The following is a 115,343-nucleotide window of genomic DNA, read 5'->3' on the forward strand; positions in this document are numbered from 1 at the left end:
CGTTCCGGCCGCCGACGTTCAATCCGGTCGACGGCGCGATGGTCGGTGTGGCCAAGCCGATCATCATCAACTTCGCGGTGCCGATCGCCGACCGGGCGATGGCCGAAAGCGCCATCCACATTTCGTCCATCCCGCCCGTGCCGGGCAAGTTCTACTGGATGAGCCCGACTCAGGTACGCTGGCGCCCGTTTGAGTTCTGGCCCGCCAACACCGCGGTAAACATCGATGCGGCCGGCACCAAGTCGAGCTTCCGGACCGGTGATTCGCTGGTGGCCACCGCCGACGACGCCACGCATCAGATGACAATCACCCGCAACGGCGTCGTGCAAAAGACCTTCCCCATGTCGATGGGCATGGTGTCCGGCGGCCACCAGACCCCGAATGGCACCTACTACGTGCTTGAGAAGTTCGCCACCGTGGTCATGGACTCCTCGACGTACGGGGTCCCGGTCAACTCGGCCCAAGGCTACAAGTTGACCGTCTCCGACGCCGTCCGGATCGACAACAGCGGCAACTTCGTGCACAGCGCGCCGTGGTCGGTGGCAGATCAGGGCAAGCGCAACGTCACCCACGGCTGCATCAACCTCAGCCCGGCCAACGCGAAGTGGTTCTACGACAACTTCGGCAGCGGTGACCCGGTCGTCGTGAAGAACTCTGTCGGGACTTACAACAAAAACGACGGTGCCCAGGACTGGCAGATCTAACGGCCGCGCGGTTGCCCACGAGTGACCCGTAGCCAATCGCGGCTCCCCTTACTGGAGCCTTACTGGAAGCAGGTCAGCGACAGCATCGTGTAGTGCCGAAGCAGCCGGCGGGCGCAGTCTTTCACCACCAGGTTGCGCCTGCCGTCGAGACTGTAGGCGGCGTCGACCGCCCAGAAGGCGAACAAGCTGGTCGATAGGTAAGCGGCCATGTCCTCGCAGCGCAGCAGCGCCTCGGCCACATCCTCGAGCAGGTGTTTCACCGAGCGCGCGGCCTCGGCATGGCTCATGCCGAGCAAGTCGAAGTGCCAGTCGGCGGGCGGGTCTTGGTCTTCGTCCAGCGGCAGCGTCTTTAGCACCTCGGAGATTAGCGCGTGGATCTGCAGCGGACGTAGACAGTCGGCCGGGCGTGGCTGCTGAATGTCGGCAAGCCAGCCCAGCAACCGCTCGTATAGCCGATCTGCTGACATCTCGCGAATCAGGTTGCGCGCCCACTTCCGCGGTTCCTCGCGGTTGTCGTGGTAAAGGATCAGATCCAGCGGGCCATGCTTGTCGAACCGCATCAGGCGCCAGATCAGGTCGAAGAACTCCTCCGCTGACAGGACCTCACCGTAGGGAATCGTCAGTTCGCGGTTGCGGATCTCGCGCACTTCGGGGGCCTCGGTGGCCGCCGAAATCCATTCCTCGAACCGCGCGCCGTCGATCTGCTTTGTCTGCAGTGGTAGCGATACCGGACGTTGCGGGGTTTTCTTCCACTTGAGGAGCAGTTCGGCAATCTCGTCAGCGGCGGCGCACAGGGTGGTAATAAATCGCTGCTGGTAAGACTCGTCGGGTACACCCCTAGTCAACAGCTCGCTCAAGGAGACATCCGAACTGTCCTCGACATCGCTGACCATCCGCCCTGGATTGTCGGCGACGCGGTGGAAAACCAGAATGATGCAGCTGCGAGCACTTCCGGAGGCGGTGCGGAAGCGGTGATGCACCAGCGAGCCAGCGGCGAATACACTGCTCAGCGGTCGCTCGGAATCGGTCACCTCGATCACCGTTGGGTGGTCCTGACCGCCCAGCTGGCGCTGCGCATCGAACACCTTGCGGATGCTGTCGGGGGTGGTGAAGATCGATGCATTTTCACTCGACCACGGCACCCCGTCCTCGTTGACGAAGCAGGTGCGGGCGAGTTTATGGGTGCCGGGTAGGAAGGTGAAATTCTGTCCCGCTGGCCCCTGCGCGGTTCCGCGCCGCCAGGTAATGAGGATCTTGTATTCGTCGTTGAACGGGGTGTTGTCGATATGCAGCATGTTGTCCTGGGCCAGGACCGACAGCGGTTCGGCGTCCTTGCCGCGTGCATCGATCATTCTGATCGGTCCGCCGACGGCATAGGAGATCAACGCGATCATCAAGGGGTGCACCAGCGCGCCATTGACCGCCGGATCGGTCAGCATTCCGGGGCTTCGCCGCAGGTCTAGGAAGCGGTGAATGAAACTGCGACTGCCCTCCCGGGCCATGAGTTCGTCGTAGCGTTTTACCAATTTCAAAAAGTCGTCCGACTCGACGATGTCGGCAAGGACGACTGCGCCCTGCTCGGCCATCTGATCGATGAGGTCTCGTAGTGCCGCGGTGGCGATTTCGGCAGCTTCTGAACCCTGGGCCGCCAGCGCGTCGGTCAGCTCCTGCAGCAGTTTCCTGCGGTAGGACTCCTTGTCATCTAGATCACGGAATCGTTTGTAGGCCCAGGCGGCGGGCAGCTGGTCCTGTGACACCAGCTCGGGACCGATCGGTGGTGCGTATTCCAGCGGCAATATGTCATCGGCGGCGAACTTGGTCAGCTGGATTCCGTCGGAATTATCCGGCAAGGCCTGGGTGGTCGCAGTCTGACCGAGTGAGCTCATGTCCCGGGAAATCTGAATCACCTCCGCTTTCGCGTATTGCGCAAGAACTCGGTTCGTTGACCCGTCGAGGTCGACTGCAGAACGTACCTCCGGAGGCGGCGTTATCGCCAGACCTATTACCTGGGGGCCTGCCCGAAAGGGAAAACCCGGTGTCCTTTCTGGTTATCGAAGTGACCGGAATATTCGGCGCCGGCGACGCACACGCGAGAATGGATGCCGCGCACGAGTTTATGCGCTTGTTCGGGTTCTGCCCGAAAGGGAAGACTTGATTTCCCGTTAGTTCAACCACCGGGTGATCGGCGCACTGAACGAGAAAGGATATGGCGAATGCGCACGAATTGCTGGTGGCGGTTGTCCGGCTATGTCATGCGGCATCGGCGCGATCTGCTGTTGGGATTCGGGGCGGCGCTGGCCGGCACCGTCATCGCCGTTTTGGTTCCGCTGGTAACCAAGCGTGTCATAGACGACGCGATCGCGGCCGACCACAGACCGCTGGCGCCCTGGGCCGTGGTTCTGGTCGCCGCCGCCGGGGCGACCTACTTGCTGACGTACGTACGCCGGTACTACGGCGGTCGAATTGCCCACCTGGTACAGCATGACCTGCGCATGGACGCCTTTCAGGCCCTGTTGCGGTGGGACGGCCGACAACAGGACCGGTGGAGCAGCGGCCAGCTCATCGTCCGCACCACCAATGACCTGCAACTGGTGCAGGCGTTGCTGTTCGATGTGCCCAATGTGCTCAGGCATGTGCTGACACTGCTACTAGGTGTCGCGGTCATGACCTGGTTGTCGGTGCCGCTTGCGCTGCTTGCGGTGCTGCTGGTACCCGTGATTGGCCTGATCGCCCACCGCAGCCGCCGGCTGCTGGCCGCAGCCACCCACTGTGCCCAGGAACACAAGGCCGCGGTCACCGGAGTCGTCGATGCGGCGGTCTGCGGAATCCAGGTCGTCAAGGCTTTCAGACAGGAGGCGCAGGAAACGGTCAAGCTGGTGACGGCATCCCGCGCGCTGTATGCGGCTCAGCTGCGGGTGGCCAGGCTCAACGCACACTTCGGTCCGCTGCTACAAAGTCTGCCCGCTTTGGGGCAGATGGCGGTCTTCGCGCTCGGCGGATGGATGGCCGCGCAGGGCAGCATTACGGTGGGCACCTTTGTTGCCTTCTGGGCCTGCCTGACATTGCTGGCGCGGCCGTCCTGCGATCTGGCGGGGATGCTGACCGTTGCGCAGCAGGCGCGGGCCGGCGCGGTGCGGGTCTTCGACCTTATCGACAGCCGACCGACGCTGGTCGACGGCACCAAGCCGCTGCCTCCGGAGGCTCCGCTATCACTGGAGTTCGAGCGGTTGTCCTTCGGATATGTGGCCGACCGCCCCGTTCTACGCGAGATAAGCCTGTCGGTCCGGCCGGGGGAGACCCTTGCGGTGGTCGGCGCGCCGGGCAGCGGCAAAACCACCTTGGCGTCGCTGGCGACGCGTTGCTACGACGTCACAGCGGGCGCGGTGCGGATCGGTGGTCAGGATGTGCGCGAGCTGACGCTTGACTCGCTGCGGTCAGCCATCGGCCTGGTACCCGAAGATGCCGCCCTGTTCTCCGGAACGATCGGTGCAAACATCGCCTATGGCCGCCCGGATGCGACGCCCGAACAGATTGCCACGGCGGCCCGGGCGGCGCACATCGAGGAGTTCGTCAACACTTTGCCGGACGGGTATCAGACGGCCGTCGGTGCGCGCGGACTGACGCTGTCCGGCGGGCAACGCCAACGCATCGCCCTGGCCCGGGCGCTAGTGCACCAGCCGCGGTTGTTGATCATGGACGACCCGACCTCTGCCGTGGATGCGGTCATCGAATGCGGAATTCAGGAGGTGCTGCGGGAGGCGATCGCGGATCGCACCGCGGTCATTTTCACCCGCCGCCGATCCATGCTTACCTTGGCCGACCGGGTCGCGGTCCTCGACTCCGGGCGCCTGCTCGATGTCGGCACCCCCGACGAGGTGTGGGAGCGCTGTCCCCGCTATCGGGAATTGCTGTCGCCCGCGCCGGATCTCGCCGATGACCTGGTTGTCGCGGACCGCTCGCCGGTGCGTCGACCGGTGGCCGGGCTCGGCGCCAAGGCCGCGCAGCACACCAACGTCCACAACCCCGGGCCTCACGATCACCCGCCCGGCCCCGACCCGTTACGCCGCCTGCTGCGTGATTTCCGCGGCCCGCTTGCGTTGAGCCTGCTGTTGGTGGCCGTGCAGACCTGCGCGGGTCTGCTGCCGCCCCTGCTCATCCGCCACGGTATTGACGTCGGGATTCGCCGCCACGTGCTCTCGGCGCTTTGGTGGGCAGCGCTCGCCGGCACCGCCACCGTGGTCATCAGGTGGGTCGCGCAGTGGGGGAGTGCCATGGTCGCCGGATACACCGGTGAGCAGGTGCTGTTTCGATTGCGGTCCCTGGTCTTCGCCCATGCCCAGCGCCTGGGCCTGGACGCATATGAAGACGACGGAGATGCCCAGATCATTACCGCGGTCACCGCCGACGTCGAGGCCATCGTGGCGTTCCTGCGCACCGGTCTGGTTGTTGCCGTGATCAGCGTGGTGACCCTGGTCGGCATATTGGTGGCGCTGCTGGCCATCCGCGCCCGGCTGGTGTTGCTCATCTTCACCACCGTGCCGATGCTTGCCCTTGCGACCTGGCAATTCCGTCGGACGTCGAATTGGACCTATCGGCGGGCACGGCACCGGTTGGGGACGGTAACCGCCACGCTGCGTGAGTACGCGGCGGGGCTGCGGATCGCCCAGGTGTTCCGCGCCGAATACCGCGGACTGCAAAGCTATTTCACTCACAGTGACGACTATCGCCGACTTGGGGTGCGCGGGCAGCGGCTGCTGGCCCTGTACTACCCGTTCGTGGCATTGCTCTGCAGCCTGGCGACCACCCTGGTCCTGCTCGACGGTGGACGTGAGGTGCAGGCGGGTGTGATCTCGGTCGGCGCGCTGGTGACCTACCTACTCTATATCGAGCTGTTGTACACGCCGATAGGCGAACTGACGCAAATGTTCGACGATTACCAGCGTGCGGCGGTGGCGGCCGGGCGGATCCGGTCGCTGCTGAGCACACGGACACCGTCGTCGCCGGCGGCACGACCGGTGGGGACGTTGCGTGGTGAAGTGGTTTTCGACGCCGTCCACTATTCCTACCGAACACGAGAAGTGCCGGCACTGGCCGGCATCAACCTGCGAATTCCGGCCGGGCAGACAGTGGTGTTCGTCGGCTCCACCGGATCCGGGAAATCCACCCTGATCAAGTTGGTGGCGCGGTTCTACGATCCGACCCATGGGACGGTCCGAGTCGACGGATGTGACCTGCGGGAGTTCGATGTCGACGGCTATCGCAACCGGCTCGGCATCGTGACGCAGGAGCAGTACGTCTTCGCCGGGACGGTCCGCGATGCCATCGCATACGGACGGCCCGATGCCACCGATGCCCAGGTCGAACGGGCTGCGCGGGAGGTCGGTGCCCATCCGATGATCACCGCACTCGACAACGGGTACCTGCATCAGGTCACCGCGGGTGGGCGCAATCTGTCCGCCGGTCAGCTGCAGTTGCTCGCATTGGCCAGGGCGCGTCTGGTTGACCCCGACATTCTGCTGCTGGACGAGGCCACCGTGGCCCTGGATCCTGCCACCGAGGCCGTGGTGCAGCGGGCCACCCTCACCCTGGCAGCCCGTCGGACGACCTTGATCGTGGCTCACGGGCTAGCCATCGCCGAACACGCCGACCGCATTGTCGTGCTCGAGCACGGCACCGTTGTCGAGGACGGCGCCCACACCGAACTTCTCGCTGCTGGGGGCCACTATTCGCGGCTGTGGGCGGCCCATACTCGACTGTGTTCGCCGGAAATCACTCAGCTTCAATGTATTGACGCGTAGACGTCACCAAGCCACCGAATGGGTGGCGAGTTGACCGGGCGCCGGATCCCGACGGTTGTGGTTGATCTGCCGAATCAACGGCTTCTGGCCACGAACATGTGTCCGCGACTGGCGTTCTGCGATACCAACCCGATCAGTTACTATAGAAACTGTTCCCGCCGACAACTAACTCCCTTGTTCGCGTGGAGGGGTTCTCGGGTCCGGTCAGCGAGGTCCGGAGCGGGGCGGAAATTTCATTGAACAGCCGTAGAAGTTCAGCCAGGACCGGAACGGATCCAGCGCCAAGCATGCCTTCAGGAGCCATGTTGTCGAATCAGTGCCTAGGGCTGGGGGCGCCCGGAAGGAACACCACAGGGGGGACCGACATTCCGCATGTGGTCAAGCGCAGCGGAGCGAAATTCCGCGAGGAGTTCATCCTCCGTCCGGACCGGGTGCAAATGGCACCGGTGAATGTCATTTCGGTCGCGGTGGTGGCGAGCGACCCGTTGACCCGCGATGGAGCTTTGGCCCGACTCTCGTCTCACCGGGAGCTCGACGTGCGCGCTTGGCAGGCTGGATGCGAAACCTCGGTCCTGCTCGTGCTGGCCACCACGATCACCGCGCCTCTTCTATGCCAGATCGAGGACGTGCAGAAGGATGGCCCCAGTCACGCGCCGAAACTGGTCGTCGTCGCCGACGAATTCTCCGCTGAACAAGTTTTCCGGATGATCAAGCTGGGGTTGACCGGGTTGTTGTATCGCAGCCAGAGCACGTTCGACTGCATCGTCGAGACAATCCGGTTGTCCGCCGAAGGCCGCCTGCGACTCCCCGAACGTGTCCAGCGTTACCTGGTCGGCCGCATCAAGTCCACCCCGACCGCCGAACCTGACACACCGGGCGCCGCCGCTCTTGCCGAGCGTGAGGTGGCGGTGCTGCGTCTGCTAGCGGACGGCTTGAGCACGCACCAAGTGGCGGTGCAGCTCAACTATTGCGAGCGCACGATCAAGAACATCGTTCATGACATAGTGACGCGGCTGAAGCTCCGCAACCGCACGCATGCCGTTGCACATGCGCTGCGCGCGGGCCTCATTTGATTGATGGCCGGCGTCCGACGTACGTGCGGCCGGGCCGATCCCAAGCGAGTGGTGTAACGTGCACGGTAGCCATTATGTATAGCAACATACATATGCCTTGGATGGAGCGGCGATGCAAGGTCCACGCGAACGGATGGTGGTCTCGGCCGCGCTGTTGATTCGGGAACGGGGAGCCCACGCCACCGCCATCTCGGATGTGCTGCAGCACAGCGGCGCACCGCGGGGGTCGGCCTATCACTACTTCCCGGGCGGTCGTACCCAACTGCTATGCGAGGCCGTCGATTACGCCGGAGAGCATGTCGCCGCCATGATCAACGAGGCCGAAGGGGGCCTGGAGCTGCTGGACGCGCTGATTGACAAGTATCGCCAGCAGCTGCTCAGCACCGACTTTCGCGCCGGCTGCCCGATCGCCGCGGTCTCGGTGGAGGCGGGCGACGAACAAGATCGCGAGCGGATGGCCCCGGTGATCGCGCGTGCAGCGGCGGTGTTTGACCGCTGGTCGGACTTGACTGCCCAGCGGTTCATTGCCGACGGCATACCGCCGGATCGGGCGCACGAGCTGGCGGTGTTGGCCACGTCGACGCTCGAGGGCGCAATCTTGCTGGCTCGGGTGCGGCGCGACCCGACGCCGCTGGATCTGGTTCACCGCCAGCTGCGCAACCTGCTGCTGGCCGAGCTGCCCGAAAGGAGCCGATGATGACCAGCTCTGATTGGCTGCCCACCGCGTGCATCCTCTGCGAGTGCAACTGCGGCATCGTCGTGCAAGTCGACGATCGCCGACTGGCCCGCATCCGGGGCGACAAGGCGCATCCGGGGTCTGCGGGCTACACCTGCAACAAGGCGTTGCGGCTGGACCATTACCAGAACAACCGGGCTCGCCTGAGCTCGCCGATGCGCCGCCGAGCTGATGGCACCTACGAGGAGATCGACTGGGACACGGCGATTGTCGAGATTGCCGAGGGATTCAAACAGATCCGTGATACCTACGGCGGGGACAAGATCTTCTACTACGGCGGCGGCGGACAGGGCAATCACCTCGGCGGTGCCTACAGCGGCGCCTTTCTGAAGGCCTTGGGGTCGCGCTACCGGTCGAATGCGCTGGCGCAGGAGAAGACCGGCGAAGCCTGGGTCGATTTCCAGCTGTACGGCGGTCACACGCGCGGCGAGTTCGAGAACGCCGAGGTGTCGGTGTTCGTCGGGAAGAACCCATGGATGTCGCAGAGCTTCCCGAGGGCCCGGGTGGTGCTCAACGAGATCGCCAAGGATCCGGGCCGGTCGATGATCGTGATCGATCCCGTCGTCACCGACACCGCGAAGATGGCCGACTTCCATCTACGGGTGCAACCGGGTTGCGACGCCTGGTGCTTGGCGGCTTTGGCCGCGGTCTTGGTCCAGGAAAACCTCTGTAACGACGCCTTTCTTGCCGCGCACGTGCACGGAGTGGACACCGTGCGCGCCGCCCTGCAAGAGGTCCCGATCGCCGAGTACGCGCAGCGTTGCGGGGTGGACGAGGAGTTGTTGCGCGCCGCGGCCCGGCGCATCGGCACCGCCGCCAGCGTGTCGGTGTTCGAAGACCTGGGAATCCAGCAGGCGCCCAACAGCACCGTCTGCTCCTATCTGAACAAGCTGCTGTGGATCCTGACCGGCAACTTCGCGAAGAAGGGCGGCCAACACCTGCATTCGTCGTTCGCTCCGCTGTTCAGCCAGGTCTCAGGCCGCACACCGGTCACCGGTGCGCCCATTATCGCGGGCCTGATCCCGGGCAACGTAGTGCCCGAGGAGATCCTGACCGAGCACCCGGATCGGTTTCGGGCGATGATCGTCGAGAGCGGCAATCCGGCTCACTCGCTGGCCGATTCAGCCGCCTGCCGGGCGGCATTCCAGGCGCTGGAACTGATGGTGGTCGTCGATGTCGCCATGACCGAGACGGCCAGGCTCGCCCACTACGTGCTGCCGGCGGCGTCGCAGTTCGAGAAGCCGGAAGCCACATTTTTCAATTTCGAGTTTCCACGCAACGGCTTTCAGTTGCGCCGGCCGTTGTTTCCGCCACTGCCCGGAACACTGCCCGAACCCGAGATTTGGGCGCGGCTGGTGCGGGCACTTGGCGTAGTCGACGAAGCGGACCTGCGGCCGCTGCGAGAGGCCGCCGCTCAGGGGCGCCAGGCGTATACCGAGGCTTTCCTCGCGGCGGCGGCGACCAATCCCACCGTGGCGAAACTGACTGCCTATGTGCTCTATGAAACGCTCGGGCCGACGCTGCCGGACGGTCTAGCCGGGGCGGCCGCGTTGTGGGGACTTGCCCAGAAGACGGCGATGGCCTATCCCGACGCCGTCCGCCGCGCCGGCCACGCCGACGGCAACGCGCTGTTCGACGCCATTCTCGAGCGTCCCTCCGGGGTCACGTTTACCGTGCACAACTACGAAGATGACTTCGCATTGATTAGCCACCCCGATCACAAGATCGCCCTGGAGATTCCGGAAATGCTGGCAGAGATCCGGTCGCTGACCCAGACCCCGTCACGATGGACCACGCCTCAACTGCCGATCGTGCTGTCGGTGGGCGAGCGCCGCGCGTACACGGCCAACGACATCTTCCGTGACCCGTCCTGGCGCAAACGCGACGCCAACGGGGCGCTGCGGGTCAGCGTCGAAGACGCCCAGGCCCTGGGACTGGCCGATGGGTGCCTGGCTCGTATCACGACCGCGGCGGGCAGTGCGGAGGCGACGGTGGAGGTCACCGAGACGATGCTTCCCGGACACGCCGCGCTGCCCAATGGTTTTGGGCTGGACTACACCGGCGACGACGGGCGCACCGTCGTCGCCGGTGTCGCCCCGAACGCACTTACTTCGACGCGATGGCGCGACCCCTACGCCGGCACCCCCTGGCACAAGCACGTGCCCGCCGCCATCTGCCGAGCAGACGCAGAATCGCCCATTTGGTAGCCCAAATGGGCGATTCTGCGTCTGCTCGCGGGGTCTTAGCCTAGTTCCAGATCCGGACCCTGCGCTGCGGGTCCAGAAACAGCGCGTCATCCTCGGTGACGTCGAAGGCCTCATAAAAAGCGTCCACGTTGCGAACCACACCGTTGCACCGGAACTCCGGCGGGGAGTGCGGATCGACCGCCAACCGGCGGATGGCCTCGGCTGCACGCGATTTGGTTCGCCATATTTGTGCCCAGCCGAAGAACACCCGTTGCGTGCCGGTCAGCCCGTCGATAACCGGAGCGGGGTTGCCGTTCAGCGACAGCTGGTAGGCCAGCAGGGCGATCGACAGCCCGCCCAGGTCGCCGATGTTCTCGCCTATGGTGAACGCGCCTTGTACATGAGGAGGGCCGGGATGGTCGACGAGATCGCGCGGCGTGTAGGCGTGATATTGCTCGATCAACGCTTCGGTGCGGGCCGCGAACTCGGTGCGATCGTCGTCGGTCCACCAATCGACCAGATTGCCGTCCCCGTCGTATTTGGCGCCCTGATCGTCGAAACCGTGCCCGATCTCGTGTCCGATCACCGCCCCGATTCCGCCGTAGTTGGCGGCCTCGTCGGCCTGCGGATCGAAAAATGGTGGCTGCAAAATTGCTGCGGGGAAGACGATTTCGTTCATCCCCGGGTTGTAGTAGGCGTTGACGGTTTGTGGTGTCATGAACCACTCGTCGCGGTCGACCGGGCCGAAAAGCTTGGCTAGCTCGCGGTCATGGTTGACGGCGTAGCCGCGCTGGACGTTACCGTAGAGGTCGTCGCGGTCGATCGCCAGCTTCGAGTAGTCGCGCCACTTGATCGGATAGCCGACTTTGGCGGTGAACTTGTTCAGCTTCGCTAGCGCGCGTTGCCGGGTCTGCGGCGTCATCCAATCCAGCTCGCTGATGCTGATCCGATACGCCTCCTGCAGGTTGTCCACCAGGGTGTCGATGCGGGCCTTGGCGTCCGGCGGGAAATGCCGTTGTACATAGAGCTTTCCGACGGCATCGCCCATCAGGTTCTCCACCAGTGACACCCCACGCTTCCAACGGTCCCGAAGCTGCTGTGCGCCGGTAAGCGTGCGGCCGTAGAATTCGAAGTCCTCCGCGACCAGGGCGCGGGTCAGCCAGGGGGCCCGGGCACGGATCAAACGCCAACGCGCCCAGCATTTCCAGTCTTCAACGTTAACGCTCGCCCACAGCGAGGCAAAGGTGACGAGGTAATCAGGTTGGCGCACAACCAGTTCCGTCATGGCGTCCGGTGCGCTCCCCAATGCGGTCACCCAGCTGACCCAGTCGAAACCCGCCCCTTCGGTCTGTAGCTGGGCAAACGTGCGCAGGTTGTAGCCAAGGTCGGCGTCGCGGCGCTTCACCACATCCCAATGCGCGTCGGCGAGTTTGGTCTCCAGCGCGACGATGCGGTCCGCGGTCTTGGCATGGTCACGGCTCTCGCCCCCGTACACCAGGCTGAACATCCGGGCGATGTGCCCTGGATAGGCCGCTAGCACGGCGGCGTGTTGCTCGTCACGGTAGTAGGACTCGTCGGGTAATCCGATGCCGGATTGGGTGAAATGCACCAAGTAACGGGTCGAGTCTTTGGAATCGGTATCGACATAGACTCCGATGCCGCCGCCCACGCCGGCGCGTTGCAGGGCGCCAAGCGCGGCGGCCAATTCGGTGGCGTCGGCCGCGCTGTCAAGCGTGGCCAATTCGTGGTGCAGCGGTTGCACCCCTGCGCGCTCGACGGCTTCCTCGTCGAGGAAGCTGGCGTAGAGGTCGCCGATGCGTTGCGCATCGGTGCCTACCGCAGCACCTGCTTGGCTGGCCTGGATGATCAGGTCTCGCACTTGCTTCTCGGCGCGGTCGAACAGGCTACGGAAGGCGCCGTCGGTCGCCCGGTCCGCTGGTATCTCGTGTTCAGCCAGCCAGCGGCCGTTAACGTGGCCGAACAGGTCGTCTTGGGGTCGGGCATCAGCGTCGATGTGGCTCAGGTCGATACCCGAGGGGATGGCAAGTGTCACCCCGCCATCCTTCCACCTCTTTTCGGGTGCAACGATCGGGCCATGCCTGACGGGGAGCAGACCCAGCCACCGGCCCAAGAAGATTCAGACGACGACTCGCGGCCCGACGCCGTGGAGTCCGCCCCGGCCGAAGCCGAATCATCGGCCGGTCCGATGTTCTCGACCTACGGCATCGCCTCGACACTACTCGGCGTGCTATCGGTCGCCGCGGTCGTGCTGGGTGCGATGATCTGGTCCGCACACCGCGATGACTCCGGCGAGCGTACCTACCTGACCCGGGTCATGCTGGCCGCCGCTGAATGGACGGCTGTGCTGATCAACATGAACGCCGACAACATCGATGCCAGCCTGCAGCGACTGCACGACGGAACGGTCGGTCAACTCAACACCGACTTCGACGCTGTCGTGCAGCCCTACCGGCAGGTGGTGGAGAAGTTGCGGACGCACAGCAGCGGCCGGATCGAGGCGGTAGCGATCGATACGGTGCACCGCGAGCTGGATACCCAGTCCGGTGCCGCCCGACCGGTAGTGCCCACGAAATTGCCACCGTTTGCCACTCGCACCGACTCGGTGCTGCTGGTCGCGACGTCGGTCAGTGAGAACGCCGGCGCCCAGCCCCAGACCGTGCACTGGAACTTGCGGCTCGATGTCTCCGATGTGGACGGCAAGCTGATGATCTCCCGGTTGGAGTCGATTCGATGAGAAATGCTTGGCGGCTGGTGGTGTTCGATGTTCTGGCACCATTGGCCACGATCGCCGCCCTGGCCGCGATCGGCGTCTTGCTCGGCTGGCCCCTGTGGTGGGTATCGACGTGCTCGGTGTTGGTGCTGCTGGTGGTCGAAGGTGTGGCAATCAACTTCTGGCTGTTGCGTCGTGATTCGGTAACCGTCGGTACCGACGACGATGCGCCCGGGCTGCGACTGGCCGTTGTCTTCCTGTGCGCCGCCGCGATCTCGGCGGCGGTGGTGACTGGGTACCTGCGCTGGACGACACCGGACCGCGACTTCAACCGGGATTCCCGGGAAGTGGTGCATCTTGCCACGGGGATGGCCGAGACGGTCGCGTCGTTCTCCCCGAGCGCACCGGCCGCCGCTGTTGACCGGGCCGCGGCGATGATGGTGCCCGAACATGCGGGCGGGTTCAAGGAGCAATACGCCAAGTCCAGCGCCGATCTCGCCCGGCGCGGTGTTACGGCCCAGGCGGCCACGCTGGCGGCCGGCGTGGAGGCGATCGGGCCGTCGGCAGCCAGTGTCGCGGTGATTCTGCGGGTTAGCCAAAGCATTCCCGGCCAGCCGACCAGTCAAGCGGCGCGAGCGCTGCGGGTGACCTTGACCAAGCGGGGCAGCGACTGGCTGGTGCTCGACGTGACGCCGATCAACGCTCGCTAAGAGTCGGCGGCACGTACGGATTTCGCTCTGACGAACCGATCCGACAACCGCCGCATCCGGATCATCAACGAGGCCGACGGGCTCACGCTGCCGTCGAGGTAGGCGGTCAAGTCCTGCGCTGTGACGCCAATGCGCGACGCGAATTCCTGTCGTTGCAGGCCAGAGCGGTCCAACAGGAGCCCAACTTGACGGGCCACCTCGGCGCGCTCGTTGGCGTCTAGGTGAGTACGGGCCCGGTCCAACACCTCCCAAAAGGCGTTGGCGATGCCGGTCGCCGGTGCGCCCTCCAGGACTTCTTCGACTTGGCGTGCTGTCCGCCCGTAGGGGTCGCGCTTGAGCGCGGCCGCTATGCGTTGCCAGGTGGCGATGTCGGCACTTTCCAGCGCCGAACGAATGGCGACGGTAGGCCAGAACTCGACCCGCCGGTCGACGTCCGGCTCGCTCCACGCGACGGTGGGTTGTTGCGGCGGTGCGGGGTGTGGCTCGGCTGCCAACGTCACCTCGCCTCCTCCAACATCGCTACGGCCACCGACAGGCAACGCCGCCGGACCTCCTCCCACTTTGCCTGGGCATCAGCTCCGGGCGACTGGTCATCGAGGTCAGACGGTTGCGGATCTGCCAGGCGACCCACCAACTGGGTGGCCATCCATTGCCGCCCGGGTGCTTGACAAGAGTAGTACCGATCCATTCCGGCCAGCACCGCGGCGGCGGTTTCGGGCGCCATCGTATCGACCAGGTCAGCAAAGTCGGCGTAGTCGTGGCTGCTGTTTCGGGACATGATCAGGTAGCCCTTGAAGCGTAGCGTTTCCGCGCCGGTTGGGATCTGCAAGCGGTCACCGGTGGGCAATGCGACGTTGGTCGTCTCCACCGGGCTGCTCCGCCGGTAGCCGGGGCCCGCGCGGTGAGTCTGCACCCCCCCGCACTCCCAGGTGGTTGTCTGAAGCGCGTCGAGGGCGACCGCGAGCCGCTTGCGCCACACGGTGACCGGGTGCACCGGGCGCTGGCCCCATGACATCGCCCGGGCGATGCCGTTGCGGTAGGCCAGCTGCACCTGGTCGAGCGCCTTACCGTTGCATCCACACCCGGTGAAGGCGAGCGGATCGGCAACGCAAATGGCGTCCGGCGCAAGCCGCTTGAGCTTGGCCGCCGACTTGAGCACCATCCGCACATCCGCGCTGGGCGGGATCGCCGCGGCGAAGCCGTCAGGAATGACCACGACGTCACCGAGGTCGACTTTCGGCAGCGGTCGGTCGAAGTCGACCGACGGCAAGATGTGGGCCAGCCATCGGGGCAACCACCAGTTCCATCGGTCAAACATCGCCATCAATGCCGGTACCAGCACCAGCCGCACGACGGTGGCGTCCACGGCGATCGCGACCGCGCACGCCACGCCGATCTCGGCCACTAGCGGCATGCCGGCGAACGCGAACCCGCAAAACACCGCGATCATGATCAACGCGGCGCTGGTGATCGTGCGTGCGCTGGTGCGCACGCCGTACGCGACCGCGTCGCGGGTCTGGCCCGTCTGCAGGAACCGCTCCCGGATTCGCGTAAGCAGGAAGATTTCATAGTCCATCGACAACCCGAACGTCATCGCCAGGACCAGCGGGGGAACGGTGCTGTCGATCGAATGAAGCGCCGGGAAACCGAGCCCCCGTGCCCAGCCCCACTGGAAGACCATCACCAGGCTGCCGTAGGCGGCGGCCACCGACAGCAGCGTCATCAGCACGCCCTTGAACGCCAGGAACACCGAGCGGATTGAGATCAACAACATCAAAAACGCGATCACCGCCACGAAGACCAGCACCAGCGGTTGCGTCGCGGACACCCGGTCGTCGAAATCCTTGATCAGAGCGGTCGGCCCGCCGACGTCCACTTGTGCCGCGCCGGCAACCCGGGGTAGCTGGGTCCGCATCCAGGTGATGGTGTCGCGGGCGCCCAAATCCTCGGGATCGACCGATAGCACCGCGCTGAGCAAAGCGCTGCCGTTGTCGTCGGCGAATCGCGGTGGGGCCACCGAAACGACGTTGGGCGCCTGTGCCATCCGATGACGGATTGCGGCGATTGTCTGGCTATGTTCGGGTGCGGACGCACCGCCGGCGTCAAACCTGACCAGCACCTGAACCGGGCCCAGCGCGCCCGGCCCCAGCGCTTGGGCCGCGGCCGCTGCGCCGGTGCGGATCTCGTGTGACGAGTCGAACTGGCGCAACAAGCTGTTGCCCAGCACCATCAAGGTTGCCGGTGCCGCCATGACAAGCAGCACGGTCGATGCCGCCAGTGCTGTGATCCAGGGTCGGCGCATCACCCACCCGACCCAGCGGGACCAGAACCAAGATTGCGTGCTTGCCGGCCGCCGCGACCAGTGCACTAACGCTGACCGCTTGGCCGCCGCGCGGGCAAATGTTGCTAGCACGGCAGGTGTCAGGGTGGCCGACGTCAGCATCGCAACCGCGACCGCGAGAATCGCCCCGGTGGCCATCGATCTCAGCGCCGGGGTGTTGATCAGGTAGATCCCGGTCAGCGACGCGATGACCGTCATACCGGACAACACCACAGCCAACCCCGAAGTGGCCATCGCGGCGTCGACCGCGTCGGGCGGCCGGCGTCCGCAACGCAGTTCCTCGCGGTAGCGCATCAGGATGAACAGGGAGTAGTCGACGGCAAGCGCGATGCCGAACATCGAAACGGTCGATGTCACGAACACCGACATGGTGGTGTGCATCGACAACACAAACACCAGGCCCATGGTGATGACGACCGTGCAAACGGCGAGTGCCAGCGGGATCGCTGCGGCGGCCAACGAGCCGAAAACCGCAACCAGGACCATCAGAATGATAGGCAGGTTCCAGCGTTCGGCGTTGGCAATATCGTGTTTGGTGTTTGCCGCCGCGGCCGCGGACAGCGCGCCCTGCCCGATGACATAGAGCCGCACTTTGCCGTTGGCAGTTTGCCCGGACTGATCGCCTTTGACGCCTATTCGGTCGCGCAGCTTTTTGGCGACGTCACTGGTGCCCGCGTTGCGGGCGTCCAGCCGCAGCGACACCACATACGGCCGGTCCGGTTGCGGGGGCCGTTGGGTGGGGTTGGGTGCCTCCGTCACCCCAGGCAGTTCGCTGGCTATTTGTCGCAGTAGCGCGACGGCATTGTCGATGTCTTGGTAGCTAGCATCCGGTCGGGGGGCCGCTACCAGCGCCAGCGCCGGGGCTCCCCGGTCCGGGTAGTGCGCGTCGAGTTGGTCGTGGACCAGCAATGACTGCGACCCGGCGACTTCGAAACCGCCACCGGTTAGATTCCCCGACTGCGTCATCGCCAGGTAAACCGCCGGCACTAACGCCAGCAACCAACCCGTGAAGACCAACCAACGGCACCTGCGCAGGTTGCGGCTCAAGCGCATCATGAACTGCTGGATTTCGGACTCCCCGTACTCTCGCGCAGTGCGTGCCCGCGAGCCTACCGAAGATCGCGTGCATGCGTTCGGCGTGGACCGCACAGCACCTGGAGTTGGCGGCGCCGAGGGCCGAGATGGCAGGATGACGGATCGTCGGGGGCGGGAACTCCCAGGCCGCCGGGCCGTCGCAAACCCGTCGCAAACCCGTCGCAAACCGTAAGGAGTCATCCATGAAGACAGGCACCGCGACGACGCGGCGCAGGCTGTTGGCAGTACTGATCGCCCTCGCGTTGCCGGGGGCCGCCGTTGCGCTGCTGGCCGAACCATCAGCGACCGGCGCGTCGGACCCGTGCGCGGCCAGCGAAGTGGCGAGGACGGTCGGTTCGGTCGCCAAGTCGATGGGCGACTACCTGGATTCACACCCAGAGACCAACCAGGTGATGACCGCGGTCTTGCAGCAGCAGGTAGGGCCGGGGTCGGTCGCATCGCTGAAGGCCCATTTCGAGGCGAATCCCAAGGTCGCATCGGATCTGCACGCGCTTTCGCAACCGCTGACCGATCTTTCGACTCGGTGCTCGCTGCCGATCAGCGGCCTGCAGGCGATCGGTTTGATGCAGGCGGTGCAGGGCGCCCGCCGGTAGATGCCGGACCGCCGCCGGGTCCGGCGCAGTCGAGCGTGAGGCAGCGGTCGCCTACCGGGGCGGTGTCTCGCCGCCTTCTGGTCGCAGGTCAGGGGTCGGCGCTGGACCTTGCGGTGTGGTTTCGACCGGGTCGTCGCAGGGTGTGCCCTGCGGTTGGATGACAAGTCGCAGGTTTGGATCGGTTGGCGGGTCGCGATCGTTGTCGGAATCGGCGGTGCTCTCGGTGCGGAACATGAAGAAGAACACCACCCAGCCGATTGCGGCGATGAGCAGCCAGCTGATCAGCCGGTAGATCAACATCGCCGAGATGGCACTCGGCAAGGGCATGCCGCTGGATACCAGGCCGGGTACCAGCACCGCCTCGACCACCAACAGACCACCGGGCATCAGCGGTATGGTGCCGACCGCGCGGGCGGCGGCGTAGGCGACCGCCAGCCCACCGACCGAGGCATGGTCGCCGGCGGCGTACGCGGCGAAACCGAGGCAGGCTACGTCGGCGATCCAGTTGAACAACGACCAACCGAACGCCACGCCCAGGTCGCGCCTGCCCAGGCTGACCGATTCCAGCTGCATGAGCGTCTCGCGCCACTTCGGTAGGCCGGCATCGGCCGGCCTACCGCGAACCGAGTTGGCCCACGACAAAACTCTCCTGCCGATCCCCTCGATGAGCTCCGGCCGCGACGCCACCGCCTGGGCCAGTAGCAGCAATGTGACGAAGCCGCCCAGGGTGAACAGCAGTGAGAACGGGTTGTTCTTGGCGCCCAGGAAGAATGCGCCACCCAACCCGAGCAATGCCAAGCCCACCGCCTGCAACACGCCCGACATGACCAGCTGCCATGACGCCACCACCGTCGAGGCGCCCCAGATGCGTTGCTGACGGAGTAAGAACGTAGCCGACAACACCGGCCCACCCGGCAGCGTGGTGCTCAGCGAGTTGGCGGCGTAGAAGGCGGCCTCCGACCGCCATTGCTTGACGTGCACCCCGGCGGATTTCAGCAGGGTTCGCTGAATCTGGGCGAAGCTGTGCATCGAGGCGCCCGCGGCTGCCACCGCGGCCAGCAACCACCACCACTTGGCGCGATACAAGCTCACCCAGGCCTTGGCGAGCTGGTCCCAGCCCAACGCCACCTCTATAGCAAGCACGATTGCGACGATGGCCAGTACCGCCCATCGCAACCACCAGTACTTGCCGCGCGGGGGTACGCCCTCAGCGGGGGGTGCCCCCACCCGCGTGCGAGGGAGTGCCCCCACGCGCTGGCGGAGGTTGCGGGCGGGGGCGTCGTGCGACACGTGCTTAAGGGTAACCGTGCAGGTGGCGCCGTAATCGCGATACATCGCTAACCGTGTCAGCCTCGTTGGGGGGTCGTGACCGGATCGTGCCGCCTGGCAAAGTAACTATGCGGGCTCGACGCGACCCGCCGCGACCTTACGACGCCGCCGTTCCCGTTACGCTTGCCGGATGTCGGCGAGCCTGGATGACGCTTCGGTCGCACCGCTGGTTCGCAAGACCGCGGCCTGGGCGTGGCGGTTCTTGGTCATCCTGGCCGCGATGGTCGCGCTGCTGTGGGTCCTCAACAAGTTTGAGGTCATCGTCGTCCCGGTGTTGCTGGCGCTGATGTTGAGTGCGTTGCTGGTGCCGCCGGTGGATTGGCTGGACTCCCGGGGCCTGCCGCGCGCTGTCGCGGTGACGCTGGTCTTGTTGAGCGGTTTCGCGGTTCTCGGCGGCATCCTGACGTTCGTCGTCAGCCAATTCATCGCGGGGTTGCCGCATCTGGTCACCGAGGTTGAGCGCAGCATCGACTCCGCGCGCAGATGGCTGATCGAAGGCCCGGCGCACTTGCGCGGCGAACAGATCGACAACGCGGGCAACGCCGCGATCGAGGCGCTGCGCAACAACCAGGCGAAGCTGACCAGTGGCGCATTGTCGACTGCAGCCACCATTACCGAGCTGGTTACCGCGGCGGTGCTGGTGCTGTTCACGCTCATTTTCTTCCTCTACGGGGGCCGGAGCATCTGGCAGTACGTCACGAAGGCCTTCCCGGCCAGCGTCCGTGACAGAGTGCGTGCGGCGGGGCGCGCCGGTTATGCGTCGCTGATCGGGTACGCGCGGGCCACCTTCCTAGTGGCATTGACCGATGCGGCCGGGGTGGGCGCGGGGCTGGCGGTGATGGGTGTGCCGCTGGCATTACCGCTGGCCTCGCTGGTGTTTTTCGGTGCCTTCATTCCGTTGATCGGTGCCGTGGTCGCCGGGTTTCTGGCCGTGGTGGTGGCCCTGCTGGCCAAGGGCATTGGCTACGCGCTGATCACGGTCGGTTTGCTAATCGCGGTGAACCAACTTGAGGCCCATTTACTGCAGCCGCTGGTGATGGGTCGGGCGGTGTCGATTCACCCGCTGGCCGTGGTGCTGGCCATTGCCGCTGGCGGTGTGCTTGCCGGAGTCGTCGGCGCCCTGTTGGCCGTCCCGACGGTCGCTTTCTTCAACAATGCGGTGCAGGTGCTGCTGGGCGGGAATCCGTTCGCCGACGTGGCAGACGTTTCTTCCGATCACCTCACCGAGGTTTAAAGGCGTCCTTCGCGGCGAAGCAGATCCTGGGCGGACAGGGCGCCGCCGCCGCGGCGGCGCTGACGCGTCTTATCGCTCGTGCCGCGGGCATTCAGCTGCTCAGTGGCTGCCTCTGAGTCGTCGCCGTCCGACCGTATGATTGGCAGGGCCGCGGTGGGTTCGGCCGGGTCACCGGCTGCGTCTGTGGAGCGGTTCGCCGCAAGCGGCATAGCCCGGGTCTGACCGGCAGACGGGGCCGATGGCGGGGTCGGGGTTGGTGGCGGCGTGGATGCTGGCGACTGCACGGACCGACCGGCAGCCGCGAGGCGGGTTGTCGGCGGCTCCGTCGACGACCCGATCTGCATCCGTGTGGTGCTCGCCCCAGACGGCGCCGCCGGCGCGGCAGTTGCTTCCAGGGCAGGCGTGAGCTCCGGTGAGCTGGCTGGACTCGAGCGGGCCGGTCGAGGTGACTCCGCCAGCGGATGGGTCGGATCGTGCGGTGGGCGCGGGTCCCCAGCGGCGCGCGCCGCAACCAGCCCAGCTGTGACCGGAGGACGTGCGGGACGCCCGTTGCTGACGGGCCGCTTGCGCTCGTCGGGCAGGTGGATCTCGCCCAGCCCGATGCGGGTCTGCAGGCGTCTGGCCCAGCGCGGTGCCCACCAGCAGTCATCGCCGAGCAGCTTCATCACCGATGGCACTAAAAACATCCGCACCACGGTCGCGTCCAGCAGCAGCGCCGCCATCAGTCCAAAGGCCAGATACTTCATCATCACCAGGTCGGAGAACACGAACGCGCCCGCGACGACGGCAACAATCAGCGCCGCGGCGGTAATGATGCGTCCGGTGGCTGCGGTGCCGATCCGGATCGCCTCCTGGGTCGACATGCCGCGCTCTCGCGCCTCGACCATCCGGGACACCAAGAACACCTCGTAGTCGGTGGATAGGCCGAAGACCAGCGCGATGATCAGCCCGATCACCGGCGCTGTCAGCGGGGTCGGCGTGAAATTCAGCCACTTCGAAAAGTGTCCGTCGACGAATATCCACGTCAGGATGCCCATGGTGGACCCGAGCGTCAGAGCGCTCATCAGCGTCGCCTTGATTGGCAGCACCACCGAGCCGAACGCCAAGAACATCAAGACGATCGTGGTGGTCAGCAGGATGACCACCATCAGCGGCATCTTCGCGAACAGGCCGTGGATTGAATCCAGCTCCAGGGCGGGAGTTCCACCGACCAAGACCGTGATTCCTTTGGGCGGGGTGATCGCGCGCAGCTCGGTGAGCTTCTTCGACGCGTCAGCCGGGTTGATCAACCCGTTCTGCAGGACGCGCACCGATGGATCTTTAGATGCGCCTACCGCGTAGGCACGCTCTTGCCACATATTCGCCGGATCGTTGTCCGGCTCGATGAATCCGCCGATCGCCATCGCCTTGCTGCGGATGTCAGCGATCTGCGCGTCGGTGACCGGTTGATGGTTGCTGGTCTGGATCACCAGTGTCAGCGGATTGGTGCGGTATCCGGGGAAGAGCTTGTCGAACTCCTCCTGCGCCTGGCGCACCGAATTGGTCGGCGGCAAGTACTTCTCGCTGATCCCGCCCAATGACAGCTTGCCCACCGGGATAATCAGCAAAATCATGATGATGACGATCGGTGCGGCGAACAGCACTGGGCGCTTCATCACCCGGTTAACCAGCTTGCCCCAGAAGCCGGCTTCGACCTCTTCGCGGGTCTTGGTCCGCTGCAGGCGGTCGGCGAGCCAGTTCAGGTAGGCGGCCGAAATCTTCCAGTTCGCCAGGAAGGGCACCCGGAACAGGGTCCGCACGCCGAGCGCGTCGACGTGTTTGCCCAGGATCCCCAGACAGGCCGGCAACACGGTGATAGACAGGATGGCCGACAGCATCACCGATGCGATCGTGGCGTAGGTCAGCGACTTCAGGAAACCCTGCGGGAAGAGCAGCAGACCGATCGCCGACGCGACGATCAACACCGCCGAGAACGTCACCGTGCGTCCGGCGGTGATCACCGTGCGCCGTACTGCCGTCTCGGTGTCGTAGCCTTCGGCGATCTCTTCGCGGAACCGGCTCACGATGAACAACCCGTAGTCGATGGCGATCCCCAGACCGATCAGCGACACCACGGGCTGGGCGAAATAGTGCACGGGACCGAAGATCGCGAGGAACCGCATGATGCCCAGCGCGCCGGCGATGCACAGCCCTCCGACCATCACCGGTAGGCCGGCGGCGATCACGCCGCCGAACACGAAGAACAACACCACCGCCACCAACGGCAGCGCCAGCACTTCCATTCGCCGTTGGTCGGTGGCGATGGTGCCGGTCAACGCCTCGGCCACCGGTTGCAGCCCGGCGAGCTTCACCGTGCCTCCGTCGAGCCGCTGCAGGTCGGGTGCGATGGCCTTGTAGTTGTTGAGGATGGTGTCGTCGTCATCACCCTTGAGCGGGATGGAAACGAAGGTGTACTTCTTGTCGGCGGTGGCCATGCCGGTCGCCTGACTCGCTCTCAGGTAGCCGGCCCATCCCAAGACCTGGTCGGGGTGATCCTGCTGGAACCGGTTGAGCTCGTCGACGACCTTCTTTGACCAGGCCGGGTCGTCAACGGTCTTGCCGGCTGGGGCTTGGAAGATCGCGACGATGTGACCGCTTCGGTCTCGGCCGTAGACCTGGTCGCCCAGCACCGATGCCTGCACCGATTGGCTGCCGTCGTCGTAGAAGCCGCTCTGCGTGACGTGCTTGCCGAGGCTCAGCCCGAAAACGCCGCCGCCGAGGCATAGAGCGACCATGACCCCGATTACCATGAACCGGTAGCGGTACACAGTTCGACCCCACCAGGCGAACACGTAAGCTCCTTACTGGATCGGCAGCGACCCGCGTATTGCTTTTTGGTTGTCACACACGTCGGCTGTCACACTCGCGAGGTCAACAGCGAGGACAGCGGCCGGAACGGCTGCAGCCAAGCCCCCTGCTCAGGTAGCGAATCGAGGCCGATTCGAGGTAGTGGTTCCCGGAAAACACCAGCGATGTCCTCCAGGTCGACGAACTCCAAGGTATCCGACGCTAGCGCCCAACTGGCGTGTTCACGAAATCCGAGCACTTGAACTGGGGTTCCGCTGCGGGCGACCGCCTCCAACGGTTGGCGGAATGCCTGACCGTCGGCCGACGCCACCACCAGCGCGGCGAGCCCTTCGCGGTAGCGCTCGTCGATGTGCGCCAACATGTCGCGGTCAACGTCGCTGTCCTCGTCTACTTTCGGTTTGGCGAAGACGGCGAATCCGACATTGCGCAACGCGTCCACCCACGGCCGGACCACCTCGGCGCTGCCAGGGGCGATGTTGGTGAAGACGGTGGCCTCCGGTTCGGTCGAGATGCCTGGACGGCCGGCCGCAATCTCTGCGGTTCGGGCCAGCAGCCAGCGTCCCAGGGCGTCGAATCGTGGTCGTTCCAGTGCTGTCGGCCGGCGGCCCAAGATGGAGCCCAAACCCATGTCGAGGTTGGGAGCGTCCCACACCAGCAATACCCGTGCCCCCGGCGCACCGAGACTGGTCAGCCCGTCCTGCGATAAGTCTTCCGCCAGTACCGAGTGCCGGGCGACGGATTCAGATGTTTGTGAAGTCACGTCTTCGGTCAGGCTCATCATCATCTAATTTTCAGGTCTCTTTCAGAGCAACCGTGCTTTTTCCATAACAACTCGATGACTGCGCCGCCCCCAAGCTGGGCTTTCCTCTCGTACTTGGTAGCCGGTCGGACGACCGAAATCGGCAGCAGTTCGGTGTCGGGGTCGACGCGAACCAGCCGGGGTTCGGCGTCGCCGGCCGCGGCGATGTGCTCGGCGTAGCCGGGATGGTCGGTCGCGGCGTGCAGCACACCACTGGGAACGAGCCGGTCTGCGATCAAGGCCATGGTGGCCGGCTGTAACAGGCGGCGCTTATGGTGGCGTGCCTTCGGCCACGGATCGGGGAAGAAGACTCGAACACCGCACAACGAATCGGGGGCGATCAGGTGTTGCAGCACGTCGACGGCATTGCCAAGGATCAGCCGGATGTTGATGCCGTCGGAGCCCACTTTGTCAATCGCGCAGAGCAGCTGAGCCAGCCCGCGGCGATAGACGTCCACAGCGATCACGTCGACATGGGGTTCGGCCTTCGCCATCGCCAGCGTCGACGTGCCGCTGCCGGAGCCGATCTCCAACACCACCGGCGCGTCACGGCCAAACCAGGCACGGGTATCCACCGGTGTCCCGCGCGGGGATTGAGGTAGCGCCAGGAGGCCAAGCTCCGGCCAAAGTCGCTCCCAGGTCTCGCGTTGGGCCTTGGAGATCCCCGACCGCCGCGACCGGATGCTCGTGCTGGGGAGCTGGCCCGATGCCACCGGTGTGTCGGGACGTAGCCCTACCCCGGGTTGCGCATGCATTTGTCCATGGTGGACCATCAGCGCCCGGCGTAGCCGCCCCTGGTCCAGATTGATACCCAACAGTTGCCTTCGGCGGGTAGCGGACAACTGCTGACTCGCGCCTCGGCGGCGAGGGTGCCACCATTCTGAACGAACCGATCGGGTGGGAGATGCGCGGACAAGGGCACCAGATTTTCGTCGACGAGCTGGCGCGATTCGCCACCAGCTCCGCCGACCAGCGGGTAGTGGCGATCGCGCAGCGGGCCGCCGAACCGCTGCGCGTAGCGGTCCGTGGGCGTCCCGGGGTGGGTTGCCGCACGGTGGCGCGCGCCCTGCAGGGTGCTGGGAGCTCGTCGGGCATGACGGTGACACCGCAAGCACGCGCCGCCGACTCTGACGTCGACCTGGTCGTCTACGTCACCGTCGAGGTAGTCAAGCCCGAGGACCGCGAAGCCATCGCCGCCACCCGGCGCCCGGTGGTGGCGGTGTTGAACAAGGCCGATCTGGCCGGCCCGCTCTCGGGTGCAGGTCCGATCGTGATGGCGCAGGCCCGGTGCGCGCAATTTTCTACACTCATCGGGGTCCCCATGGAGTCCATGATCGGGTTGCTCGCCGTCGCGGCGCTCGACGATCTTGATGACACCTTGCGGGCCGCGCTGCGGGCGCTAGCCGCCCACCCCGACGGCTTTGACGCTCTCGACCGAGCCGTTGCGGGGTTTCTGGCGGCAGCCCTGCCGGTCCCTACCGAGGTACGGTTGCGGTTGCTGGACACCCTCGACCTGTTCGGCATCGCACTGGGCATGGCAGCGTTCCGGCCGGGCCGGCCCTCGCGAACCCCGGCGCAGCTCCGCACCCTGTTACGCCGGGTCAGCGGTGTCGACGCCGTCATCGACAAGGTCACCGCCGCCGGTTCTGAGGTGCGCTACCGGCGGTTGCTTGACGCGGTCGCGGAGCTGGAGGCGCTGGCCGCGCAGGCCAAGGAGATCGGCGGTCCGATCGGTGAGTTCTTGCGCGACGACGACACAGTTCTCGCCCGGATGGCGGCCGCCGTCGACGTAGCCCTGGCCGTCGGGCTAGACGTTGGCCCGTTGGACGATCCGGCCGCCCACCTGCCGCGGGCGGTGCGGTGGCATCGTTACAGCCTGGACAACGGTGACATGCACCGCACGTGCGGCGCGGATATCGCTCGGGGATCCCTTCGGCTGTGGTCGCTGGCCGGCGGCATGCCCCTGCACCGATACCGGAAGTCATCGTGATCCGCGCGGCTAGTGATGACCCGGCCGGGGTGGACGAGCTGGTGGCAGCGATCGCGCCGGGGCTTGCCGGGCTGGGTTTGCCGGTCATCAACCGCCGCGAGGTGGTGCTGGTGACCGGTCCGTGGCTGGCCGGGGTTAGCGGTGTGCGCGCGGCACTGGCCGAAAGGCTGCCGCAGCGTAGGTTCGTCGAGACGGCAGAGTTGGGACCCGGCGATGCGCCGGTGGCGGTGGTGTTCGTTGTTTCCGCGGCAACCGCGCTGACCGAATCCGATTGCGTGTTGCTGGACACCGCCGCGGAGCACACCGATGCGGTGGTAGCTGTGGTGTCCAAGATCGACGTGCACCGCGGCTGGCGTGACGTGCTTACCAGTAACCGCGACAGGCTGGCCGCGCGCGCGTCCCGCTACGCCCGGGTGCCCTGGGTTGGCGCGGCCGCCGCACCTGAGCTGGGCGAGCCATACCTGGACGACTTGGTCGCCGCCATCCAGAAACAGCTCGCCGATCCGGCTGTCGCGCGGCGAAACATGTTGCGTGCGTGGGAATCCCGGCTTCTGATGGTCGCGCGGCGGTTCGATGGCGATGCACAGAGCGCCGGTCGGCGGGCACGGGTCGACGCGTTGCGCCAGCAACGGCGCACGGTCCTGCGGCAGGGGCGTCAATCGAAGTCTGAACACACCATCGCGCTGCGCGCGCAGATCCAGCACGCTCGGGTCAAATTGTCCTACTTTGCCCGCAATCGGTGTTCGTTGCTGCGCGTCGAGCTGCAGGAGCACGTCGCCGGTCTGTCCCGGAAGGACATCGCCAGGTTCGCGGCATACACGCGCGGCCGGGTCCAGGAGGTGGTCGCCGAGGTGGGCGAAGGTGCCGTCGCGCACCTTGCCGACGTCGCGCAGCTGTTGGGTGTGCCGGTGCAGCCACCGGTCCTCGAGAACCTCCCGGCGGTGCTCCCGACGGTTGCGGCCCCGCCACTGACATCACGACGATTGGAGATCCGGCTGACAACACTCTTGGGCGCCGGGTTCGGGCTGGGTATCGCGCTGACCCTGAGCAGGCTGGTGGCGGGTCTTACTCCCGGCCTGGCTGCATCGGGGATGGTGGCGGGTGTGGCGATCGGCCTGGCGGTGACCGCCTGGGTGGTGAATGCCCGCGCGCTGCTGCACGACCGTGTCGTGGTGGACCGCTGGACGGGTGAGGTGACGGCATCGCTGCGGTCCGTGGTGGAGCAGCTGGTCGCCACTCGGGTGGTGGCTGTCGAGACGCTGCTGAGCACCGCGATTAGTGAACGCGACGACGCCGAGAACGCCCGGGTGGCCGATCAGGTCAGCATCATTGACGGCGAACTGCGCGAACACGCCGTCGCTGCGGCGCGGGCCGCGGCCCTGCGTGACCGGGAGATGCCGGCGGTGCGGGCCGCACTTGAGGCGGTGCGTGCAGAACTCGGCGAGCCGGGTACGCCCACAACAGGGCTGTTCTGAAGCTTCTGAATCGTTGTTGTGAGCAGGCTTATACCCGCCCAAGTCTTCCCTGACAAGTTCTGGGCGATAACCTGGATAAAAAGTGTCTCACTAGGTGAGCGGCCGTATCAGCCTCGCCACCAAGACGGGCATACCTAACCCATACGTAACCGCGAGCACCCGATAACTACGCAGGAGAATTCGATGACCTCAGCGACCATCCCCGGTCTGGATACCGCGCCGACGAATCACCAGGGGTTGCTGTCCTGGGTCGAAGAGGTCGCCGAGCTCACCCAGCCGGACCGGGTGGTCTTCACTGACGGCTCGGAAGAAGAGTTCCAGCGGCTCTGCGATCAGCTAGTCGAGGCCGGCACGTTCATCAGGCTCAACCCCGAGAAGCACAAGAACTCCTACCTGGCATTGTCGGATCCGTCCGATGTCGCGCGGGTGGAGTCGCGGACGTACATCTGCTCGGCGAAAGAGATCGACGCCGGCCCCACCAACAACTGGATGGATCCCGGCGAAATGCGGTCCATCATGAAAGACCTGTACCGGGGTTGCATGCGCGGGCGCACCATGTATGTGGTGCCGTTCTGTATGGGACCGCTGGGCGCCGAGGACCCCAAACTTGGTGTGGAGATCACCGACTCCGAGTACGTCGTCGTCTCCATGCGCACCATGACCCGGATGGGCAAGGCCGCGCTGGAGAAAATGGGCGACGACGGTTTCTTTGTCAAGGCGCTGCACTCGGTCGGCGCGCCGCTGGAATCGGGCCAAAAGGACGTGGCCTGGCCCTGCAGCGAAACCAAGTACATCACCCACTTCCCGGAGACCCGGGAGATCTGGAGCTACGGCTCGGGCTACGGCGGCAACGCGTTGCTGGGCAAGAAGTGCTACTCACTGCGTATCGCGTCGGCGATGGCCCACGATGAGGGCTGGCTGGCCGAGCACATGCTGATCCTCAAGCTGATTTCGCCGGAGAACAAGGCTTACTACTTCGCGGCCGCATTCCCGTCGGCGTGTGGCAAGACCAACCTGGCGATGCTGCAGCCAACCATCCCCGGCTGGCGTGCGGAGACACTCGGAGACGACATCGCATGGATGCGATTTGGCAAGGACGGTCGCCTGTACGCCGTCAACCCGGAATTCGGCTTCTTCGGGGTGGCGCCGGGCACCAACTGGAAGTCGAACCCTAACGCCATGCGCACCATTGCCGCCGGCAACACGGTGTTCACCAATGTCGCACTCACCGACGACGGCGACGTGTGGTGGGAGGGCCTGGAAGGCGACCCGCAGCACCTGATCGACTGGAAGGGCAACGACTGGTACTTCCGCGAGACGGAAACCAATGCGGCACACCCGAACTCCCGGTACTGCACACCGATGTCGCAGTGCCCGATCCTGGCCCCCGAGTGGGATGACCCGCAGGGCGTCCCGATCTCGGGGATCCTGTTCGGCGGCCGCCGCAAGACCACGGTTCCGCTGGTCACCGAGGCGCGCGACTGGCAGCACGGGGTGTTCATCGGTGCGACCCTGGGTAGCGAGCAGACCGCCGCGGCCGAGGGCAAGGTCGGCAATGTGCGCCGCGACCCGATGGCCATGCTGCCGTTTTTGGGCTACAACGTTGGGGACTACTTCCAGCACTGGATCAACCTGGGCAAGCACGCCGATGAGTCCAAGCTGCCCAAGGTGTTCTTCGTCAACTGGTTCCGTCGCGGTGACGACGGTCGCTTCCTGTGGCCGGGCTTCGGCGAGAACAGCCGGGTGCTGAAGTGGATCGTCGATCGCATCGAGCACAAGGCCGGCGGTGCGACCACCCCGATCGGCACCGTTCCCGCCGTGGAGGACTTGGACCTGGACGGACTGGACGTCGACGCCGCCGATGTAGCCGCGGCGCTGGCAGTCGATGCCGATGAATGGCGTCAGGAACTGCCGCTGATCGAAGAATGGCTGCAGTTCGTCGGCGAGAAGCTGCCGACCGGTGTCAAAGATGAGTTCGACGCCCTGAAGGAGCGCCTAGGTTAGGGCGAGCAGACGCATAAGCCCCCGCACGCACGGCGTGTCGAGGGCTTTAGTGTCTGCTCGCGCTCGTTAGCGGCGGGCACGCACAAGTTCTTCGACAGCGCGCAAAGACACCGAAAGCCTCTCTTCCCAACCGCCCGTGATCACCACGAATGATCGTCCCGCGGCGCGGAGAGCCTGCTCGCAGCGGGCGAAAAAGGTACCGCGTGCGCCGGGGACACAGCGTCCGTCGTCGGCGTCCCAGGGCACATCGGGCGTGGTGAGCAGTGTGAGATCGTAGGGACGCCGAGCTAGATCACGGAGCTCTTGCGGGCAGCCGCCCGCCAGGAACTCGGCCCACACGGTCGTCGCGAGCGGATCCGTGTCGCAGATCAGGACGCGATCGGCGTCACGAGCCAAGGCTTCCTCCGACGCGATCTGTCCGCGAACGATTTCGGCCCACTCCAGTCCTATCAGTGAGCCGCCATTGAGCTCCCGCAACATTTTCGCCCGCTCCGGGACCCACTTCGTTCGGAGCTTTTCCGCAACCGCCTGTGCCAGCGTGGTCTTCCCGGTGGATTCGGGTCCGATGATGCTCACGCGTTTGACGAAGGCCGGCCGCACGCACCGTGGGATGTGTTGCCAGTGGCCAAGCGGGTCCGCGCGGATGTCGGTTGCAGTCACGGGAACGACGGTGCGACCGTGATCGACCGCCACGAAACGCGCTCCGAGGATCTGGGCAAAGTCCGCGTTGTAGGGCTCGGCACCGAAGACGAAGTCGGGGCGGGTTGCCAGCACGCCCTGCAGGCTCGCCTTCCAGATGTCCCAGAAGTCCGGGTGCTCCCACGGGCGCTGCGGGTTCTCGTTGGCCAGATGGACCACGCGATCGAAGGGGAACAGCTCCCGCATCCATGCAACGCGCTGGGCGCCCGGAATCGGCTCTGCTGCCGTTGATCCGACGACGATGGTCAGCTCATCCACCCATCGCCGCGCGAACTCGCAAAGGTAGACGTGTCCCGCATGGGGCGGCATGAACTTGCCGAGCACCATTCCGTGTGTCACGACGTCGCCTCAGCGATTCGGCCGGCGATGACATTCTCCCACTCGTCCAGCCGCGAAAGAAAGTACGCCTCAGCCTCATCGAAGCTGATTCCGACGTCAGGAGCGACCTTGGCTACGACGTCGGCGTAGACCCGGGAGGCCTCTGGGTCGACGAATTCCCACTGACCGAGGGGCCATTTCGCGGTGAGATAACCCGCGTCCGAGTACGCTTGGTACAACGGCGTTCCCGGATAGGGGACGATCCGGCTCATGAACTTGAAGCCGACCGTATACTTTGTTGCCCGCAGCAGGCGGACTGTTTCGCGTAGCTCGTCGGGCTGCACGGTGGGGTGAAACATAATGGTGCCCGGGATAACGTCAATGCCGAGCTGTTGCAGGGCGTTGATCGTGTCGGCGGCATCTTGTCCACGAGTGAGGATCTGCTTGCGGTAGGCGCGCAGTTGCTCGTAGGACCCAGTCTCCACGCCGATGAATACCCGACGCAGGCCCGCCCTGTGCAGATGTTTGAACAAGTCCAGATCGACAACGGAGTCCAGCCGGATATCGACCATGAAGTTGACGCTGATCCCCCTCCTGAGTACCGCGTTGGCAAAGTCAGCGGCGCGTTGCTGCGAACCGGGGTGTTTGGAGATAAACAGGTCGTCGGTGATGGATAGGAAGTTGACGTCGTAGTCCGACACCAGATAATCGATCTCGTCGACGACCGCGTCAACCGACTTCGCCCGGTAGCTGTCCTTCCCTAGCATCGCGGACATGGCCCCGGTGCCGCAGAACGTGCAGCGGTAGGGGCATCCGCGGGTGGAAAAGACGGAGGCGGCGAAGCCATCAGCAAGGACGGTCGGCAACTCGTCGCGAGCCGGGCGAGGCAACTCGTCAAGGTCGACCAGCGAGGAGGGTGTGCGCAGGATCTGTCCCTGCTCACTACGGCGGGCTAGTCCCGGGACGTCGTCAACCGCAGCGTCATTCGCCAGGGCCAAGGCCAGCTTGGTGAACGCTACCTCCCCGTCGCCAACGACGACGTAGTCGAAACAGTCATGCTGGCGCAGGATGCGCTCGTAGTTCAGTGTTGCCATCGCATTCCCGATGACGATGCGCACGCCATCCCAGGCCTGTCTCGCGCGCTGCGCCAACCACAACACCTCCGGAAATGTGTCGATGCAGGAAAAGCCGACAAGCCGGGGCGTTCCTGATAAGGCGGCGGCGCTTTGCATGGCCAGCCACGTCTCCTGCACGGACCCGTGGCCGGCGACCAGGCCGTTGACGGAGGTGACTGCGATCCCTTGGGTCTTGGCGTATGCCTTGATCGACATCATCCCGAGGTGCTCCATGGGCATGGAGCAATACAGCCACGGATCTCCAAGCTTGAGTCCGTCAACGTACGACAGCCCGTCTTGACGGACGCCTGGAGGATTGACCAGAAGAGTTGCCACGTGGAGAACTTTACAAACGATTTCGGCTGGTGATGGGCGGAATTGCGCCCTGCGGCTCTGGTCGCCGGGCCGCGACGTACCCTCGGCGCATGCAGATTCGCCCGTATATCGGCGCCGATAAGCCCGCCGTCATCCTGTATCCGTCCGGGACGGTCATCAGCTTCGACGAGTTGGAGGCCCGCGCCAACCGGTTGGCGCATTGGTTCCGCCAGGCTGGTCTGCGCGAGGACGACGTCGTGGCCATCCTGATGGAGAACAACGAGCACGTGCACGCGGTCATGTGGGCGGCTCGCCGCAGCGGGTTGTACTACGTGCCGATCAATACCCACCTGACCGCCTCCGAGGCCGCCTACATCGTCGACAACAGCGGTGCCAAAGCAATTGTCGGTTCGGCGGCGCTGCGCGAGACCTGCCACGGCCTGGCCGAACACCTTCCGGGCGGGCTGCCGGACCTGCTGATGCTTGCCGGGGGCGGTCTGGTCGGCTGGATGACCTACCCGGAATGCGTTGCCGATCAACCAGACACCCCGATCGAGGACGAACGCGAGGGTGACCTGCTGCAGTACTCGTCGGGAACGACTGGCCGACCGAAGGGAATCAAACGCGAATTGCCACACGTCTCACCGGATGCGGCACCCGGGATGATGCCGGCACTGCTCGATTTCTGGATGGACGCCGACTCGGTATATCTGAGTCCCGCGCCGATGTACCACACCGCTCCGTCAGTGTGGACGATGAGCGCACTGGCCGCGGGCGTCACCACCGTCGTGATGGAGAAGTTCGACGCCGAGGGCGCCCTCGACGCCATCCAGCGCTACCGGGTGACCCACGCGCAATTCGTCCCGGCCATGTTCGTCCGGATGCTGAAACTCCCTGAAGCAGTTCGTAATTCGTATGACATGTCCAGCCTTAGGCGAGTGATCCACGCGGCCGCTCCATGTCCAGTCCAGATCAAGGAGCAGATGATTCACTGGTGGGGACCGATCATCGACGAGTACTACGCCTCCTCGGAAGCCAGCGGGTCGACGTTGATCACAGCCGAGGATTGGTTGACGCATCCGGGTTCGGTCGGCAAGCCCATACAGGGCGGGGTGCACATCGTGGGCGCCGACGGCAGCGAGCTGCCGCCGAACCAGCCGGGCGAAATCTATTTCGAGGGCGGGTACCCCTTCGAATACCTCAACGATCCGGCGAAAACCGCGGCGTCGCGCAACAAGCACGGCTGGGTAACCGTCGGCGACGTCGGCTATCTCGACGACGACGGCTACTTGTTCCTGACCGGCCGGCGCCACCACATGATCATCTCCGGCGGCGTGAACATCTACCCGCAGGAGGCGGAGAACCTCTTGGTCGCCCACCCCAAGGTGCTCGACGCGGCGGTGTTCGGCGTTCCCGACGACGAGATGGGTCAACGTGTCATGGCCGCGGTGCAAACCGTCGACTCCGCCGATGCCAACGATCAGTTCGCCGGCGAGCTATTAGCCTGGTTACGAGACCGCTTGTCACACTTCAAGTGTCCAAGGTCGATCGCGTTCGAACCGCAATTGCCGCGCACCGACACCGGAAAGCTCTACAAGAGCGGGCTGGTCGAAAAATACTCGGTGTGACCGATGCTGCCGGGGGCCCGACCTGTCCACCCAGACACCGGCTATATCCCGCCCCGGGCCACCAGTTGTCCGGCTATCACGTTGCGCTGGATCTCGTTGGTGCCTTCACCGAGGATCATCAAGGGTGCGTCGCGGAAGTACCGTTCCACGTCGTACTCGGTCGAGTAGCCGTAGCCGCCGTGGATACGCACGGCGTTTAGGGCGATTTCCATCGCGACCTCGGAGGCGAACAACTTGGCCATCCCGGCCTCCATATCGCAGCGTTGGCCGCTGTCGTACCGCTCGGCGGCATAGCGGGTCAGCTGACGGGCCGCTGTGAGCTTGGTCGCCATGTCGGCCAGGTAATTGCCGACCGCCTGATGCTGCCAGATCGGTCGGCCAAAGCTTTCCCGTTGCTGAGCGTAGGCCAGCGAGTCCTCGAGTGCCGCCGTCGCCACGCCCAGCGCCCGCGCGGCCACTTGGATGCGACCCGTTTCAAGTCCCTTCATCATCTGCGAAAAGCCTTGACCCATGGCTCCGCCCAGGATCGCCGAGACCGGCACCCGGAGGTTGTCGAACGACAGCTCGCAGGATTCGACGCCCTTGTAACCCAACTTCGGCAAGTCCCGCGACACCGTGAGTCCCGGCCCGGGTTCGACGAGCACGATCGACATGCCTTGGTGCCGCGGTGTGGCGTTCGGGTCGGTCTTGCACAGCACCGCGAAAAGTCCGGACCGGCGGGCGTTGCTGATCCACGTCTTGCAGCCGTTGATCAACAACCCGGCAGAGCCTTCAGGGCCGTCGGCCAACGCCGTGGTCGACATGTTCTGCAGATCCGAGCCACCGCCGGGCTCGGTTAGCGCCATGGTGGCCCGCAGCTCGCCACTGGCCATCGGGGGCAGATATGTCCGCCGCTGTTCCTCGGTGCCAAACAGGGTCAGCAATTTGGCGACGACGGTGTGCCCGCCCATCGCGCCGGCCAGGCTCATCCAGCCGCGTGCCAGCTCCTGGGTGACTTGCACATAGCACGGCATCGACACCGGCGACCCGCCGTACTGTTCGTCGATCGCCAGGCCGTAGATGCCGATGTGTTTCATCTGCTCGATCCACGCCTCCGGGTAGCTATTGGCATGCTCGACCTCACGGACGGTTGGCTTCACGTCTCGGTCGATGAATGCCCGCACGGTGGCGACCAGCATCGCTTCGTCGTCGTTGAGCTCGTTGCGCACCTTTTGTCGCCCTCCGTATTGACCCCCTGTCCGATAGCCTGCCAGCATGTGGCGTTGTGGCTAGCGGGTATGGGGGCATCCGCGTCGGCGGGCCCTATTTCGATGACCTGTCAAAAGGTCAGGTGTTCGACTGGGCGCCGGGGGTCACACTGTCGCTGGGGCTGGCGGCCGCCCATCAGTCGATCGTGGGTAACCGGCTACGCCTGGCTCTGGACTCCGACCTGTGTGCGGCGGTGACGGGTATGCCGGGGCCGCTGGCGCATCCGGGCCTGGTTTGCGATGTGGCGATCGGCCAGTCAACTTTGGCGACTCAGCGGGTCAAAGCCAACCTGTTCTACCGCGGGCTCAGGTTTCACCGATTTCCGGCAGTGGGCGACACCCTCTACACCCGTACCGAGGTGGTGGGGCTGCGAGCCAACTCGCCCAAACCGGGCCGTGCGCCAACCGGATTGGCGGGGCTGCGGATGACCACGATCGACCGGACCGATCGGTTGGTGCTCGATTTCTACCGGTGCGCCATGCTGCCCGCCAGCCCCGATTGGAAACCCGGCGCTGTGCCAGGTGACGACTTGTCCAGGATCGGTGCCGACGCGCCGGCGCCGGCCGCCGATCCAACCGCACACTGGGACGGTGCGGTTTTCCGAAAGCGGGTTCCCGGGCCGCACTTCGATGCCGGTATTGCCGGTGCGGTGTTGCATAGCACCGCAGACCTGGTCAGTGGAGCGCCGGAGCTGGCTCGGCTCACCCTCAATATCGCTGCTACGCACCATGATTGGCGGGTCAGCGGACGACGGCTGGTCTACGGCGGGCATACCATCGGACTGGCACTCGCGCAGGCAACCCGGCTATTGCCTAACCTGGCGACCGTCCTGGACTGGGAATCCTGCGACCACACCGCTCCGGTACACGAGGGCGACACCCTCTACAGCGAGCTGCATATCGAGTCTGCGCAGGCCCACGCAGACGGGGGTGTGCTGGGACTGCGGTCACTGGTCTACGCGGTCAGCGATTCGGCGAGTGAGCCCGATCGGCAGGTGCTCGACTGGCGTTTTAGCGCCTTGCAATTCTAGGTTCGGTTACTAAGGGCCAGCGCGGCACGCAAACTGTTGCACTGACTAGTGAAGAACCTTTGTGAGACCCCAACATTCGGGGCCACACGATCGAAACCGTGGAAGGCGCCTTCGACTACTTCTACCTGGCATGGCACCCCGGCTGCTGTCAGACGTTCGGCATAGGCCAGATCCTCGTCGTGGAGCAGGTCGTGGGTGCCGACGCCGATCCATGCCGGCGCCAGCCCTCCTAGGTCGTCACGCCGTCCCGGGACCGCGACCCGTGCGTCCGCATCGCCAAGATATGCCCGCCAGCCGAACCGGTTGGCGCGCCCGTTCCATAGCCGGTAGTGCGGGTTGGCGGGGGCGATCGACGTCCGGTCGTCGAGCATGGGGTACACCAGCAACTGAAATGCCGGTGTGATGCCGCCACGGTCGCGGGCAAGCAGAGCCAGCGCCGCCGCGAGGCCGCCGCCGGCACTAGCGCCGCCGATTGCCACCCGCGCGGGGTCCACCGCCGGCAGGCTGGCCAGCCAGGTCAACGCCGAGTAGCAGTCGCCCAGGGCGGCAGGATACGGATTTTCCGGCGCCAGGCGGTAGTCCACCGATGCGACAGTGATGCCCAGTCTGCTGCTGAACCGGAGGCAGAGCCGATCGTCCTGTTGCGCGGTGCCCATTACGTATCCGCCGGCGTGGATCCACAGCAGCGCGGGCGCTGGTTCGTTGCTGCCGGCGGGTCGGTATAGCCGGACACCGACCCCGGATTCCAGGGTGAGCACCTCGATATCGGGGGGTGTACGGGACATTCGAAGCCCCGCGACGACGATCAATGCCCGCATGACTGGCAGGGTGCGAGGACCGACCAGCTGTCGTGGGGTGACGACGGCGATGCGACGCAGGTCGGGGTGGACTTCGTTGCCGGACACCGGTCCAGTATGCGTCGGCGCAATTTCGCCTCGGTACAGCGATGGCTTTGGCAGGCTGCGGTTAGTCGAACGAGGATCGGGATGGTGGCCTGATGAGTGATCCAGCAAGAGGGGCGGAAGCCGAGGATGCCTACGGTTTTCCCGCCGGGCTGTGGCGCTGGCTGCAGCGGCATCCACCGCCGGCGTTGCACCGGCTCACCCGGTTTCGCAGCCCGTTGCGTGGTCCGTGGTTGACGTCGGTGTTCGGCCTGGTGCTATTGGTGGCGTTGCCTTTCGTCATCATCACCGGGCTACTTTCTTATATCGCCTATGCGCCGCAGCTGGGCCAGGCCATCCCCGGTGACGTCGGCTGGCTGCGACTCCCCGCTTTCACCTGGCCCACCCGTCCGTCCTGGCTGTACCGGTTGACCCAGGGGCTGCATGTGGGGCTGGGGCTGGTGATCATTCCCGTGGTGCTGGCCAAGTTGTGGTCGGTGATACCGCGGCTGTTTGTGTGGCCGCCGGCGCGCTCGATTGCCCAGGTGCTCGAACGGTTGTCGGTGCTGATGCTGGTCGGTGGGATCCTGTTCCAGATCGTCACCGGCGTGCTCAACATTCAGTATGACTACATCTTCGGGTTCAGCTTCTACACCGGCCACTATTTTGGGGCTTGGGTCTTCATTGCGGGTTTCCTGTTGCATATCGTGGTCAAGATCCCCCACATGGTCACCGGGTTGCGATCGATACCGATGCGAGAAGTGTTGGGTACCAACGTGGCTGACACCCGGGCGCAGCCGTGCGATCCGGACGGGCTGGTGTCGGTCAATCCGGGCGAGGCCACGCTAAGCAGACGCGGTGCCCTGGGATTGGTCGGTGCCGGGGTGCTGCTGATCGGGGTGCTGACGGTTGGGCAAACCCTGGGCGGGTTCACCCGCAAGGCCGCCCTGCTGCTGCCCCGGGGCCGTGTCGTGAGCCCGGGCGACTTCCCGGTCAACAAGACCGCCGCCGCCGCCGGGATCACCGCGGAGGCCATTGGCCCCGACTGGCGGCTGGTGCTGCGTGGCGGGCCTGCGGAAGTAGTGCTGGATCGCGCCACGCTGGCCGGCCTGCCGCAACGCACCGCCCGGCTGCCGCTGGCCTGCGTCGAAGGGTGGTCGGCCGTGCGCACCTGGAGCGGCGTGCCGCTGGCCGAGCTGGCGCTGCTGGCGGGCGTGCCGGCGGCGCGCTCGGCACGGGTTACATCGCTGCAGCGCGGCGGGGCGTTCGGCGAGGCGAAGCTGGCGGCAAACCAGATCGCCGACCCCGATGCGCTGCTGGCGTTGCGGGTCGACGGGGCGGATCTGTCGCTGGATCATGGCTACCCGGCCCGCATCATCGTTCCCGCACTGCCCGGTGTGCACAACACGAAATGGGTCGCTGGCATCGAATTCCACAAGAGGTGAAATGTTCGACATTGCAACGCGTTTCAAAAACTCCTACGGGTCAGGTCCATTGCACCTGCTGGCGATGGTGTCTGGCTTCGCCCTGCTGGGCTACATCGTGGCCACCGCCAGGCCCTCGGCACTGTGGAACCAGGCCACCTGGTGTCAGTCGATCGCGGTCTGGTTTGTCGCCGCCGTCGTAGCCCACGACCTGCTGTTGTACCCGCTCTACGCGCTGGCCGACCGGATCCTGGCCAGGCTAGTCGGCAGGCGCGACGTCTCGGCGCCCCGCCGCCGCCCGGAACTACCGGTACGCAACTACATTCGGATCCCGGCGCTGGCAGCCGGCTTGACGCTGCTGGTTTTCCTGCCCGGCATCATCAGACAGGGTGCGCCGACATACCTGGATGCGACCGGACAGACGCAGGAACCATTTCTGGGCAGGTGGTTGCTGCTCACCGCGGTCGCGTTCGGGATCAGCGCGGCCGCTTACGCCATTCGGCTGGTGGTGGCGCACGTGAGGCGGCGCCGAGCGGGGTGTTCGCGGGTCGACGCGATCGACGAGGAGTAGGCTCCCACCATGAACCAGCGACGCGCCGCCGGGTCAACCGGTGTGGCCTACATCAGATGGTTGCTACGTGCCCGTCCCGCTGACTATATGCTGGCCTTGAGTGTCGCCGGGGGTTCGCTACCGGTGGTGGGTAAGCACCTCAAGCCGCTCGGCGGCGTTACTGCCATCGGCGTCTGGGGCGCCCGGCACGCATCCGATTTCTTGTCCGCGACGGCGAAGGATTTACTGACCCCCGGTATCAACGAGGTTCGCCGTCGAGATCGTGCCAGCACGCAGGAGGTTTCCGTCGCGGCCTTACGCGGCATCGTTTCGCCCGACGACCTTGCCGTCGAATGGCCGGCGCCGGAGCGCACGCCGCCGGTCTGCGGGGCGCTGCGCCACCGCCGTTACGTCCACCGCCGTCGCGTCCTCTACGGCGACGACCCGGCCCAGTTGCTCGACGTATGGCGCCGCAAAGATATGCCCACCAAACCCGCGCCGGTGTTGATCTTCGTCCCAGGCGGTGCCTGGGTGCACGGCAGTCGCGCCATCCAGGGGTATGCGGTGCTGTCTCGGCTGGCCGCACAGGGGTGGGTGTGCCTATCGATCGACTACCGGGTCGCACCGCATCACCGCTGGCCACGACACATCCTGGATGTCAAGACCGCCATCGCGTGGGCACGGGCCAATGTCGACAAATTCGGCGGTGACCGCAATTTCATTGCGGTGGCTGGTTGTTCGGCCGGCGGCCACTTGTCCGCGCTGGCCGGGCTCACCGCCAACGACCCGCAATATCAGGCCGAGCTGCCAGAGGGCTCCGACACGTCGGTCGACGCGGTGGTGGGGATTTACGGCCGCTACGACTGGGAGGACCGCTCCACCCCGGAACGTGCCCGGTTCGTCGATTTTCTGGAGCGGGTGGTGGTTCAGCGCACGATTGATCGTCACCCCGAAGTGTTCCGTGACGCGTCGCCGATCCAACGAGTCACCAGAAATGCACCGCCATTCCTGGTGATTCATGGCAGCCGTGACTGTGTCATCCCGGTTGAGCAGGCGCGGAGCTTTGTCGAGCGGTTACGAGCGGTCTCCCGCTCACAGGTTGGCTACCTGGAGCTGCCCGGTGCGGGCCACGGCTTCGACCTGCTAGACGGCGCTCGCACCGGCCCGACGGCACACGCGATCGCGCTGTTTCTCAACCAGGTTCATCGCAGCCGGGCACAGTTCGCGAAAGAGGTCATCTAAACGCCGGCCAATTGTATGGTCGCCCTATGAGTAGGGGGCTGCGGTGAAACGGCTCAGCGGCTGGGACGCGGTACTGCTTTACAGCGAGACCCCGAATGTGCACATGCACACACTCAAGGTCGCCGTGATCGAATTGGATTCGGGCAGACAGGAATTCGGTGTCGACGCGTTTCGCGAGGTGATCGCTGGCCGGCTGCATAAGCTTGAGCCATTGGGCTATCAGCTGGTTGATGTCCCGTTGAAGTTCCATCACCCGATGTGGCGGGAGCACTGCCAGGTCGATCTCAACTACCACATCCGGCCGTGGCGGTTGCGCGCCCCGGGGGGTCGGCGCGAACTCGACGAGGCGGTCGGAGAAATCGCCAGCACCCCGCTGAACCGCGACCACCCGCTGTGGGAGATGTACTTCGTTGAGGGGCTTGCCAACCACCGGATCGCGGTGGTTGCCAAAATTCACCATGCGTTGGCTGACGGTGTTGCCTCGGCAAACATGATGGCACGGGGGATGGATCTGCTGCCGGGACCGGAGGTCGGCCGCTATGTGCCTGACCCCGCTCCTACCAAGCGGCAGTTGCTGTCCGCGGCGTTCATCGACCACTTGCGCCACCTCGGCCGGATTCCTGCAACCATCCGGTACACCACGCAGGGTCTAGGCCGGGTGCGACGTAGCTCGCGCAAGCTCTCACCCGCACTGACCATGCCATTTACCCCACCACCGACGTTCATGAATCACCGGCTCACCCCGGAGCGCAGGTTCGCCACCGCCACCCTGGCGCTGATTGACGTGAAGGCGACGGCCAAGTTGCTGGGGGCGACGATCAACGACATGGTGCTGGCCATGTCGACCGGCGCTCTGCGTACCCTGCTATTGCGCTATGACGGCAAGGCCGAACCGCTGCTGGCGTCGGTCCCGGTGAGTTACGACTTCTCACCGGAGCGGATCTCCGGTAACCGCTTCACCGGAATGCTGGTGGCGCTGCCTGCCGACTCCGACGACCCGTTGCAGCGGGTGCGCGTCTGTCACGAAAACGCGGTCTCCGCCAAGGAGAGCCACCAGCTTTTGGGACCGGAGTTGATCAGCCGCTGGGCGGCTTACTGGCCACCTGCCGGTGCAGAAGCCTTGTTCCGGTGGTTGTCTGAGCGCGACGGGCAGAACAAGGTACTCAACTTGAATATCTCGAATGTTCCCGGTCCGCGCGAACGCGGCCGCGTGGGGGCCGCGCTGGTCACCGAGATCTATTCGGTGGGCCCGTTGACCGCCGGTAGCGGATTGAATATCACGGTGTGGAGTTATGTCGATCAGCTCAATATCTCGGTGTTAACCGATGGTTCCACCGTGCAGGACCCGCATGAAGTAACCGCGGGAATGATCGCGGACTTCATCGAAATACGCCGCGCCGCTGGTCTTTCCGTGGAGTTGACAGTCGTCGAGTCCGCGATGGCGCAGGCATGACACGAAACACCGGACGAGTATGAGGCCAGTATGAGCAGCGAAAGCGACGCAGCCAACACCGAACCTGAGGTTCTGGTCGAACAGCGGGATCGGATTTTGATCATCACGATCAACCGCCCGAAAGCCAAGAACGCGGTCAACGCCGCAGTCAGCCGGGGCTTGGCCGATGCGATGGATCAGCTGGACGGCGATGCCGGCCTGTCGGTGGCAATCCTGACCGGTGCGGGCGGTTCGTTCTGCGCGGGCATGGACCTCAAGGCGTTCGCCCGGGGCGAGAATGTCGTCGTCGAAGGTCGCGGCCTTGGCTTTACCGAACGTCCGCCGACCAAGCCGCTCATTGCTGCGGTGGAAGGCTACGCGTTGGCGGGTGGCACCGAGCTGGCGCTTGCTGCCGACCTGATCGTGGCGGCCAGGGATTCGGCGTTCGGGATTCCTGAAGTCAAGCGGGGTCTGGTTGCCGGCGGCGGGGGATTGCTGCGGTTGCCGGAGCGCATCCCGTATGCGATAGCCATGGAGTTGGCGCTGACCGGTGACAACCTACCGGCCGAACGCGCGCACGAGCTGGGGCTCGTCAACGTTTTGGCCGAGCCGGGGACCGCCCTCGATGCTGCGATCGCGTTGGCGGAGAAGATCACCGCCAATGGGCCGCTGGCGGTGGTGGCCACCAAGCGGATTATCACCGAGTCGCGTGGGTGGAGTCCCGACACTATGTTCGCTGAGCAGATGAAGATCCTGGTGCCGGTGTTCACCTCCAACGACGCGAAGGAAGGTGCGATCGCGTTCGCCGAGAGGCGCCGGCCCCGTTGGACGGGCACCTAGCCCAGCTACGCGACGGTGTAGCCCATCGGCAGCAGGACACTCTTTTGCTGGGTGAAGTGTTCGACACCCTCGGGCCCGTTCTCGCGGCCGATTCCGGAGTTCTTGTAGCCGCCGAAGGGTGAGCCGGGATCGAAGGCGTACCAGTTGATTCCGTATGTCCCGGTGCGGATCTGCTGCGAGATCTTGATGCCTTTGGGCACGTCGGTGGTCCACACGCTGCCCGCCAGCCCATACACTGAATCGTTGGCGATCGCGATCGCGTCCTCCTCGGTGTCATAAGGAATGATGGCCAGCACCGGCCCGAAGATCTCCTCCTGTGCGATGGTCATCTTGTTGTCGACATCGGCGAATACGGTGGGTTGGATAAAGAAGCCGTTGTCCAAGCCCTCGGGACGGCCGCCGCCGCACACCAACCGAGCGCCCTCCTCGATGCCCTTGGCGATGTAGCCTTCAACGCGAGTCCGCTGCTTCTCCGAGATCAGCGGCCCGATCTGAGCTGCCGGGTCCGACGGCGGGCCCACCGGGAGAGCCGTTACGAAATTAGTTACCGCAGCCACGATTTCGTCGTACCGGGAGCGCGGAGCCAGAATGCGGGTCTGGTTGACGCAGCCCTGTCCGGCGTTCATGACGCCGGAGAACACCATCATCGGAATAGCTGCGGCCAGGTCGACGTCCTCGAGAATGATGGCCGCCGACTTGCCGCCGAGTTCTAAGGTGCACGGCTTGAGCATCTCAGCGGCACGCCTGCCGACCTCTCGGCCGACGGCCGAGCTGCCGGTGAAGGTAAACATGTCGATGTCCGGGTTAGACGTCAGCGCCTGCCCGGTCTCAATCCCTCCCGGCACTACCGACAACACCCCCTCGGGCAGGCCCACCTCGGCGAACACCTCCGCCAAAGCGTTTGCGGTCAGCGGTGTTTCGGCGGCGGGCTTGAGCACGATGGTGCAGCCGGCCAGCAGCGCCGGCGCAATCTTGTTGACGGCCAGAAACAGCGGGACGTTCCAGGCCACGATCGCGCCCACCACACCGACCGGCTCACGGCTGACAATGCTCTGTCCATAGGAGCCGGTGCGGGTTTCGGTCCAGGTGACCTTGTCCGCTGCACCGGCAAAGTAGTTCATCGCCCCCATCGAACCCATCCAGTGCATCGTCTCGATGATGGTCGGCGGCTGGCCGGTTTCGGCTGCGAGCAGCTTGGTGAACAGGTCCTTGCGCTCAGCCAGCATCTTGACCGCCGCAGCGATCACCGCCGCACGCTCGTGCGGCGGGGTCGAGGGCCAGGGGCCGTTGTCGAACGCCGCACGTGCTGCGGCGACCGCGGCGTCGACGTCGGCGGCGGCCGCCATCGGCACCTTGCCGACATATTCCCCAGTGGCTGGGCAGCGTACCTCGATAACATCGGAGGTCGACGGTTTGGTCCACTTGCCGCCGATGAAAAGCTTGTCGTATTCCGTGGCACTGTCAGACATATGCGCCGCTCCTCCTCATCGCTGCGCTCGGCATCGTCGCCGGCGGTCATGGCGTCACCCTACCCAAGCCGAACGCGAAACGAGAACGTGTTCCATTATTAGGGTGTGAGCACCAATACCAGATTGCTCACCAGGAACTCACGCAGCACCGGGACGGATGTCAGCCACCACGCCCATCTGGGGTGGTAGCGGGGAAATGCGGCTAACGCTGCTCCGGTGCCGGCAGCCCAGCGCAGACCCTCGGCGGCGGACACGGCAAACAACGACGACCCATAGTTGTTTTTTGCCGGATGGCCGTGTTTGCGGACATATCGGGCGGCGGCGCGGGCGCCGCCGAGGTAGTGGCTGAGGCCCATCTCGTGCCCGCCGAATGGCCCCAGCCAAACCGTGTAGGACAGCACGACCAACCCGCCTGGCTTGGTCACCCGCAGCATCTCGGTGCCAAGCTGCCAGGGGCGCGGCACGTGTTCGGCGACATTGGAGGACAAGCAGATGTCTACCGAGTCGTCGGCGAACGGCAGTGCCATGCCTGACGCCCGGACGAACATGCCGGGCCGGCCGGTGAACGCAGGTCCGGCGGCATGCATTTCATCAGGGTCCGGCTCGACGCCGATGTAGCCGACACCGGCGTCGGAGAACGCCGTCGCGAAATACCCCGGCCCGCCGCCAACGTCGAGCAGCGTACGGCCAACTGGCGGCTCGCCATGTGTGGCCAGCCACAGATCGCCGATCATTGCTGCGGTGTCGGCCGCCAGTGTGCGATAGAACCGTGCCGGGTCGCGCTGCTCGTAGCGGAAGTCTGCCAGCAGTCGCAGCGAGCGCCGCAGTGTCGCCCGTCGCGCGAACACATCGGTGACCGCCACCTGGCACACCCTACGGCCCGCTAGGCTATCGACCAATGTCTGCTCTGCGCTCGGTGTTGCTGCTGTGCTGGCGCGACATCGGGCACCCCCAGGGGGGCGGGAGCGAAGCCTATCTGCAACGCATCGGGGCTCAGTTGGCCGCATCGGGCATTGCAGTCACGTTGCGCACCGCTCGCTATCCCGGTGCGCCACGGCATGAACTGGTCGACGGGGTGCGGATCAGTCGTGCCGGCGGGCGCTACTCGGTGTATCTATGGGCGTTGCTGGCGATGGCCGCAGCCCGATGTGGGCTTGGGCCGCTGCGCCGAGTGCGCCCGGATGTGGTCGTTGATACCCAAAACGGCTGGCCGTTTGTGGCCCGGCTGTTGTATGGCCGGCGGTCGCTGGTACTGGTACACCATTGCCACCGTGAGCAGTGGCCGGTGGCCGGGCGGATGATGGGTCGGCTCGGCTGGTATGTCGAGTCGATGTTGTCGCCACGGCTACACCGGCGCAACCAGTACGTGACGGTGTCGCTGCCGTCGGCGCGGGATCTGATCGCCCTCGGTGTGGACAGCGAGCGGATCGCTGTGGTGCGCAACGGCCTCGACGAGGCGCCGTCGCCAACGTTGTCCGGCCCACGTGCGCCCACGCCGCGTGTGGTGGTGCTCTCCCGGCTGGTGCCGCACAAGCAGATCGAGGACGCGTTGGCAGCGGTCGCGGAGCTACAGCCTCGGATACCGGGCCTGCACCTAGACATCGTCGGCGGTGGCTGGTGGCGGCAGCGCCTCGTTGACCATGTGCACCGGCTCGACATTGCTGACGCCGTTACCTTTCACGGGCATGTCGACGATGTGACCAAACACCATGTGCTGCAAAGCTCCTGGGTGCACTTGTTGCCCTCACGTAAAGAGGGATGGGGGCTCGCGGTCATCGAGGCGGCCCAGCACGGCGTGCCCACCATCGGGTACAGATCCTCCGGTGGTTTGGCGGACTCGATCGTCGACGGGGTGACCGGCATATTGGTCGACGACCGGGCCGAATTGGTGGCTTGGCTCGAACAACTGCTGTCCGATTCGGTGCTGCGTGACCAACTCGGCGCCAAGGCACAGGCGCGTAGCGGTGAGTTCTCCTGGCGGCAAAGCGCCGAAGCGCTGCGCAGCGTGTTGGAGGCAGTGCAGGCCAGCCGTTTTGTCAGCGGCGTGGTTTGAGCCGGCTTCGACAGACTTAATCCTGGGCGCGGCTCGCCGGCGTGTCTTCGCAGTGGTGTAAGTGTCGGCGCACCCAATAGCCGGCCGCGCCAGCGCCGCCGACCAGCAGCATCGAAAGCCACGCCCAATGCGCGAGCATTGTCGCTTTGAGGCGGGCCGACGATGCACCGGAGGTTTGGCCGCCGACCCGATAAAGAGCCAATTCGTCGTCGCGGTGCGCCGCTGCTAGCCGGCCGAGGGTGCGTGCGGCCGCGCCCATGTCGCCGGCGCTGTCGGATTCGACGACCAGCCACCCGACGCCGGCCGCGGCCAAGGTTGACGGATGGGGCCCGGTGAGCAGCAGCTCCTGGACCGCCCGGGCGTGCGCGTCTTCGCCGGGAACGGTCACCCCGGAAATGACCAGATCACCTGTGGTCAGCACATCGGCGCGAACCCAACGGGGGAGCGGATCGAGTACCGGTGCCGAACCGGACCACGAGAAGCGCCGCATGGTGCCCGCGGGCAAGACCGCAACCGTCCGGGGATCGGCATTGATCGCCGCTGCCACCGCCGCCCAACCGGACGGGTAGTGCACAGGCGCAACCTTGCCCCACACCCCCCACGCCAAGTCAGGCAGCGTTAGGACCAGCGCCAGACAGCAGACCACCGCCGCCGTTGCCGGTCGCAGCCAGCGTCGCAGCGTTAGCACCGTGCCCGCACCGGAGAGTGTGTATCCGGGTACCGCCAGCGCGACCCACTTCTGTCCGTCGCGCAGCACGCCCAGGCCGGGTGCGGCATCGACCACCACCCGTAGCGCGTGCAGACCTGGGCCGGTCGCAAGGACAGCCGGGACCATCACGGACACCGCCGCTAGTGTCAGCAGCGGCACTGCCACGGGCCGGCGCGCCACAGTCGGTAGTCCGATCGCCACCATGGCGAGTAGTACGACGGCGGATGCCACTGCGAAAAGCGTTGTCCGCGAGCTAGGTACGGCCTCGCCGTTCCAGATCCCACCGAGACTGGCCAAGCTGCCAAGCGTGCCCAGCCCCGGTTCGGCGCGTGGCGCGAACGCGGTAACCCCAAGCTGATTGGCTGCCGTGTGGCTGGTCAACGACGAGCCCAGCGCCGACGCCGTCAGCCAGGGCAGCGCACCCACCAGCGCGGAGCCCAACGCCGCGACCCCACATTGCCAGCGCGGGCGGCCCGCGCCGGGCATCGCCACGCACACCACCGCAACTGTCGCGGCGAGTAGCAGCCCGGACGGGGTCAGGCCGGCCAGCGCAACCCAGAACGCCAGCCCAAAAAGCCCGAACCAACCCGCGCCAACCGTTGTTCGCATCGTTAACATCGCCGTCGCAACCCAGGGCAGACACCCATAGCCGACCAGCAGGCTCCAATGGCCCTGCAAAAGTCGTTCGGCCACATAGGGATTCCAGATCGCCAGCGTGATCGCGACAAACTGGCCGGCTGCCCCCGCTGCGGGTAGTGCCGTTGCGACCAGTCGGGCCGCGCCCCAGCCCGCCAGCCAAAGCCCCAGCAGCAGCAGCGCTTTCACCACGACGCCGCCGTCGACGAGGTGTGACGCCAAAGCGACCGCGAAGTCCTGCGGAGTCGCCCGGGGCGCCGATGTCAGCCCTAGGGCGTTGGCCGACACATACGACCGTGGTGTGGACACTGCATCGCGCAGCAGTAGGTATCCGGGCCGCAGTAGCGGCGCGGCCAACAGCAGCACCAAGACCAGCGCGTACCCCGGTCGGAACCAGCGCACGTCGCCTGATTAGCGCCGCTCGGGCGGGCCGGGGTCGGGATGCCCCGCGTCCGGCGGTGGGGGCGGCTGCGCCGAACCGAGTCGGGGCGGATCCGAGCCACTCGGCTCGCGCGGGAAGTCGGGGCGCTGCGTGGGCAGTTTCTCGGTCTCAGCCTCCGCTCCAGGCACCGGTTCTTCGAAGCCGCCGCGGCGGTAATCGTGGTCGTCCCGATCCCCGCTGGCAGCCATCAGCGCACCTTCGGTCCGAAGGCTAAACGACGCGAACAGACCACCGCCGACCAGCGCGACCAAGCCGGCCGCGGTGAATGTAATCGGCAGCACCCGCGACCACAGCGCCAGCCGGTCGCGCTCGTCGCGAGCCGCGTTGACCTGGGATTCGACCGTCTCTTCGGTGGAGGTGACCTGGTAGTCGGCAAACGTGACCTCGGGTTTGAGTGGGTCACGAGCGAAGTAGTGGTTGGCGCGTTCGGTTTCTTTGACGATGGTGCCGGACACCGGGTCCACCCAGAATGTTCGCTGCGCCGCGTAATAGCGGGTCATGGTGATTTGCTCGTTCGGATCACCGGGTAGCCCCCACATCGCCGCTGATGTGGTGACTTTGCCGTCCTCGTCGCCGGCGTACAGCGACGGGTATTTGAGGGGAGCCACCAGCTTCCCCTCGGGGGTGTAGCCGACGTTCTGCGTGAAGCGGTATGTGGTTAAACCGTTGACGTCCTCCTCGCCTTCGTAGTTGGCGTCAAACGCTTTCTGTGCGATGGGGTCGAAATAGGGGTATGTCTTCTTCTCGGTGTGAAACGGGAACCGGTAAGACAGCCCGTCGTGCCGCAGCGGAATGGCCGTCGGCGGGTTCTCGTCATTGAGGCCCCGCGGTTTCTGGACGGCGCCGCCGGTGTGGGTGTCGTCGGAGACAGCCATCGCCGTCTTGCGGTTGAGGGTGACCGTGTCGACGATCGCCAGCAGCAGCCCGCTGTCCTTCTGCTTGTCGGTGCGCCGGAGCGAGGATCCGACCTGAAGTGTGACCACGTCGGCGTTGGCGGGCGATTCGACGGTGACTTGCTGTTGGGACACCAGCGGCACGTCCTGGTTGACCACGATGTGCTCGGTGGCTAGCGACGCCGAGTCGAGTGCCGTTCCAGTGCCGTCGCTGATCAACGTGGCATCGATATCGAGTGGGATCTCAGCGATCCTGCTGGTGGTATAGGTCGACAGCAGCAGGGCGGCGATCAGTAGGGCGGCTCCGAGTCCGATAGCGCCGCACGCGGCGAACCGCAACATGACTGCCCGGTTCACCTGCGCCGCTCTCCCCCGCAAGCGGGTGGTGCCCCCACCTCATCGCTTCGTCCCCCGCAAGCGGGCGGTGCCAACACTGCATCGTCGCCGGCGCGGTTCACGTTGCTGTGACCTCCTTATGGTCCATGGACTCGTCGGTCGGGACCCGCTCCGACCTGACCAAGCGAGGCAAAACCCGTTTGACCCTAACAGCAGAGCGTATGGGCCCGGCGGACGAATCGGGTGCACCGATTCGCCCGCAAACACCTCACAGGCACACTGTGTTGGTGACCAACGGCCAGGTGGTGGGTGGGACCCGTGGCTTTCTGCCCGCCGTCGAGGGAATGCGCGCATGCGCGGCCGTCGGCGTCGTGGTCACTCACGTCGCGTTCCAGACCGGGCACTCTAGCGGTGTGGGCGGGCGGCTGTTCGGCCGCTTCGATCTGGCGGTGGCGGTGTTCTTCGCCGTGTCGGGATTCTTGTTGTGGCGCGGACACGCCGCAGCGGCGCGAGATCTGCGGTCACACCCGCGAACCGGTCCGTATCTGCGATCGCGGGTGGCGCGCATCATGCCGGCCTATGTGGTGGCGGTGGTCGTCATCCTGTCCCTGCTGCCCGACGCGGATCATGCCAGCCTGACCGTGTGGCTGGCCAACCTGACGCTCACCCAGATCTATGTGCCGCTGACCCTGACCGGCGGCCTGACCCAGATGTGGAGCCTGTCCGTGGAGGTCGCCTTCTATGCGGCGCTGCCGGTCTTAGCGTTGCTGGGCCGCCGAATTCCGGTCGGTGCCCGAGTGCCGGCGATCGCGGCGCTGGCGGCGCTCAGCTGGGCGTGGGGCTGGCTCCCGTTGGACGCCGGGTCGGGGATCAACCCGTTGACCTGGCCGCCGGCGTTCTTCTCGTGGTTCGCCGCGGGAATGTTGCTGGCGGAGTGGGCCTACAGCCCGGTCGGGTTGCCGCATCGGTGGGCGCGCCGCCGCGTGGCGATGGCGGTTACCGCGCTGCTGGGTTACCTGGTGGCGGCCTCGCCGTTGGCGGGTCCGGAGGGCCTGGTTCCGGGCACGGCGGCACAATTCGCGGTGAAGACCGCGATGGGCTCGCTGGTAGCGTTCGCGCTGGTGGCGCCGCTGGTGCTGGACCGGCCCGACACGTCGCACCGGCTGCTGGGCAGCCCCGCGATGGTGACCCTGGGCCGTTGGTCCTATGGCCTGTTCATCTGGCATCTGGCCGCGCTGGCCATGGTGTTTCCCGTGATCGGAGCGTTCCCGTTTACCGGGCGAATGCCGACGGTGCTGGTGTTGACGCTGATCTTCGGTTTCGCGATCGCCGCGGTCAGCTACGCCCTGGTCGAGTCGCCCTGCCGGGAAGCGTTGCGCCGCTGGGAGCGCCGCAACGAACCCATATCGGTCGGCGAACTTCAGGCGGACGCGATTGCACCCTGACTCGGCCGGCTGACACCTGGCGGGCACCTAGTCGATCGTGCCCGCTGGCACGATCCACTGACAGGGCTGACCGGTCACGGCGGCGATGAGATCGAAGTCCGCGTCGTAATGTAGAACGACCAGCCCGTGTTCCTCGCCGGCCGCGGCAATGAGCAGGTCCGGGATTTTGCGACCGCGCTGACTACGCGCAGCGAGTAGGCGCTGGATTCCAAGCGCGCGGCGATGATGCGATGCCGTCGATTCGATGAGGTCGAACGCGCTCAATGCCACCATGAGCCGCTGCCACTCGGTTTCATTGCGTGCGGAGTACCCGACTTCAAGGTCGGTTATTTGCGTGCGAGCGACGGCACCGGCCTCAGCCAACGGTTCCACCGCCCGCCGCACGGCGGGCCGGCTGAGCCTTTTGATCACGCTGGTGTCGAGAAGATATTTCAGCGCCATGCTTCGGCGCGGTCCTCTGGCGGTGCGGCGGCCAGCGTGTCGAGAGCGGCGGCGACGCGTTGAACTCGCTGAGACGTGGCTTGCCGCAGGGCCGCGTTGACGGTGTCTTTGATCGTCGTCGTGCCCAATTCTGTACGAGCCATGTTTAAAGCCTGCTCGTCGATGTCGACGAGATGTTTCGCCATGAATCGGAGTATATATCAATAAGGAGCCGATATATATGCACAATGCCAAGCCCATGGCATTCGCCCGGCGCGGCTGTCTCACTGATAGCCGCCCTGCCGCTCGAAGATGCGGCGCGGGTTGTCGACGAGCATGGTGTGCAGCTGCTCGTCGGTGACGCCGTGCTGCTTCAGTGCGGGGATGACGTCGTTGTGGATGTGGAGGTAATGCCAATTCGGCATCGCCACCGGCACCAGCTCCTCGGGAAGCGCGTCGAAATAGCAGCAGGCGTCGTGTGATAGCACCATCTTGTCGGCATGGCCGCGCTCGCACATTCGGGCCACGATGTTCACCCGGTCCTGAAACGGTGAGATCACGTCGACGCCGAACCGGTCCATCCCGAGGTAGGAGCCGGCGGCGATGAGCTCTTCCAGGTAGCCGACGTCGGTGCTGTCGCCGCAGTGTCCGATAACCACCCGGCTCAGGTCCACCCCCTCCTCGGCGAAGATGCGTTGCTGGTCAAGGCCGCGCCGCAGCCCGGCGTGGGTGTGGGTGGAGATCGGCACCCCGGTGCGTTTGTGTGCTTGGGCGACCGCGCGCAACACCCGCTCGACACCAGGGGTGAGGCCGGGTTCGTCGGTGGCGCACTTGAGGATTCCCGCCTTGATGCCGGTGTCGGCGATGCCGTGCTCGATGTCGCGGACGAACATGTCGGTCATGATCTCCGGGCCGTCCAGCTGTGCGCCCGGCCCGAGGTAGTGGAAGTAGAACGGGACGTCGTTGTAGGTGTACAAGCCGGTGGCCACGACGATGTTCAGCTCGGTGGCCGCGGCCACCCGGGCGATGCGCGGGATGTATCGGCCCAGCCCGATCACCGTGAGGTCGACGATGGTGTCCACGCCGCGGACCTTGAGTTCGCCTAGCCGGGCGATGGCGCCGGCCACCCGCTTGTCCTCGTCGCCCCAGGCTTCCGGGTAGTTCTGCGCAATCTCGGTGGTCATGATGAAGACGTGCTCGTGCATGAGCGTGACGCCGAGATCAGCGGTGTCGATGGGTCCGCGAGCGGTATTTAGTTCTGGCACGTCACTGATGCTAGGCCGCAATCGGTGTCTTGCGGGGCCGCAGTGCAGTAGCGTCACCCTCGTCGTTGACCGAACCGCTCGGGAGCCAATTCTTATGCTGCTCAACCCCAACCATTTGACACGCAAATACCCAGACCGTCGCTCCGGGGAGATCATGGCCGCGACGGTGGACTTCTTCGAGTCCAGGGGGAAGGCCCGGCTCAAGCACGACGACCACGAGCGGATCTGGTACTCGGACTTCCTGGACTTCGTCGGGCGGGAACGCATCTTTGCTTCCCTACTGACGCCGGCCTCCTATGGCGCCGATGATTGCCGCTGGGACACCTACCGGATCAGCGAGTTCGCCGAGATCATGGGCTTCTACGGGCTGAGCTACTGGTACCCCTTCCAGGTGACCGCCCTAGGCCTGGGCCCGATCTGGATGAGCGCCAACGAGGACGCCAAGCGCAAGGCCGCCGCGGGGCTCGAGGCCGGCGAAGTGTTCGCCTTCGGCCTGTCCGAACAGACCCACGGCGCCGACGTCTATCAGACCGACATGATCCTTACCCCCAGCGACGGCGGCTGGACCGCCAACGGCGAGAAGTACTACATCGGCAACGCCAACGTGGCCCGGATGGTCTCCACCTTCGGCAAGATCGCCGGCACCCCAGAAAGCCAGGAGTACGTCTTCTTCGTCGCCGACTCCCAGCACGAGCGGTATGACCTGATCAAGAATGTGGTGAACTCGCAGAACTATGTGGCCAATTACGCGCTGCGCGATTACCCGGTCACCGAGGCCGACATCCTGCATCGTGGCGCCGAAGCCTTCCACGCCGCCCTCAACACGGTCAACGTCTGCAAGTACAACCTGGGTTGGGGTGCCATCGGAATGTGCACCCACGCCCTCTACGAGTCGGTCACCCACGCGGCCAACCGTCACCTGTACGGCACTGTGGTGACCGACTTCAGCCACGTGCGGCGGCTGCTCACCGACGCCTACGTGCGGCTAATTGCGATGAAGCTGGTCGCCAGCCGGGCCAGCGACTACATGCGCAGCGCGTCGGCCGCCGACCGTCGCTACCTGCTCTACAGCCCGCTGACCAAGGCGAAGGTCACCAGCGAAGGCGAGCGGGTCATCACCGCCCTGTGGGACGTCATTGCGGCCAAAGGGGTGGAAAAGGACACGTTTTTCGAGACCGTGGCTCGCGAGATTGGCCTGCTGCCCAGGTTGGAAGGCACTGTGCACATCAACATCGGGCTACTCGGCAAATTCATGCCCAACTATCTGTTCGCTCCCGACTCCACGCTGCCGGTCATCCCGCGTCGCGACGACGCCGCCGATGACGCGTTCCTGTTTGCCCAGGGACCCACCGGGGGCTTGGGTAAGGTGCGTTTCCACGACTGGCGCGCGTCATTTGACACCTGCGCGCATCTGCCTAATGTCGCGCTGCTGCGCGAGCAAGTCGACGTGTTCGCCGAGCTGCTGGCCAGCGCCACCCCGGACGCGGCACAGCAGAAGGATATCGACTTTGCCTTCGGCGTGGGACAACTCTTCGCGAACGTGCCCTATGCCCAGCTCATTTTGGAGGAGGCCCGGCTATCTGGTGTCGACGAGGCCTTGATCGACGAGATCTTCGGCGTACTGGTTCGGGACTTCAACACCCATGCCGTCGAGCTGCACGACAGGTCCGCCACGACAGCCGAACAGGCTCGGTTCGCCATGCGAATGGTCCGTCGGCCGGTGCACGATCCCGCCCGCTACGACCAGATCTGGAAGGACCACGTGCTCGCGCTCAACGGCGCATATCAAATGGCACCATAGTGCGCCGCGTCGAGATCGACGCTGCCGTGTTGCCCACTCGCACTTTCGCGCGCTGGTGTCAATCTCGACGCCAGCCTTGACCGTGATGCAGCGCACAGTAGAATGACCAGTGGTCACCAACGCAAGGAGGCCCCATGCCGACGGTGACGTGGGCGCGTGTCGATCCGGCTCGCCGTGCCGCCGTGGTGGAAGCCGCCGAGGCTGAGTTCGGTGCGCACGGATTCTCCCGCGGCAGCTTGAACGTCATAGCCCGGCGTGCCGGAGTCGCCAAGGGCAGCCTGTTCCAGTACTTCGCGGACAAGCGCGACCTCTACGCGTTTATTGCCGACATCGCCAGCCAGCGAGTCCGCTCCTACATGGAGGACCTGATCCGCGAGCTGGACCCGAACCGGCCGTTCTTCGAATTCCTCACCGACCTGCTCGATGGCTGGGTCGCCTACTTCGCCGAGCATCCTCGGGAACGTGCGTTGCATGCTGCGGCGACCCTGGAGGTCGACACCGATGCCCGCATCAGCGTGCGCAGCGTCCTGCACCGCCACTACCTGGACGTGCTACGGCCGCTGGTGCGCGACGCGCACGCGCGGGGCGACCTGCGCGCAGATTCCGACACCGGTGCATTGATGTCGCTGCTGCTGCTGATCTTTCCGCACCTGGCGCTGGCTCCATACATGCGTGGTTTGGATCCGATCCTGGGCCTCGACGAGCCCACACCTGAGCAGCCCGCGCTGGCCGTGCGCAGGCTTGTCGCCGTGCTGGCGGCGGCCTTCGATGCCCAGCACCCCGCGACCAACTCAGCCCAGACCCGATCGGAGGAGATCACATGACACGCACACGTTCGGGCTCGCTCGCCGCGGGCGGACTCAACTGGGCGAGCCTGCCACTGAAGCTGTTCGCCGGGGGCAACGCAAAGTTCTGGGATCCGGCCGACATCGACTTCACGCGCGACCGGGCGGACTGGGAGAAGTTGTCGGATGACGAACGTGACTACGCCACCCGATTGTGCACCCAGTTCATTGCCGGCGAGGAGGCGGTGACCGAGGACATCCAGCCGTTCATGTCCGCGATGCGGGCCGAGGGACGGCTGGCCGATGAGATGTATCTGACGCAGTTCGCGTTCGAGGAAGCCAAACACACCCAGGTGTTTCGCATGTGGCTGGATGCCGTCGGAATCAGCGAAGACTTGCATCGCTATCTCGACGACTTGCCCGCCTACCGCCAAATCTTCTACGCGGAGTTGCCGGAGTGCCTCAACGCATTGTCGGCCGATCCCTCACCGGCCGCCCAGGTCCGGGCGTCGGTCACCTACAACCACATCGTGGAAGGCATGCTGGCGCTCACGGGCTACTACGCCTGGCACAAGATCTGTGTGGAACGCGCAATCCTTCCCGGCATGCAGGAGCTGGTCCGGCGCATCGGTGACGACGAGCGACGCCACATGGCTTGGGGCACCTTCACCTGTCGGCGCCACGTCGCCGCCGACGACGCCAATTGGACGGTGTTCGAAACACGGATGAACGAGCTCATCCCGCTGGCGCTGCGCCTCATCGAGGAGGGCTTTGCGCTGTACGGCGACCAGCCCCCATTCGACCTGTCCAAGGACGATTTCCTGCAATACTCGACCGACAAGGGAATGCGCCGGTTCGGCACCATCAGCAACGCCCGCGGCCGGCCGGTCGCCGAAATCGACGTCGACTACTCGCCCGCGCAGCTGGAGGACACCTTCGCCGACGAGGACCGGCGCACCCTGGCAGCGGCCTCGGCCTAGGCCTGGCGAGCAGACGCAAAATCGCCCAATTTCGTGCCGAATTGGGCGATTTTGCGTCTGCTCGCCAGGGGAACGCTAGGCGATCCAGACGGTCTTGATGTTGCAGAACTCGCGTATCCCGTGTGCGGACAGTTCCCGGCCATAGCCCGAGCGCTTGACCCCGCCGAACGGCAATTCGGGATAGGACACCGTCATGCCGTTGATAAAAACCTGGCCCGCCACGATGTCGTCGATGAAGCGTCGTTGCTCGGTCTCGTCGCGGGTCCAGGCGTTGGATCCCAGCCCGAAGGTGGTGGCGTTGGCGATCTCGACGGCCTCGTCGATGTTCGCCGCGCGGAACACCGAGGCGACCGGACCGAAGACCTCCTCGGTGTAGAGAGCCATGTCCTTGGAGATGTCGGTGATCACGGTCGGCGGGTAGAACCAGCCCGGCCGGTCGAGACGCTTTCCGCCGCACCGGATCACCGCGCCCGCCGCGGCAGCATCCTCGACTTGCTTGGCAACCTCGTTGCGGCCCTGCTCGGTGGCCAGCGGGCCCACGTCGGTGTCCGGGTCGGTCGGGTCGCCGACCCGTAACGCCGCCATCCGCGCGACGAACTTGTCGACGAAATCGTCGTAAATGTCGGCGTGGACGATGAACCGCTTGGCGGCGATGCAGGATTGGCCGTTGTTCTGCACCCGGCCGGTGACGGCGGTGCTGACCGCGGCGTCCAGATCGGCCGACGGCATAACGATGAACGGGTCGCTGCCGCCGAGCTCGAGCACGGTCGGCTTGATCTCGTTACCGGCGATAGCGCCCACCGATTGGCCGGCCGGCTCGCTTCCGGTCAGCGTGGCCGCCGCGACCCGGGGATCACGCAGGATGGCTTCGACGGCTCCCGAGCTAACAAGCAACGTCTGGAAGCAGCCGTCCGGGAAGCCGCCTCGGGCGATGACGTCGGCCAGGTACAGCGCGCATTGCGGCACGTTCGACGCGTGCTTGAGCAGGCCGACGTTTCCGGCCATCAGTGCCGGTGCGGCGAACCGAACCGCTTGCCACAGGGGGAAGTTCCATGGCATCACCGCCAGGATCACCCCGAGCGGCTGGTATCGGCCGTAGGCCGCCGACGCCCCGACCTTGGCCGCATCGGCGGGTTCGTCGGCCAGCAACGCCTCGGCGTTTTCGGCGTAGTAGCGAAAACCCTTGGCGCACTTCAGTGCCTCGGCTTTGGCCGCGGCCAGCGTCTTGCCCATCTCGAGCGTCATCATCGCGGCGGCCTGGTCGGCCTCGGCTTCCAGCAAGTCGGCGGTGGCATTGGCCCACCGGGCGCGCTGGGCGAAGCTGGTCTGGCGGTAGTCGGCGAACCGCCGGTGGGCCCGGGCTATTGCCGCGTCGACTTCGTCATCGGTCGCCGCAGTGAATGTCTTGACTGTTTCGCCGGTAGCCGGGTTGATGGTGGCGATGGGCACGCTGACATCCTTTGCTGGGTGGGTTTGCACAAATCGTCCGGTGTCCAGCCTGCCACTAACGTGGCCAGCGCTCCCGAGCAGGAGGTGTCGGGGCCTCCTATCGGCTGGGGTGGGCTCTATCACGGGCAGGACCAGCGTGGCGGAACATGTCACCGATCGCACGTTCGTCGGGAGCTAATCGGCCCGTTCAATCGGCCGGTGGCGAGGCGACTTTGCGTAGCGACATCGGCGGGACGTAGCGCCCGATCAGCGTGCGGTGCCACCAGGCTCGGTCCCGTCGCAGCTCGGCCACGGTGGTGAAGCGGTACTGATACAGCTGCGCGCGCACATACCGAGGCGGAGATTGCGGGAAAGGATTGTGGCGCAACAGCTTCAGCGTCGCAGGATCATTGCGCAGCAACCGGTTTAGGAATGGCGTCATCCACGGTAGTGCGTAGCCCGGTGAGATGGCGGCGAACCACATGAGCCAGTCCAGCCGCAGATGGTAGGGGGCCCATTGCCGCGGCAGCCGGCGCGGATCACCGGGCTTGCCCTTGAATTCGTATGCTTTCCAGACGGTTTGTTCGGTAATCGGTGACTCGTCGGTCCCTTCGATTACCACTTCCCGGCGGGTGCGGCAGATGCTGCCGAACGCCCCGTAGGTGTTGACCAAATGAAAGGGGTTGAACGACATGTTCATTCGTTGATGAGAGGACAGCAGATTGCGTGCCGGCCAGTAGCTCAGCAACAGCACCGCCACGGTGAATACGACCACGAGGCCGGCGAACCACTGCGGCGGTGCCGACAGCGCCGGCTGGGCCGGCATCGGCAGCAGCGCCGCGGCCGAAGATGTGTCGATCGCGCTGCACGCCAAGAGGATGGTCAGCCAATTGAGCCAGGAGAAATTTCCCGATGCCACCAGCCATAGCTGGGTAACCACGATGATCGCGGCGGCGATGCTGGCTGCGGGCTGTGGTGTGAACAACCCAAACGGCACCACGAGCTGGGCGAAATGGTTGCCCGCCACCTCAATCCGGTGCAATGGCTTAGGCAGGTGATGGAAGAACCAGCTCAACGGGCCCGGCATGGGCTGTGTTTCGTGGTGGTAGTACAGGCACGTCAGACTGCGCCAGCACGAGTCGCCGCGCATCTTGATCAATCCGGCACCGAATTCGACCCGGAACAGCAGCCAGCGCGCCAACAACAACGTCAGAATCGGCGGGGCGGTGCGCTCGTTTCCGAGGAAGATCATCAGGAAGCCGGTCTCCAGCAGCAGCGACTCCCAACCGAATGAGTACCACGCCTGCCCGACGTTGACGATGGACAGGTAGAGCACCCACAGCGTCAGCCAGATCAGCATCGTGGCCCACAACGGCACGAAGGAGGCCGCACCGGCGACGATGGCTGCCGACAACACGGCACCCAACCAGCAGACCCCGGCGAACACCCGATCGGAATAGCGAAAGTGAAAGATGCTCGGTGTTCGCCAGAAGGACTGTCCAGCCAGATACCGCGGCACCGGCAGCATGCCGTGCTCTCCGATGAGGGGCCGGAACTGCTGTGCGGCCGCGACGAATGCGATCAGATAAATAATCGCCGTGCCGCGCTCCAGCGCCAGTCTGCCCAGCCAATATTCGGGCGCTGAAAACCATCCCATGGCCGTTACTCCTTGGACACGGCGTTCACACCAACTATTGCATGCGGTCTTGACCACGAGACTCTGATGTGGCGACCACCGATGCCGCCACCACGGAAACCGAAATCAGTGCCAGCAGTTGCACACTGGCCCAGTTCCCTGCGTAGCCGTCGACCGACCGCCACGGATGCCGGGACAGCGCAGCGCCGGCCAGGATCAGCCCGCCCGCAGCCAGTCCGACGGTGACCCGGTCACGTAGTCGCTCCCGGCGGCGCAGTGCATACCGCACACCGAGGGCCGTGCCCATCACCATGACCCCGGCGATGCTGGCGATCACCGCCCCGGCCGCCAGCACCCCGGCCGCCGCCCAGGCTCCGGGCCTCCAGGGTGGTGTGGGCCGGTCGGCGAGCTGCCGTCGCCCGGTCCGCCAGAACGCCAGCAGAGCTAGCAGGGGCAGCAGGGCCAGCCCTATCGCCAGGCTCGCCCGATACAGCGAGTTCGGTGCGAATGTCAGCGTGATGGTGCCGGGGTTCCCGGCGGGCACCACCCAGGCCTGCTGCCACCCGTTGACGGCGATCGGTGTCAGCCGGGCCCCGGTGCTCGTGCGGGCCACCCAGCCCGAGTTGATGCTTTCGGGTACCACCAGCACCCGGGAAGTGGCCGACTCGGGAACCCGAACTTCGCGGTGGGTGGGACCCCACGCACCCGTTTCAGCAGAAGTAACTGTCGCGCTTGACAATCCAGCACCGGGAGTTGACAACTGGGCACCGTCGACCACGAACGCGGCGCCGGGGCTGATCAGCAATTCCTGCTGTCCCGCCGGCAGCGCTATCGGCTCGCGTTCACACGGGAGCGCGGCGACCGGTTCACCGTCCAGCAAGGCGCCCACCGTGGTTCGGATCGAGGTGTGCACGAACCGGCCCGCGACGGCGACGACCGGGCCGTGATCGCAATCCACGGTGAGCGCACGCGCGCGGTTGCGGGCGGCGTCGGCCGGCGCAATCGGGGCGCCGCCGGCGCCAAGCACCACCACTTCGGCCAGCCCCGGCGGCTTGAGCTGGTCGAAGCCCAGCGCGTTGCGATCGATGACGTCGTCCCAGTCCAGCAGGCTGACCGACACCGTGTCGGTCACCCGGGGATGCAGCCATAGCGTCGTTAGCTCGCCGACCTGCAGTTGTCGGACCTGGGGGCCGTCGCCCAGGTTGATGGCCACCACCGTCGGATGGGCCGGCAACATCGACCGGCTGGCGGCCAGCCGCAGCCCGGTCACCACGGTGGGCCGCGGCAGGGTGAGCGTCAGCGTCGGCGGGGTTTTGTGTTGCACCACCCGCTGCGGCGCGGTCCAGGCGGTGGCCGGATCGCCGTCGGCGGCCGCGTACGCCGAGCCGAGGATGTCGACAAGGTCGGAATCACCGCTGGCCCGGGTGGTGGAAGGCGCGGCGATCAAGTCGGCCAGCTTCGGGCCCTGCCGTGGTCGCACCCACACCATCGGGGTCACCGACACCGGGCGGGGTACGGTCAGTGTGCGGCTGAGATTGGCCGGTTCCTCGGGTGCCAGGGCCATCGAGGCGGCGCAGCGCACGCCGTCGGGTCCCGGGGCGCAGCCCGGTCTGCCCAGCAGTTCGGATCCCAGGTCCCAGCCCGCGATCGCCGAACCCGGCGGCGGCCCGGGCACCAGCACGGTGTGTCGCAGCTGGACCGGATGGGCGAAACCGGACGCATCGTATTGGGTGATGGCCAGATCGGTGATGCCGAACTGCACACCGGCCGACCCGTCGTCGGTGGCGGCCGCGGTAAACCGCACCCAGGGGGTTTCGCCGTAGGGCAGTGCGGCGGTGAGCGGTTTGCCCGCCTCATCGAACCGCAGGGTGGTGCTGCCGTTGACGGTCTCGATCAGGATGCGTCGGACCTGGGCGCCGACCGCGGTCGCGCTGGGTGTCAGGGTGACGACGGCATTGGTCACCGGACGGTCGAAATCCACCTGCAGCCACTGCCCAACGGCGGCCTGCAGCGCGTTGGACACCCAAGCGGTCGCCGGGTCACCGTCGACGGCGGCCGCGGGTGCGCTCGCCGGGGCGACGTCGGGCATGGCGGTGGCATCCGCCGAGGAGCTCGACACGGTGATCCGGCCGCCGGTCCATCCACCGACGACCGGCTCCGCGCCCGGCACCGGGTAGTCAGGCACCCGGTTGTAGGTGTGCCGGGCGTCGCCGGGTGCCCGGATCGCCGACGAGTGGTGGTCCACCCGGCCGTAATCGGTCTCGCGGGCCACCGGGGTGTCGGTGACGGCGACCTGGGGCACCGGCAAGCCGGCAGCTCGAGCGTCCGCGGTCATCAGCACCGGACCCAGCGGGGGCTGGCCCTGCAGCCGGCGTCGTTCGTCCAGACGCAGCAGGACCTCGGGTCCGCCGTCGACGCGGGCGAGCTGGTCGGTCGCGGCGAAGTAGGGCGCACCGGGGTTGGCGGGCGCGCTCACCCGGTAGATCTCAATCGCGGGATATCGGGGTCGCAGGCCGCTGTCGTTGACGAAACCCGCCAGCGGATCAGGACCCACCGGCGCGCCGAACTCCGCCAGCTTCGCTAGCCCGGGCGACCCTGCGATGCTACGGTGCAGCAGAATCGGTCGTGCCGAGCGCGACGTCTCGGGATCCAGATCGTTGCGTACCAGCACATAGGAAATGCCTTGGCGGGCAAGGGTATCGGCCAGCCCCGCCGACGGTCGTCCGGCGGCGAACAGGCGTTGCACGGAGTCCAGCGCTCGAATGGTCTGCGGCGGGGTCAGCGGAATGGAGTCGCGCACGCCCCACGGGCCGTCGCCGAGCACCTGCAGCGGCTCGTCGTGGCTGGTGCCCCACACCTGGGTGGCGAACGGGGCGCCCGGGACCACCAGCACCCGCCCGGGAGTGGGCGTCGCGGCATGGTGTGTGCGCAGCCAGTCGGCGGCCTCCTGCCAGTACTGGGGAAGCGCACCGAACGTGCCGGGCGGGGCGACCCGGCCGGTCCACGCCAGCGAGGTGCTGACCATCAGCGCGGTCAGGGCTACCACCGCCACCGCTACTCGCTTGTCCCGCTCGGGGTGCGCGAACGCGCGCAGCCACGCCGGCCTCGGCGCGCTGCCTGGCAGCGGAACTCGGCTCAGCAGCTGCGCCAAGCCCAGCACCAGGGGCAGCCGGATCACCGGCCCCACCTTGTGTACGTTGCGCAGGGGGGTGCCGGCGGCGTCCAGGAACGCCTGCACCGGGTGGGCGACCGGCGAAGCCAGCCCGCCGCGGTGGCCGACGGCCAGCAGCACCACCCCGACCAACAGCATCGTCACCAGCCGGCCGCGCGCCGGCATCGCCGGGCTAGTCAGTCCGGCCAGCCCGGCCGCTGCGACCAGGCAGGTGCCCAGGATGGCCGCCGATCCGGTGACCAACGGCGCGCCCGCGGTCGCGTTCGGCGCCACGAACGGCGTCCAGCTGTCGGTGCCGCGCAGCACCTCCACCAGCGAGGACCATTGCGTGGTCACGCCGGAAGATTCGATGAAGTCCAGAAACGGCGGACTGACCCCGTGCAGCTGCGTCAGCGCCATTACCCACCACAGTGTCGCCAGGGCCATCGCCAACAGCCACCACGCGGTGTAGCGCCACCACAACCGATTCGGCCGGTGACAGGCCCACCAGATCACCGCCGGCAGGCAACCGGCCAGCGTCGCGATGGCGTTGACCGCGCCCATCAGCGCCACCGCCAGCCCGGCTTGGGCGGCCAGCGCGCGCACCGAGCGGCCAGAAGTCCCCCGCAGCGCCAGGATCGTGGGCAGCAGCACCCACGGCGCCAGCATCATCGGCAAGGTTTCCGACGAGATCGACCCGAGTGTGGTCAGCACCCGTGGTGACAGCGCGAACGCCACGGCGCTGACCACCCGCGAGGACGGGCCGCCGACGCCCAGCGCCTCGGCTACCCGCAGCAGGCCCCAGAAGCCGACCGTGAGCAACACCGCCCACCACAGCCGCTGAGTGACCCAGCCGGGCACTCCCAGCAGTTGACCGATCACGAAGAAGGTGCCGTGCGGAAACAGATACCCGTAGGCCTGGTTCTGCGCCTGCCCGAACGGCAGGTCGCTGTTCCACAGGTTGGTCGCACGCGCCAGGAAGCGCAGCGGGTTGGCGGTGAGGTCCAGCTTGGTGTCGGGGGAGACTTGTCCGGGGGATTGGGCGAACGTCAGCGCCAACGCTACCGCGCCGACCACCGGCAGCCATTTGCGAGACAACGGCGCCACCTCCGACCCGGAGGCCGCCTCAGCCTGCGGCGCCCGGGTCGCGGGGCTAGCTACGGTTACCGTACTCGACCCGGTTGAGCACTGATGACGACGGATCGCCCCCGGGGAGTGGCGGTTTCTTGTCCTGCTGCACCATCAGGGTCACTCCGAAGATCGCGGCCGCGCCCAGCAACAGACCAACCACCACGCTTGCGGCGGCGGGCGCGACGATCCGGTTCATCGGTGGCTCCTCGACGGCTGTGGGTGCGGCTTGAGAGGCTAGAGGCAACTTAGCAGAAGCGTGGGCCTGGCCCCCCAACCCGGAGCGTATGCGCCACCGTGACAGCATGTCCGGATGGCTTTTCCACGCACACTGGCGATACTCGCTGCGGCAGCAGCGTTGGTGGTGGCCTGCAGCCATGGCGGCACACCCACCGGCTCGTCGACGACCTCCGGCGCGTCGCCCGCAACTCCGGTAGCCGTTCCCGTGCCCCGGAGCTGCGCCGAGCCGGCGGGGATCCCGGCGCTGCTGTCCCCCCGTGACAAGCTGGCCCAGCTGCTGGTGGTCGGCGTGCGAGATGCCGCGGACGCCCAAGCCGTGGTCACCAACTACCACGTCGGCGGCATCCTCATCGGCAGCGACACCGACCTGACGATTTTTGACGGCGCGCTGGCCGAGATCGTTGCCGGCGGGGGTCCGCTGCCGCTGGCGGTGAGTGTCGACGAGGAAGGCGGGCGGGTGTCCCGGTTGAGGTCGCTGATCGGCGGTAGGGGGCCGTCGGCCCGCGAACTGGCACAAACCCGAACCGTCCAGCAGGTGCGCGACTTTGCTCGAGACCGCGGCCGGCAGATGAGAAAGCTGGGTATCACCATCGACTTCGCCCCGGTGGTCGACGTCACCGACGCCCCGGATGACACGGTGATCGGGGACCGGTCGTTCGGCTCGGATCCGGCTACGGTCACCGCGTATGCCGGGGCGTACGCGCAGGGTCTGCGCGATGCCGGGGTGCTGCCGGTGCTCAAGCATTTCCCCGGTCACGGGCGTGGCTCGGGTGATTCGCACAACGGGGGTGTCACGACACCACCGCTTGATGACCTGGTGGGCGATGACCTGGTGCCCTACCGAACGCTGGTGACCCAGGCGCCGGTCGGTGTGATGGTGGGTCATCTGCAGGTTCCTGGGTTGACCGGCTCCGAGCCGGCCAGTCTGAGCAAGGCCGCGGTGAACCTGCTGCGCACCGGCACGGGATACGGCGCACCGCCGTTCGATGGTCCAGTGTTCAGCGACGACCTCTCTGGTATGGCCGCGATCTCAGACCGGTTTGGCGTCAGCGAGGCGGTGTTGCGCACCTTGCAAGCCGGTGCCGATATCGCACTGTGGGTTACCACCAAAGAGGTGCCCGCGGTGCTGGACCGCCTGGAACAGGCGCTGCGCGCCGGTGAATTGCCGATGTCGGCGGTCGACCGGTCGGTGGTGCGGGTGGCGACCATGAAGGGGCCCAACCCGGGGTGTGGCCGTTAGCGATGTGCGGCTGGCGCCCCACTGCTTACCGTAGGGTTAGATAGACGGGCTACAGGGGCCCAAAAGGGGCTGGCGATGGCAGGTGGTACCAAGCGACTACCGCGTGCTGTCCGCGAGCAGCAGATGCTCGATGCCGCCGTGCAGATGTTCTCGGTTAACGGCTACCACGAGACCTCGATGGACGCGATCGCTGCCGAGGCGCAGATCTCCAAGCCGATGCTGTACCTGTACTACGGCTCCAAGGAAGACCTGTTCGGCGCCTGCCTGAACCGTGAGATGAGCCGGTTCATCGACGCGCTGCGTTCCAGCATCAACTTCGACCAGAGCCCGAAAGACTTGCTGCGCAACACCATCGTGTCGTTCCTACGCTATATCGATGCCAACCGGGCGTCGTGGATCGTGATGTACACCCAGGCCACCAGCTCCCAAGCGTTCGCGCACACGGTGCGTGAGGGGCGCGAACAGATCGTCCAACTGGTGGCCGAGTTGGTGCGGGCCGGCACCCGCGGCCCGCTTACGGACGCCGAAATCGAGATGATGGCCGTCGCGCTGGTGGGCGCCGGCGAGGCAGTGGCCACCCGGCTCGGTACCGGTGACACCGACGTTGACGAGGCGGCCGAGATGATGATCAACCTGTTCTGGCTCGGCCTCAAGGGCGCGCCGGTGGATCGGCTCGAGACCGGGCACTGACCTGCGCGGTATCGGCCACTGAGATGTTGGTGTATTTTAGATGCAGATGTAAATTCGATGTATGATTCGAACGCAAGTCCAGCTCCCAGATGAGCTTTACCGGGACGCCAAGCGGGTCGCGCACGAGCACGAAATGACCCTTGCCGAGGTCGTTCGTCGCGGGCTGGAGCACATGGTGCGGATCTATCCGAGGCGCGATGCGGCGTCCGACACCTGGCAGCCGCCCACGCCGCGTCGACTCGGTCCGTTTCGTGCGTCCGAAGAAACGTGGCGCGAGCTCGCCAACGAGGCGTGAGTAGCCCGTGCTCTCGATCGATACGAATATCCTGCTGTACGCGCAGAACCGGGATTGCCCCGAGCATGACGCCGCCGCCGCCTTCCTCGTCGAGTGCGCTGGTCGAGCCGACGTCGCAGTCTGCGAACTCGTGCTTATGGAGCTGTATCAATTGCTGCGGAATCCTACGGTGGTGACGCGACCGCTCGAGGGCCCCGAGGCGGCGGAAGTCTGTCAGACGTTCCGTCGCAACCGGCGGTGGGCGCTCCTCGAGAACGCTCCGGTCATGAACGAGGTGTGGGTGTTGGCGGCCACGCCTAGAATTGCTCGCCGGCGCCTATTCGATGCCCGGCTGGCACTGACCTTGCGCCATCATGGTGTCGACGAATTCGCCACTCGAAACATCAACGGCTTCACCGACTTCGGCTTCTCACGCGTGTGGGACCCGATAACGTCGGATGGCTGACCACGCCGGGCCGATCCGCGTGGCCCCGGCTATAGACCCCGCACGGTAGCGGTCAGGTGGGGGTATCCCTTGGCCATATTGCGCAGTGTGAGATCCCAGCCGCCATCGCCTTCGGCGACGTAGAGTCCCGCGGTGGCCGGCAGCAGCACCGGCTTGGCGAACCGAACCGAATAGCGCACCGCGTCCGGAAAACGGGCTTCGATATTCGCCAATACCGCCGCGGCAGTGAACATCCCGTGCGCGATGACGGTGGGGAAGCCGAACAGTTTCGCCGCGATCGGGTTGGTGTGGATCGGGTTGTGATCGCCGCCGACGGCGGCATAGCGGCGGATCTTCGCCGGGGTGATCCGCAGGACCGCGGCGGGCGGGGGTAGCTTGGGCTTTTTTTGCGGCGGCGGTTTGGGTTCGCCGGACAAGCTGGTGCGTTGTTGATGCAGGAACGTCGTCACCTGGTGCCAGGCGACATCGTTGCCGACGCTGACGTTGGTCACCAGATCGACCAGCAGGCCCCTGCGGTGTTCGCGCAGATTCTCCGCGCGCACCCGCACGCCCACCGCGTCGGTGACCGCGATCGGCCGGTATTGCGTGATGTGGTTCTCGGTGTGTATCGCTCCCATTGCGGCGAACGGGAAGTCGAAGCCGGTCACCAACGACATCACCGATGGAAAAGTCAACGCGAACGGATAGGTTAACGGCACCTGGTTGCCGTAGCGCAGACCGGTGACCGCCGCGTAGGCCGCGACGTTGGCGGGGTCGATCGGCAGCTCCTCGACGGTCACCGTCCGGTTGGGCAGCTGGTCTGTCCGGGGCACCACGGGTAGCGCCCCGGCCGCCGCGCGCAGCAGGTTCTTCAGGCCGCTGGGTTGAGTCACTACTGTCCCCTCACGCGCCGATCATGGCCTGGCCGCAGACACGAATGACGTTGCCGGTCACCGCGTTTGACGCCGGGCTGGCGAAGTAGGCGATGGCCTCGGCGACGTCGACGGGCTGCCCGCCCTGCAGCAGCGAGTTCAGCCGGCGGCCTACCTCACGGGTGGCCAGCGGGATGGCGGCCGTCATCTGGGTTTCGATGAATCCCGGTGCCACGGCGTTGATCGTGATGCCTTTCGCGGCCAGGCCGGGTGCCAGCGCCTGGGTGATGCCGATCATCCCGGCCTTGGTGGTGGCGTAGTTGGTCTGGCCGCGGTTGCCGGCGATGCCGGCGATCGACGACAGCCCGATCACCCGACCACCCTCTCCGATGCTGCCGTTGCCCACCAGACCCTCGGTGAGCCGCAACGGGGCAAGCAGATTGACAGCCAGGACGGCGTCCCAACGCGCATCGTCCATGTTGGCCAGCAGCTTGTCGCGGGTGATGCCGGCGTTGTTGACCAGGATGTCGGCCTTGCCACCGTGGTGGTCGCGCAGGTGCTCGCTGATCTTGTCGACGGCATCGTCGGCGGTGACGTCGAGCCACAGCGCGGTGCCGCCCACCTTGCTGGCGGTTTCGGCCAGGTTCTCGGCGGCGGACTCCACATCGATGGCGACCACGTGGGCGCCGTCGCGAGCGAACACCTCGGCGATGGTTGCGCCGATGCCGCGGGCCGCGCCGGTCACAATGGCGACCTTGCCGTCCAGCGGCTTCTCCCAGTCGGCCGGCGGTGTGGAATCGTCCGCCCCGACAGAGAAGACTTGGCCGTCGACGTAGGCCGACTTGGCCGACAGCAGGAATCGCATGGTCGACTCGAGGCCGGTAGCTGCGGGCTTGGCGTCCGGCGACAGGTAGACCAACGCCGTTGTCGCACCGCGGCGCAGTTCCTTGCCCAGCGCGCGGGTGAAGCCCTCCAGCGCGCGCTGCGCGATCCGCTCGTTCGTGCTGGCGGCCGCTTCGGGTGTGCTGCCAACAACCACCACGCGCCCGCAACGGCCGAGATTGCGCAGTACCGGAGTAAAGAACTCGTGCAGCCCCTTGAGCCCGGCCGGCTCTGTGATGCCGGTGGCGTCGAAGACCAGCCCGCCGAACGAGTCCGCCCAGCGCCCGCCCAGGTTGTTTCCTACCAGGTCGTAGTCCTTTTCGAGTGCCGCGCGCAGTGGTTCGACGACCCTGCCGGCCCCGCCGATCAGCAGCGACCCGGTCAGTGGCGGTTCGCCTGCTCGATAGCGGCGAAGCGTCTCGGGTTGCGGAACACCCAATTGCCTGGCCAAAAACGATCCTGGACCGAAGTTGACAACCTGCGAGAACAGATCGGACGAACGCTTGGGAGCCACTTCAGCTGCCTTCCGTATCGTGTGGGGGTCGGGCGCGCCAATACACGTAACCGTATCGAGGACTAACTTACTTCAGAGTAAGAACAGTGGGTAGTATGGCCCTCAACGGCCGATCCCCCGAACTGATCAACGGAGAAAACAGTGGCCCCTGCTGCTAAGAACACTTCACAGACCAGGCGGCGAGTCGCCGTACTGGGCGGCAACCGCATCCCGTTCGCCAGATCGGACGGTGCCTACGCGGATGCGTCCAACCAGGACATGTTCACCGCGGCGCTGAGCGGCTTGGTGGACCGATTCGGACTCGCCGGCGAGCGGCTGGACATGGTGGTGGGCGGTGCGGTGCTCAAACACAGCCGCGACTTCAATCTAATGCGCGAATGCGTGCTGGGCTCCGAACTCTCGCCGTACACGCCGGCGTTCGACCTGCAGCAGGCCTGCGGGACGGGCCTGCAGGCCGCGATCGCGGCCGCCGACGGCATTGCCGCCGGGCGGTATGAGGTGGCCGCCGCTGGCGGGGTGGACACCACCTCGGACCCGCCGATCGGCCTGGGCGACGACCTGCGCCGCACCCTGCTCAAGCTGCGCCGATCTAGGTCCAACGTGCAACGCCTCAAGCTGGTGGGCACGCTGCCGGCCAGCCTGGGCGTGGAGATCCCCGCCAACAGCGAGCCGCGCACCGGGCTGTCGATGGGCGAGCACGCCGCCGTCACCGCCAAGCAGATGGGCATCAAACGCGTAGACCAGGACGAGCTGGCCGCCGCCAGCCATCGCAATATGGCCGACGCCTACGACCGGGGTTTCTTCGACGACCTGGTCAGTCCGTTTTTAGGGCTGTACCGAGACGACAATCTGCGGCCTAACTCCAGCGTCGAGAAACTGGCCACGCTGCGTCCGGTCTTCGGAGTGAAGGCCGGTGACGCGACGATGACGGCCGGCAATTCGACTCCGCTGACCGACGGCGCCTCGGTGGCATTGCTGGCCAGCGAACAGTGGGCGGAGGCACACTCGCTGGCTCCGCTGGCCTATCTCGTGGATGCCGAGACCGCCGCGGTCGACTATGTCAACGGCAACGACGGCCTGTTGATGGCGCCGACCTACGCGGTACCCCGGCTGCTGGCCCGTAACGGGTTGAGCCTGCAGGACTTCGACTTCTACGAAATCCACGAGGCGTTTGCCTCCGTGGTGCTCGCGCATCTGGCGGCGTGGGAGTCCGAGGAGTACTGCAAGCGGCGGCTGGGCCTGGACGCCGCGCTGGGGTCGATCGATCGGTCCAAGCTCAACGTCAACGGGTCGTCGTTGGCCGCCGGGCACCCCTTCGCGGCGACCGGTGGGCGGATTTTGGCGCAGACCGCCAAGCAGCTCGCCGAGAAGAAGGCGGCGAAAAAAGGCGGCGGACCGCTGCGCGGGCTGATTTCGATCTGCGCGGCCGGCGGCCAAGGTGTGGCCGCGATTTTGGAGGCCTGACGCTGACGGCTCGGTAAGTGCCTCGCGGGAAGTCCCGAGTGGCCGGTGGGCCGCCCAAAGAAATGTGTTGCGGGTGGTTTGCGCCCTGAGCAGATGGGTACCCGATCACTCGGATAGCCCCGTGTTGTTGTCTGACCCCCCGACCCCGACGGCAATGCGGGGCAATCCCCTGGAAAGGGCCGCCGCTGGTGGGAGGGGACCCAGCGGCGGTCTTTTTGGGCTTGCCCCATCGTTCGTTGACTCTGCGTCCACCACGCAAAAGTGCGAGTAACCCGTCCGGTGGACGCAGAGTCAACAGATAAGGATCAGAACGCGGCCTCGTCGAGTTCCATGATGTCGTTGTCCAGCGTCTCGATCACCTCGCGGGTGCTGGTCAACAGCGGCAAGAAGTTCTTCGCGAAGAACGACGCCACCGCGACTTTGCCTTCGTAGAAGGACCGCTCGTCGCCGGTGGCACCCGCGTCGAGTGCCGCCACCCCCACCGCGGCCTGACGCTGCAGCAACCAGCCGATGATGAGGTCACCGACGCTCATCAAGAAGCGCACCGAACCCAAGCCCACCTTGTAGAGGCTGGTGACGTCCTGCTGCGCGGCCATCAGGTAGCCGGTCAGTGCGGCCGCCATGCCCTGGACGTCGGTGAGCGCCTTGGCCAGCAGCGCGCGTTCGGTCTTCAGCCGGCCGTTGCCAGCACCGCTGTCGACGAACTCCTGGATCTGGCCTGACACGTGCGCCAACGCCACGCCCTTGTCACGGACGATTTTGCGGAAGAAGAAGTCTTGTGCCTGGATGGCGGTGGTGCCTTCGTACAGGGAGTCGATCTTGGCGTCCCGGATGTACTGCTCGATCGGATAGTCCTGCAAGAAGCCGGATCCACCCAGGGTTTGCAGGCTTTCAGTGAGCTTGGCGTAAGCCTGTTCGGAGCCCACACCCTTGACTACCGGCAACATCAGGTCGTTGACCTTGACGGCCAACTTGGCGTCCACACCGTGCACCACCTCGGCGACAGCCGCGTCCTGGAAAGTGGCGGTGTAGAGGTAGAGCGCACGCAGGCCCTCGGCGTAAGCCTTCTGGGTCATCAGCGAGCGGCGCACGTCGGGGTGATGTGTGATCGTCACCCGGGGCGCGGTCTTGTCGGTCATCTGGGTCAGGTCGGCACCCTGCACGCGGGACTTGGCGTACTGAAGCGCGTTGAGGTAGCCGGTGGACAGCGTCGCGATGGCCTTCGTGCCGACCATCATGCGGGCCTGCTCAATGACCTCGAACATCTGCGCGATGCCGTTGTGTACCTCGCCGACCAGCCAGCCCTTGGCGGGGACGCCGTGTTGGCCGAACGCCAGTTCACAGGTCGTCGAGACCTTTAGGCCCATCTTGTGTTCGACGTTGGTGACGAACACGCCATTGCGCTCGCCGGGTTCGCCGGTTTCGGCGTCGAACAGGAACTTGGGCACGAAATACAGCGACAGGCCCTTGGTGCCGGGACCGGCGCCCTCCGGGCGAGCCAGCACCAGGTGGAAGATGTTCTCGAACAGGTCGCCGGAGTCACCCGAGGTAATGAACCGCTTGACGCCGTCGATGTGCCAGGACCCGTCGGCCTGTTGGACAGCTTTGGTTCGGGCAGCGCCCACATCGGAGCCGGCATCCGGCTCGGTGAGCACCATGGTCGATCCCCAGCCGCGTTCGGCGGCTAGGACCGCCCACTTCTTCTGCTCCTCGGTGCCGAGGTGGTAGAGGATCTGGGCGAAGCCCGCGCCGCCGGCGTACATCCATACCGCCGGATTGGCGCCCAAGATGTGCTCATGCAGCGCCCAGACCACTGCCTTGGGCATCGGCATGCCCCCGAGTGCCTCGTCGATGCCGACCTTGTCCCAACCGGCTTCCAGCATCGCGTTGACTGACTTTTTGAACGATTCCGGCAGCATCACCGAGTGGGTTTTCGGGTCGAAAACTGGCGGGTTGCGGTCCCCTTCGACGAACGACTCGGCCACCGGCCCCTCGGCCAGCCGGCTGACCTCTGCCAGCATGTCGCGGGCGGTGTCGACGTCGACGTCGCTGAATTCGCCATGGCCCAAAGCTTTGTCGACGCCCAGCACTTCGAACAGGTTAAAAACCTGGTCACGGACGTTGCTCCGGTAGTGGCTCACTGCCGATCCTCCTCGTTGAGAGTGCCACCTCAGGGTTGGGTAGGGTTGGGTACTCGAAACCAAGTTACCCACCAGTAACACCGTCAAAATATATCCGTTGCATAGGTCAATGCAAGTTGATGTGAGCTACATTGCACCAACTAACTAACCAACCGGTTGGGTTAGCGGTGATCCTGGCCGTGTCGGTCCTCTCACCTGCGGCGATAGCGATCAAATGAAGAATATGCGGAGTCTAGGGCGGCAGCGCCTGGCAGCGCAGATCATCGGCTCACGCGGATGCGGCCTCTTGGTACGGACATGCGCGCGGATGTCCGGCGAGTAGGGTCGGATGCGAAAACTACGTCCTCGGCTCTAGGGGCGAATGAAGTTCGGTGAACTCAACGAACAACCTGACGCCGTCCTCACTGCGGGAGGCCTTCGGCCATTTCCCGACCGGGGTGGTGGCCATCGCTGCGGAGGTCGACGGAGTGCGGCAAGGCTTGGCAGCCAGTACCTTTGTCCCGGTCTCGCTGGAACCGCCGCTGGTGTCGTTCTGTGTGCAGAACACCTCGACGACATGGCCGAAACTCACCGGCGTGCCGATGCTGGGCATCAGCGTGCTCGGCGAGGCCCATGACGCCGCAGTGCGCACACTGGCCGCAAAAACTGGGGACAGGTTCGCCGGTTTGGAGACGGTATCCAACGACGCCGGCGCCGTCTTCATCAAGGGCACCAGCGTGTGGCTCGAGAGCGCGATCGAGCAGCTGGTCCCGGCGGGAGATCACACCATCGTGGTCTTACGGGTCAACCAGGTCAAGGTGGATCCCAACGTAGCGCCCATTGTGTTCCATCGCAGCGTGCTCCGCCGACTCGGCGTCTAAACGTCTATACGGACGCCCACTTGGTCTGTCCGGACAACATAGCGGTCAGCGGCCCATTCTGGTTGCGATAAATGATGGTAGATCACGTCATTTTGCCTCCAGTAGTCGTGCCCATGTTTGAGAGGCACAACTATTGGTCGCTTTCATTCGTTGCGCGCAGACCGGTCTTTGTATGACGATGATGGGAAGTTCTATCTGCCGCCAAAAGCAGAATGGCAGGACGCAGGATGAAGCGATGAGCCGACCCGCCGGAACCGGTTTCCGGGAACGGGTGGGATGCATGCCCACTTGAGGTCTCGCGGCAGGCGGTGGAGCGTGGCAAAAACGTCGCATCGGGTGAGCAGCGCCGATGGCATGAGTAAGCGTATTTTGCGTTTGATAATCGCGCAGAGCGGCTTCTATAGCGCCGCACTTCAGCTCGGGAATGTCTCGATCGTTCTACCGTTTGTGGTAGCCGAGCTCGACGCCGAATTGTGGATAGCGGCTCTTATTTTTCCTGCATTCACGGCCGGTGGGGCGATCGGGAATGTGGTCGCGCCGCCGGCGGTGGCCGCCGTTCCACGCCGTCACCGATTGTTCATTATTGTGTCCTGTTTGGCCGTCCTGGCTGGCGTCAATGCCTTGTGCGCAACCATCGGCAAAGGAAGCGTCGCTGGAATCCTATTGGTGGTCAATGTGACGCTGATCGGGGTCGTTTCGGCGATCTCCTTCGTCGCCTTCGCGGATCTGGTGGCGGCTATGCCATCAGGAACCGCCCGAGCCCGCATTCTTCTTACCGAGGTCGGAGTGGGGGCGGCTTTGACGGCCGTGGTGGCGGCGACGCTGTCATTCGTACCCGACCAACACCCATTAAGCAGGAACATTCACCTACTGTGGACGGCAGCCGTGGCAATGGCTATCTCGGCGGCCATATGCCGGGCATTGCCTCACCGGATCGTCCCCAGGGTCCATGCGGCGCCCGGTCTGCACAAACTCGTGTACGTCGGTTGGACGGCTATCCGAACCAATAGTTGGTATCGTCGGTACCTGCTTGTGCAGGTACTCTTTGGCTCGGTCGTGCTCGGGTCCTCGTTCCACAGCATTCGCGTCGCCGCCGTACCCGGGGACCAGCCCGACGAGGTCGTTGCCGTCGTCCTTTTCGTCTGCGTCGGACTCTTGGGTGGGATCGCGTTGTGGAACCGCGTCCGGGAGAGATTTGGCCTGGTCGGTTTGTTTGTCGGCAGTGCACTCGTTAGCATCGCCGCGGCAGTGCTATCCATCGCATTCGATTTGGCCGGAGCGTGGCCCAACGTCGTCGCCATCGGTCTGGTGATTGCACTGGTATCCATCGCCAATCAAAGCGTATTCACCGCAGGCCAACTGTGGATTGCCCGTGACGCCGAACCCGGCCTGCGAACATCCCTCATCTCCTTCGGCCAGCTCGTCATCAACGCAGGCTTAGTCGGTATGGGTTTGGCGCTGGGGTTGATTGCCCAGGATCACGATGCGGTGTGGCCGGTGATGATCGTTCTGCTGTTGAACCTGACGGCTGCCTACTCAGCGACGCGGTTCGCTCCAGCCAAGTCCGTGGATGTTCGTGGCTTGCCTCAGGTTTCGCGCACTTCCCGACCTAAAACCGGGGGTTAGCGGCGAAACAGCTTGCTGCCCAGCCATACCACCGGATCATACTTGCGGTCGGCGACCCGTTCTTTCATCGGGATCAGGGCATTGTCGGTGATCTTGATGTTTTCTGGGCACACTTCGGTGCAGCACTTGGTGATATTGCAGTAGCCCAGGCCGTGCTCTTCCTGTGCTTGGCTGCGTCGGTCCCGGGTGTCCAGCGGATGCATTTCGAGTTCGGCGATTCGCATCAGGAAGCGGGGGCCGGCGAACGCATCCTTGTTTTCCTCGTGATCGCGAACTACGTGGCAGACGTTTTGGCACAGGAAGCATTCAATGCACTTGCGGAACTCCTGCGAGCGTGCAACGTCGACTTGCGCCATTCGGTACTCGCTGGGCTGTAGCTCCTTAGGTGGCGCGAAAGACGGGATCTCGCGCGCTTTTTGGTAGTTGAACGAGACGTCGGTAACAAGATCGCGAATCACCGGAAACGTCCGCATTGGGGTGACCGTGACGATCTCGTCCTCGTCGAATGTCGACATCCGCGTCATGCACATCAGTCGCGGTTTGCCGTTGATCTCGGCCGAGCAGGATCCGCACTTGCCAGCTTTGCAATTCCAGCGCACTGCGAGATCCGGTGTCTGCGTCTGTTGTAGACGGAGGATGACGTCCAGCACGACCTCGCCCTCGTTGACCTCCACGGTGAATTCGCGGAGTTCGCCACAGCTTTCGTCTCCGCGCCACACCCGCATACTCGCGCTGTACGTCATTTAGCCTCTCCGTCCTGGATGCTCGGCCAGCTCTTCGTCGGTGTAGTATTTCTCCAACTCCGAGATCTCGAAGAGCTCCAGCAAGTCGGGTCGCATGGGCGTTTGCAGCTGCTGGGTGACGTTGATGTGGCAGTTGGAGTCGCCGGACCCGCTGCCACCGGTGCCCATGGTTTCGGTGGCCCGGCATACCAGCAAGATCCTGCGCCAGTTGGGGTCCATACCGGGATGGTCGTCTCGGGTGTGGCCGCCTCGGCTTTCGGTGCGCTGTAGCGCAGCTCTGGCCACGCACTCGCTGACCAGCAACATGTTGCGCAGGTCGATGGACAGGTTCCAGCCCGGATTGTATTGACGGTGACCTTCGACGAGTACGTTGTGGTAGCGCGACCACAGCTCGGCCAAAAGGGTCAGCGCCCTGGATATTTCGTCGGCGTTGCGGATGATACCGACCAGATCGTTCATCACGTACTGCAAGTCCATATGCAGCGCGTACGGATTCTCCGGCGCCGAGCCGTCTTTCGGTCCTTCGAAGGGGCTCAGCGCCTGCTGGGCCGCCGCATCGATAGCCTCCGCTGAAACCGCTGGCCGGCTGCTCAGTGCCCGTACGTAATCCGCTGCGCCCAGGCCGGCCCGCCGGCCGAATACCAGCAGATCGGACAGCGAATTGCCGCCCAGCCGGTTGGAGCCGTGCATACCGCCGGCACACTCACCGGCAGCGAACAGGCCTGGCACCGTGGCGGCGCCGGTGTCCGCGTCTACTTCGACACCGCCCATCACGTAGTGACACGTCGGCCCGACTTCCATTGCCTGCGTTGTGATATCGACTTCAGCGAGCTCTTTGAACTGGTGATACATCGACGGCAATCGCCGTTTGATCTCGGCGGGTGTCAGCCGGGATGCGATGTCGAGGTAGACGCCGCCGTGCGGGGTACCGCGGCCGGCCTTGACCTCTGAGTTGATCGCGCGCGCGACCTCGTCGCGGGGCAGCAAGTCCGGGGTGCGTCGGGCCGAGTCGTTGTCCTTAAGCCACTGGTCGGCCTCTTCCTCCGTCTCGGCGTACTGGCCCTTGAACACCGGCGGAATGTAGTCGAACATGAAGCGAGAGTTCTCCGAGTTTTTGAGCACTCCGCCGTCGCCGCGAACACCCTCAGTGACCAGAATTCCCTTGACACTGGGCGGCCACACCATGCCCGTCGGGTGGAACTGGACGAACTCCATGTTGATCAGCGTCGCCCCGGCCCGCAGTGCCAACGCGTGCCCGTCTCCGGTGTACTCCCAGGAGTTGGATGTCACCTTGAACGACTTGCCGATCCCGCCAGTGGCAAGCACCACCGCTGGCGCCTCGAACACGATGAACCGGCCGCTTTCTCGCCAGTAGCCGAAGGCTCCGGCGATCGCGCCTTGGTCCTTGAGCAGTTCGGTGATGGTGCATTCGGCGAACACTTTGATCCGCGCTTCGTAGTCGCCGAGCTCGGCGTGGTCCTCCTGCTGCAGCGAGACAACCTTTTGCTGCAGGGTGCGGATCAACTCCAGGCCGGTGCGGTCGCCGACGTGCGCCAGTCGCGGATAGGTGTGTCCGCCGAAGTTGCGCTGACTGATTCGGCCATCGTCCGTGCGGTCGAACAGCGCGCCGTAGGTCTCCAACTCCCAGACCCGGTCCGGCGCCTCCTTGGCGTGCAGCTCGGCCATACGCCAGTTGTTCAGGAACTTTCCACCGCGCATCGTGTCGCCGAAGTGAGTCTTCCAATTGTCCTTCGGGTTGGCGTTGCCCATCGCGGCCGCGCAGCCGCCTTCGGCCATGACCGTGTGGGCCTTGCCGAATAGGGATTTGCACACGACGGCTACTTTCAAGCCGCGTTCCCGCGCCTCGATGACCGCGCGTAACCCCGCGCCGCCGGCACCGATCACGACTACGTCGTAGGAGTGCCGCTCGACCTCAACCATAAAACCTCGCTCAGCTTCTGAAACGATCCTTCAGCCAATAAATCTGAGATCTGTGATGCTGCCACTGGCCACCAGCATGATGTAGAAATCGGTGAGCGCCAGGGTCCCCAGCGTGATCCACGCGAATTGCATGTGTCGGGTATTGAGCTTGCTGACCTGTGTCCAGATCCAGTATCGCACTGGGTGCTTGGAGAAATGCTTGAGCCGACCGCCGGTGGCGTGCCGGCACGAATGGCACGAGATGGTGTATGCCCACAGCAGAACCACATTGATCGTCAAAATGACATTGCCCAAACCGAAGCCGAATCCGGACGGCGAGTGAAATGCCGCGATCGCGTCATAGGTGTTGATCAGCGACACCACCACCGCGATATAGAAGAAATACCGGTGGGTGTTCTGGACGATCAGCGGAAGCCGGGTTTCACCGGTGTAATGAGCCCGCGGCTCGGGCACTGCGCAGCTTGTCGGCGACTGCCATACCGACCGGTAGTAGGCCTTGCGGTAATAATAGCAGGTGAGCCGGAACCCAAGCAGGAACGGTAATACCATCGCTCCCAACGGAATCCACCCTGGAAAATGCCCGAACCAGACGCCGAGATGACTGGCGCCGGGCTGGCAGGACGCGCTGACGCACGGCGAGTAGAACGGCGTCAGGTAATGATATTTTTCCACCCAGTATTGGCTGCCCCAGAACGCCCGAGTGGTCGCATAGCAGATGAACGCCAAAAGACCGAGGTTGGTCAGCAGCGGTGGCAACCACCAGAGGTCGGTGCGAAGCGTCCGTTCTGGGATTTGTGCGCGGGTGGGTGTGAAAACGCCGATCGCAGGACGGTTCGCCGTGGGTGCGCTCATCTAATGTGATCCTCTTCGCGTGTTATCTCGTCGAAGGGTACACAGAGAACGGCCCCCTTTTTCTGGGGGGCTCGGTTGTTCAGTACCTGTGACCTCCGACACCCTCATCGTCGACATCGCGCCAAAATTCGCGATCGTACTCGGTGTCGGGGATGGCGATTTTCTCGCTGGGTTGCGGTACGGCGGCCCGTTCCAGGTCTAATTCAGAGACGTCGGTGTCGAGCAATTCGATGTCGGTGAGGATCCGGTCGGCATCGATCACGATGCGACGCGTTGCCGGGTTGTCGCCGAATCGCGCCTTCAGTGCGGTCACGCACCGCCGCAGTCCGCCGACGAGGTCGTGCAGTTCGGCGAGTTCGGCAGTCGTGGACAATGGGTGCTCCCTGGGCTGGCGGTGTTACAGATCACAGTACGCTCCCGATACTAGCTATCGACGGACGGAGTCGTTGGGTCTACTCGGCCCAATGGCATGATCCGGCGGACCCATCGGCCCGGCCGGATCATGCCGTATCGCGAACTACTTCGTGATAGCGATGCGCTGCGCCTGAGTTTCGGCTGGGTCCTTGTAGGCGCCGGCAACCCGGACGGTCAGCACACCGGCGTCATAGGAAGCCGCGATGGCCTCGCTGGTGACGTGCGCGGGCAGCCGGAACGAGCGGCGGAATGATCCGTAGCGGATCTCACGCAGGGTGCGGCCGTCTTTGTCTCCGGCGTCTTGCGTGTGCTCGTCGCGGTGTTCGCCGCGGATCACCAGGCGGCTCACCGGCTGGCCAGGGTCAAGCTCGACGTTGACGTCCTTGTCGACGTCAATGCCGGGCAGTTCCAAACGGACCACCGCGTCGTCGCCATCCTTGACGATCTCGGCGGCCGGCGTGAAGTCTCCGGCGACCGGGCGGTACCAGTCCGTCGTCGCGGCAGGGCCGAAGAAGTCACGTAGCCAGCGGTCCCAGGGCTCAACGTCCCACACCGGACGCGACCACAATGCGAGATTGTTCATGGTTATCTCCTCATGCTTCGTTGTGAGTTAGCTGTGTCCGGCGCGTTGCCGGCCCGCTATACCAAGAACCTGAGTCGACCACGCTTAAGTTCCACCTCGGCGTTCACCGGAAGCGAACACTGTCACACAGCCGGTCGCCAGGTGTGATCACAGCGTCATATGTGCGTCACATTCGGCGATTTTTCGGTAATTTGCCCCTCATACCCTCAGACCATGCCTACGGCTGGGAGTTCGCGCGCGCCTGCCGCGGCTCGCGAGATCGTCGTGGTCGGCCACGGCATGGTGGGCCATCGGCTGGTCGAAGCGGTGCGTGCCCGTGACGCGGACGGGTCGCTGCGGATCACGGTGCTGGCCGAGGAGGGCGATGCGGCCTATGACCGCGTCGGCCTGACGTCCTATACCGAAAGCTGGGACCGCGCCCTGTTGGCCTTGCCGGGTAACGATTACGCCGGTGACCAGCGGGTTCGGTTGCTACTAAACACCCGAGTCACCCAGATTGACCGGGCAACCAAGTCGGTGGTCACCGCGGCAGGGCAACGGCATCGCTACGACACCCTGGTGCTGGCCACCGGCTCCTACGCATTCGTCCCGCCGGTGCCCGGCCACGACCTGCCCGCGTGCCACGTCTACCGCACCTTTGACGATCTCGACGCTATCCGCGCCGGCGCCCAGCGCACCCTGGACGGCGGTCACACCGATGGCGGGGTGGTTATCGGTGGCGGCCTGCTGGGCCTGGAAGCCGCCAATGCGCTGCGCCAGTTCGGGTTGCAGACACACGTCGTCGAGATGATGCCACGATTGATGGCCCAACAGATCGACGAGGCCGGGGGTGCACTACTGGCCAGGATGATCGCCGATCTCGGGATCGCGGTGCACGTCGGGACCGGTACCGAGTCGATCGAGTCGGTGAAGCATTCGGATGGCTCGGTGTCGGTGCGGGTTCGCCTGACCGACGGCGAGGTGATCGACGCTGGGGTGGTGATCTTTGCCGCCGGCATCCGGCCGCGCGACGAGTTGGCCAGGGCGGCGGGGCTGGCGATCGGCGACCGGGGCGGTGTGCTCACCGACTTGTCCTGCCGGACAAGCGATCCCGATATCTACGCGGTCGGCGAAGTCGCCGCGATAGACGGGCGGTGTTACGGCCTGGTCGGGCCCGGATACACCAGCGCCGAGGTGGTGGCCGACCGACTGCTGGACGGGTCGGCCGAGTTCCCCGAAGCGGACCTGTCGACCAAACTCAAGCTGTTGGGTGTCGACGTCGCCAGCTTCGGCGACGCGATGGGGGCAACCGAGAACTGCCTCGAGGTTGTCATCAATGACGCGGTGAAGCGCACATATGCCAAGTTGGTGCTCTCCGACGACGCCACCACGCTGCTCGGTGGCGTGCTGGTGGGCGATGCCTCGTCGTACGGGGTGCTGCGGCCGATGGTCGGCGCCGAACTGCCCGGGGACCCCCTGGCGCTGATCGCGCCGGCCGGATCTGGGGCCGGCGCTGGCGCTTTAGGTGTTGGGGCGCTGCCGGATTCGGCCCAGATCTGCTCGTGCAACAACGTCACCAAGGGCGAGCTGAAGTGCGCGATTGCCGACGGTTGTGGCGACGTTCCCGCGCTGAAGTCATGCACCGCGGCCGGCACGTCGTGCGGGTCGTGCGTGCCGCTGCTCAAGCAGCTGCTAGAAGCCGAGGGTGTGGAGCAGTCCAAGGCGCTGTGCGAGCACTTCAGCCAGTCGCGCGCGGAGCTTTTTGAAATCATCACCGCCACCGAAGTCCGGACTTTCTCCGGGTTGCTTGACCGCTTCGGACGCGGAAAGGGTTGCGACATCTGCAAACCCGTGGTCGCCTCTATCCTGGCATCCACCGGCTCCGACCACATTCTGGACGGCGAGCAGGCCTCGCTACAAGATTCCAACGACCACTTCCTGGCCAACATCCAGAAGAACGGCAGCTACTCGGTGGTGCCGAGGGTGCCTGGCGGTGACATCAAGCCAGAACACCTGATTTTGATCGGCCAGATCGCACAGGACTTCGGCCTCTACACCAAGATCACCGGCGGTCAGCGGATCGACTTGTTCGGCGCCCGGGTGGATCAGCTGCCCTTGATCTGGCAGCGACTGGTTGATGGCGGCATGGAATCTGGGCACGCCTACGGCAAGGCGGTGCGGACCGTGAAGAGCTGCGTGGGCAGCGACTGGTGCCGCTACGGTCAGCAGGATTCGGTGCAGCTGGCCATCGACCTGGAACTGCGTTATCGCGGGCTACGGGCACCGCACAAGATAAAGCTGGGCGTCTCGGGTTGCGCGCGGGAATGCGCCGAGGCGCGCGGCAAGGATGTGGGCGTGATCGCCACCGAGAAAGGCTGGAACCTTTACGTCGCCGGCAACGGCGGCATGACGCCCAAGCACGCTCAACTACTGGCCAGCGACCTCGACAAAGAGACGCTCATCCGCTACATCGACCGCTTTCTCATTTACTACATCCGCACGGCCGACCGGCTGCAGCGAACCGCGCCATGGGTGGAATCGCTTGGGCTGGACCATGTGCGCGAGGTGGTCTGCGAGGACTCGCTGGGTCTGGCCGAGGAATTCGAGGCCGCGATGCAACGCCATGTCGCCAACTACAAGTGCGAGTGGAAGGGCGTGCTGGAGGACCCGGACAAGCTGTCCCGGTTCGTTTCCTTCGTCAACGCCCCCGATGCCGTCGACTCGACGGTGACCTTCACCGAGCGTGCCGGGCGCAAAGTACCTGTGTCCATTGGTATCCCGCGGGTCCGATCATGAAGTCCGGGAGGACAAAGGAGGGACTGTGACGCTTCTCAACGACATTCAGGTATGGACCACCGCCTGCGCATACGACCATCTCATTCCGGGACGTGGTGTCGGGGTGTTACTCGATGACGGTAGTCAGGTGGCACTGTTCCGGCTCGACGACGGCTCGGTGCACGCGGTCGGTAACGTCGACCCGTTCTCCGGTGCTGCGGTGATGTCCCGCGGCATCGTCGGTGATCGCGGAGGTCGCGCCATGGTGCAATCGCCGATCCTGAAGCAGGCTTTCGCGCTCGACGATGGCTCGTGCCTCGACGATCCGCGCGTTTCCGTGCCGGTGTATCCGGCGCGCGTCACACCCGAAGGCCGCATTCAGGTCGCGCGGGTAGCGGTCTAGCTCACCCCGCGAACCTCACAGCTTGAGCACACGTCCGGCGATGACCAGATGTACCTCATCGCAGACGGCTGCCACGCGTCGGTTGATTGTGCCCAGTAGATCGCGAAACAGCACGCCCGAAGAATGGGATGGCACCACCCCGAGGCCGACCTCGTTCGTCACCACGATCGCAGTGGGCAATCCGGTCAGCGCGGCGCACAACCCGTCGAGCCGTGCCTCGAGGACGGCGTAGACGTCCGCGGTCGCAGCAGACCACAACGCCTCGCCATCCATGATGGCCGTCAGCCAGGTGCCCAAGCAGTCCACGAGCACGGGACTTCGTGCCTCGGACAAAGCCGTCGCGACGTCGGCCGTTTCCACCGTTAGCCAGGTCGGTGGGCGGCGAGCGCGATGCAGTGCGACCCGGGCGTCCCAATCGGGATCGCTGCCAGCGGCCGGGCGGCCAGGCGCGACGTAGACGACGTCGGCCGCATCGCCCAACAACGCTTCGGCGTGCGTGGACTTTCCCGAGCGGACGCCGCCAGTGACCAGTATCCGCACCGGGTCATCGTAGGTGGGGCGGCCTCATGGCGCGCCCGGAGCGAGAAAGGGCAAGGTCGGCGGGCAACCATGGCGGGCCAGGTTGAGCAGCGCATCGACGTCGAGGTGTCGTTCGACGAGATCGCCGAGCAGGTCGAGGCGGCGCTCGCGTGCGGCCAGGAAGCATGAGCCCGACGGGGCGAGGCCGAGCGTCTCTCGCAGGAAGGCCTCGCGCAGGGCGTCGCCTTCCAACGAGCCGTGCCACATGGTGCCGAACACCGGTCCGTCGCGCGCGCCGCCGAGGAACTCCTCGGCGGTGTCACCGCGGGTGATCCGGCCGTGGTGAATCTCGTACCCCGACGCGGGCACACCGAGTCCTTCGCCGCGCGGTAGCCGCAGCACCTTGTGGGGGGAAAATGCGGTCTCCACGTCGAGCAAACCCAAGCCCTCGACCTCGGTCACCTGCCCTCCCGGACCTTCGATGCCGTACGGGTCGCGAATCACCCGGCCCAGCATCTGGAACCCGCCACAAATGCCGAGCAGCGGCTTGCCCGCCGCAACATGCACCAGCAGCGCACGATCTAGGTCTCGCGCCCTCAGCCAGGCTAGATCGGCGATCGTTGCCCGGGTGCCCGGCAACACGATCAGATCGGCATCGTCCAGCGCGCGGGGGTCGGAAGCGAACACGACATCCAAGTCGGGCTCAAGACCCAATGCGTCGACATCGGTGAAGTTGCTGATTCGTGGCAGGCGCACGACGGCTACCCGGCGGGCCCCGGTGCCCGCCGCGCGCCGGCCCTGTAGGTCGAGGGCATCTTCGGAGTCCAGCCAGAGGTCGGGGTGCCACGGCAGGGTGCCGTACACCCTGCGCCCGGTGACCCGTTCCAGGTCGCGCAGACCTGGCGCCAGCAGGTCGGAGTCGCCCCGAAACTTGTTGACCACAAACCCCGCGATCAGCGCCTGGTCCTCGGCAGCCAGCAACGCGACGGTGCCCAGGAACGCAGCGAACACCCCGCCGCGGTCGATGTCACCGACGACGATGGTCGGCAGTCCCGCATGACGGGCAAGCCCCATGTTGACGTAGTCACCTGCGCGCAGGTTGATTTCGGCCGGGCTGCCGGCGCCCTCCGCGACAACGACGTCGTAGCGGGCGGCGAGGGCGTCGAAGGCGCGGCATGCGGCCTCGGCGAGCGCTCGCCGCCCCGCACGCCAGCTTGACGACGCCACCTCGCCCCAGGGCTTGCCCATCAACACCACGTGGCTGCGGTGGTCGCCGACCGGCTTGAGCAAGACCGGATTCATGGCCGGCTCAGGTACCGCCTTGGCCGCGAGTGCCTGCACCCATTGCGCCCGACCGATCTCCACGCCCGCGCCGTCGGGGCCTCGGCAGACCATCGAGTTGTTGGACATGTTCTGCGCCTTAAAAGGCGCCACCCGCACACCGCGTCGCGCCAACGCGCGGCACAGCCCCGCGGTCACGGCGCTCTTCCCGGCGTCGCTTGTCGTACCCGCGACCAGCAGACCCGACATCCGTCTCCCGAAGGTTTCTCACTCCACCCGGGTCGCTGAGTCGGTGTCCCAGGTTCCGGGCATCATTGGCGTGCGTGGGCTGCCGCCGAACGCGTCGTTGGGTAACGTGATCAGTCCTGCGACTTGTCCGGGACTGGCCTTGTGGGTTGTTCCGGCGAAACCCAGGGTTCCCGCTCCTTGAGGCGAACCCGTCGGGTCGTGGCCGGTTTCGGGGTCTAAATCCAGGTATTCGTAACCGCGGCCGAGCTGTTTGATCTTTGGCCGCCGACGCCGCTGCGGTTGAACCTGTTCCTCGGGCGCCGCCGCGGCCGCTGGGGCCTCGGCGTTGTCGGGTTCCGGCGTCTTCTTTCGAACGCCGGTGCCGACGGCCTTCCTGGCCTGCGCCGCCGAGTTCAGGTCACCCACCAGGTACCCGAAGCTTTGTATGCCGGCTCCGGTCACCGGCGGCGGGGCGGTCACCGGCGGCGGTGGCGGCCCGGGCGGGGGCGTCGGCGCGGTCACGGCCGTGGGGGCCGGGGCTGGGGCTGGAGTTGGGGTGGGGGTTGGGATACTCGGGGCAATCGCCGCGACCGGCGGGATGACGGGCGGCGCGGATGGCGGGATGCCAACCAGGCCCGCCAGCCCAGACAAGCCCGCGAAGCCGCCTGCTGCACTCGCAGGGGCAAGGGTCAACGGCGCCAGCGGGGCGGCTAGCAGGGGCAGCGCCGCCGGGAGCAACGCAAGAGTTTGCTCGAGCAGCGTTTTAACCAACGCGATGGTATCGGTGATGATCGTGCCAATGGCTTCGACCGTGGTGAACATCAGGGTAAAAGCGATAGTTGCGGGATTGCCCGACGCGAACGCCGCCGCCAGATCCGCCCCGATGAATGCGAAGGTTTGCGACAGGAAGGCGACATAAGATCCGATGTCCATGGGGTAGCCAAGGGCGAACGCAATGTTGGCCGGGCTTAGGAAGGTTAGCGGATTACCCAGCGAGGGCAGCCACGGATCAAATCCGGAAAACATCGCTTGCAAAAAGGGGAGGTTGGTCAGCCAGTTGATGAACGGTTGTATAACGTTGTTGTAGAAGTCGGTATACCCGATCTTCTGCAACCATTGCAGCCATTCCTGGACTTGGTTCGGCTCGTCGGAAGCCGCTGTCGGCGCGTTGGCTTTCACGATCTGGGGGGCTGGGGTGGTCTGCGGTGCGGCGGCCACCGCCGCGGTCGAGACCGCTTGATAGCTGGCCATCGTGGTGGCGGCCTGGATCCACATCCGCGCGTAGTCGGACTCGTTGAGCGCGATCGGGATGGTGTTGATGCCGAAGAAGTTCGTCGCCATCAGCACGCCGTGGAGGGCGTGGTTGGCGCCCAGCTCGGCCAACGTTGGCATCGCGGCCAAGGCGGTGCCGTAGGCGGTGGCCGCGGTTTCTTGCCGGGTGGCCATGGCCGCGCTGTTGGCGCTGGCCTGCACCAGCCACGCCAGATAAGGGGTATGGGCGGCCACGTAAACCGCGGCGGTCGGGCCGTCCCAGGTGCCGGCCTGTACGGCGGCCAACAGCGCGGCCAGCTCGTCGGCCGTCTCCGCGTAGGCGATGCTCAACGAGTGCCACCCCTCGGCCGACACCAGCAGCGGACCGGGCCCAGGCCCGCTGCTTAGCAGCGCCGAGTGCACCTCTGGGGGCGAAGCCATCCAGATCGGGGCGGTCATCGGCGGCTGACCGCCGGCGGAGGTGTCGTCGCGTCGCGAGCAGCCACGTTAAGGCCCAGCAGCGTGGTGGTGGCCCGACCGCTAGACAAGGTTTGGAGCGTCATGACCGGTTAGCTTTCTCGGGGTACACCGCCCCGGGTGGCAGGACGCGATGACGCGAGTCTCCTGGCTCCCGGATCGTTGCTTGCCTCGCCTTCCAGCCTGTGGCCGTGGCTTATGAGGGTCGCTCCCCGGTGACAGTGGCGGGACCGCGCCGGATTCTCACCGGCTTCCTGCATCGTCATCGCCTGACGGGAAGAATATTGGCATGCAGAGCGTGGATTTGCACGTTGAGCGGCATTTGCCAAGCAGGGGTCGGTCACATCGCACGGTCGCAACAGTCACATGTGTCACTGCACTAGGCGACATCCGATCTGCCCAGCTCTCAGCGACAGGCGCCTGGCCGGCGGTTTTGTTCCCAAGTTGGTCGTGGCTGTGCGGGATTGGAGGCGGCGTTGACCTGCAGAAACCGAGTTGTCGCGCTTAGCTGGGCACAGCGACCATCGCCGACGGCGGAGCTCGGCGTCGGTGAGTCGCTTCGGTCGGCCGGGGCGGCGCGATTCGGGTTCGACCACGTGGTCGTTGACCAGCTGACGCGCCGAACGTGCAACCACGGCGGCAGCGCCCGGCGACGTGTCCCCGCCACCGGTACACGTTCGGCGCAGCCAGCGCACACACGGCACGGAGTTTAGGACTTACTCATTTGGCTATCCGCGACCGATATCGCCGACCAGGTAGCGCTGCATTGTCGGGCCAATGGCGTCGACCAGCATCTCCACCGACATGGAGTGCAGCGGCTCAGAACGCACCCCGTAGCGCATGATGCCCAAACCGACGAGTTGAGCGGCGCACAGCGACGCTCGGATGGCAATCTTGTCGGCCCCGAGCATCTTGAGCAACGGGTTGAAGACCGGTCCGATGAACATGGACTGCACGATCTCGGCGGTCTTGGCTAGCCCGGTGGTTGCGATGGCGCTCGCCGCAAAGGGACCGCCGCCGGCCGCATCCCAGGTGGTGATCAGCACGTAGAGGGTTCGGCGGCCTACCTGGTTGACGCTTCCGGTGACGATTTTTTCGATGAACTCCGGTGTGCCGAAGGGCAACCGCAGCATCTTCGCTACCGGGTCGAGGAGTCCGCGTGATGGCTCTTGGCTACGGGCCATGGTGTCAGGATCACCCCGCTGTGATCAAAGATCAAGCGTCACCGGTGTCGGCGTGCCATGCCAGCGGTGCAGCCGTTGCTGACGTGCTACCGCGCTGCGAAATCGGTTCGCGACCAGCTGTGCCAAGCCCGGATGGGTGCCGAGCGGTCGGGTTACCACATCGGCACCGGATGCCCGCAGCCGCTCTTGAAAAAGGCCTTCTGCCAACAGGAAGGAGGCGACCACGACGCGGCGCGCACCTCGGTTGGCTTCGGCCCGGTCTCGGGCCCGCTGCACAGCCGTGCGCACATCCGGACCGCCGGTGCCCGCAAATCCCATGTCCACCCATGATCCGGTCAGTTCGGACACTAGCGTCCGAGTGGTGTGCAGGTCGGCACGTGCCCGCCTATCCGACGTGCCGGCCGCTGCGAGGATCACTGAATCGCCAGGACGCCAACCGGATTCCACCAGCTGCTGGGTGACTATCTGCGCGATCTCACGGCATGGCCCCAACGCGGGGGTGACCGTGACATGCGGGTGCGCACTGGCTGCGACATGAGCGGGCAGGTCGGTGCGAACATGATATCCGCGGGACAAGAACGCGGGCACCACGATTGCGGGACGGCAGGAAAGGGCGGAAAGCACTTCGCTGGGTGAGGGTCCGAGCACATCAACGAAGGCGACCTGCACAGTGCGGTCGACGAGCGCGCTCACTTGCGCGGCGATGTCCGCTATCATCGCGACACCGGACGGTCTGCGGGTTCCGTGGGCCGTCAAGATCAGGTTCATACGTCATCGTGCCGGCTGTCAACGGCGAGACGGTAGCCACGTTTCACCACTGTTGCCACGATGTTCTTGTCGCCCAGAGCCGTTCGTAGCCGCAGTACGGCGGTGTCCACGGCGTGGGTGTCGCTGCCGTCGCCGGGTAGGACGCGTAGCAAGTCGCCACGAGAGACGACGCCGCCGGGGCGATGTACCAACGCGCGCAAAATCGCCATTCCGGACGGCGATAGTGGCTTCACCGAATCATCCACCAGCACAGAGGTTCCACGGATCTCGATCACGTGGCCGGCTGCTTTGAACGTGCACGAACCCAGCAGCGGCAGCTCCTCGGCAATGTGGCGGGCTAAGGCTCCCAACCGCATTCGCTCGGGAGCCGACGTCGGGACGCCCTTTCGGATCAACGGCCGCGAAGTTACCGGGCCGACACACATCGCGTGCACATCGGTACGCAGCGCAGCCAACAGTTGGTCCTCGATATCCAATTCACGGCTGCGTTCTAGCACCGCGGCCGCGGCAGGTGCCGACGTGAAGGTGACCGCGTCGAATTGTCGTCGCGCGATCCCGGTGACTAACTGGTCGAACACGCCGCCTAGTGGCGCCGGCTTCCACCGGTAAACCCGGATCGGCACCACTTGCGCGCCGGCGAAACGTAACCCGCCCAGAAATTCCGGAAACGGGTCCCAGCTGTCGGCGGCACCGTGCAGCTGGACGGCAATACGCGTACTGGACACCCCCGATTCGAGCAGATATTCCAGCACCTCATGCGACGATTCAGAGTCGGGGGACCACTCTTCACGCAGGCCGGCGGCACGCAGCGCACCAGTTGCCTTTGGTCCGCGGGAGATGATCCGGGCCGACGACAACGATTCCAGGAGCTCGTTGGCCAGCCCCCACCCCTCGGCCGCGGCCAACCAGCCGCGAAATCCGATGCCGGTGTGGGCGACCAGAATGTCAGGCGGGTCGGCGATCAACGCCTCGGTGTTGTTCTGCAGTTCATCGTCGTCGGGAAGCGCGATCATCTTGATCGCTGGGGCACTACAGACCTCGGCGCCCTGGCGGCGAAGCAATGCGCACAGCTCTTCGGCGCGGCGAGCGGATGTCACCGCGATCCGGTAGCCGGTCAGTGGCGCCGAGTGTGCCTGGGCCATATGACGTGTCTAGGCCTGTGAGGTTTCAGTCGCGTTACCAGGCAATTGCTGCCGGATTGCCCATTGCCGATACCCACCTCGGTGGCTTCGGGCGTGGCGCTAGACGTAGGCCAAGCCCGCGGGTGCGGTGGTCGCCGGCACGAGCTCGCCGGCGCTCTTTAGGCCCCGACGCACATAAATCGCCCAGGTCAGCACCGAGGCGACCAGGTAGAACACCCCGAAGGCCCAAAATGCCGAGGTGGCCGTGCCACTGGTCAGGTAGGACTCTCGCAGAGCCAGGTTGACGCCCACTCCGCCGAGCGCGCCGACCGCCCCGGCCAGGCCGATCAGCGCGCCTGACATCGACCGCGACCACTGCCTGCGCTCGGCTTCACTGATCTGCAGCGAATGGCTGCGCGCCTCGAAGATCGACGGAATCATCTTGTACACAGAGCCATTGCCGATGCCGGACAAAATGAACAGAGCCGTGAAGCCGATGACGTAGCCGACCATCGTCGCAGTCGGCATCGGCCCGGCCAGGTGGTCACCGAAAGTGCTTGCGCTGATGAGTATTCCGGTGGCCAGCAGCATGGCGCAGAAGGCAGCTAGGGTGACTCGGCCGCCACCGATACGGTCGGCGAGCTTGCCGCCATATATTCGGGACAGCGATCCCAATAGCGGCCCCAGGAAGGCGATCTGGGCCGCATGCAGCGAGGCCTGCGCCGTGCTCTGACCGCTGGCGATGAAGTTGATCTGCAGCACCTGACCGAATGCGAAAGAGAACCCGATGAACGAGCCGAAAGTGCCGATGTACAGCAGCGAGATCACCCAGGTGTGCGGCTCGGACACTACCGCACGCATGGTGTTCAGCTCGATGCGATACTCCGTCAGGTTGTCCATGTACAGTGCGGCGCCGAGGCCGGCGACCGCCAGCAGCACCAGATATATCGCGCACACCCAGTAGGGCTCGCGGTCACCGGCCGTTGCGATCACCAGCAGGCCGACCAACTGCACCATCGGCACCCCGAGGTTGCCGCCACCCGCGTTGAGCGCAAGCGCGGCGCCCTTGAGTCGTTGCGGAAAGAAAGCGTTGATGTTCGTCATGGAGGCGGCGAAGTTGCCGCCGCCGAGGCCGGCTAGCGCACCGCACACCAGATACGGCCACAGTGGCAAACCAGGGTTGGCCAGCAACAGAATGCTGCCAACGGTCGGAATCAACAGCACCAGTGCGGAAAAGATGGTCCAGTTGCGCCCCCCGAACTTTGCGGTGGCAAATGTGTAAGGGAAGCGCAGGCATGCCCCGACCAAGGTCGCGGTGGCGCCGAGCAGGAACTTGTCGCCGGCGGAAAAGCCGTACACCGATGTGGGCATGAACAGCACCATCACCGACCAGAGGGACCAGACGGAAAATCCGACGTGCTCGGCGGCCACCGACCAGATCAGATTGCGTCGGGCGATGAATTTGTTGCCGGCCTCCCACGCCACCGAGTCTTCGGGATCCCAGTCGGAGATCTGGTGGGAACGGCCCATACTGACCCCTATCGTGATCGACGTTCTCGATCACGCTAGAAATCCTTTGTTGCCCGGGCGCTTCCGGTAGTGACCCCGGCGTGAACTTTCGCTCACACGGTTACCGCCAGCGTGTGAGGGCGGCCGTGCAGCGGAGCGGATTACCAGACGTCGCCCGCGCGCCAATCGCACATTAGCTCCGCCGAGGTGTCCAGGCTGATGTCGATGGGCAGGACGAACACCGTTCCGTCGTCATCGGGTGTACGGACCGGACCGGTTGGTGCCAGCACCGATGTCGGGCCGTGCCAGGGCAGCCAGCCGCGTGAGGCGTACAGTCTGCGGGCCCGCGCCGAGGAACTGAGCGCTCCGAGCTGGTAAGCGCCGCGCATCACCTGCTCGACGGCGTCCAACAGCGCGCTCACCAGGCGTTGGCCCCGCCAGTCCGCCCGCACCGCAACGCCTTCGACGTACCCGCAGCGCAGCGCGTTGCCGCGGTAGATCAGTCGCCGCTGGATCACCGCGGCATGCGCGATGATCGCCCCGTGATGCCAGATCAGGGCGTGCATCCCACCCAGCGTGTGCTCCCAGTCGGTCTCGGTGAAGTCACCGGCAAACGCGCCGGTGACCATCTGACGGATGTCCTGGCGGGTCTCGCTGTCAAGATCGGCGGTGTGGACCAGGCGGGCCGTGTGTACCTGGGTGTGCACAGTCCCTGTCTACCAGGCTTGTGTTACACCCTGGCCAGGCAACCGAGACCGGGGCCGTGCCCAGTGCAGTCGCACATATTGGCCGGGCCGTATCTGCGCGACCTTGTCGATGTCCTCGTCGGTGATGACGCCGACGACCGAATAGCTTCCGGTGATCGGGTGATCCGGCCCCAGGATCACCGGTAATCCGTTGGGCGGCACCTGGATTGCGCCGCGGGTAACGCCTTCGCCGGGCAGTTGCCGATCCGGCCAGCGGTGCTGTAGCGGGCGGCCCTGTAGCCGCATTCCTACGCGGTCACTGCGGTTGGACGCCATCCAGATGGTATGCACCAACGCGTCCGGGTCCACCAGCCAGTCGTCGCGCGGCCCGGGCACCACCCGCAGCTCCACCAGATGCTCCTCGATAGCGGCCACCGGTGCCTGGTCGAGTTCGGGATAGTCGTCGGTGTGTTCGCCGACCGGCAGCACGTCTCCGGCCCGTAGCGGCGACGGGCCGATCGCCGACATCACGTCGTAGCTGCGTGACCCCAGCACGGGCTCCACACAGACGCCGCCGCGCACCGCCAGATAGGTCCGCAGCCCGGCCCGTGGGGTGCCCAGTGAGATCACCTGGCCGTCCCGGACGTGGTGAATGCTGTTGGTGCCGACCATGATTCCGTTCACGGTCGGATCGGTGTCGGCGCCCGTCACCGCGATGTCGACGTCGCCGCCGCGAACCCGCGCCGAGAAGCCGCCGAAGGTCACTTCGACCGTGGCCCAATCGTCGGGGTTGGCGACTAGCCGGTTGGCCAGCGTGTGGGAGCGGCGGTCGGCGGCACCGGATCGACCGACACCGAGATGGGCCAGTCCGGCACGGCCGAGGTCTTCGACGAGGGCCAGCGGTCCGCTGCGCAGGATTTCCAGTGTTGTCATGGCTGCTTCCTCCAGCTCAGGCGGCCCGGAACTGAACCCACATGCCCGGTGTGAGCAGCGCCGGCTGGGGTCGGTCGACATCCCACAGGACCGCGTCGGTGTGGCCGATGATCTGCCAATCGCTGGGCGCTTGAGATGGATATATCGCGCTGAATCCGTCGGCGAGGGCGACCGATCCGGGCGGCATCGAGGTGCGCCGTTCGGGCCGGCGCGGCACCCGCAGGCTCGGGTCGCCGTCGATCAGGTAGGCGAACCCCGGGGCGGACCCACTGAATCCCGCCCGCCATCCGGTGGCGGTGTGGGCGTTGATGACCGCTGCGGTGGTCAGGCCGGTGCAGCGGGCGACCTCGGCGAGGTCTGGGCCGTCGTAGACGACGTCGATTACCAGGTCGCATCGGTGATCGGCCGCAGCCACCGCCTCGGGGGTGACCCGCAACCTGCGCAGCCGCTGACGGGTGACCCCTTGGTAGCGGGGCGCGTCCAGCTTCACCAATACGGTGCGCGAGGCCGCAACGATGTCGACCACACCGGGTAGCGCCGCGGCTCGCAATGCATCGGTCCATGCCATTGCGTCAGCGGTGCTGTCACATTGCAGCATCAGCGCATGGTCGCCGTAGTCGAGCACGGTGCAGGCCAATGCCGCGTCCATAAAGACGTCCATCACACTCATGCGTCGACGGTAGCGCTGCAATCTTCGGCTCGGCCAGGGATTTTCGAGACTGCCAGAGGTGCCTTAGCAAATGCTCATGCGCCCAAGATCTGGCTGATCTGTGGCGGCAGTTGCTCGGCCACCACGGGATAACTCAGCACCGACGAGAAGGCGATGGCTCCGGCCTGTTCCTTGGAAGTGAAGATGTGGCGCCGCTGGGCGGTTGCCTGCGACGCCGCAATCTCCGGGTCGGCCAACAACGCCTTCTCGTCCTCGGGGCTCTCGGTCATCCAGATCAGCACATCGGCGGCATCAAGCACCGCTTTAATGTGATCGCGCGGAATGACGCCGCGCTGATCGACGGCGAAGGGTTTGATGCTGTCGGCGATCACCAGACCCATGTCGTTGAGGAAGTCAGTTCGCCAGCCCGCCAGGGTTGCGACCACGTTGCCCTGCCAGAGGCGACCCTGCAGCAACAGCGCCTTCTTGCCCCGCCAGCGCGGATGCCGCTGCGCCACCGCGGCGAACTTCTGGTCGACGGCCTCGATCAGCGACCTCATCCGGTCGGCCGCAAACACCGCCTGGCCGATCGACCTGGCCTGGTCCTTCCACGGCTCGAAGAATGCGTCGCCGCCGGACTGGGCGACGGTCGGGGCGATCGCCGACAGCTGCTGATAGGTATCGGCGTCCACCCCGGCGTTGATCGCCACGATCAGGTCGGGTTTTAAGGCGGCGATCCGGTCGATCTGAATCCCGTTGTCCAGGTTCAATACCGCCGGCCGCGCCCCGCCGAGCTTGGGCGCCGCCCACGGCCACACCGCAAACGGCTGGTCACCGAACCAGTCGGTCACCGCGATGGGCACCACATCGACCGCGAGCAAGTCGTCCTGCTCGGTGTAGCCGGCGCTGACCACGCGCTTGGGTGGCTCTTTGATGACGGTCTGACCGAACAGGTGGGTGATAGTTACCGCCGCGCCGCCAGGAGTGCCCGGCGGGGGTTTGGGCGATGAACAGCCCGCGAACAGCCCGGTGGCTGCTGCAGCCCCGGCGACCTGCAAGAATCCCCGGCGGCTGCATCCCTGTCGCACAGCGTGAGGGTATCGCGCGCGTTACCGCCGGCGTCGGGCGCTGGTACTTGCTGGCCCGTATCCGCCGCCGCCGGGGGTTTCGATCACCAGCGTGTCGCCCGGCTCGACGTGCGTTGAGCCGCATCCGGCCAACTCGACGGTGCTGCCGTCGGCGCGTTCCACTCGGTTGCGTCCCAGCTCTCCGGGGGAGCCGCCGGCCATGCCGTAGGGCCGAACCCGCCGATGACCGGAGAGCGTGCTGACCGTCATCGGCTCGGTGAACTCGAGGCGTCGGACGGCGCCGTCGCCGCCCCGCCAGCGACCGGCGCCCCCGCTGCCCTGACGTACGGCGAACTCGCGCAGCAACACCGGGTAGCGCCACTCCAGCACCTCGGGATCGGTGAGCCGGGAGTTGGTCATGTGCGTCTGCACCACCGAGGCCCCGTGGTACCCGTCACCGGCCCCGGAGCCCGATCCTACGGTTTCGTAGTACTGGTGCCGCTCGTTGCCGAACGTGACGTTGTTCATCGTCCCGGATCCCTCGGCCTGCACACCCAACGCGGCGAACAGCGCGCCGGTGATCGCCTGCGAGGTTTCGACGTTGCCAGCGACCACCGCGGCGGGATGGGTTGGTGCGAGCATCGAGCCTTCGGGGACGACGATACGCAAAGGGCGCAGGCAACCGTCGTTGAGCGGGATGTCGTCGGCGACCAGGGTCCGGAACACGTAGAGCACCGCGGCATTCACCACCGAGGTCGGTGCGTTGAAGTTGGTGTCCAGCTGAGCCGAGGTTCCGGTGAAGTCGATGGTCGCGCTGCGGGCGGCGCGGTCAACGGTGATGCGCACGGCGATCGTCGCGCCCGAATCCATGCGGTAGCGGTAGGCGCCGTTGTCGAGCCGGTCGATGACCCGGCGGACCGCTTCCTCGGCGTTGTCCTGGACGTGGCGCATGTAGGCCGCCACCACGTCGCGGCCGAAGTGGTCGATCATTTTTCCGACCTCGTCGACGCCCTTTTGGTTGGCGGCGATCTGCGCGCGCAGATCGGCGAGGTTGGTGTCGGGATTGCGGGAACCGAACGGCGCCTCGGTAAGCAGGCGCCGGGTTTCGGCCTCGCGGAACCGTCCGTTCTCGGCGAGCAGCCAGTTGTCGAACAGCACGCCCTCTTCGTGGATCTCGCGGCTGTCGGCGGGCATGGAGCCGGGGGTGATGCCGCCGATTTCGGCGTGGTGCCCGCGAGAGGCGACAAAGAATAGGACGTCCTCGCCGCCGGTGTTGAACACCGGGGTGATCACTGTGATGTCCGGCAGGTGGGTGCCGCCGTGGTACGGGTCGTTGACGGCGTATACGTCACCGGGCTTCATGCCGCTCAAGCGCCGGCGGATCACTTCCTTGACGGTGGTGCCCATCGAGCCGAGGTGCACCGGAATGTGCGGGGCGTTGGCGACCAGGTTGCCGTCCGGATCGAACAGCGCGCAGGAGAAGTCCAGCCGCTCCCGGATGTTCACCGACTGGGCGGTGGCTTCCAGCCGGAAGCCCATCTGCTCGGCGATCGACATGAACAGGTTGTTGAAGATCTCCAACAGCACCGGGTCGGCCTCGAAACCGGCCTCGAAACCGGCCTGAGTGGCCGCATCGGGCCGCGGCGGGGTGACCACTCGTTGCGCGAGCAGGTGCCCGGTCTCCGTCATCGTCGCCTGCCAGCCGTCGTCGACGACGGTGGTGGCGTTGGCCTCGGCGATGATCGCCGGACCGGTCAGCACGTCGCCCGGCCGCATCGCCTCCCTACGCCGCAGCGGTGCGTCGCGCCACAATCCGTTCGAATAGATCCGCACGGTTTCCGACGAGCCGGTGGTGTCGTTGGCCTGATCGCCCAGCTGGGACAGGTCGGGCTGGTCGGTGAGCCCGGTCGCCTCGACCGAGATCGCTTCGGCGATCAGCGGACGATCCAGCAGGAACGTGTACAGCGCGCGGTGGCTGCTTTCAAACGCCGTGGCCATGGTCTCGATCTCGGCCAGTTGCACGGGGATCGCGGTATCGGTTCCCTCATAGCGCAGGTGCACCCGGCGAACCACCCGGATGCGCTCACCCGGGACGCCCTCGTCCAGCAACTCGGCGCGGGCGGCTCGTTCGAGGGATTCCGCAACGCTGGCCAAACGCTGTGGCGCGGCGGGTCCGAGCGGGATCTCCACCGATTGTTCGCGCATTGCGGTGGTGTCGGCCAGGCCGATCCCCAGCGCGGAAAGCACGCCGGCCATTGGTGGGATCAGCACCGTGCGGATGCCGAGGGCGTCGGCCACCGCACATGCGTGCTGACCGCCGGCGCCGCCGAACGTCGTCAGCGCGTACCGCGTCACGTCGTGTCCCTTTTGCACGGAGATCTTTTTGACCGCGTTGGCCATGTTCGCCACCGCGATCCGCAGATATCCCTCGGCGACCTGCTCGGGTGACCGGTCGTCGCCGGTCCGCGCGGCGATGTCGGCGGCCAGGTCGGTGAAGCCACGCCGCACGGTCCCGGCGTCCAGCGGCTGGTCGCCGGAAGGACCGAATACGGACGGGAAGTGGGTGGGCTGGATGCGGCCGAGCATCACGTTGGCGTCGGTGACGCACAGCGGTCCGCCGCCGCGGTAGCAGGCCGGGCCGGGGTCGGCTCCGGCCGAGTCCGGGCCGACTCGGTAGCGGCTCCCGTCGAAATGCAGGATCGACCCGCCGCCGGCGGCCACCGTGTGGATGTCCAGCATCGGCGCGCGCAGCCGGACCCCGGCAACCTGGGTCGTGAAGACGCGTTCGTACTCGCCGGCGTAGTGCGACACGTCGGTCGAGGTGCCGCCCATGTCGAAGCCAATAACGTGATCGAAGCCGGCCAGCGCCGACATCCGCACCATGCCGACGATGCCGCCGGCCGGACCAGACAGAATCGCGTCCTTGCCGCGGAAGTGCCCGGCCTGCGCCAGCCCCCCGTTGGACTGCATGAACATCAGTCGCACACCCCGCATCTGGTCGGCCACCTGGTTGATGTATCGGCGCAGCACCGGGGACAAGTAGGCGTCGACCACGGTGGTATCCCCGCGCGGGACCAGTTTCATCAGCGGGCTGACCTCAGATGACAACGAGATCTGGGCGAAGCCGATGCGCTGCGCCAGCGTACCGATTTCTCGCTCGTGTCCCGGGTAGAGGTAACTGTGCAGGCACACCACCGCGACCGCGCGGATTCCGTCCGCATGGGCCTGCCGCATCTTCTCGCCCAATGCCTCCAGGTCGGGTGCCCGCAGCACCCGGCCGTCGGCTGTGACCCGTTCATCGACCTCGACGACCCGCTCATAAAGCATCTCGGGCAACACGATCCGCCGGTCGAAGATGCGCGGACGATTCTGGTAGGCGATGCGCAGGGCGTCGCCGAAACCGCGGGTGATCACCAGCAGTGTGCGCTCACCCGTGCGCTCGAGCAACGCATTGGTCGCCACCGTGGTGCCCATCCGCACCGCGTCGACGCGCGTGCCCGCCTCGCCGTTCGCTAGCAGCGCACGGATGCCGGCCACCGCGGCGTCGCGATAGCGTGCCGGGTTGTCCGACAGCAGCTTGTGGGTCAGCAGCCGTCCGTCCGGCCGGCGCGCCACAACGTCGGTGAACGTGCCACCCCGGTCGACCCAGAAGTGCCACCCCGCGCCAACCACCCGGACTCCCCCTTCACGCTCGCAGCCGGTCCCGTCCTCACAACGGCAGACGGGCCGAAGCCACCTAAAGGTATCTCCGCTGTAACAGCGTGCATCCGGGCCGGTAACAGGGTCTCTTTAGCGTCGAGCCGTCATTACCGCTGATGTCGCCCGCTTGTCGACAGGAGACCTAACCGATGGCACTCACCACCGCCCCGGCAATCGATTATGCGCTGCCACGCCAGCAGGATGAGGGCGATCACTGGATCGACGACTGGCGCCCGGAAGACCCGGTGTTCTGGGAGACGATCGGCAGGCCGATCGCCCGCCGTAACCTGATCTTCTCCATCTTCGCCGAGCACGTCGGCTTCAGCGTGTGGATGCTGTGGAGCATCGTGGTTGTCCAGATGACCGCCGCCGCTCCCGGGCACCCCGCCGCGTCCGGCTGGGCGCTGTCCGCCAGCCAGGCCCTATGTTTGGTCGCCGTCCCCAGCGGTGTCGGGGCGTTCCTCCGGCTGCCGTACACCTTCGCGATCCCGATCTTTGGTGGCCGCAACTGGACGACCGTCTCGGCGGCGCTGCTGGTGATCCCGTGCCTGCTGCTGGCTTGGGCGGTGAGCCACCCTTCCCTGCCGTTCGCGGTGTTGGTGGTGATCGCGGCCACCGCCGGTTTCGGTGGCGGCAACTTTGCCTCATCGATGGCCAACATCTCGTTCTTCTACCCGGAGAAGGACAAGGGTTGGGCGCTGGGCCTGAACGCGGCCGGAGGCAACATCGGGGTGGCGGTGGTGCAGAAGATCATTCCGCCCATCGTGGTCGCCGGCAGTGGGGTGGCACTGTCGCGTGCCGGACTGTTCTTCGTGCCCTTGGCCGTCGCCGCCGCGGTGTGCGCATTCCTGTTTATGAACAACCTCACGGAGGCCAAGGCCGATGTGAAGCCGGTGTGGCAGTCGCTGCGGCATGCCGACACCTGGATCATGTCGCTGCTGTACATCGGCACCTTTGGGTCGTTCATCGGGTATTCGGCGGCCTTCCCGACGTTGCTCAAGACCGTGTTTGGCCGTGGTGACATCGCGTTGGGTTGGGCCTTCCTCGGCGCGGGCATCGGTTCCCTGGTCCGTCCGCTGGGCGGCAAGCTCGCCGACCGGATCGGCGGTGCGCGGATCACCGCGGCCAGTTTCGTCATGCTGGCGGCCGGGGCGGCTGCGGCGTTGTGGTCGGTGCAGTCGGTCAATCTGCCGGTGTTCTTCGTCAGCTTCATGTTCTTGTTCGTTGCCACCGGCATCGGCAATGGTTCGAGCTACCGGATGATCTCGAGGATCTTCCAGGTCAAGGGCGAAGTCGCCGGCGGGGATCCGGAAACGATGGTGAACATGCGCCGACAGGCCGCCGGAGCGCTGGGCATCATCTCCTCGATCGGCGCGTTCGGCGGGTTTGTGGTGCCGCTGGCCTACGCCTGGTCGAAGGTGCACTTCGGCAATATCGAACCCGCCCTGCACTTCTACGTGGCGTTCTTCCTTGCCCTGCTCGTCGTCACCTGGTACTGCTACCTGCGTAGAACCACCCCCATGGGCCAGGTGGGGGTGTAGTTAGCCCGGCGGCGGTCTCACGTTGTGAGCCACGCGCAAACTCAGACTCTGCCGATGTCAACGCCCAACTCGGCACCGAGCTTGTCCAGCGGCATGGTGACGTGCTCTCGCTCGTGCACGCTGAGCCGGTCGCGCAGGTCTTCAAGCTCTTCCATTAGGCTCTCGTAGCGCTCAGCTGAGATGAGGATGGCTGCGGGTCGGCCATGATTCATCAACACGACGTCATCGTCGGCGGATTCACGCACAAGCCTGGATAGGTGAGCGCGGGCTTCACTAATAGGCACTAGACTGCTGGTCATCGGTAGACCCCCCTTCGGTGTCCGACGCGAGTAACGGTGATGACACGCGCTGCGTCGTCGACGATGTAAACAACGCGATAGTTGCCGAGGCGGATGCGGTAAGTGGTGTCGAAGCCACTCATCTTCTCGCAGCCACGCGGGCGCGGTTCGTCGGCGAGCGCGGCGACGGCGGTCAGGATGCGCCGCTGGTCGTGGCGGTGCAGCCGTTGGATTGCCTTAGCTGCCGAGTTCTCGATTTCGACCGCGTACCCACTTGCCATACCAAAAATGTACAGACTTCAGATGCATAATATAAGCGCTAATTTTGCCGACGCGCTCTCACCGCGGCCACGGGCTGTAGTCGGCGATCAGCTCCTCCTGCGGCGGGCGCTGGTCGGCCGGGACGTGCTGCAGGTTGATCCGGATCCGATACCAGATCGAACTCGGCCCGCGCATGCCGTCGACCAGCACATCGGCGGGCCGCAGCAAAGCCGCGGCGCCGGGATACCGGTCGCGCCAGATGTCCAACGCCGCCATCGCCTCGGCCCGCGTCTTGGCGCGGGCGATCTCGATCAGCGGCTTGGCGGATTGCGCCTTCTGCGGCGGACCCAGTTCCTCGGCCAGCATCAACAGCCGGTCGAGCCGGCCAACCGCGTCATCCATCCCGGCCCAGGGGTCACCGATGTCGGCCAACCGGCTGGGCACGGTGGCCATGGTGAACACCGCCGGGTCGCAGCCGGGCACCTCCTCCCAGTGCAGCGGCGTGGACACCCGGGCATCCGGGGTGGCCCGCACCGAGTAGGCCGACGCGACCGTGCGGTCCTTGGCGTTCTGGTTGAAGTCGACGAACACGCCCTCGCGTTCTTCCTTCCACCAACGACTGGTTGCCGCGTCGGGTAGGCGCCGTTCGACCTCACGCGCAACGGTCTGGGCGGCCAGGCGCACCTGGGGAAACGACCAGCAAGGCGCGATCCGGGCATAGACGTGAAAGCCCCGCGACCCGGACGTCTTCGGCCATGCGGTCAACCCGTAATCCTCCAGCACCTCCCGGACCACCAACGCGACCTCGACGACCCGCTGCCACGCGACCCCGGGCATCGGGTCCAAGTCCACCCGCAGCTCGTCGGGATGATCGAGGTCGCCGGCGAGCACCGGATGCGGATTGAGATCCACACACCCCAGGTTGATCACCCACGCCAGCCCGGCGGCGTCGTGAATGACCGCCTCCGCGGCGGAGCGGCCCGACGCATAGTGCAGCTCGGCCACGTCCACCCAGTCTGGCCGGTTTGCCGGTGCGCGCTTCTGAAACACCGCCTCGGCGGAGATGCCCTTGACGAAACGCTTGAGAATCATCGGCCGGCCGGCCACCCCGCGCATCGCCCCCTCGGCCACGGCGAGGTAATAGCGGACCAGATCGAACTTGGTGTAGCCCTTTCGATCGTTGTGAGCGGGGAAGACGACCCTGCCCGGATGCGTGACGATGACCTGGCGTCCGTGCACGTCCAGCGACACCGGGGCGGCCATGCGGCTCATGGTAATTTGCGACCCGCCTCACATAGGGTGAGGTCATGCCTAACCTCACTGATCTGCCCGGGCAGGCCGTCTCCAAGCTTCAGAAGTCCATCGGACAGTACGTCGCGCGCGGCACTGCCGAGTTGCATTACCTGCGGAAGATCATCGAATCGGGCGCGATCGGGCTGGAGCCGCCGCTGAACTACGCCGCGCTCGCAGCCGATATCCGCAAGTGGGGGGAAGTCGGCATGCTGCCGTCGCACAATGCCAGGCGCGCCCCCAACCGGGCGGCCGTCATCGACGAAGAAGGCACGCTCACGTTTTCCGAACTCGACGAGGCCGCACACGCGGTGGCCAATGGCCTACTGGCCAAGGGTGTCCGCGCCGGGGACGGCGTCGCCATCTTGGCGCGCAACCACCGCTGGTTTGTCATCGCCAACTACGGGGCGGCCCGAGTGGGGGCCCGCATCATCTTGCTCAACAGCGAGTTCTCCGGCCCGCAGATCAAAGAGGTGTCGGACCGTGAGGGCGCCAAGGTGATCATCTACGACGACGAGTACACCAAGGCCGTCAGCTTGGCCCAGCCACCGTTGGGCAAGCTGCGGGCGCTTGGTGTCAATCCCGACGACGACAAGCCGTCGGGCAGCTCCGACGAAACGTTGGCCGAGCTGATTGCGCACAGCAGCACCGCGCCCGCCCCGAAGGCGAGCCGCCGTGCGTCGATCATCATTTTGACCAGCGGCACCACCGGCACCCCGAAGGGGGCGAACCGTAACACACCGCCGACGCTGGCTCCGATCGGCGGCATTTTGTCGCACGTGCCGTTCAAGGCCGGCGAGGTGACGCTGTTGCCGTCGCCGATGTTCCATGCGCTGGGTTACATGCACGCCGCGCTCGCCATGTTCCTGGGCTCGACGCTGGTGCTGCGGCGGCGGTTCAAGCCCGCGTTGGTGCTGGAAGACATCGAAAAGCACAAGGCGACATCCATGGTCGTCGTACCAGTGATGCTGTCGCGGATCCTCGACCAGCTGGAGAAAACCGAACCCAAGCCCGACTTGTCGAGCTTGAAGATCGTGTTCGTATCCGGATCGCAATTGGGTGCCGAGCTGGCCACCCGCGCGCTGGGGGACCTCGGCCCGGTCATCTACAACATGTACGGCTCGACCGAGGTCGCGTTCGCCACCATCGCCGGCCCCAAGGATCTGCAGTTCAACCCCAGCACGGTGGGGCCCGTCGTCAAGGGGGTGACGGTTAAGATCCTCGACGAGAACGGCAATGAGGTGCCGCAGGGTGCCGTTGGCCGGATCTTTGTGGGCAATGCCTTCCCGTTCGAGGGTTACACCGGCGGCGGTGGCAAGCAGATCATCGACGGCCTGTTGTCGTCCGGCGACGTCGGCTACTTCGACGAGCGCGGCCTGCTGTATGTGAGCGGCCGCGACGACGAGATGATCGTCTCTGGTGGTGAGAACGTGTTTCCCGCCGAAGTCGAGGATCTGATCAGCGGGCATCCCGACGTGGTGGAGGCCGCCGCGATCGGCGTCGACGATAAGGAGTTCGGTGCCCGGCTGCGCGCGTTCGTGGTCAAGAAGCCGGGAGCTGACCTCGACGAGGACACCATCAAGCAGTACGTACGCGATCATCTTGCCCGCTACAAGGTGCCGCGGGAGGTGATCTTCCTCGACGAGCTACCGCGCAACCCCACCGGCAAGGTCCTCAAACGTGAGCTACGCAAGCTGTAGCTGCTCGCGCGGGTACTTACGGGTCGCGGGGTAGGCCCAGCAACCGCTCGGCGATGATGTTGAGCTGGACCTCCGACGTGCCCCCGTAGATGGTGGTGGCCCGGCTGGCTAGCAGGTACTCGCCCCACTTGCCGGGCAATCGCTCTGTGTCGCCGATCACCGCATCGGTGCCAAAGGACGACACCGCGAATTCGGCATAACCCTGGCCGGTGCGCATGGACAACAGCTTGGAGATCGCCGCCGGCGCCATCGGGTCACCCCCGGCCAGCGTCAACAGCGTGGAGCGCAAGTTGAGCAGCTTGGTGGCGTGGCCCTCGGCGATCAATTGCCCGGCACGGTGTCGCGCGACCTGGTCGAACTGTCCTTCGAAACGGTAATCGCGAACGAAGTCGACGAACTCGCCCAGGGTGGGGAGGAAGGTCGAATCGCTGCCGCCGATCGACACCCGCTCGGCCGTCAGGGTGTTGCGGCTGACCTCCCACCCCCGGTTCACCTCCCCGAGCACCAACTCGTCGGGGACGAACACGTCGTCGAGGTAGACGGTGTTGAAAAACTCCTTACCCGTGAGCTCGCGCAGCGGCTTCACTTGTACGCCTTCGCTTTTCATGTCCAGCAGGAAGTAGGTGATGCCGTTGTGCTTGGGCGCCGACGGGTCCGTCCGCGCCAGCAGCGCACCCCATTGGGAGTACTGCGCGCCGGTGGTCCAGATCTTCTGACCAGTGATGCGCCAGCCACCGTCGACCCGGGTGGCCTTGGTTGCCAGGCTAGCCAGGTCCGATCCCGCGCCCGGCTCGGAGAACAGCTGGCACCAGAAAATGTCGCCTCGGAACGTTGGCGGCAGGAGGCGCTGCTTCTGATTGTCGGTTCCGAACGCGACGATCGACGGCACGATCCACGTCGCGATGGCAATCTGCGGCCGCTTGACCCGCCCGGCGGTGAACTCCTGGGCGATGATGATCTGCTCGACCGGGCTGGCGGCCCGACCCCACGGCTTGGGCAGATATGGCAGCACCCACCCACCTTCGGCGATCGCGACAGTGCGCGGCTCTCGCGGCATCGCCTTCAGCGCGGCGACTTCGGCCCGGATCTGGGCCCGCAGCTTCTCGGTAGAGGGGTCCAGGTCGATGTCTACCGGACGCATACCGGCAGTCGTCGCGGTGTCCACCACCCGCTGCGGATACTCCGAGCCGCGGCCAAAGCACGCGGCCAGCATCAACGCCCGGCGGTAGTAGACGTTCGTGTCATGCTCCCAGGTGAAGCCGATGCCGCCGTGCACCTGAATGCAGTCCTGCGTGCAGCGCTGAGCGGTCGCCGGTGCCAGCGTCGCCGCCACCGCCGCCGCGAATTCGACGTCGGAGCTAGATTCGCCCGCCTCGTCTAAGGCTCGCGCCGCGTCCCACACCGCGGCGGTGGCCCGCTCGGTGTCAGCGATCATCTCGGCGCACTTGTGCTTGATCGCCTGGAATTGCCCGATCGGCCGGCCGAATTGTTCGCGGATCTTGGCATATGCCGACGCGGTGTCGGTCGCCCACCGCGCGACGCCAACGGCTTCAGCGGACAGCAGGGTGGACATCAGCGCGTGAGCGGTCGTCATCGTGAGGTTGCTCAGCAGGGCGTCGTCGCTGACGTCGACCGCGTTGGCCCGAACATGCGCGATGGGCCGCAACGGATCCAGGCTCTTGACCGCTTCGATCTCGAGCTGATCGTTGCGCAGTACAACCCACTCGTCACGGCTTTCGATGGCCACCGGTAGCACCAGAACGGAGGCTTGCGCCGCGGCCGGAACCGCGCGGACTTCGCCCCGGATCACCAGCACGTCGCCATGGCGGGTGGCGGTCAGCCCGGAATCTAGCGCGTAGGCGGCGATGGCCGCACCGGTTGCCAGTTCGGCGAGGACTTTGGCTTGCGGATCATGGGCTGCGATCAGCGCGCTAGCGATCGCCGACGGCACGAACGGCCCGGGCACGGCGCCGTAGCCGAACTCGGCAAGCACCACCGCTAGCTCGAGGATGCCGAAACCCTGGCCGCCGACCGACTCGGCCAGATGCACACCCTGCAAGCCTTGTTCGGCCGCGGCCTGCCAGTATGGCGGCGGGTTTTCGACCGGTGATTCTAGCGCCGCGTGCAGCACCTCGGACGGCGCTACCCGCGCCACCAGGGAACGCACCGAATCGGCCAGCTCATAATGCTCAGGAGTAATAGCGATCGACATTGCTCGCCTTCCCATGCTGTTGGACGTTTCGGCCAAGCACCTTCCAAGCTAACAACCGGTGGGTCGGTTATTAACGTTGGCTAGCGGATGGCCGGCGAAATGGGTGAGAACACTCAGCGCCACCGCTTGGCTATCCACTTGGCGATGGTGTCGGCCTGCTCGCTGCGGGCGCCCGGGGTGGTGAAGTAATGGTCGGTGTCGATCGAGACCTGAGTCTTGTCGCTGCTGGCGAGCCCGTCGTAGATCTGCTGGGCATCCGACGGGAAGATTCCGGTGTCGGCCTCGGCGTTGAGCACCAGGGCCGGGCAGGTGATCCGGGCCAGGTGGGGTGCGGCACGGGTTTGGGCCACCCGCAGGCTCCACATGCCCAGCCAGCCGCGCAGCGTGCAGGCCGCGGCGATGCCGTGTGCGGAGCGGTTCGCCTTCACCGGCGTGCCCGCGTAGCACTGGTTGGGCCGACGCTTGGTCGGTTCGATGCTGGGATCGACCATGCGCGGGTCGGCCCAGGTACGCATCACGCTGAACGGCCGATCAGAAAAGCCAGCTGCGCGAACACGTTTGAGTTCGGATTCGGCCCAGTCGGTGATGGTGTGGTTGCGTTTGACCTGCGCGGAGCGATACCGGCTGATAAACTCCGGTGAGTACGGCGGCCCGTTGCGTTCGTCGAACAGGTCAAGTTCGGGATCGGTTGCAACCGGATCATTTTCGTCAATGACGGCGGCGTCCATCCAAGCGGTGAGCACATCCGGACGGCCGGGATGAGCTGCGGCGGCAACGTATGCGTCGGCGGCCGGCAATTCGGTTACCCCGGCTGCGGGTCGCATACCGTCCAGGGGAGTCACGTTCGGATCGACCGCTTGTGATTGGTAGGCGGCCATCAATGAGCCACCACCTGAATTGCCAAGCAACACCACTGTTTCCACGCCCTGAACTTCGCGGAGCCAGCGCACCCCGACGCCGATGTCGACCAGTGCGTGATCGAGCAGAAAGCTGCTTTCGAAACCACGGAATCGGGTGTTCCAGCCCAGAAACCCGATGCCGCGGATCGCCATGTACTCGGCGAGATAGTGCTCGGAGAAATCGATCTGGTAGTGCGCGGCGATGAGCGCCACCTTCGGTTTGCGTCCCACGCTGTGGTGGTACAGCCCCTGGCATGGGTGCCCACCGGCAGCCGCACGCCCCGCGGTTCGCGACGGCAGCCCGACGAACTCTCGGATGACCCCGGGCGTGGCAGCACGACCAGTCAATTTGAGCTGTCCTCCTTACTGTAGATGGCGCGGTAGTAAATGTTGGCCAAGGTCTGGATGCACGCCTGATCGTCAGGTTGTCCACGGCGTGAACGCTTACCGCTGAGCTGCAGGTAGCAAAACTGGTTGAACATTGCCACAATCGCCTCGGCCATCAACTGGGGGTCATCGCCGACGCAATAGCCGTGCGCCTGAGCGCGTTTGACCGTCTCGGTGATGAACGATATTGGAATCTGGCATATTTCGGACCAGTATTGCGCGAAGTCATCACTGACCATCGCCAACTGTGACACGCTGATCGCTTCTGCGAGGCGGTTGCGGTAGGTGTACCAATGGGCGGCAGCGGCTTCATACGCGCGCTCGCGGTCGGATAGGCCGTGCCGGATCACCGACAATGCCCGCTGGTTGGCGTCGTCGCGGAAGCGCAGCGCCCACTGCCGGACCATCGCCTCTTTGGAGTCGTAGTAGTTGTAAAAGGATGCCGCCGAGCGGCCGGCTTCGGCGGTGATGTCGGCGACGGTGGTCGCCAGGATCCCGTTGCGCACCACGACCGTCCGCGCGGCGGCGTCGATTGCGGCCTGGGTCCGCCGACCGCGTTGCGTCGGGAAGTCCGGCACCTGGGCACCTCCCTGGAACAAAACTGAACCTGATGTTAGATTCAGATTCAGAGCTTGGCCAGGCCGCCGTCCCGGGGAGCCAATGGGAGCCGCACGATGATCAAGCCGCACAACACCAACACCGAATTCGAGCTTGGTGGGATCAACCACGTCGCGCTGGTGTGTTCGGACATGGCGCGCACCGTGGACTTCTACAGCAACATCCTGGGGATGCCGCTGATCAAGGCGCTCGATCTGCCCGGCGGCCAAGGGCAGCACTTCTTCTTTGACGCCGGCAACGGCGATTGTGTCGCCTTCTTCTGGTTCGCCGATGCACCTGATCGGGTGCCCGGTCTTTCGTCGCCGGTTGCCATCCCCGGCATCGGCGACATCACCAGCGCGGTGAGCACCATGAACCATCTGGCGTTCCATGTACCCGCCGAAAGGTTCGACGCCTACCGGCAGCGGCTCAAGGACAAAGGCGTGCGGGTCGGCCCGGTGCTCAACCATGACGACAGCGAGACGCAGGTGTCCGCGGTGGTGCATCCCGGTGTGTACGTACGCTCGTTCTACTTCCAGGACCCCGATGGGATAACTCTGGAATTCGCTTGCTGGACAAAGGAATTCACTATGAGCGACGCGCAGGCCGTGCCGAAGACGGCGGCTGACCGGCGACCTCCGGTGGCTGCGGATCGTTAGCCCCGGATTTGGCAGCTGTTGCCGCTACCCGGGGACGGGACAAGTTTGGGTCGGTGAGTTCATCGAGCAGCGCAGCTAGCTGATCGACCAGCTGGTCGGGATCGAGTCGCACGTCACCGGCCAGCCAGGCGCTGATGGTCTGCCCGACGCCGCCGACGGCGAAGTGTGCGACCGCCTTGACGTGGTCATTTGCCGGTGCGTGCAGGGTGTCGACGGCATGTTGGCCGGACAGCATGGCGAACAGGGCGCTGGATTCCGCACGCTTGCGGGTGATCACTGCGTTGGCCAGCTGTGTGCTGAACAGCAGGCGTCCGACGCGGGCGTCTGCGGTGATGGTCCGCACGATGTTGGCCATGCCCGCGCGAGTCTGCTCCCGCGCCGGTACCGCCGTGACCGCGGCCTGAGTGGTGGCGACCAGCTCGGCCACCACCCAGTCGAACACGCGACCGACGAATTCGTCCTTGTCGGTGAAGCTTTCGTAGAAGTAGCGCACCGACAGGCCGGCCCGCCGGCAAATGGTGCGGATGGTTAGCTCGGCGATGTCGTGCTGGTCGGACCCCAACAGGTCCAGGCCGGCGGAGAGCAACTGGCGACGGCGCGTCGCCAGTCGCTCGGCGGCCTCGACGCCGCGGTAGGGTCGATCACTGCGCGTCATACGGATCATCTTGACACTCGGGCACGATACCGGCCAATATCAGGATACAGGTGTTTCCATAATTAGCGGCAGCGCCGGGAGGCCTTCGGATGGCGATTTCGCTGGTGGCTCACCAGCCCATCCCCCACGTCGAGCGTCCAATGGCCGACCCACCCCGTCTCCAGCTGGCCAGGCGCCGGCGATCGGCGGCCGGGCCGGGCGGTAACGAGGACAGCTTGATGGGAGTGGCGCTGCTAGCCGGCCCGGCCAACGTGATCATGGAGTTGGCGATGCCGGGTGTCGGCTACGGCGTGTTGGAGAGCCGTGTCGAAAGCGGCCGGCTGGACCGCCATCCGATCAAGCGGGCGCGCACCACCTTTACCTACGTTGCGGTGGCCGTTGCCGGCAGCGACGACCAGAAGGCGGCCTTTCGTCGCGCGGTGAACAAGGTTCACGCGCAGGTGTATTCGACTCCGGAGAGCCCGGTGTCCTACCACGCGTTCGATCCCGAACTACAGCTGTGGGTGGCGGCATGCCTCTATAAGGGCGGCGTCGATGTCTACCGGACCTTCGTCGGCGAGATGGATGACGAAGAAGCCGACCGCCATTACCGCGAGGGCATGGCGATGGGCACCACATTGCAGGTGCCGCCGCAGATGTGGCCACCGGATCGGGCGGCATTCGACCGGTACTGGCAGCAATCACTGGATAAGGTGCACATCGATGACGCCGTCCGCGACTACCTGTATCCGATCGCGGCGCTCCGCATACCGGGTATCCCGCTGCCGGGTCCGCTGCGGCGGAGATCGGAGGGTATCGCGCTGCTGATCACCACCGGCTTTCTGCCGCAGCGGTTCCGCGACGAGATGCGGTTGCCGTGGGACGCGACCAAGCAGCGGCGCTTCGATGCGCTCATGGCCCTGGTGCGCACGGTGAATCGCCTAATGCCGCGGTTTGTCCGGGAGTTCCCGTTCAACCTGATGCTCTGGGACCTGGACCGGCGGATGAGGCGCGGGCGCCCGCTGGTGTAATCGCCGGCTTCGCGTGGACCGTTGCCGGTAGACCGCTCGCTAGATTGGCGGGCGAATATGGCGCACAGAGGCAAACCGGGCGAAATCCCTATCCAGGCTCACCACGGCGCAGTGATGCTCCACGGCGATGGCCGCGAGTACCGCGTCAGGTATCAAGTCGCCCGATGCGTCGGCCTCGTCGCAGAGTTTTCGCAGCAGCATGAGGTGTCTGGGGCCGGGGCTTGTCGGAAGGTGATGGGGCTGGGCGGTGACGGCGTCGACGAATGCGAATGCATCCGCTCGTGGTGACGGAATCTCGAAGATGCGTCGATTCGTTGTTAGCCGGAGGAACGACGCCCACACTAGGTTCGGCACTGTGAAGGGGTCGTCGGCCGCAAGCAGTCGATCGAACCAGGGGCGGACGGTTCGGTGATTCGGATGGTCACCGCGGTGTGCCGCCAGCAGCACGTTGGCGTCGAGAAGGAACATTGCCGTTCTGCGCCTATTGGGGGTTACTTCCGGGAGTTCAGTTCCAGGCCCTCGTCAAGCACTTCGGACAACACCCTATTCGAGGTCAGGTCGATACCTGGCCGCGGACCGGTGCCGGCGTCAAAAACGGGGACGGTTGGCCGGGCGCCGCCGGTGTGGGCGGCGGCGAGCTCCCGCCGAAGGGCGTCTTCGATCACAGCGCCCAGCGATTGACCACGCTCGCGGGCTCGGCGTTTGGCGGCAGCCAGTAGTTCATCCGAGATTGACACGGTGGTGCGCATGATGCTCAGGATAGCGCATCTACGGCATCATCTGCTCCCGCCGGCGCCGCCGGCGCCGCCTTGCTGGATGCTGGTAAATGCTGCCCCGCCGTGCCCGCCGGCGCCGCCGGCGCCGCCGAAGCCGAAGAGTAAGGCGCCGTTCCCGCCGGTTCCGCCGGCCCCGCCGGCAAGGGAGCTGGCGCCACCGCTGCCGCCGGCGCCACCGGAGGCGCCGAGGGAGAGTAGGCCGGCGTTGCCGCCGTGCCCGCCGCCGCCGGTGGTGATCCCGGACCCTCCGGAGCCGGCGGCGCCGCCGGTGCCGCCGGCTCCGAACAGTCCGCCGTTCCCGCCGTTCCCACCGGCCCCGAAGTTCGTGCCGGCCCCGCCGGTGCCGCCAGTTCCGAACAGTCCGCCGTTCCCGCCGTTCCCGCCGGCTGCGTTGAACCCGCCGGCCCCTCCGGCTCCGCCGTTGGCGAACAGTCCGCCGTTGCCGCCGGCGCCGCCGACGCCGGCCGGGACACCGCCAGCGGCGCCGTGGCCGCCGGTGCCGGCCGCGCCGAAGAGCAAGCCGGCGTCGCCGCCGCGCCCGCCGGCCCCGCCGATGCCAGCGACGCCTATGGAGTTCCCACCGTTGCCGCCGGTGCCGCCGGAGCCGATCAGCAAGGAGACCCCACCGGCGCCGCCGGCCCCGCCGATCCCTCCAGCACCGGTGGCTATCCTGCCGGTCCCGCCATTGCCACCGGTACCGAACAAGATCCCGCCGGCCCCGCCGGCCCCGCCCGTAGCCGTGGCGGCGGTGTTGGTCGCACCGTGCCCGCCGTTACCGCCGTTGCCGAACAACCACCCGCCGGCCCCGCCGGCAGCCCCGGTCCCCGGGGTCCCGTTGGCGCCGTTGCCGATCAGCGGACGCCCAGTCAATGTCTGGAAGGGCTCATTCACCACATTGAGCGCTGCCTGCTGCAGGGTATGGACTGAGTTGCTGACTGGAGCATTGGATCCGTCTAGTCCTATTAGCTGCCGGCCGAGGCCGCCGAGGCCGGCCTTGCCCGCGGCTGCGCCGGTCCCGCCGCTGCCGCCGTTGCCGCCGTTGCCGATCTGCACGCCGTTACCGCCCGCTCCGCCGTTGCCGCCGGTGCCGGTCACGCTGGCGCCGCCGTCACCGCCGTTGCCGCCGTTGCCGATCAAACCGGGTATGCCACCGGCCCCGCCGGTGCCGCCTGGACCGGTGATAGCAGCGCCGCCGGCGCCGCCGGCGCCGCCGGAGCCGTTGAGCAGGCCGGCGTTGCCGCCGGTGCCTCCTATCCCGCCGGTGGTGCGGCCGAACCCGCCGGCGCCGCCGGCGCCGCCGGAGCCGAAGAACATGCCCGCGTTGCCGCCGTCCCCGCCGGCCCCGCCGTCCCCGCCGGCGCTGGCAAGGCCTTCCCCGCCGGCACCGCCGGCGCCGCCGGCGGTGAACATCCCGCCGGCCCCGCCCGCACCGCCGGCCCCGCCGGAGGCGGTGGTGGCCAATGCGAGCCCGCCGGCGCCGCCGACCCCGGCGGCGCCGAAGAGCAGGCCGGCGTTGCCGCCGTCCCCGCCCGCACCACCGGCCCCGCCGGTGGTGTTCGTTGAGGCTCCGCCGGCCCCGCCGGCTCCGCCGGCGCCGAACAACATGGCGTTCCCGCCGGTACCGCCGGCCCCGCCGATCCCGCCGGTGTTGGTGGCGACCCCGCCGGCGCCGCCCGCCCCGCCGCTGCCGAGCAGCCCACTGGCCCCGTCGGCCCCGCCAGTCCCGCCGGTGCCCCCAACGGCGTTGTTCGCCGCGCCGGATCCGCCGGCGCCGCCGTTGCCGATCAACCAGCCGCCGGGCGCGCCGTCGGCCCCGGTGCCCGGGGCGCCGTTGGCGCCGTTGCCGATCAGCGGACGCCCGGTATTTGCCAGGAAGAACTCGTTAATCGGATCCAGCAGCGGCGACACCGCGGCGGCCTCGGCGGCCGCGTACGCGCCGCCACCGGAGGTCAACGCCTGCGTGAACTGGGCATGAAACGCCTGCGCTTGGGCGCTGAGCGCCTGATAGGCCTGGCCGTGGGCGCCGAACAGCGCCGCAACCGCCGTCGAGACTTCATCGGCACCCGCGGCCAGCAGTGCTGTGGTGTTGGCCGCCGCGGCCGCGTTGGCCGCGGCGATGCTCGACTCGAGACTGGCTAAATCCGTTGCCGCTGCCGCGATAACCTCTGGCGCCGCAATCACAAACGACATCTGACACCTCCCGACGGGCATGACCGCTCTGTCGCGCCGACCTGGGCCTCCCCGGTCACCAGCGAAAATCGGCTGTAAGAAGCAGCCCATTTCGAGGGGCAACACCTGGGGGGTTTGTCGAATTCTGGTAGGTAACTTCGCGGGCCGGGTAAACCCGGTGCGTCCTGTCAGGTGAGTCGAGGGCAGCCCGCAGGCTGATGCTGGGGTATCTGGGCCGGCCGACCATGGCTGGCCGGCGGGTGTTCTGAGGGCCGGTTCGCTGGCTATGGCAGGCCGTTGAGCCCGTTCTCGCCGATCAGCAGCCCGCTGGTGCCGCCCGCGCCCGGCGTGCCGCCGGCTTTCCCGCCGTTGCCGCCGTTGCCGCCGTTGCCGATCAGCACGGCGTTGCCGCCGACACCGCCATTGCCGCCGGTACCGGCGCCAAACCCGCCGGCACCGCCGTCGCCGCCGTTGCCGAACACCCCGGCCGTACCGCCGTTGCCGCCGACCCCGCCCTTGGCGGCACCGCTGGCGCCGCCGGTCCCGCCGGAGCCGCCGGAGCCGGAGAGCATGCCGGCGTTGCCGCCGGCCCCGCCGGCCCCACCAGCGCCGATGTTGCTGTACCCGCCGGCGCCGCCGGCGCCGCCGTAGCCGAAGAGCAAGCCGCCGGCTCCGCCGACCCCACCGATCCCGCCGCCGTCGGTCAAGCTGGAGCCGCCGCTACCGCCGGCGCCACCCGAAGCGCCCAGGGAGAACAAGCCCGCGTTGCCGCCGGCCCCGCCGGCGCCGCCGGGGACCGCGGCGGGGGTACCGTGGCCGCCGGAGCCGCCGGTGCCGCCGGCGCCGAAAAGCCCACCGTTCCCGCCGGCACCACCGGCCCCCGGGCCGAGGGAGCCGCCGGCGCCGCCGGTGCCGCCGGCGCCGAACAGCCCGCCGTTCCCGCCGGCCCCGCCTGTCCCCGCATCTCCGCCCAACCCGCCGCTCCCGCCGGCCCCGCCGTTGGCAAACAGCCCGCCGTTCCCGCCGGTGCCGCCGGTGCCGCCGGCTTTAGTGCTGGCGCCGGCCCCGCCGGTTCCGGCGGCGCCGAAGAACGATCCGGCGTTACCGCCGTCCCCGCCGTCCCCACCGGCGGTGAGGCCGGCGCCGCCGCTGCCGCCGTTACCGCCGGAGCCCATCAAGAAGGCCGCCCCACCGGCGCCGCCGTCCCCGCCGGTGCCCGTCGTGCCGACGCCGCCGGCCCCGCCGGTGCCGCCGGTGCCGAAGAAGATCCCGCCGGCGCCGCCGTCCCCACCGTCCCCGCCGTTGGTACCGGTCGCCCCGGACCCGCCGTTGCCGCCGTTGCCGAACAGCCACCCGCCGGCCCCGCCGTCAGCCCCGGTTCCAGGAGTCCCGTTGGCGCCGTTGCCGATCAGCGGGCGGCCGGTGAGCGTCTGGAAGGGCTCGTTCACCACATTGAGCACATTTTGCTGCAGGGTGTGCAGTGGCGAGGTGCTCGCGGGAGCATTGAATCCGTCTAGACCGAGCAGCAGCCCGCTGACGCCGCCCACTCCGGCCTTGCCCGCGCCAATCCCACCGCTACCGCCGTTACCGCCATTGCCGATCAACACGCCGGTGCCGCCGATCCCGCCGTTGCCGCCGGTCACCGCGCTGGCGCCACCGTTACCGCCGTTGCCGCCGTTACCGATCAGCCCGGGGGTGCCGCCAGCCCCACCGATCCCGCCGGCGAAGCCCTGGCCAACTCCGCCGTTGCCGCCGGCGCCGCCGGAGCCGAAGACCGTGCCGGCGTTGCCCCCGGGGCCGCCTTGCCCGCCGTCGGCGAAGCCGAATCCGCCGGCGCCGCCGGAGCCGCCGGAGCCGAAGAGCAGCCCAGCGTTGCCGCCGGCGCCGCCGGCGCCGCCTATGCCGCCGGCCGTGAGAGTACCGCCGTCCCCACCGATTCCGCCGGCGCCGCCCGCGGCGCCGAGGGCGAGCATGCCGGCATTGCCGCCGGCCCCGCCGTCCCCGCCGGCGACCAGGCTGTGTCCGCCGCTGCCGCCTTCCCCGCCTGCGCCGAACAGCCCGCCGGCCCCGCCGGCCCCGCCGACTCCGCCGAAGCTGCTGTCGGCGAACCCGCCATGCCCGCCGGTGCCGCCGGCGCCGAACAGCCCGCCAGCGCCACCGGCCCCACCGGCCCCGCCGGAGCTGCCGGCCCCACCGGATCCGCCGACCCCGCCGGTGGCGAACAGCCCGCCGGCCCCGCCGGCGCCGCCCGCCCCGCCGAGTGCACTGCCGTTCGTGAATCCGCCGGCCCCGCCGACTCCGGCGGCGCCGAAGAGCAGGCCGGCGTTGCCGCCAGCCCCGCCGGCGCCGCCGGCCCCGCCCGTGAGGGCTACTACGCCGCCGCCGGCGCCGCCGGCGCCGCCGGCGCCGAACAGCATGGCGTTGCCGCCGGCTCCGCCGGACCCGCCGATCCCACTGCTGGCGACCCCGCCAGCGCCGCCGGCCCCGCCGTTGCCGAGCAGCCCGGCCGCCCCGCCGTTGCCGCCGGCCCCGCCGTTGACGCCGGCCGCGCCGGAACCGCCGGCCCCGCCGTTGCCGATCAACCAGCCGCCGTCCCCGCCATTGGCCCCGGTGCCGGGGGCGCCGTTGGCGCCGTTGCCGATCAGCGGGCGCCCGGTATTCGCCAGGAAGAACTCGTTGATCGGGGCGAGCAGCGGCGAGGTGGCGGCGGCCTCGGCGGCGGCGTACGCGCCGCCACCGGAGGTCAACGCCTGCACGAACTGGGCATGAAACGCCTGCGCCTGGGCGCTGAGCGCCTGATAGGCCTGGCCGTGGGCGCCGAACAGCGCGGCGATGGCCGTCGACACCTCATCGGCACCCGCGGCCAGCAGTGCTGTGGTGTTGGCCGCCGCGGCCGCGTTGGCCGCGCTGATGCTCGATCCGAGACTGGCCAAATCCGTTGCCGCTGCCGCGATAACCTCTGGCGCCGCAATCACAAACGACATCTGACACCTCCCAATACGCATGACCGCTCTGTCATGCCGACCCGGGGAACGTCACCAGCAAAAATCGGCAGTAAGAAGCATCCCATTTCCAGCGACAACACCTGGGGGTTTTGGTCAAACTCTGGTAAGCGACTTCGTGTACCGGGTGAACCCGGTGTGTCTTGAAGGACAGCCCGCAGGCTGATGCTGGGGGATCTGGGCCGGCCGACCATGGCTGGCCGGCTGTTGGTCTGATGGCCGGTTCGCGGTTACAGGCCGTTGAGCCCGTTCTCGCCGATGAGCTGCCCGCCGGTGCCGCCGGTACCGGGGGTGGCCCCGGCTTTGCCAGCGTTGCCGCCGTTGCCGCCGTTGCCGATCAGCACGGCGTTGCCGCCGGTGCCGCCGGTGCCGCCGGCACCGGTGCCAAACCCGCCGGCGCCGCCGTCGCCGCCGTTGCCGAACACCCCGGCCGTACCGCCGTCACCGCCGGTGCCGCCGCTGCTGCCGATGCCGCTGGAGCCACCGGTGCCGCCGGCACCGCCGAAGCCGAAGAGCGAGCCACCGTTGCCGCCGTTCCCGCCGACCCCGCCGGTCGCGCCGCCAATTAAGGCGCTGCCGCCGCTGCCGCCGGCGCCGCCGGAGGCGCCGAGGGCGAGTAGGCCGGCGTTGCCGCCGCTGCCGCCGTTGCCGCC

The 115,343-nt window shown here is 66.1% G+C and carries 91 protein-coding genes, 2 pseudogenes and 1 riboswitch (2 of these 94 running past the window's edge); of the genes and pseudogenes, 37 read left to right on the top strand and 56 right to left on the bottom strand.

The window, feature by feature from the left end; translation table 11 throughout:
- Nucleotides 1-704 carry the 3' portion of a L,D-transpeptidase gene (locus MCAN_RS01055; protein WP_015287775.1) on the top strand. 355 nt of this gene lie to the left of the window's left edge, so the window shows 704 of its 1,059 coding nt (coding positions 356-1,059); its start codon lies beyond the left edge, outside the window; its stop codon occupies nucleotides 702-704.
- A gap of 59 nt (nucleotides 705-763) precedes the next feature.
- Here MCAN_RS01055 and MCAN_RS01060 read toward each other — a convergent pair whose 3' ends face one another.
- Nucleotides 764-2,611, bottom strand: coding sequence for a hypothetical protein (locus MCAN_RS01060; protein WP_014000105.1), 1,848 nt, complete (start codon nucleotides 2,609-2,611; stop codon nucleotides 764-766).
- Nucleotides 2,612-2,917: 306 nt separating this feature from the next.
- Here MCAN_RS01060 and MCAN_RS01065 point away from each other — a divergent pair, with 306 nt between their 5' ends.
- The 4 genes from MCAN_RS01065 to MCAN_RS01080 all read left to right on the top strand — a co-directional run bounded on the left by MCAN_RS01065 (nucleotide 2,918) and on the right by MCAN_RS01080 (nucleotide 10,518).
- A complete protein-coding gene (locus MCAN_RS01065; protein ID WP_014000106.1) occupies nucleotides 2,918-6,502 on the top strand; it encodes an ABC transporter ATP-binding protein in 3,585 nt (1,194 codons plus the stop codon).
- A 437-nt stretch (nucleotides 6,503-6,939) separates the two neighbouring features.
- A complete protein-coding gene (locus MCAN_RS01070) occupies nucleotides 6,940-7,575 on the top strand; it encodes a response regulator transcription factor (RefSeq protein WP_014000107.1) in 636 nt (211 codons plus the stop codon).
- Between the two features lie 112 nt (nucleotides 7,576-7,687).
- Complete coding sequence (locus tag MCAN_RS01075) at nucleotides 7,688-8,272, top strand: TetR/AcrR family transcriptional regulator (protein WP_014000108.1); 585 nt, start codon at nucleotides 7,688-7,690, stop codon at nucleotides 8,270-8,272.
- The gene (locus MCAN_RS01080) at nucleotides 8,272-10,518 is read left to right on the top strand and encodes a molybdopterin oxidoreductase family protein (protein ID WP_014000109.1); all 2,247 of its coding nucleotides are present in this window, start codon (nucleotides 8,272-8,274) and stop codon (nucleotides 10,516-10,518) included. Before MCAN_RS01075 ends, MCAN_RS01080 begins: the two co-directional genes overlap by 1 nt.
- A gap of 40 nt (nucleotides 10,519-10,558) precedes the next feature.
- Here the strand turns inward: MCAN_RS01080 and zmp1 are convergent, their stop codons facing one another.
- Nucleotides 10,559-12,550 carry a zinc metalloprotease Zmp1 gene (gene zmp1, locus MCAN_RS01085; RefSeq protein ID WP_014000110.1) on the bottom strand — a complete coding sequence of 664 codons (1,992 nt, stop codon included), beginning with the start codon at nucleotides 12,548-12,550 and terminating at the stop codon, nucleotides 10,559-10,561.
- 42 nt (nucleotides 12,551-12,592) lie between these two features.
- Here zmp1 and MCAN_RS01090 point away from each other — a divergent pair, with 42 nt between their 5' ends.
- Complete coding sequence (locus MCAN_RS01090) at nucleotides 12,593-13,252, top strand: hypothetical protein (protein ID WP_014000111.1); 660 nt, start codon at nucleotides 12,593-12,595, stop codon at nucleotides 13,250-13,252.
- Nucleotides 13,249-13,938: a hypothetical protein gene (locus MCAN_RS01095; RefSeq protein WP_014000112.1), complete on the top strand. Its 690-nt coding sequence runs from the start codon at nucleotides 13,249-13,251 to the stop codon at nucleotides 13,936-13,938. The genes MCAN_RS01090 and MCAN_RS01095 overlap by 4 nt, the downstream gene beginning before the upstream one ends.
- Here MCAN_RS01095 and MCAN_RS01100 read toward each other — a convergent pair.
- The gene (locus tag MCAN_RS01100; protein WP_014000113.1) at nucleotides 13,935-14,438 is read right to left on the bottom strand and encodes a hypothetical protein; all 504 of its coding nucleotides are present in this window, start codon (nucleotides 14,436-14,438) and stop codon (nucleotides 13,935-13,937) included. The two genes, MCAN_RS01095 and MCAN_RS01100, sit on opposite strands and share 4 nt — an antisense overlap.
- Entirely contained in the window at nucleotides 14,435-17,335 is a 2,901-nt protein-coding gene (mmpL11, locus tag MCAN_RS01105; protein ID WP_014000114.1) for an RND transporter MmpL11, read from the bottom strand. The genes MCAN_RS01100 and mmpL11 overlap by 4 nt, the downstream gene beginning before the upstream one ends.
- A gap of 221 nt (nucleotides 17,336-17,556) precedes the next feature.
- Here mmpL11 and MCAN_RS01110 point away from each other — a divergent pair, with 221 nt between their 5' ends.
- Nucleotides 17,557-17,967 carry a hemophore gene (locus MCAN_RS01110; protein ID WP_003401194.1) on the top strand — a complete coding sequence of 137 codons (411 nt, stop codon included), beginning with the start codon at nucleotides 17,557-17,559 and terminating at the stop codon, nucleotides 17,965-17,967.
- A 51-nt stretch (nucleotides 17,968-18,018) separates the two neighbouring features.
- On the opposite strand, the gene MCAN_RS01115 is transcribed toward MCAN_RS01110, so the two are convergent.
- Nucleotides 18,019-19,257 carry a TIGR00374 family protein gene (locus MCAN_RS01115; protein ID WP_003901825.1) on the bottom strand — a complete coding sequence of 413 codons (1,239 nt, stop codon included), beginning with the start codon at nucleotides 19,255-19,257 and terminating at the stop codon, nucleotides 18,019-18,021.
- Nucleotides 19,258-19,426: 169 nt separating this feature from the next.
- On the opposite strand from MCAN_RS01115, the gene MCAN_RS01120 reads away from it, so the two are divergent.
- Complete coding sequence (locus tag MCAN_RS01120) at nucleotides 19,427-20,530, top strand: AI-2E family transporter (protein WP_003401196.1); 1,104 nt, start codon at nucleotides 19,427-19,429, stop codon at nucleotides 20,528-20,530.
- On the opposite strand, the gene mmpL3 is transcribed toward MCAN_RS01120, so the two are convergent.
- From mmpL3 to trmB, 3 genes are all read right to left on the bottom strand, one after another.
- Entirely contained in the window at nucleotides 20,527-23,361 is a 2,835-nt protein-coding gene (gene mmpL3 / locus MCAN_RS01125) for a trehalose monomycolate RND transporter MmpL3 (RefSeq protein WP_014000115.1), read from the bottom strand. The two genes, MCAN_RS01120 and mmpL3, sit on opposite strands and share 4 nt — an antisense overlap.
- A gap of 65 nt (nucleotides 23,362-23,426) precedes the next feature.
- Entirely contained in the window at nucleotides 23,427-24,155 is a 729-nt protein-coding gene (locus MCAN_RS01130) for an NYN domain-containing protein (protein WP_014000116.1), read from the bottom strand.
- 2 nt (nucleotides 24,156-24,157) lie between these two features.
- Entirely contained in the window at nucleotides 24,158-24,949 is a 792-nt protein-coding gene (gene trmB / locus MCAN_RS01135) for a tRNA (guanosine(46)-N7)-methyltransferase TrmB (RefSeq protein ID WP_003401204.1), read from the bottom strand.
- 131 nt (nucleotides 24,950-25,080) lie between these two features.
- Here trmB and MCAN_RS01140 point away from each other — a divergent pair, with 131 nt between their 5' ends.
- The 3 genes from MCAN_RS01140 to MCAN_RS01150 all read left to right on the top strand — a co-directional run bounded on the left by MCAN_RS01140 (nucleotide 25,081) and on the right by MCAN_RS01150 (nucleotide 29,645).
- Complete coding sequence (locus MCAN_RS01140) at nucleotides 25,081-26,166, top strand: hypothetical protein (RefSeq protein ID WP_014000117.1); 1,086 nt, start codon at nucleotides 25,081-25,083, stop codon at nucleotides 26,164-26,166.
- Nucleotides 26,163-27,641 (top strand): hypothetical protein, encoded by a 1,479-nt coding sequence (locus tag MCAN_RS01145; protein WP_014000118.1) that lies wholly within the window; start codon nucleotides 26,163-26,165, stop codon nucleotides 27,639-27,641. Before MCAN_RS01140 ends, MCAN_RS01145 begins: the two co-directional genes overlap by 4 nt.
- Before the next feature lie 183 nt (nucleotides 27,642-27,824).
- Nucleotides 27,825-29,645: a phosphoenolpyruvate carboxykinase (GTP) gene (locus MCAN_RS01150; protein ID WP_014000119.1), complete on the top strand. Its 1,821-nt coding sequence runs from the start codon at nucleotides 27,825-27,827 to the stop codon at nucleotides 29,643-29,645.
- 66 nt (nucleotides 29,646-29,711) lie between these two features.
- On the opposite strand, the gene MCAN_RS01155 is transcribed toward MCAN_RS01150, so the two are convergent.
- Nucleotides 29,712-30,683 carry a nicotinamide-nucleotide adenylyltransferase gene (locus tag MCAN_RS01155; protein ID WP_014000120.1) on the bottom strand — a complete coding sequence of 324 codons (972 nt, stop codon included), beginning with the start codon at nucleotides 30,681-30,683 and terminating at the stop codon, nucleotides 29,712-29,714.
- Nucleotides 30,680-32,113, bottom strand: a complete 1,434-nt coding sequence (locus MCAN_RS01160) for a B12-binding domain-containing radical SAM protein (protein ID WP_003911129.1) — start codon at nucleotides 32,111-32,113, stop codon at nucleotides 30,680-30,682. Before MCAN_RS01160 ends, MCAN_RS01155 begins: the two co-directional genes overlap by 4 nt.
- 89 nt (nucleotides 32,114-32,202) lie before the next feature.
- On the opposite strand from MCAN_RS01160, the gene fadD4 reads away from it, so the two are divergent.
- Entirely contained in the window at nucleotides 32,203-33,720 is a 1,518-nt protein-coding gene (gene fadD4, locus MCAN_RS01165; RefSeq protein ID WP_003911098.1) for a fatty-acid--CoA ligase FadD4, read from the top strand.
- A gap of 41 nt (nucleotides 33,721-33,761) precedes the next feature.
- Here the strand turns inward: fadD4 and MCAN_RS01170 are convergent, their stop codons facing one another.
- Complete coding sequence (locus tag MCAN_RS01170; RefSeq protein WP_044109340.1) at nucleotides 33,762-34,976, bottom strand: acyl-CoA dehydrogenase family protein; 1,215 nt, start codon at nucleotides 34,974-34,976, stop codon at nucleotides 33,762-33,764.
- A gap of 8 nt (nucleotides 34,977-34,984) precedes the next feature.
- Here MCAN_RS01170 and MCAN_RS01175 point away from each other — a divergent pair, with 8 nt between their 5' ends.
- Nucleotides 34,985-35,998: a MaoC family dehydratase gene (locus MCAN_RS01175; RefSeq protein ID WP_003401224.1), complete on the top strand. Its 1,014-nt coding sequence runs from the start codon at nucleotides 34,985-34,987 to the stop codon at nucleotides 35,996-35,998.
- Here MCAN_RS01175 and MCAN_RS01180 read toward each other — a convergent pair.
- A complete protein-coding gene (locus tag MCAN_RS01180) occupies nucleotides 35,995-36,903 on the bottom strand; it encodes an alpha/beta hydrolase (protein ID WP_003401227.1) in 909 nt (302 codons plus the stop codon). The genes MCAN_RS01175 and MCAN_RS01180 overlap by 4 nt on opposite strands.
- Before the next feature lie 92 nt (nucleotides 36,904-36,995).
- Between MCAN_RS01180 and MCAN_RS01185 the strand changes: the two genes are divergently transcribed.
- The 5 genes from MCAN_RS01185 to MCAN_RS01205 are packed head-to-tail and all read left to right on the top strand — an operon-like array spanning nucleotide 36,996 to nucleotide 42,367.
- Nucleotides 36,996-38,324 carry a molybdopterin-dependent oxidoreductase gene (locus tag MCAN_RS01185; protein WP_003901829.1) on the top strand — a complete coding sequence of 443 codons (1,329 nt, stop codon included), beginning with the start codon at nucleotides 36,996-36,998 and terminating at the stop codon, nucleotides 38,322-38,324.
- A 1-nt stretch (nucleotide 38,325) separates the two neighbouring features.
- A complete protein-coding gene (locus tag MCAN_RS01190; RefSeq protein ID WP_014000121.1) occupies nucleotides 38,326-38,874 on the top strand; it encodes a hypothetical protein in 549 nt (182 codons plus the stop codon).
- 9 nt (nucleotides 38,875-38,883) lie between these two features.
- A complete protein-coding gene (gene lipC, locus MCAN_RS01195) occupies nucleotides 38,884-40,095 on the top strand; it encodes an esterase LipC (RefSeq protein WP_003899863.1) in 1,212 nt (403 codons plus the stop codon).
- A 43-nt stretch (nucleotides 40,096-40,138) separates the two neighbouring features.
- Complete coding sequence (locus MCAN_RS01200) at nucleotides 40,139-41,548, top strand: WS/DGAT/MGAT family O-acyltransferase (protein ID WP_014000122.1); 1,410 nt, start codon at nucleotides 40,139-40,141, stop codon at nucleotides 41,546-41,548.
- A gap of 30 nt (nucleotides 41,549-41,578) precedes the next feature.
- Nucleotides 41,579-42,367 carry a crotonase/enoyl-CoA hydratase family protein gene (locus tag MCAN_RS01205; protein WP_014000123.1) on the top strand — a complete coding sequence of 263 codons (789 nt, stop codon included), beginning with the start codon at nucleotides 41,579-41,581 and terminating at the stop codon, nucleotides 42,365-42,367.
- Between the two features lie 5 nt (nucleotides 42,368-42,372).
- On the opposite strand, the gene MCAN_RS01210 is transcribed toward MCAN_RS01205, so the two are convergent.
- Together MCAN_RS01210 and MCAN_RS01215 are read right to left on the bottom strand one after the other, a co-directional pair.
- Complete coding sequence (locus MCAN_RS01210) at nucleotides 42,373-43,836, bottom strand: aldehyde dehydrogenase (protein WP_003899865.1); 1,464 nt, start codon at nucleotides 43,834-43,836, stop codon at nucleotides 42,373-42,375.
- Between the two features lie 98 nt (nucleotides 43,837-43,934).
- The gene (locus MCAN_RS01215; RefSeq protein ID WP_014000124.1) at nucleotides 43,935-44,699 is read right to left on the bottom strand and encodes a class I SAM-dependent methyltransferase; all 765 of its coding nucleotides are present in this window, start codon (nucleotides 44,697-44,699) and stop codon (nucleotides 43,935-43,937) included.
- Nucleotides 44,700-44,734: 35 nt separating this feature from the next.
- Between MCAN_RS01215 and MCAN_RS01220 the strand changes: the two genes are divergently transcribed.
- Nucleotides 44,735-45,889, top strand: a complete 1,155-nt coding sequence (locus MCAN_RS01220; RefSeq protein ID WP_003401246.1) for a glycosyltransferase family 4 protein — start codon at nucleotides 44,735-44,737, stop codon at nucleotides 45,887-45,889.
- Nucleotides 45,890-45,905: 16 nt separating this feature from the next.
- Here MCAN_RS01220 and MCAN_RS01225 read toward each other — a convergent pair whose 3' ends face one another.
- The 3 genes and pseudogenes from MCAN_RS01225 to MCAN_RS24015 all read right to left on the bottom strand — a co-directional run.
- A complete protein-coding gene (locus MCAN_RS01225; RefSeq protein WP_003401250.1) occupies nucleotides 45,906-47,636 on the bottom strand; it encodes a hypothetical protein in 1,731 nt (576 codons plus the stop codon).
- A 9-nt stretch (nucleotides 47,637-47,645) separates the two neighbouring features.
- Nucleotides 47,646-48,926: a DUF3068 domain-containing protein gene (locus MCAN_RS01230; protein WP_016719572.1), complete on the bottom strand. Its 1,281-nt coding sequence runs from the start codon at nucleotides 48,924-48,926 to the stop codon at nucleotides 47,646-47,648.
- Nucleotide 48,927: 1 nt separating this feature from the next.
- Nucleotides 48,928-49,027 (bottom strand): annotated as a pseudogene (locus tag MCAN_RS24015) (hypothetical protein); the annotation flags it as partial.
- A gap of 99 nt (nucleotides 49,028-49,126) precedes the next feature.
- Between MCAN_RS24015 and MCAN_RS01235 the strand changes: the two are divergent.
- A complete protein-coding gene (locus MCAN_RS01235) occupies nucleotides 49,127-50,350 on the top strand; it encodes an acyltransferase family protein (RefSeq protein ID WP_003401260.1) in 1,224 nt (407 codons plus the stop codon).
- Between the two features lie 27 nt (nucleotides 50,351-50,377).
- On the opposite strand, the gene MCAN_RS01240 is transcribed toward MCAN_RS01235, so the two are convergent.
- The 3 genes from MCAN_RS01240 to MCAN_RS01250 all read right to left on the bottom strand — a co-directional run bounded on the left by MCAN_RS01240 (nucleotide 50,378) and on the right by MCAN_RS01250 (nucleotide 52,035).
- Nucleotides 50,378-50,791 (bottom strand): PIN domain nuclease, encoded by a 414-nt coding sequence (locus MCAN_RS01240; RefSeq protein WP_003911071.1) that lies wholly within the window; start codon nucleotides 50,789-50,791, stop codon nucleotides 50,378-50,380.
- Nucleotides 50,782-50,976: a hypothetical protein gene (locus tag MCAN_RS01245; RefSeq protein WP_003911072.1), complete on the bottom strand. Its 195-nt coding sequence runs from the start codon at nucleotides 50,974-50,976 to the stop codon at nucleotides 50,782-50,784. The genes MCAN_RS01240 and MCAN_RS01245 overlap by 10 nt, the downstream gene beginning before the upstream one ends.
- Nucleotides 50,977-51,054: 78 nt before the next feature.
- Nucleotides 51,055-52,035, bottom strand: a complete 981-nt coding sequence (locus tag MCAN_RS01250; RefSeq protein WP_014000125.1) for a phosphotriesterase family protein — start codon at nucleotides 52,033-52,035, stop codon at nucleotides 51,055-51,057.
- A 94-nt stretch (nucleotides 52,036-52,129) separates the two neighbouring features.
- On the opposite strand from MCAN_RS01250, the gene MCAN_RS01255 reads away from it, so the two are divergent.
- The 3 genes from MCAN_RS01255 to MCAN_RS01265 all read left to right on the top strand — a co-directional run bounded on the left by MCAN_RS01255 (nucleotide 52,130) and on the right by MCAN_RS01265 (nucleotide 55,601).
- Nucleotides 52,130-53,836, top strand: a complete 1,707-nt coding sequence (locus MCAN_RS01255) for an acyl-CoA dehydrogenase family protein (RefSeq protein ID WP_014000126.1) — start codon at nucleotides 52,130-52,132, stop codon at nucleotides 53,834-53,836.
- A gap of 134 nt (nucleotides 53,837-53,970) precedes the next feature.
- Complete coding sequence (locus MCAN_RS01260; RefSeq protein ID WP_003401268.1) at nucleotides 53,971-54,660, top strand: TetR/AcrR family transcriptional regulator; 690 nt, start codon at nucleotides 53,971-53,973, stop codon at nucleotides 54,658-54,660.
- Entirely contained in the window at nucleotides 54,657-55,601 is a 945-nt protein-coding gene (locus MCAN_RS01265) for a R2-like ligand-binding oxidase (protein WP_003401270.1), read from the top strand. Before MCAN_RS01260 ends, MCAN_RS01265 begins: the two co-directional genes overlap by 4 nt.
- Before the next feature lie 75 nt (nucleotides 55,602-55,676).
- Here the strand turns inward: MCAN_RS01265 and MCAN_RS01270 are convergent, their stop codons facing one another.
- The 4 genes from MCAN_RS01270 to MCAN_RS01285 form a co-directional block, all read right to left on the bottom strand.
- Nucleotides 55,677-57,050, bottom strand: a complete 1,374-nt coding sequence (locus MCAN_RS01270; protein WP_003912534.1) for an NADP-dependent succinic semialdehyde dehydrogenase — start codon at nucleotides 57,048-57,050, stop codon at nucleotides 55,677-55,679.
- 187 nt (nucleotides 57,051-57,237) lie between these two features.
- Entirely contained in the window at nucleotides 57,238-58,686 is a 1,449-nt protein-coding gene (locus tag MCAN_RS01275; RefSeq protein ID WP_014000127.1) for a lipase maturation factor family protein, read from the bottom strand.
- Nucleotides 58,687-58,720: 34 nt separating this feature from the next.
- Nucleotides 58,721-62,923, bottom strand: coding sequence for a DUF3367 domain-containing protein (locus MCAN_RS01280; RefSeq protein ID WP_014000128.1), 4,203 nt, complete (start codon nucleotides 62,921-62,923; stop codon nucleotides 58,721-58,723).
- A 46-nt stretch (nucleotides 62,924-62,969) separates the two neighbouring features.
- On the bottom strand, nucleotides 62,970-63,143 hold the full coding sequence (locus MCAN_RS01285) for a DUF2613 domain-containing protein (RefSeq protein ID WP_003401289.1): 174 nt from the start codon (nucleotides 63,141-63,143) through the stop codon (nucleotides 62,970-62,972).
- Nucleotides 63,144-63,257: 114 nt separating this feature from the next.
- Here MCAN_RS01285 and lpqI point away from each other — a divergent pair, with 114 nt between their 5' ends.
- The 4 genes from lpqI (at nucleotide 63,258) to MCAN_RS01305 (ending at nucleotide 65,854) form a co-directional block, all read left to right on the top strand.
- Nucleotides 63,258-64,424 carry a beta-N-acetylhexosaminidase gene (lpqI, locus tag MCAN_RS01290; RefSeq protein ID WP_014000129.1) on the top strand — a complete coding sequence of 389 codons (1,167 nt, stop codon included), beginning with the start codon at nucleotides 63,258-63,260 and terminating at the stop codon, nucleotides 64,422-64,424.
- A gap of 75 nt (nucleotides 64,425-64,499) precedes the next feature.
- Nucleotides 64,500-65,114 (top strand): TetR/AcrR family transcriptional regulator, encoded by a 615-nt coding sequence (locus MCAN_RS01295; protein WP_014000130.1) that lies wholly within the window; start codon nucleotides 64,500-64,502, stop codon nucleotides 65,112-65,114.
- 61 nt (nucleotides 65,115-65,175) lie between these two features.
- Nucleotides 65,176-65,409, top strand: a complete 234-nt coding sequence (locus tag MCAN_RS01300; RefSeq protein WP_003401300.1) for an antitoxin — start codon at nucleotides 65,176-65,178, stop codon at nucleotides 65,407-65,409.
- Nucleotides 65,410-65,416: 7 nt separating this feature from the next.
- On the top strand, nucleotides 65,417-65,854 hold the full coding sequence (locus MCAN_RS01305; protein WP_003900837.1) for a type II toxin-antitoxin system VapC family toxin: 438 nt from the start codon (nucleotides 65,417-65,419) through the stop codon (nucleotides 65,852-65,854).
- A 29-nt stretch (nucleotides 65,855-65,883) separates the two neighbouring features.
- Here the strand turns inward: MCAN_RS01305 and htdX are convergent, their stop codons facing one another.
- A complete protein-coding gene (htdX, locus tag MCAN_RS01310; RefSeq protein ID WP_003401305.1) occupies nucleotides 65,884-66,726 on the bottom strand; it encodes a 3-hydroxyacyl-thioester dehydratase HtdX in 843 nt (280 codons plus the stop codon).
- Nucleotides 66,727-66,736: 10 nt separating this feature from the next.
- Entirely contained in the window at nucleotides 66,737-68,101 is a 1,365-nt protein-coding gene (locus tag MCAN_RS01315; RefSeq protein ID WP_014000131.1) for a 3-oxoacyl-ACP reductase, read from the bottom strand.
- Nucleotides 68,102-68,242: 141 nt separating this feature from the next.
- Between MCAN_RS01315 and MCAN_RS01320 the strand changes: the two genes are divergently transcribed.
- A complete protein-coding gene (locus tag MCAN_RS01320) occupies nucleotides 68,243-69,565 on the top strand; it encodes an acetyl-CoA C-acetyltransferase (protein ID WP_003401309.1) in 1,323 nt (440 codons plus the stop codon).
- 305 nt (nucleotides 69,566-69,870) lie between these two features.
- Here the strand turns inward: MCAN_RS01320 and MCAN_RS01325 are convergent, their stop codons facing one another.
- On the bottom strand, nucleotides 69,871-71,706 hold the full coding sequence (locus tag MCAN_RS01325) for an acyl-CoA dehydrogenase (RefSeq protein WP_014000132.1): 1,836 nt from the start codon (nucleotides 71,704-71,706) through the stop codon (nucleotides 69,871-69,873).
- 371 nt (nucleotides 71,707-72,077) lie between these two features.
- Here MCAN_RS01325 and MCAN_RS01330 point away from each other — a divergent pair, with 371 nt between their 5' ends.
- Nucleotides 72,078-72,566, top strand: a complete 489-nt coding sequence (locus tag MCAN_RS01330) for a flavin reductase family protein (protein WP_003401313.1) — start codon at nucleotides 72,078-72,080, stop codon at nucleotides 72,564-72,566.
- A 315-nt stretch (nucleotides 72,567-72,881) separates the two neighbouring features.
- Nucleotides 72,882-74,192 carry a hypothetical protein gene (locus tag MCAN_RS01335; protein WP_014000133.1) on the top strand — a complete coding sequence of 437 codons (1,311 nt, stop codon included), beginning with the start codon at nucleotides 72,882-72,884 and terminating at the stop codon, nucleotides 74,190-74,192.
- Here MCAN_RS01335 and MCAN_RS01340 read toward each other — a convergent pair.
- The 5 genes from MCAN_RS01340 to acr2 all read right to left on the bottom strand — a co-directional run bounded on the left by MCAN_RS01340 (nucleotide 74,189) and on the right by acr2 (nucleotide 78,725).
- Nucleotides 74,189-74,935: a succinate dehydrogenase/fumarate reductase iron-sulfur subunit gene (locus tag MCAN_RS01340; RefSeq protein ID WP_003401319.1), complete on the bottom strand. Its 747-nt coding sequence runs from the start codon at nucleotides 74,933-74,935 to the stop codon at nucleotides 74,189-74,191. The two genes, MCAN_RS01335 and MCAN_RS01340, sit on opposite strands and share 4 nt — an antisense overlap.
- Nucleotides 74,936-76,876, bottom strand: coding sequence for a fumarate reductase/succinate dehydrogenase flavoprotein subunit (locus tag MCAN_RS01345; RefSeq protein ID WP_003401322.1), 1,941 nt, complete (start codon nucleotides 76,874-76,876; stop codon nucleotides 74,936-74,938). It abuts the gene before it with no gap.
- A 30-nt stretch (nucleotides 76,877-76,906) separates the two neighbouring features.
- Complete coding sequence (locus tag MCAN_RS01350) at nucleotides 76,907-77,728, bottom strand: succinate dehydrogenase membrane anchor subunit (RefSeq protein ID WP_003401324.1); 822 nt, start codon at nucleotides 77,726-77,728, stop codon at nucleotides 76,907-76,909.
- A gap of 79 nt (nucleotides 77,729-77,807) precedes the next feature.
- Nucleotides 77,808-78,101, bottom strand: a complete 294-nt coding sequence (locus MCAN_RS01355) for a hypothetical protein (protein WP_003401329.1) — start codon at nucleotides 78,099-78,101, stop codon at nucleotides 77,808-77,810.
- 144 nt (nucleotides 78,102-78,245) lie between these two features.
- Nucleotides 78,246-78,725: a stress-responsive chaperone Acr2 gene (gene acr2, locus MCAN_RS01360; protein ID WP_014000134.1), complete on the bottom strand. Its 480-nt coding sequence runs from the start codon at nucleotides 78,723-78,725 to the stop codon at nucleotides 78,246-78,248.
- A 213-nt stretch (nucleotides 78,726-78,938) separates the two neighbouring features.
- Between acr2 and nirB the strand changes: the two genes are divergently transcribed.
- Together nirB and nirD are read left to right on the top strand one after the other, a co-directional pair.
- The gene (gene nirB, locus MCAN_RS01365) at nucleotides 78,939-81,500 is read left to right on the top strand and encodes a nitrite reductase large subunit NirB (protein WP_014000135.1); all 2,562 of its coding nucleotides are present in this window, start codon (nucleotides 78,939-78,941) and stop codon (nucleotides 81,498-81,500) included.
- 25 nt (nucleotides 81,501-81,525) lie between these two features.
- Complete coding sequence (nirD, locus tag MCAN_RS01370; RefSeq protein WP_003401341.1) at nucleotides 81,526-81,882, top strand: nitrite reductase small subunit NirD; 357 nt, start codon at nucleotides 81,526-81,528, stop codon at nucleotides 81,880-81,882.
- Between the two features lie 15 nt (nucleotides 81,883-81,897).
- On the opposite strand, the gene MCAN_RS01375 is transcribed toward nirD, so the two are convergent.
- The 12 genes from MCAN_RS01375 to MCAN_RS01435 all read right to left on the bottom strand — a co-directional run bounded on the left by MCAN_RS01375 (nucleotide 81,898) and on the right by MCAN_RS01435 (nucleotide 97,227).
- On the bottom strand, nucleotides 81,898-82,422 hold the full coding sequence (locus tag MCAN_RS01375) for a bifunctional adenosylcobinamide kinase/adenosylcobinamide-phosphate guanylyltransferase (protein ID WP_003899876.1): 525 nt from the start codon (nucleotides 82,420-82,422) through the stop codon (nucleotides 81,898-81,900).
- Between the two features lie 24 nt (nucleotides 82,423-82,446).
- Nucleotides 82,447-83,931 carry a cobyric acid synthase gene (locus tag MCAN_RS01380; RefSeq protein WP_014000136.1) on the bottom strand — a complete coding sequence of 495 codons (1,485 nt, stop codon included), beginning with the start codon at nucleotides 83,929-83,931 and terminating at the stop codon, nucleotides 82,447-82,449.
- An 18-nt stretch (nucleotides 83,932-83,949) separates the two neighbouring features.
- Nucleotides 83,950-85,620: a PPE family protein gene (locus tag MCAN_RS01385; protein WP_014000137.1), complete on the bottom strand. Its 1,671-nt coding sequence runs from the start codon at nucleotides 85,618-85,620 to the stop codon at nucleotides 83,950-83,952.
- A 138-nt stretch (nucleotides 85,621-85,758) separates the two neighbouring features.
- A riboswitch (cobalamin riboswitch) is annotated at nucleotides 85,759-85,940 on the bottom strand.
- A 426-nt stretch (nucleotides 85,941-86,366) separates the two neighbouring features.
- Nucleotides 86,367-86,822, bottom strand: coding sequence for a TetR/AcrR family transcriptional regulator (locus MCAN_RS01395; RefSeq protein ID WP_014000138.1), 456 nt, complete (start codon nucleotides 86,820-86,822; stop codon nucleotides 86,367-86,369).
- Nucleotides 86,823-86,846: 24 nt separating this feature from the next.
- Nucleotides 86,847-87,590, bottom strand: coding sequence for a sirohydrochlorin chelatase (locus MCAN_RS01400; protein WP_014000139.1), 744 nt, complete (start codon nucleotides 87,588-87,590; stop codon nucleotides 86,847-86,849).
- A complete protein-coding gene (locus MCAN_RS01405) occupies nucleotides 87,587-88,732 on the bottom strand; it encodes a uroporphyrinogen-III synthase (protein WP_014000140.1) in 1,146 nt (381 codons plus the stop codon). Before MCAN_RS01405 ends, MCAN_RS01400 begins: the two co-directional genes overlap by 4 nt.
- Nucleotides 88,733-88,831: 99 nt before the next feature.
- The gene (locus MCAN_RS01410; protein ID WP_003401360.1) at nucleotides 88,832-90,241 is read right to left on the bottom strand and encodes an MFS transporter; all 1,410 of its coding nucleotides are present in this window, start codon (nucleotides 90,239-90,241) and stop codon (nucleotides 88,832-88,834) included.
- A gap of 140 nt (nucleotides 90,242-90,381) precedes the next feature.
- Nucleotides 90,382-90,927 carry an aminoglycoside N-acetyltransferase AAC(2')-Ic gene (aac(2')-Ic, locus tag MCAN_RS01415; protein WP_003899880.1) on the bottom strand — a complete coding sequence of 182 codons (546 nt, stop codon included), beginning with the start codon at nucleotides 90,925-90,927 and terminating at the stop codon, nucleotides 90,382-90,384.
- A 9-nt stretch (nucleotides 90,928-90,936) separates the two neighbouring features.
- On the bottom strand, nucleotides 90,937-91,839 hold the full coding sequence (locus MCAN_RS01420; protein ID WP_014000141.1) for a 5-oxoprolinase/urea amidolyase family protein: 903 nt from the start codon (nucleotides 91,837-91,839) through the stop codon (nucleotides 90,937-90,939).
- Nucleotides 91,840-91,855: 16 nt separating this feature from the next.
- A complete protein-coding gene (locus tag MCAN_RS01425; protein WP_003401370.1) occupies nucleotides 91,856-92,488 on the bottom strand; it encodes a 5-oxoprolinase subunit B family protein in 633 nt (210 codons plus the stop codon).
- A gap of 95 nt (nucleotides 92,489-92,583) precedes the next feature.
- Nucleotides 92,584-93,576 carry an ABC transporter substrate-binding protein gene (locus MCAN_RS01430; RefSeq protein WP_014000142.1) on the bottom strand — a complete coding sequence of 331 codons (993 nt, stop codon included), beginning with the start codon at nucleotides 93,574-93,576 and terminating at the stop codon, nucleotides 92,584-92,586.
- A 21-nt stretch (nucleotides 93,577-93,597) separates the two neighbouring features.
- Nucleotides 93,598-97,227 (bottom strand): hydantoinase B/oxoprolinase family protein, encoded by a 3,630-nt coding sequence (locus MCAN_RS01435; RefSeq protein WP_014000143.1) that lies wholly within the window; start codon nucleotides 97,225-97,227, stop codon nucleotides 93,598-93,600.
- A gap of 176 nt (nucleotides 97,228-97,403) precedes the next feature.
- Here MCAN_RS01435 and MCAN_RS01440 point away from each other — a divergent pair, with 176 nt between their 5' ends.
- Nucleotides 97,404-98,795 carry a NarK family nitrate/nitrite MFS transporter gene (locus MCAN_RS01440; protein WP_003401380.1) on the top strand — a complete coding sequence of 464 codons (1,392 nt, stop codon included), beginning with the start codon at nucleotides 97,404-97,406 and terminating at the stop codon, nucleotides 98,793-98,795.
- A 41-nt stretch (nucleotides 98,796-98,836) separates the two neighbouring features.
- Here the strand turns inward: MCAN_RS01440 and MCAN_RS22890 are convergent, their stop codons facing one another.
- The 3 genes from MCAN_RS22890 to MCAN_RS01455 are packed head-to-tail and all read right to left on the bottom strand — an operon-like array spanning nucleotide 98,837 to nucleotide 100,606.
- Nucleotides 98,837-99,094 carry a type II toxin-antitoxin system Phd/YefM family antitoxin gene (locus MCAN_RS22890; protein WP_003911137.1) on the bottom strand — a complete coding sequence of 86 codons (258 nt, stop codon included), beginning with the start codon at nucleotides 99,092-99,094 and terminating at the stop codon, nucleotides 98,837-98,839.
- Nucleotides 99,091-99,354, bottom strand: a complete 264-nt coding sequence (locus MCAN_RS22895) for a type II toxin-antitoxin system RelE family toxin (protein WP_015287785.1) — start codon at nucleotides 99,352-99,354, stop codon at nucleotides 99,091-99,093. The genes MCAN_RS22890 and MCAN_RS22895 overlap by 4 nt, the downstream gene beginning before the upstream one ends.
- 58 nt (nucleotides 99,355-99,412) lie before the next feature.
- Nucleotides 99,413-100,606, bottom strand: coding sequence for a DNA polymerase domain-containing protein (locus MCAN_RS01455; protein ID WP_003401386.1), 1,194 nt, complete (start codon nucleotides 100,604-100,606; stop codon nucleotides 99,413-99,415).
- Between the two features lie 35 nt (nucleotides 100,607-100,641).
- Between MCAN_RS01455 and fadD2 the strand changes: the two genes are divergently transcribed.
- A complete protein-coding gene (gene fadD2 / locus MCAN_RS01460; protein ID WP_003899884.1) occupies nucleotides 100,642-102,324 on the top strand; it encodes a long-chain-fatty-acid--CoA ligase FadD2 in 1,683 nt (560 codons plus the stop codon).
- Between the two features lie 16 nt (nucleotides 102,325-102,340).
- On the opposite strand, the gene MCAN_RS01465 is transcribed toward fadD2, so the two are convergent.
- From MCAN_RS01465 to MCAN_RS01475, 3 genes are all read right to left on the bottom strand, one after another.
- Nucleotides 102,341-104,536 (bottom strand): acyl-CoA dehydrogenase family protein, encoded by a 2,196-nt coding sequence (locus MCAN_RS01465; protein WP_014000144.1) that lies wholly within the window; start codon nucleotides 104,534-104,536, stop codon nucleotides 102,341-102,343.
- Nucleotides 104,537-104,649: 113 nt separating this feature from the next.
- A complete protein-coding gene (locus MCAN_RS01470; protein ID WP_003401394.1) occupies nucleotides 104,650-105,783 on the bottom strand; it encodes an alpha/beta fold hydrolase domain-containing protein in 1,134 nt (377 codons plus the stop codon).
- Nucleotides 105,780-106,400: a TetR/AcrR family transcriptional regulator gene (locus MCAN_RS01475; RefSeq protein ID WP_003401397.1), complete on the bottom strand. Its 621-nt coding sequence runs from the start codon at nucleotides 106,398-106,400 to the stop codon at nucleotides 105,780-105,782. Before MCAN_RS01475 ends, MCAN_RS01470 begins: the two co-directional genes overlap by 4 nt.
- Nucleotides 106,401-106,496: 96 nt before the next feature.
- Here MCAN_RS01475 and MCAN_RS01480 point away from each other — a divergent pair, with 96 nt between their 5' ends.
- The gene (locus MCAN_RS01480) at nucleotides 106,497-107,078 is read left to right on the top strand and encodes a VOC family protein (protein ID WP_014000145.1); all 582 of its coding nucleotides are present in this window, start codon (nucleotides 106,497-106,499) and stop codon (nucleotides 107,076-107,078) included.
- On the opposite strand, the gene MCAN_RS01485 is transcribed toward MCAN_RS01480, so the two are convergent.
- Entirely contained in the window at nucleotides 107,008-107,733 is a 726-nt protein-coding gene (locus tag MCAN_RS01485; RefSeq protein WP_003902925.1) for a TetR/AcrR family transcriptional regulator, read from the bottom strand. The genes MCAN_RS01480 and MCAN_RS01485 overlap by 71 nt on opposite strands.
- 89 nt (nucleotides 107,734-107,822) lie before the next feature.
- On the opposite strand from MCAN_RS01485, the gene MCAN_RS01490 reads away from it, so the two are divergent.
- Nucleotides 107,823-108,743, top strand: a complete 921-nt coding sequence (locus MCAN_RS01490) for an oxygenase MpaB family protein (protein ID WP_014000146.1) — start codon at nucleotides 107,823-107,825, stop codon at nucleotides 108,741-108,743.
- Between the two features lie 39 nt (nucleotides 108,744-108,782).
- On the opposite strand, the gene MCAN_RS01495 is transcribed toward MCAN_RS01490, so the two are convergent.
- From MCAN_RS01495 to MCAN_RS01515, 5 genes and pseudogenes are all read right to left on the bottom strand, one after another.
- Nucleotides 108,783-109,211 (bottom strand): type II toxin-antitoxin system VapC family toxin, encoded by a 429-nt coding sequence (locus MCAN_RS01495; protein ID WP_014000147.1) that lies wholly within the window; start codon nucleotides 109,209-109,211, stop codon nucleotides 108,783-108,785.
- A 23-nt stretch (nucleotides 109,212-109,234) separates the two neighbouring features.
- Nucleotides 109,235-109,492: a type II toxin-antitoxin system antitoxin vapB25 gene (gene vapB25, locus MCAN_RS01500; RefSeq protein WP_041180000.1), complete on the bottom strand. Its 258-nt coding sequence runs from the start codon at nucleotides 109,490-109,492 to the stop codon at nucleotides 109,235-109,237.
- 27 nt (nucleotides 109,493-109,519) lie between these two features.
- Nucleotides 109,520-111,709 (bottom strand): PE family protein, encoded by a 2,190-nt coding sequence (locus tag MCAN_RS01505; protein ID WP_014000148.1) that lies wholly within the window; start codon nucleotides 111,707-111,709, stop codon nucleotides 109,520-109,522.
- A 249-nt stretch (nucleotides 111,710-111,958) separates the two neighbouring features.
- Nucleotides 111,959-114,672: pseudogene (locus MCAN_RS01510) on the bottom strand (PE family protein); the annotation flags it as partial.
- Nucleotides 114,673-114,920: 248 nt separating this feature from the next.
- On the bottom strand, nucleotides 114,921-115,343 hold the final stretch of the coding sequence (locus MCAN_RS01515; protein ID WP_014000150.1) for a PE family protein. The gene runs 2,088 nt beyond the window's last position; 423 of the gene's 2,511 nt are visible here — the last part of the coding sequence; the start codon falls outside the window, past its right edge; its stop codon occupies nucleotides 114,921-114,923.

The organism is Mycobacterium canetti CIPT 140010059 (assembly GCF_000253375.1).
In the GTDB taxonomy this organism is placed as follows: domain Bacteria; phylum Actinomycetota; class Actinomycetes; order Mycobacteriales; family Mycobacteriaceae; genus Mycobacterium; species Mycobacterium tuberculosis.

Coding starts and splice junctions, on each gene's coding strand:
- trmB (WP_003401204.1), bottom strand. CDS start 24,949: ATGGTCCACCATGGACAAATGCATGCGCAACCCGGGGTAGGGCTACGT.
- MCAN_RS01090 (WP_014000111.1), top strand. CDS start 12,593: ATGCCTGACGGGGAGCAGACCCAGCCACCGGCCCAAGAAGATTCAGAC.
- MCAN_RS01495 (WP_014000147.1), bottom strand. CDS start 109,211: ATGTTCCTTCTCGACGCCAACGTGCTGCTGGCGGCACACCGCGGTGAC.
- MCAN_RS01065 (WP_014000106.1), top strand. CDS start 2,918: ATGCGCACGAATTGCTGGTGGCGGTTGTCCGGCTATGTCATGCGGCAT.
- MCAN_RS01220 (WP_003401246.1), top strand. CDS start 44,735: ATGTCTGCTCTGCGCTCGGTGTTGCTGCTGTGCTGGCGCGACATCGGG.
- MCAN_RS01455 (WP_003401386.1), bottom strand. CDS start 100,606: ATGAGCCGCATGGCCGCCCCGGTGTCGCTGGACGTGCACGGACGCCAG.
- MCAN_RS01185 (WP_003901829.1), top strand. CDS start 36,996: ATGAGTGATCCAGCAAGAGGGGCGGAAGCCGAGGATGCCTACGGTTTT.
- MCAN_RS01300 (WP_003401300.1), top strand. CDS start 65,176: ATGATTCGAACGCAAGTCCAGCTCCCAGATGAGCTTTACCGGGACGCC.
- MCAN_RS01240 (WP_003911071.1), bottom strand. CDS start 50,791: ATGGCGCTGAAATATCTTCTCGACACCAGCGTGATCAAAAGGCTCAGC.
- MCAN_RS01170 (WP_044109340.1), bottom strand. CDS start 34,976: ATGCTGGCAGGCTATCGGACAGGGGGTCAATACGGAGGGCGACAAAAG.
- acr2 (WP_014000134.1), bottom strand. CDS start 78,725: ATGAACAATCTCGCATTGTGGTCGCGTCCGGTGTGGGACGTTGAGCCC.
- MCAN_RS01110 (WP_003401194.1), top strand. CDS start 17,557: ATGAAGACAGGCACCGCGACGACGCGGCGCAGGCTGTTGGCAGTACTG.
- MCAN_RS01380 (WP_014000136.1), bottom strand. CDS start 83,931: ATGTCGGGTCTGCTGGTCGCGGGTACGACAAGCGACGCCGGGAAGAGC.
- MCAN_RS01340 (WP_003401319.1), bottom strand. CDS start 74,935: ATGACGTACAGCGCGAGTATGCGGGTGTGGCGCGGAGACGAAAGCTGT.
- MCAN_RS01120 (WP_003401196.1), top strand. CDS start 19,427: ATGTCGGCGAGCCTGGATGACGCTTCGGTCGCACCGCTGGTTCGCAAG.
- MCAN_RS01285 (WP_003401289.1), bottom strand. CDS start 63,143: ATGAACCGGATCGTCGCGCCCGCCGCCGCAAGCGTGGTGGTTGGTCTG.
- MCAN_RS01210 (WP_003899865.1), bottom strand. CDS start 43,836: ATGTCTGACAGTGCCACGGAATACGACAAGCTTTTCATCGGCGGCAAG.
- MCAN_RS01465 (WP_014000144.1), bottom strand. CDS start 104,536: ATGTCGATCGCTATTACTCCTGAGCATTATGAGCTGGCCGATTCGGTG.
- MCAN_RS01410 (WP_003401360.1), bottom strand. CDS start 90,241: ATGGGCCGTTCCCACCAGATCTCCGACTGGGATCCCGAAGACTCGGTG.
- MCAN_RS01295 (WP_014000130.1), top strand. CDS start 64,500: ATGGCAGGTGGTACCAAGCGACTACCGCGTGCTGTCCGCGAGCAGCAG.
- MCAN_RS01260 (WP_003401268.1), top strand. CDS start 53,971: ATGCCGACGGTGACGTGGGCGCGTGTCGATCCGGCTCGCCGTGCCGCC.
- MCAN_RS01190 (WP_014000121.1), top strand. CDS start 38,326: ATGTTCGACATTGCAACGCGTTTCAAAAACTCCTACGGGTCAGGTCCA.
- MCAN_RS01140 (WP_014000117.1), top strand. CDS start 25,081: ATGCGCGGACAAGGGCACCAGATTTTCGTCGACGAGCTGGCGCGATTC.
- MCAN_RS01440 (WP_003401380.1), top strand. CDS start 97,404: ATGGCACTCACCACCGCCCCGGCAATCGATTATGCGCTGCCACGCCAG.
- lipC (WP_003899863.1), top strand. CDS start 38,884: ATGAACCAGCGACGCGCCGCCGGGTCAACCGGTGTGGCCTACATCAGA.
- MCAN_RS01395 (WP_014000138.1), bottom strand. CDS start 86,822: ATGGCCCGTAGCCAAGAGCCATCACGCGGACTCCTCGACCCGGTAGCG.
- MCAN_RS01505 (WP_014000148.1), bottom strand. CDS start 111,709: ATGTCGTTTGTGATTGCGGCGCCAGAGGTTATCGCGGCAGCGGCAACG.
- MCAN_RS01480 (WP_014000145.1), top strand. CDS start 106,497: ATGATCAAGCCGCACAACACCAACACCGAATTCGAGCTTGGTGGGATC.
- MCAN_RS01350 (WP_003401324.1), bottom strand. CDS start 77,728: ATGAGCGCACCCACGGCGAACCGTCCTGCGATCGGCGTTTTCACACCC.
- MCAN_RS01385 (WP_014000137.1), bottom strand. CDS start 85,620: ATGACCGCCCCGATCTGGATGGCTTCGCCCCCAGAGGTGCACTCGGCG.
- lpqI (WP_014000129.1), top strand. CDS start 63,258: ATGGCTTTTCCACGCACACTGGCGATACTCGCTGCGGCAGCAGCGTTG.
- nirB (WP_014000135.1), top strand. CDS start 78,939: ATGCCTACGGCTGGGAGTTCGCGCGCGCCTGCCGCGGCTCGCGAGATC.
- MCAN_RS01245 (WP_003911072.1), bottom strand. CDS start 50,976: ATGGCGAAACATCTCGTCGACATCGACGAGCAGGCTTTAAACATGGCT.
- MCAN_RS01255 (WP_014000126.1), top strand. CDS start 52,130: ATGCTGCTCAACCCCAACCATTTGACACGCAAATACCCAGACCGTCGC.
- MCAN_RS01265 (WP_003401270.1), top strand. CDS start 54,657: ATGACACGCACACGTTCGGGCTCGCTCGCCGCGGGCGGACTCAACTGG.
- fadD2 (WP_003899884.1), top strand. CDS start 100,642: ATGCCTAACCTCACTGATCTGCCCGGGCAGGCCGTCTCCAAGCTTCAG.
- vapB25 (WP_041180000.1), bottom strand. CDS start 109,492: ATGCGCACCACCGTGTCAATCTCGGATGAACTACTGGCTGCCGCCAAA.
- MCAN_RS01345 (WP_003401322.1), bottom strand. CDS start 76,876: ATGGTTGAGGTCGAGCGGCACTCCTACGACGTAGTCGTGATCGGTGCC.
- MCAN_RS01235 (WP_003401260.1), top strand. CDS start 49,127: ATGGGCCCGGCGGACGAATCGGGTGCACCGATTCGCCCGCAAACACCT.
- MCAN_RS01070 (WP_014000107.1), top strand. CDS start 6,940: ATGGCACCGGTGAATGTCATTTCGGTCGCGGTGGTGGCGAGCGACCCG.
- MCAN_RS01150 (WP_014000119.1), top strand. CDS start 27,825: ATGACCTCAGCGACCATCCCCGGTCTGGATACCGCGCCGACGAATCAC.
- MCAN_RS22890 (WP_003911137.1), bottom strand. CDS start 99,094: ATGACCAGCAGTCTAGTGCCTATTAGTGAAGCCCGCGCTCACCTATCC.
- MCAN_RS01485 (WP_003902925.1), bottom strand. CDS start 107,733: ATGACGCGCAGTGATCGACCCTACCGCGGCGTCGAGGCCGCCGAGCGA.
- fadD4 (WP_003911098.1), top strand. CDS start 32,203: ATGCAGATTCGCCCGTATATCGGCGCCGATAAGCCCGCCGTCATCCTG.
- MCAN_RS01420 (WP_014000141.1), bottom strand. CDS start 91,839: ATGACAACACTGGAAATCCTGCGCAGCGGACCGCTGGCCCTCGTCGAA.
- MCAN_RS01405 (WP_014000140.1), bottom strand. CDS start 88,732: ATGGCCCAGGCACACTCGGCGCCACTGACCGGCTACCGGATCGCGGTG.
- MCAN_RS01275 (WP_014000127.1), bottom strand. CDS start 58,686: ATGGGATGGTTTTCAGCGCCCGAATATTGGCTGGGCAGACTGGCGCTG.
- MCAN_RS01490 (WP_014000146.1), top strand. CDS start 107,823: ATGGCGATTTCGCTGGTGGCTCACCAGCCCATCCCCCACGTCGAGCGT.
- MCAN_RS01205 (WP_014000123.1), top strand. CDS start 41,579: ATGAGCAGCGAAAGCGACGCAGCCAACACCGAACCTGAGGTTCTGGTC.
- mmpL11 (WP_014000114.1), bottom strand. CDS start 17,335: ATGATGCGCTTGAGCCGCAACCTGCGCAGGTGCCGTTGGTTGGTCTTC.
- MCAN_RS01130 (WP_014000116.1), bottom strand. CDS start 24,155: ATGAGCCTGACCGAAGACGTGACTTCACAAACATCTGAATCCGTCGCC.
- MCAN_RS01095 (WP_014000112.1), top strand. CDS start 13,249: ATGAGAAATGCTTGGCGGCTGGTGGTGTTCGATGTTCTGGCACCATTG.
- MCAN_RS01075 (WP_014000108.1), top strand. CDS start 7,688: ATGCAAGGTCCACGCGAACGGATGGTGGTCTCGGCCGCGCTGTTGATT.
- MCAN_RS01080 (WP_014000109.1), top strand. CDS start 8,272: ATGACCAGCTCTGATTGGCTGCCCACCGCGTGCATCCTCTGCGAGTGC.
- MCAN_RS01425 (WP_003401370.1), bottom strand. CDS start 92,488: ATGGACGCGGCATTGGCCTGCACCGTGCTCGACTACGGCGACCATGCG.
- MCAN_RS01400 (WP_014000139.1), bottom strand. CDS start 87,590: ATGAACCTGATCTTGACGGCCCACGGAACCCGCAGACCGTCCGGTGTC.
- MCAN_RS22895 (WP_015287785.1), bottom strand. CDS start 99,354: ATGGCAAGTGGGTACGCGGTCGAAATCGAGAACTCGGCAGCTAAGGCA.